Annotated in this window: 117 protein-coding genes, 2 tRNA genes, 1 other RNA gene and 1 other annotated feature (1 of these 121 cut by a window edge); of the genes, 66 read left to right on the forward strand and 54 right to left on the reverse strand. The window is 57.9% G+C overall.

Annotation, left to right across the window (positions count from 1 at the left end; translation table 11 throughout):
• The 5 genes from lon to J2Y91_RS13605 form a co-directional block, all read left to right on the forward strand.
• Positions 1-2,226, forward strand: partial view of an endopeptidase La gene (gene lon, locus J2Y91_RS13585; protein ID WP_048916931.1) — the 3' portion only. Its footprint begins 129 nt before the window's first position; only the last 2,226 of its 2,355 coding nucleotides appear in the window; its start codon lies beyond the left edge, outside the window; it ends in the stop codon at positions 2,224-2,226.
• Positions 2,227-2,447: 221 nt separating this feature from the next.
• The gene (gene hupB, locus J2Y91_RS13590) at positions 2,448-2,720 is read left to right on the forward strand and encodes a nucleoid-associated protein HU-beta (RefSeq protein WP_062744954.1); all 273 of its coding nucleotides are present in this window, start codon (positions 2,448-2,450) and stop codon (positions 2,718-2,720) included.
• Between the two features lie 257 nt (positions 2,721-2,977).
• A complete protein-coding gene (gene ppiD / locus J2Y91_RS13595; RefSeq protein WP_253538593.1) occupies positions 2,978-4,849 on the forward strand; it encodes a peptidylprolyl isomerase in 1,872 nt (623 codons plus the stop codon).
• 140 nt (positions 4,850-4,989) lie between these two features.
• The gene (locus J2Y91_RS13600; protein WP_253538596.1) at positions 4,990-5,328 is read left to right on the forward strand and encodes a ComEA family DNA-binding protein; all 339 of its coding nucleotides are present in this window, start codon (positions 4,990-4,992) and stop codon (positions 5,326-5,328) included.
• A gap of 102 nt (positions 5,329-5,430) precedes the next feature.
• Positions 5,431-5,832 (forward strand): acyl-CoA thioesterase, encoded by a 402-nt coding sequence (locus J2Y91_RS13605; protein WP_048916927.1) that lies wholly within the window; start codon positions 5,431-5,433, stop codon positions 5,830-5,832.
• 92 nt (positions 5,833-5,924) lie between these two features.
• Here J2Y91_RS13605 and queC read toward each other — a convergent pair whose 3' ends face one another.
• A complete protein-coding gene (gene queC / locus J2Y91_RS13610) occupies positions 5,925-6,620 on the reverse strand; it encodes a 7-cyano-7-deazaguanine synthase QueC (protein WP_253538598.1) in 696 nt (231 codons plus the stop codon).
• Positions 6,621-6,685: 65 nt separating this feature from the next.
• On the reverse strand, positions 6,686-8,386 hold the full coding sequence (locus J2Y91_RS13615) for an SgrR family transcriptional regulator (protein ID WP_133624271.1): 1,701 nt from the start codon (positions 8,384-8,386) through the stop codon (positions 6,686-6,688).
• A 103-nt stretch (positions 8,387-8,489) separates the two neighbouring features.
• Here J2Y91_RS13615 and cof point away from each other — a divergent pair, with 103 nt between their 5' ends.
• Positions 8,490-9,308 (forward strand): HMP-PP phosphatase, encoded by an 819-nt coding sequence (cof, locus tag J2Y91_RS13620; protein WP_253539514.1) that lies wholly within the window; start codon positions 8,490-8,492, stop codon positions 9,306-9,308.
• A gap of 48 nt (positions 9,309-9,356) precedes the next feature.
• Here the strand turns inward: cof and J2Y91_RS13625 are convergent, their stop codons facing one another.
• On the reverse strand, positions 9,357-10,286 hold the full coding sequence (locus tag J2Y91_RS13625; RefSeq protein ID WP_472776627.1) for a DMT family transporter: 930 nt from the start codon (positions 10,284-10,286) through the stop codon (positions 9,357-9,359).
• 105 nt (positions 10,287-10,391) lie between these two features.
• Here J2Y91_RS13625 and J2Y91_RS13630 point away from each other — a divergent pair, with 105 nt between their 5' ends.
• The 5 genes from J2Y91_RS13630 to amtB all read left to right on the forward strand — a co-directional run bounded on the left by J2Y91_RS13630 (position 10,392) and on the right by amtB (position 16,366).
• Complete coding sequence (locus tag J2Y91_RS13630) at positions 10,392-10,865, forward strand: Lrp/AsnC family transcriptional regulator (RefSeq protein ID WP_099754779.1); 474 nt, start codon at positions 10,392-10,394, stop codon at positions 10,863-10,865.
• 46 nt (positions 10,866-10,911) lie between these two features.
• Positions 10,912-12,681 (forward strand): SmdA family multidrug ABC transporter permease/ATP-binding protein, encoded by a 1,770-nt coding sequence (locus J2Y91_RS13635; RefSeq protein ID WP_048916921.1) that lies wholly within the window; start codon positions 10,912-10,914, stop codon positions 12,679-12,681.
• On the forward strand, positions 12,674-14,437 hold the full coding sequence (locus J2Y91_RS13640) for a SmdB family multidrug efflux ABC transporter permease/ATP-binding protein (RefSeq protein WP_133624268.1): 1,764 nt from the start codon (positions 12,674-12,676) through the stop codon (positions 14,435-14,437). The genes J2Y91_RS13635 and J2Y91_RS13640 overlap by 8 nt, the downstream gene beginning before the upstream one ends.
• 269 nt (positions 14,438-14,706) lie before the next feature.
• A complete protein-coding gene (gene glnK / locus J2Y91_RS13645; RefSeq protein ID WP_007886947.1) occupies positions 14,707-15,045 on the forward strand; it encodes a P-II family nitrogen regulator in 339 nt (112 codons plus the stop codon).
• Between the two features lie 19 nt (positions 15,046-15,064).
• Positions 15,065-16,366, forward strand: coding sequence for an ammonium transporter AmtB (gene amtB, locus J2Y91_RS13650; RefSeq protein ID WP_099754781.1), 1,302 nt, complete (start codon positions 15,065-15,067; stop codon positions 16,364-16,366).
• A gap of 87 nt (positions 16,367-16,453) precedes the next feature.
• Here the strand turns inward: amtB and tesB are convergent, their stop codons facing one another.
• A complete protein-coding gene (gene tesB, locus J2Y91_RS13655) occupies positions 16,454-17,314 on the reverse strand; it encodes an acyl-CoA thioesterase II (RefSeq protein WP_133624267.1) in 861 nt (286 codons plus the stop codon).
• Positions 17,315-17,541: 227 nt separating this feature from the next.
• Here tesB and J2Y91_RS13660 point away from each other — a divergent pair, with 227 nt between their 5' ends.
• Entirely contained in the window at positions 17,542-18,099 is a 558-nt protein-coding gene (locus tag J2Y91_RS13660) for a YbaY family lipoprotein (RefSeq protein ID WP_048916917.1), read from the forward strand.
• A 37-nt stretch (positions 18,100-18,136) separates the two neighbouring features.
• On the opposite strand, the gene J2Y91_RS13665 is transcribed toward J2Y91_RS13660, so the two are convergent.
• Complete coding sequence (locus tag J2Y91_RS13665) at positions 18,137-18,451, reverse strand: MGMT family protein (RefSeq protein ID WP_048916916.1); 315 nt, start codon at positions 18,449-18,451, stop codon at positions 18,137-18,139.
• Positions 18,452-18,582: 131 nt separating this feature from the next.
• On the opposite strand from J2Y91_RS13665, the gene ffs reads away from it, so the two are divergent.
• An RNA gene (gene ffs / locus J2Y91_RS13670) (signal recognition particle sRNA small type) lies at positions 18,583-18,679 on the forward strand.
• A gap of 64 nt (positions 18,680-18,743) precedes the next feature.
• Here the strand turns inward: ffs and hha are convergent.
• From hha to J2Y91_RS13685, 3 genes are all read right to left on the reverse strand, one after another.
• A complete protein-coding gene (gene hha, locus J2Y91_RS13675; protein ID WP_004156337.1) occupies positions 18,744-18,962 on the reverse strand; it encodes a hemolysin expression-modulating protein Hha in 219 nt (72 codons plus the stop codon).
• A gap of 28 nt (positions 18,963-18,990) precedes the next feature.
• Positions 18,991-19,371, reverse strand: coding sequence for an Hha toxicity modulator TomB (gene tomB / locus J2Y91_RS13680; protein ID WP_048916915.1), 381 nt, complete (start codon positions 19,369-19,371; stop codon positions 18,991-18,993).
• Between the two features lie 143 nt (positions 19,372-19,514).
• On the reverse strand, positions 19,515-19,868 hold the full coding sequence (locus J2Y91_RS13685; RefSeq protein ID WP_133624266.1) for a hypothetical protein: 354 nt from the start codon (positions 19,866-19,868) through the stop codon (positions 19,515-19,517).
• Between the two features lie 287 nt (positions 19,869-20,155).
• On the opposite strand from J2Y91_RS13685, the gene J2Y91_RS22990 reads away from it, so the two are divergent.
• From J2Y91_RS22990 to J2Y91_RS13700, 4 genes are read left to right on the forward strand one after another with little or no spacing between them, the layout of a single operon-like run.
• The gene (locus J2Y91_RS22990) at positions 20,156-20,281 is read left to right on the forward strand and encodes a hypothetical protein (RefSeq protein WP_263575963.1); all 126 of its coding nucleotides are present in this window, start codon (positions 20,156-20,158) and stop codon (positions 20,279-20,281) included.
• Positions 20,281-20,970 (forward strand): metal ABC transporter ATP-binding protein, encoded by a 690-nt coding sequence (locus J2Y91_RS13690; protein ID WP_133624265.1) that lies wholly within the window; start codon positions 20,281-20,283, stop codon positions 20,968-20,970. The genes J2Y91_RS22990 and J2Y91_RS13690 overlap by 1 nt, the downstream gene beginning before the upstream one ends.
• Positions 20,967-21,824, forward strand: coding sequence for a metal ABC transporter permease (locus J2Y91_RS13695; RefSeq protein WP_099755081.1), 858 nt, complete (start codon positions 20,967-20,969; stop codon positions 21,822-21,824). Before J2Y91_RS13690 ends, J2Y91_RS13695 begins: the two co-directional genes overlap by 4 nt.
• Before the next feature lie 9 nt (positions 21,825-21,833).
• A complete protein-coding gene (locus J2Y91_RS13700) occupies positions 21,834-22,712 on the forward strand; it encodes a metal ABC transporter solute-binding protein, Zn/Mn family (protein WP_133624264.1) in 879 nt (292 codons plus the stop codon).
• Positions 22,713-22,793: 81 nt separating this feature from the next.
• On the opposite strand, the gene ykgO is transcribed toward J2Y91_RS13700, so the two are convergent.
• The 4 genes from ykgO to J2Y91_RS13720 form a co-directional block, all read right to left on the reverse strand.
• Positions 22,794-22,937 (reverse strand): type B 50S ribosomal protein L36, encoded by a 144-nt coding sequence (ykgO, locus tag J2Y91_RS13705; protein ID WP_099755082.1) that lies wholly within the window; start codon positions 22,935-22,937, stop codon positions 22,794-22,796.
• A 9-nt stretch (positions 22,938-22,946) separates the two neighbouring features.
• Positions 22,947-23,207 carry a type B 50S ribosomal protein L31 gene (locus J2Y91_RS13710; protein WP_048916910.1) on the reverse strand — a complete coding sequence of 87 codons (261 nt, stop codon included), beginning with the start codon at positions 23,205-23,207 and terminating at the stop codon, positions 22,947-22,949.
• A gap of 141 nt (positions 23,208-23,348) precedes the next feature.
• A complete protein-coding gene (gene acrB / locus J2Y91_RS13715; RefSeq protein WP_133624263.1) occupies positions 23,349-26,498 on the reverse strand; it encodes a multidrug efflux RND transporter permease subunit AcrB in 3,150 nt (1,049 codons plus the stop codon).
• Between the two features lie 16 nt (positions 26,499-26,514).
• Complete coding sequence (locus J2Y91_RS13720) at positions 26,515-27,714, reverse strand: efflux RND transporter periplasmic adaptor subunit (protein WP_133624262.1); 1,200 nt, start codon at positions 27,712-27,714, stop codon at positions 26,515-26,517.
• 141 nt (positions 27,715-27,855) lie between these two features.
• Between J2Y91_RS13720 and acrR the strand changes: the two genes are divergently transcribed.
• Positions 27,856-28,494 (forward strand): multidrug efflux transporter transcriptional repressor AcrR, encoded by a 639-nt coding sequence (gene acrR, locus J2Y91_RS13725; protein WP_062818364.1) that lies wholly within the window; start codon positions 27,856-27,858, stop codon positions 28,492-28,494.
• Positions 28,495-28,501: 7 nt separating this feature from the next.
• On the opposite strand, the gene rsmS is transcribed toward acrR, so the two are convergent.
• From rsmS to priC, 3 genes are read right to left on the reverse strand one after another with little or no spacing between them, the layout of a single operon-like run.
• Positions 28,502-28,651, reverse strand: a complete 150-nt coding sequence (gene rsmS / locus J2Y91_RS13730) for a pleiotropic regulatory protein RsmS (RefSeq protein WP_099755085.1) — start codon at positions 28,649-28,651, stop codon at positions 28,502-28,504.
• A 26-nt stretch (positions 28,652-28,677) separates the two neighbouring features.
• Positions 28,678-28,923: a GlsB/YeaQ/YmgE family stress response membrane protein gene (locus J2Y91_RS13735; RefSeq protein WP_048916905.1), complete on the reverse strand. Its 246-nt coding sequence runs from the start codon at positions 28,921-28,923 to the stop codon at positions 28,678-28,680.
• Between the two features lie 32 nt (positions 28,924-28,955).
• Positions 28,956-29,492 (reverse strand): primosomal replication protein PriC, encoded by a 537-nt coding sequence (priC, locus tag J2Y91_RS13740; protein WP_048916904.1) that lies wholly within the window; start codon positions 29,490-29,492, stop codon positions 28,956-28,958.
• Positions 29,493-29,557: 65 nt separating this feature from the next.
• Between priC and J2Y91_RS13745 the strand changes: the two genes are divergently transcribed.
• The 7 genes from J2Y91_RS13745 (at position 29,558) to htpG (ending at position 36,490) form a co-directional block, all read left to right on the forward strand.
• The gene (locus J2Y91_RS13745) at positions 29,558-29,935 is read left to right on the forward strand and encodes a DUF454 family protein (protein ID WP_133624261.1); all 378 of its coding nucleotides are present in this window, start codon (positions 29,558-29,560) and stop codon (positions 29,933-29,935) included.
• 154 nt (positions 29,936-30,089) lie between these two features.
• Entirely contained in the window at positions 30,090-30,641 is a 552-nt protein-coding gene (gene apt, locus J2Y91_RS13750; RefSeq protein WP_048916902.1) for an adenine phosphoribosyltransferase, read from the forward strand.
• Between the two features lie 167 nt (positions 30,642-30,808).
• Positions 30,809-31,411 (forward strand): Ail/Lom family outer membrane beta-barrel protein, encoded by a 603-nt coding sequence (locus J2Y91_RS13755; protein ID WP_133624260.1) that lies wholly within the window; start codon positions 30,809-30,811, stop codon positions 31,409-31,411.
• Between the two features lie 180 nt (positions 31,412-31,591).
• A complete protein-coding gene (gene dnaX, locus J2Y91_RS13760) occupies positions 31,592-33,529 on the forward strand; it encodes a DNA polymerase III subunit gamma/tau (protein ID WP_048916897.1) in 1,938 nt (645 codons plus the stop codon).
• Positions 32,865-32,926 (forward strand) — a sequence feature (DnaX frameshifting element). Its footprint overlaps the gene before it by 62 nt.
• Before the next feature lie 51 nt (positions 33,530-33,580).
• Positions 33,581-33,910: a YbaB/EbfC family nucleoid-associated protein gene (locus J2Y91_RS13765; RefSeq protein ID WP_048916896.1), complete on the forward strand. Its 330-nt coding sequence runs from the start codon at positions 33,581-33,583 to the stop codon at positions 33,908-33,910.
• Positions 33,910-34,515, forward strand: coding sequence for a recombination mediator RecR (gene recR, locus J2Y91_RS13770; RefSeq protein WP_048916895.1), 606 nt, complete (start codon positions 33,910-33,912; stop codon positions 34,513-34,515). The genes J2Y91_RS13765 and recR overlap by 1 nt, the downstream gene beginning before the upstream one ends.
• 106 nt (positions 34,516-34,621) lie before the next feature.
• Positions 34,622-36,490 (forward strand): molecular chaperone HtpG, encoded by a 1,869-nt coding sequence (gene htpG / locus J2Y91_RS13775; protein WP_208864892.1) that lies wholly within the window; start codon positions 34,622-34,624, stop codon positions 36,488-36,490.
• Between the two features lie 90 nt (positions 36,491-36,580).
• On the opposite strand, the gene J2Y91_RS13780 is transcribed toward htpG, so the two are convergent.
• The 4 genes from J2Y91_RS13780 to J2Y91_RS13795 all read right to left on the reverse strand — a co-directional run bounded on the left by J2Y91_RS13780 (position 36,581) and on the right by J2Y91_RS13795 (position 39,403).
• Positions 36,581-37,027 carry a transposase gene (locus J2Y91_RS13780; protein WP_166643191.1) on the reverse strand — a complete coding sequence of 149 codons (447 nt, stop codon included), beginning with the start codon at positions 37,025-37,027 and terminating at the stop codon, positions 36,581-36,583.
• Between the two features lie 227 nt (positions 37,028-37,254).
• Entirely contained in the window at positions 37,255-38,109 is an 855-nt protein-coding gene (locus J2Y91_RS13785; RefSeq protein ID WP_253538605.1) for an integrase core domain-containing protein, read from the reverse strand.
• Positions 38,039-38,275: a helix-turn-helix domain-containing protein gene (locus J2Y91_RS13790; protein WP_253538608.1), complete on the reverse strand. Its 237-nt coding sequence runs from the start codon at positions 38,273-38,275 to the stop codon at positions 38,039-38,041. The genes J2Y91_RS13785 and J2Y91_RS13790 overlap by 71 nt, the downstream gene beginning before the upstream one ends.
• A 252-nt stretch (positions 38,276-38,527) precedes the next feature.
• The gene (locus J2Y91_RS13795; protein WP_133624257.1) at positions 38,528-39,403 is read right to left on the reverse strand and encodes a LysR substrate-binding domain-containing protein; all 876 of its coding nucleotides are present in this window, start codon (positions 39,401-39,403) and stop codon (positions 38,528-38,530) included.
• Between the two features lie 208 nt (positions 39,404-39,611).
• Between J2Y91_RS13795 and J2Y91_RS13800 the strand changes: the two genes are divergently transcribed.
• The 7 genes from J2Y91_RS13800 (at position 39,612) to J2Y91_RS13830 (ending at position 45,762) form a co-directional block, all read left to right on the forward strand.
• Positions 39,612-40,316 (forward strand): hypothetical protein, encoded by a 705-nt coding sequence (locus J2Y91_RS13800; protein ID WP_048916892.1) that lies wholly within the window; start codon positions 39,612-39,614, stop codon positions 40,314-40,316.
• 58 nt (positions 40,317-40,374) lie between these two features.
• On the forward strand, positions 40,375-40,773 hold the full coding sequence (locus J2Y91_RS13805) for an NUDIX hydrolase (protein ID WP_048916891.1): 399 nt from the start codon (positions 40,375-40,377) through the stop codon (positions 40,771-40,773).
• Entirely contained in the window at positions 40,773-41,642 is an 870-nt protein-coding gene (locus J2Y91_RS13810; protein WP_133624256.1) for a DUF6024 family protein, read from the forward strand. The genes J2Y91_RS13805 and J2Y91_RS13810 overlap by 1 nt, the downstream gene beginning before the upstream one ends.
• Complete coding sequence (locus J2Y91_RS13815; RefSeq protein ID WP_133624255.1) at positions 41,639-42,541, forward strand: DMT family transporter; 903 nt, start codon at positions 41,639-41,641, stop codon at positions 42,539-42,541. The genes J2Y91_RS13810 and J2Y91_RS13815 overlap by 4 nt, the downstream gene beginning before the upstream one ends.
• A gap of 93 nt (positions 42,542-42,634) precedes the next feature.
• A complete protein-coding gene (adk, locus tag J2Y91_RS13820; protein ID WP_048916888.1) occupies positions 42,635-43,279 on the forward strand; it encodes an adenylate kinase in 645 nt (214 codons plus the stop codon).
• A 128-nt stretch (positions 43,280-43,407) separates the two neighbouring features.
• Positions 43,408-44,367 (forward strand): ferrochelatase, encoded by a 960-nt coding sequence (gene hemH, locus J2Y91_RS13825; protein ID WP_048916887.1) that lies wholly within the window; start codon positions 43,408-43,410, stop codon positions 44,365-44,367.
• Between the two features lie 90 nt (positions 44,368-44,457).
• A complete protein-coding gene (locus J2Y91_RS13830) occupies positions 44,458-45,762 on the forward strand; it encodes an inosine/guanosine kinase (protein ID WP_048916886.1) in 1,305 nt (434 codons plus the stop codon).
• Between the two features lie 109 nt (positions 45,763-45,871).
• On the opposite strand, the gene ybaL is transcribed toward J2Y91_RS13830, so the two are convergent.
• Together ybaL and J2Y91_RS13840 are read right to left on the reverse strand one after the other, a co-directional pair.
• Entirely contained in the window at positions 45,872-47,554 is a 1,683-nt protein-coding gene (ybaL, locus tag J2Y91_RS13835; RefSeq protein ID WP_048916874.1) for a YbaL family putative K(+) efflux transporter, read from the reverse strand.
• Positions 47,555-47,770: 216 nt separating this feature from the next.
• Positions 47,771-48,970 (reverse strand): MFS transporter, encoded by a 1,200-nt coding sequence (locus tag J2Y91_RS13840; RefSeq protein WP_048916873.1) that lies wholly within the window; start codon positions 48,968-48,970, stop codon positions 47,771-47,773.
• Positions 48,971-49,155: 185 nt separating this feature from the next.
• On the opposite strand from J2Y91_RS13840, the gene ushA reads away from it, so the two are divergent.
• Entirely contained in the window at positions 49,156-50,901 is a 1,746-nt protein-coding gene (ushA, locus tag J2Y91_RS13845) for a bifunctional UDP-sugar hydrolase/5'-nucleotidase UshA (protein ID WP_133624254.1), read from the forward strand.
• Here ushA and J2Y91_RS13850 read toward each other — a convergent pair.
• On the reverse strand, positions 50,898-51,398 hold the full coding sequence (locus tag J2Y91_RS13850; RefSeq protein WP_133624253.1) for a multidrug/biocide efflux PACE transporter: 501 nt from the start codon (positions 51,396-51,398) through the stop codon (positions 50,898-50,900). The two genes, ushA and J2Y91_RS13850, sit on opposite strands and share 4 nt — an antisense overlap.
• A gap of 141 nt (positions 51,399-51,539) precedes the next feature.
• Here J2Y91_RS13850 and J2Y91_RS13855 point away from each other — a divergent pair, with 141 nt between their 5' ends.
• The gene (locus tag J2Y91_RS13855; RefSeq protein WP_048916871.1) at positions 51,540-52,406 is read left to right on the forward strand and encodes a LysR family transcriptional regulator; all 867 of its coding nucleotides are present in this window, start codon (positions 51,540-51,542) and stop codon (positions 52,404-52,406) included.
• Here the strand turns inward: J2Y91_RS13855 and ybaK are convergent.
• From ybaK to copA, 3 genes are all read right to left on the reverse strand, one after another.
• Complete coding sequence (gene ybaK, locus J2Y91_RS13860) at positions 52,403-52,882, reverse strand: Cys-tRNA(Pro)/Cys-tRNA(Cys) deacylase YbaK (RefSeq protein WP_133624252.1); 480 nt, start codon at positions 52,880-52,882, stop codon at positions 52,403-52,405. The genes J2Y91_RS13855 and ybaK overlap by 4 nt on opposite strands.
• 177 nt (positions 52,883-53,059) lie before the next feature.
• A complete protein-coding gene (locus tag J2Y91_RS13865; RefSeq protein WP_048916869.1) occupies positions 53,060-53,863 on the reverse strand; it encodes a TraB/GumN family protein in 804 nt (267 codons plus the stop codon).
• Positions 53,864-53,950: 87 nt separating this feature from the next.
• On the reverse strand, positions 53,951-56,452 hold the full coding sequence (copA, locus tag J2Y91_RS13870) for a copper-exporting P-type ATPase CopA (RefSeq protein ID WP_133624251.1): 2,502 nt from the start codon (positions 56,450-56,452) through the stop codon (positions 53,951-53,953).
• A 96-nt stretch (positions 56,453-56,548) separates the two neighbouring features.
• Between copA and cueR the strand changes: the two genes are divergently transcribed.
• Complete coding sequence (gene cueR / locus J2Y91_RS13875; protein ID WP_133624250.1) at positions 56,549-56,959, forward strand: Cu(I)-responsive transcriptional regulator; 411 nt, start codon at positions 56,549-56,551, stop codon at positions 56,957-56,959.
• On the opposite strand, the gene J2Y91_RS13880 is transcribed toward cueR, so the two are convergent.
• From J2Y91_RS13880 to tesA, 5 genes are all read right to left on the reverse strand, one after another.
• Entirely contained in the window at positions 56,956-57,408 is a 453-nt protein-coding gene (locus tag J2Y91_RS13880) for an NfeD family protein (RefSeq protein WP_133625108.1), read from the reverse strand. The two genes, cueR and J2Y91_RS13880, sit on opposite strands and share 4 nt — an antisense overlap.
• Before the next feature lie 2 nt (positions 57,409-57,410).
• Positions 57,411-58,325: an SPFH domain-containing protein gene (locus J2Y91_RS13885; protein WP_048916866.1), complete on the reverse strand. Its 915-nt coding sequence runs from the start codon at positions 58,323-58,325 to the stop codon at positions 57,411-57,413.
• Positions 58,326-58,586: 261 nt separating this feature from the next.
• Positions 58,587-59,444, reverse strand: coding sequence for a co-chaperone YbbN (locus J2Y91_RS13890; protein ID WP_048916865.1), 858 nt, complete (start codon positions 59,442-59,444; stop codon positions 58,587-58,589).
• Positions 59,445-59,516: 72 nt separating this feature from the next.
• A complete protein-coding gene (locus tag J2Y91_RS13895) occupies positions 59,517-60,290 on the reverse strand; it encodes an SDR family oxidoreductase (protein ID WP_133624249.1) in 774 nt (257 codons plus the stop codon).
• Between the two features lie 31 nt (positions 60,291-60,321).
• On the reverse strand, positions 60,322-60,945 hold the full coding sequence (gene tesA / locus J2Y91_RS13900; RefSeq protein WP_048916881.1) for a multifunctional acyl-CoA thioesterase I/protease I/lysophospholipase L1: 624 nt from the start codon (positions 60,943-60,945) through the stop codon (positions 60,322-60,324).
• Between tesA and ybbA the strand changes: the two genes are divergently transcribed.
• Positions 60,916-61,602, forward strand: coding sequence for a putative ABC transporter ATP-binding protein YbbA (gene ybbA / locus J2Y91_RS13905; RefSeq protein WP_133624248.1), 687 nt, complete (start codon positions 60,916-60,918; stop codon positions 61,600-61,602). The genes tesA and ybbA overlap by 30 nt on opposite strands.
• A complete protein-coding gene (gene ybbP, locus J2Y91_RS13910; RefSeq protein ID WP_133624247.1) occupies positions 61,599-64,016 on the forward strand; it encodes a putative ABC transporter permease subunit YbbP in 2,418 nt (805 codons plus the stop codon). Before ybbA ends, ybbP begins: the two co-directional genes overlap by 4 nt.
• 46 nt (positions 64,017-64,062) lie before the next feature.
• On the opposite strand, the gene purK is transcribed toward ybbP, so the two are convergent.
• The 4 genes from purK to ppiB all read right to left on the reverse strand — a co-directional run bounded on the left by purK (position 64,063) and on the right by ppiB (position 66,997).
• Positions 64,063-65,130, reverse strand: coding sequence for a 5-(carboxyamino)imidazole ribonucleotide synthase (gene purK, locus J2Y91_RS13915; RefSeq protein WP_133624246.1), 1,068 nt, complete (start codon positions 65,128-65,130; stop codon positions 64,063-64,065).
• A complete protein-coding gene (purE, locus tag J2Y91_RS13920; RefSeq protein WP_048916860.1) occupies positions 65,127-65,636 on the reverse strand; it encodes a 5-(carboxyamino)imidazole ribonucleotide mutase in 510 nt (169 codons plus the stop codon). Before purE ends, purK begins: the two co-directional genes overlap by 4 nt.
• Positions 65,637-65,786: 150 nt before the next feature.
• Positions 65,787-66,503, reverse strand: a complete 717-nt coding sequence (lpxH, locus tag J2Y91_RS13925; RefSeq protein ID WP_133624245.1) for a UDP-2,3-diacylglucosamine diphosphatase — start codon at positions 66,501-66,503, stop codon at positions 65,787-65,789.
• A complete protein-coding gene (ppiB, locus tag J2Y91_RS13930; protein ID WP_048916858.1) occupies positions 66,503-66,997 on the reverse strand; it encodes a peptidylprolyl isomerase B in 495 nt (164 codons plus the stop codon). The genes lpxH and ppiB overlap by 1 nt, the downstream gene beginning before the upstream one ends.
• Before the next feature lie 233 nt (positions 66,998-67,230).
• Here ppiB and cysS point away from each other — a divergent pair, with 233 nt between their 5' ends.
• A complete protein-coding gene (gene cysS, locus J2Y91_RS13935; protein WP_133624244.1) occupies positions 67,231-68,619 on the forward strand; it encodes a cysteine--tRNA ligase in 1,389 nt (462 codons plus the stop codon).
• Between the two features lie 49 nt (positions 68,620-68,668).
• Positions 68,669-69,760 (forward strand): AAA family ATPase, encoded by a 1,092-nt coding sequence (locus tag J2Y91_RS13940; protein ID WP_133624243.1) that lies wholly within the window; start codon positions 68,669-68,671, stop codon positions 69,758-69,760.
• A 132-nt stretch (positions 69,761-69,892) separates the two neighbouring features.
• On the opposite strand, the gene ybcJ is transcribed toward J2Y91_RS13940, so the two are convergent.
• Both ybcJ and folD read right to left on the reverse strand, forming a co-directional pair.
• Positions 69,893-70,105: a ribosome-associated protein YbcJ gene (ybcJ, locus tag J2Y91_RS13945; protein ID WP_048916855.1), complete on the reverse strand. Its 213-nt coding sequence runs from the start codon at positions 70,103-70,105 to the stop codon at positions 69,893-69,895.
• Positions 70,105-70,971 carry a bifunctional methylenetetrahydrofolate dehydrogenase/methenyltetrahydrofolate cyclohydrolase FolD gene (folD, locus tag J2Y91_RS13950; RefSeq protein ID WP_133624242.1) on the reverse strand — a complete coding sequence of 289 codons (867 nt, stop codon included), beginning with the start codon at positions 70,969-70,971 and terminating at the stop codon, positions 70,105-70,107. Before folD ends, ybcJ begins: the two co-directional genes overlap by 1 nt.
• Before the next feature lie 223 nt (positions 70,972-71,194).
• Here folD and J2Y91_RS13955 point away from each other — a divergent pair, with 223 nt between their 5' ends.
• The 4 genes from J2Y91_RS13955 (at position 71,195) to J2Y91_RS13970 (ending at position 72,829) form a co-directional block, all read left to right on the forward strand.
• Positions 71,195-71,512 (forward strand): KPN_00521 family repetitive protein, encoded by a 318-nt coding sequence (locus J2Y91_RS13955; RefSeq protein WP_048916880.1) that lies wholly within the window; start codon positions 71,195-71,197, stop codon positions 71,510-71,512.
• Between the two features lie 172 nt (positions 71,513-71,684).
• Positions 71,685-71,761: transfer RNA gene (locus J2Y91_RS13960), tRNA-Arg, on the forward strand.
• A gap of 251 nt (positions 71,762-72,012) precedes the next feature.
• Entirely contained in the window at positions 72,013-72,138 is a 126-nt protein-coding gene (locus J2Y91_RS13965) for a DUF2256 domain-containing protein (RefSeq protein ID WP_099754181.1), read from the forward strand.
• A gap of 478 nt (positions 72,139-72,616) precedes the next feature.
• Positions 72,617-72,829: a hypothetical protein gene (locus J2Y91_RS13970; RefSeq protein ID WP_133624240.1), complete on the forward strand. Its 213-nt coding sequence runs from the start codon at positions 72,617-72,619 to the stop codon at positions 72,827-72,829.
• A gap of 344 nt (positions 72,830-73,173) precedes the next feature.
• Here the strand turns inward: J2Y91_RS13970 and J2Y91_RS13975 are convergent, their stop codons facing one another.
• Entirely contained in the window at positions 73,174-73,554 is a 381-nt protein-coding gene (locus J2Y91_RS13975; RefSeq protein WP_133624239.1) for a type II toxin-antitoxin system death-on-curing family toxin, read from the reverse strand.
• Positions 73,551-73,772: a type II toxin-antitoxin system Phd/YefM family antitoxin gene (locus J2Y91_RS13980; RefSeq protein ID WP_133624238.1), complete on the reverse strand. Its 222-nt coding sequence runs from the start codon at positions 73,770-73,772 to the stop codon at positions 73,551-73,553. The genes J2Y91_RS13975 and J2Y91_RS13980 overlap by 4 nt, the downstream gene beginning before the upstream one ends.
• 149 nt (positions 73,773-73,921) lie before the next feature.
• Here J2Y91_RS13980 and J2Y91_RS13985 point away from each other — a divergent pair, with 149 nt between their 5' ends.
• On the forward strand, positions 73,922-74,761 hold the full coding sequence (locus J2Y91_RS13985) for a Cof-type HAD-IIB family hydrolase (protein ID WP_048916852.1): 840 nt from the start codon (positions 73,922-73,924) through the stop codon (positions 74,759-74,761).
• 130 nt (positions 74,762-74,891) lie between these two features.
• Here the strand turns inward: J2Y91_RS13985 and J2Y91_RS13990 are convergent, their stop codons facing one another.
• A complete protein-coding gene (locus tag J2Y91_RS13990; protein ID WP_166643190.1) occupies positions 74,892-75,050 on the reverse strand; it encodes a hypothetical protein in 159 nt (52 codons plus the stop codon).
• Between the two features lie 181 nt (positions 75,051-75,231).
• On the opposite strand from J2Y91_RS13990, the gene J2Y91_RS13995 reads away from it, so the two are divergent.
• Complete coding sequence (locus tag J2Y91_RS13995; protein WP_133624237.1) at positions 75,232-76,629, forward strand: hypothetical protein; 1,398 nt, start codon at positions 75,232-75,234, stop codon at positions 76,627-76,629.
• A gap of 129 nt (positions 76,630-76,758) precedes the next feature.
• Positions 76,759-77,232: a hypothetical protein gene (locus J2Y91_RS14000; protein ID WP_053110442.1), complete on the forward strand. Its 474-nt coding sequence runs from the start codon at positions 76,759-76,761 to the stop codon at positions 77,230-77,232.
• 154 nt (positions 77,233-77,386) lie between these two features.
• Here J2Y91_RS14000 and J2Y91_RS14005 read toward each other — a convergent pair whose 3' ends face one another.
• Positions 77,387-77,593, reverse strand: coding sequence for a hypothetical protein (locus tag J2Y91_RS14005; RefSeq protein ID WP_048918075.1), 207 nt, complete (start codon positions 77,591-77,593; stop codon positions 77,387-77,389).
• Positions 77,594-77,789: 196 nt separating this feature from the next.
• Between J2Y91_RS14005 and J2Y91_RS14010 the strand changes: the two genes are divergently transcribed.
• Positions 77,790-78,011 (forward strand): DUF2767 family protein, encoded by a 222-nt coding sequence (locus J2Y91_RS14010; protein ID WP_133624236.1) that lies wholly within the window; start codon positions 77,790-77,792, stop codon positions 78,009-78,011.
• A 20-nt stretch (positions 78,012-78,031) separates the two neighbouring features.
• Here the strand turns inward: J2Y91_RS14010 and J2Y91_RS14015 are convergent.
• A tRNA-Gly gene (locus tag J2Y91_RS14015) sits at positions 78,032-78,105 on the reverse strand.
• Between the two features lie 171 nt (positions 78,106-78,276).
• Between J2Y91_RS14015 and J2Y91_RS14020 the strand changes: the two genes are divergently transcribed.
• Complete coding sequence (locus tag J2Y91_RS14020; RefSeq protein ID WP_133624235.1) at positions 78,277-78,564, forward strand: hypothetical protein; 288 nt, start codon at positions 78,277-78,279, stop codon at positions 78,562-78,564.
• Between the two features lie 3 nt (positions 78,565-78,567).
• Positions 78,568-78,990 carry a DUF4186 domain-containing protein gene (locus J2Y91_RS14025; protein WP_133624234.1) on the forward strand — a complete coding sequence of 141 codons (423 nt, stop codon included), beginning with the start codon at positions 78,568-78,570 and terminating at the stop codon, positions 78,988-78,990.
• Positions 78,991-79,220: 230 nt separating this feature from the next.
• On the opposite strand, the gene J2Y91_RS14030 is transcribed toward J2Y91_RS14025, so the two are convergent.
• The 8 genes from J2Y91_RS14030 to J2Y91_RS14065 form a co-directional block, all read right to left on the reverse strand.
• Positions 79,221-80,261, reverse strand: a complete 1,041-nt coding sequence (locus tag J2Y91_RS14030) for a sensor domain-containing diguanylate cyclase (protein WP_133624233.1) — start codon at positions 80,259-80,261, stop codon at positions 79,221-79,223.
• Positions 80,262-80,609: 348 nt separating this feature from the next.
• On the reverse strand, positions 80,610-81,278 hold the full coding sequence (locus J2Y91_RS14035) for an SDR family oxidoreductase (protein WP_133624232.1): 669 nt from the start codon (positions 81,276-81,278) through the stop codon (positions 80,610-80,612).
• Between the two features lie 53 nt (positions 81,279-81,331).
• Positions 81,332-81,835 carry a protein disulfide oxidoreductase gene (locus J2Y91_RS14040; protein WP_048918068.1) on the reverse strand — a complete coding sequence of 168 codons (504 nt, stop codon included), beginning with the start codon at positions 81,833-81,835 and terminating at the stop codon, positions 81,332-81,334.
• Entirely contained in the window at positions 81,832-82,551 is a 720-nt protein-coding gene (locus J2Y91_RS14045) for a DsbA family protein (protein ID WP_133624231.1), read from the reverse strand. The genes J2Y91_RS14040 and J2Y91_RS14045 overlap by 4 nt, the downstream gene beginning before the upstream one ends.
• On the reverse strand, positions 82,548-84,431 hold the full coding sequence (locus J2Y91_RS14050) for a protein-disulfide reductase DsbD family protein (RefSeq protein WP_133624230.1): 1,884 nt from the start codon (positions 84,429-84,431) through the stop codon (positions 82,548-82,550). The genes J2Y91_RS14045 and J2Y91_RS14050 overlap by 4 nt, the downstream gene beginning before the upstream one ends.
• Before the next feature lie 46 nt (positions 84,432-84,477).
• Entirely contained in the window at positions 84,478-84,837 is a 360-nt protein-coding gene (locus J2Y91_RS14055) for a hypothetical protein (protein ID WP_048918065.1), read from the reverse strand.
• An 87-nt stretch (positions 84,838-84,924) separates the two neighbouring features.
• Positions 84,925-86,316 carry an amidohydrolase family protein gene (locus J2Y91_RS14060; RefSeq protein WP_133624229.1) on the reverse strand — a complete coding sequence of 464 codons (1,392 nt, stop codon included), beginning with the start codon at positions 86,314-86,316 and terminating at the stop codon, positions 84,925-84,927.
• Positions 86,309-86,926, reverse strand: coding sequence for an ankyrin repeat domain-containing protein (locus J2Y91_RS14065; protein ID WP_133624228.1), 618 nt, complete (start codon positions 86,924-86,926; stop codon positions 86,309-86,311). The genes J2Y91_RS14060 and J2Y91_RS14065 overlap by 8 nt, the downstream gene beginning before the upstream one ends.
• Positions 86,927-87,071: 145 nt before the next feature.
• Between J2Y91_RS14065 and J2Y91_RS14070 the strand changes: the two genes are divergently transcribed.
• The 3 genes from J2Y91_RS14070 to J2Y91_RS14075 all read left to right on the forward strand — a co-directional run bounded on the left by J2Y91_RS14070 (position 87,072) and on the right by J2Y91_RS14075 (position 89,010).
• Complete coding sequence (locus J2Y91_RS14070) at positions 87,072-88,013, forward strand: LysR substrate-binding domain-containing protein (protein ID WP_133624227.1); 942 nt, start codon at positions 87,072-87,074, stop codon at positions 88,011-88,013.
• Between the two features lie 13 nt (positions 88,014-88,026).
• Entirely contained in the window at positions 88,027-88,224 is a 198-nt protein-coding gene (gene ymcF, locus J2Y91_RS23110) for a cold shock small protein YmcF (RefSeq protein ID WP_432759787.1), read from the forward strand.
• Positions 88,225-88,365: 141 nt separating this feature from the next.
• Entirely contained in the window at positions 88,366-89,010 is a 645-nt protein-coding gene (locus tag J2Y91_RS14075; RefSeq protein WP_133624226.1) for an SMI1/KNR4 family protein, read from the forward strand.
• On the opposite strand, the gene J2Y91_RS14080 is transcribed toward J2Y91_RS14075, so the two are convergent.
• Positions 89,011-89,109, reverse strand: coding sequence for a YoaK family small membrane protein (locus J2Y91_RS14080; RefSeq protein WP_137268681.1), 99 nt, complete (start codon positions 89,107-89,109; stop codon positions 89,011-89,013).
• A 161-nt stretch (positions 89,110-89,270) separates the two neighbouring features.
• On the opposite strand from J2Y91_RS14080, the gene J2Y91_RS14085 reads away from it, so the two are divergent.
• The 13 genes from J2Y91_RS14085 (at position 89,271) to J2Y91_RS14145 (ending at position 104,327) form a co-directional block, all read left to right on the forward strand.
• A complete protein-coding gene (locus J2Y91_RS14085; RefSeq protein WP_133624225.1) occupies positions 89,271-90,296 on the forward strand; it encodes a LacI family DNA-binding transcriptional regulator in 1,026 nt (341 codons plus the stop codon).
• A gap of 448 nt (positions 90,297-90,744) precedes the next feature.
• Complete coding sequence (locus J2Y91_RS14090; RefSeq protein WP_048916831.1) at positions 90,745-91,470, forward strand: gluconate 2-dehydrogenase subunit 3 family protein; 726 nt, start codon at positions 90,745-90,747, stop codon at positions 91,468-91,470.
• A gap of 170 nt (positions 91,471-91,640) precedes the next feature.
• Positions 91,641-93,410 (forward strand): GMC family oxidoreductase, encoded by a 1,770-nt coding sequence (locus J2Y91_RS14095; RefSeq protein ID WP_048916830.1) that lies wholly within the window; start codon positions 91,641-91,643, stop codon positions 93,408-93,410.
• A gap of 4 nt (positions 93,411-93,414) precedes the next feature.
• Positions 93,415-94,674, forward strand: a complete 1,260-nt coding sequence (locus J2Y91_RS14100) for a c-type cytochrome (protein ID WP_413449731.1) — start codon at positions 93,415-93,417, stop codon at positions 94,672-94,674.
• A 113-nt stretch (positions 94,675-94,787) separates the two neighbouring features.
• Positions 94,788-95,216 (forward strand): OsmC family protein, encoded by a 429-nt coding sequence (locus J2Y91_RS14105; protein ID WP_048916826.1) that lies wholly within the window; start codon positions 94,788-94,790, stop codon positions 95,214-95,216.
• A 161-nt stretch (positions 95,217-95,377) separates the two neighbouring features.
• Complete coding sequence (locus J2Y91_RS14110) at positions 95,378-95,827, forward strand: RcnB family protein (protein ID WP_133624224.1); 450 nt, start codon at positions 95,378-95,380, stop codon at positions 95,825-95,827.
• 252 nt (positions 95,828-96,079) lie between these two features.
• Positions 96,080-96,436, forward strand: a complete 357-nt coding sequence (locus tag J2Y91_RS14115; protein WP_133624223.1) for a hypothetical protein — start codon at positions 96,080-96,082, stop codon at positions 96,434-96,436.
• A gap of 137 nt (positions 96,437-96,573) precedes the next feature.
• Positions 96,574-97,476 carry a homocysteine S-methyltransferase family protein gene (locus tag J2Y91_RS14120; protein WP_133624222.1) on the forward strand — a complete coding sequence of 301 codons (903 nt, stop codon included), beginning with the start codon at positions 96,574-96,576 and terminating at the stop codon, positions 97,474-97,476.
• 62 nt (positions 97,477-97,538) lie between these two features.
• Positions 97,539-99,083: an ABC transporter substrate-binding protein gene (locus J2Y91_RS14125; protein WP_133625105.1), complete on the forward strand. Its 1,545-nt coding sequence runs from the start codon at positions 97,539-97,541 to the stop codon at positions 99,081-99,083.
• A 6-nt stretch (positions 99,084-99,089) separates the two neighbouring features.
• Positions 99,090-100,082: an ABC transporter permease gene (locus tag J2Y91_RS14130; RefSeq protein WP_133624221.1), complete on the forward strand. Its 993-nt coding sequence runs from the start codon at positions 99,090-99,092 to the stop codon at positions 100,080-100,082.
• Between the two features lie 4 nt (positions 100,083-100,086).
• Positions 100,087-100,896, forward strand: a complete 810-nt coding sequence (locus tag J2Y91_RS14135; RefSeq protein ID WP_133624220.1) for an ABC transporter permease — start codon at positions 100,087-100,089, stop codon at positions 100,894-100,896.
• Positions 100,897-100,899: 3 nt separating this feature from the next.
• A complete protein-coding gene (gene nikE, locus J2Y91_RS14140) occupies positions 100,900-102,483 on the forward strand; it encodes a nickel ABC transporter ATP-binding protein NikE (RefSeq protein WP_133624219.1) in 1,584 nt (527 codons plus the stop codon).
• A gap of 188 nt (positions 102,484-102,671) precedes the next feature.
• Entirely contained in the window at positions 102,672-104,327 is a 1,656-nt protein-coding gene (locus J2Y91_RS14145; RefSeq protein WP_133624218.1) for a methyl-accepting chemotaxis protein, read from the forward strand.
• A gap of 118 nt (positions 104,328-104,445) precedes the next feature.
• Here J2Y91_RS14145 and J2Y91_RS14150 read toward each other — a convergent pair whose 3' ends face one another.
• The 4 genes from J2Y91_RS14150 to J2Y91_RS14165 form a co-directional block, all read right to left on the reverse strand.
• On the reverse strand, positions 104,446-104,844 hold the full coding sequence (locus tag J2Y91_RS14150) for an RcnB family protein (RefSeq protein ID WP_133624217.1): 399 nt from the start codon (positions 104,842-104,844) through the stop codon (positions 104,446-104,448).
• Positions 104,845-105,001: 157 nt separating this feature from the next.
• Positions 105,002-105,778 (reverse strand): SDR family NAD(P)-dependent oxidoreductase, encoded by a 777-nt coding sequence (locus tag J2Y91_RS14155; protein ID WP_133624216.1) that lies wholly within the window; start codon positions 105,776-105,778, stop codon positions 105,002-105,004.
• Between the two features lie 70 nt (positions 105,779-105,848).
• Entirely contained in the window at positions 105,849-106,994 is a 1,146-nt protein-coding gene (locus J2Y91_RS14160) for an iron-containing alcohol dehydrogenase (RefSeq protein ID WP_133624215.1), read from the reverse strand.
• A gap of 23 nt (positions 106,995-107,017) precedes the next feature.
• On the reverse strand, positions 107,018-107,380 hold the full coding sequence (locus tag J2Y91_RS14165) for a hypothetical protein (RefSeq protein WP_133624214.1): 363 nt from the start codon (positions 107,378-107,380) through the stop codon (positions 107,018-107,020).
• A 518-nt stretch (positions 107,381-107,898) separates the two neighbouring features.
• Between J2Y91_RS14165 and pqqU the strand changes: the two genes are divergently transcribed.
• Positions 107,899-109,998, forward strand: a complete 2,100-nt coding sequence (gene pqqU, locus J2Y91_RS14170; RefSeq protein WP_366521328.1) for a TonB-dependent receptor PqqU — start codon at positions 107,899-107,901, stop codon at positions 109,996-109,998.
• Positions 109,999-110,089 lie beyond the last annotated feature (91 nt).

A 110,089-nucleotide genomic window follows, 5' to 3' on the forward strand; every position in this document is an offset into this window, starting at 1 on the left:
ATGGATCATGACAAAAAGATCATGCTGGTCGCTCAGAAAGAAGCTTCAACGGATGAACCTGGCATTAACGATCTCTTCTCAGTCGGGACCGTTGCCTCAATTTTACAGATGCTGAAACTCCCTGATGGCACGGTGAAAGTGCTGGTGGAAGGGTTGCAGCGCGCACATATCACTACGTTATCTGATAACGGCGACCATTTTACCGCCCAGGCAGAGTACCTGGCGTCGCCGGAAATCGAAGAGCGCGAGCAGGAAGTGCTGGTGCGTACGGCGATCAATCAGTTTGAAGGCTACATCAAGCTGAACAAGAAGATCCCGCCGGAAGTGCTGACTTCCCTGAACAGCATTGATGACGCTGCACGCCTGGCAGATACCGTTGCGGCGCATATGCCGCTTAAGCTGGCTGATAAGCAGTCCGTTCTGGAAATGTCCGACGTTAACGAGCGTCTGGAATATCTGATGGCGATGATGGAATCGGAAATCGACCTGTTGCAGGTTGAGAAACGTATCCGTAACCGCGTCAAAAAACAGATGGAAAAGAGCCAGCGTGAGTACTATCTGAATGAGCAGATGAAGGCGATTCAGAAAGAACTCGGCGAGATGGACGATGCCCCGGACGAAAACGAAGCGCTGAAGCGCAAAATCGACGCGGCCAAAATGCCGAAAGAAGCGCGCGACAAAACGGAAGCTGAGCTGCAGAAGCTGAAGATGATGTCGCCGATGTCGGCAGAAGCGACCGTCGTGCGCGGCTATATCGACTGGATGGTGCAGGTGCCGTGGAATGCGCGCAGCAAGGTGAAGAAAGACCTGCTGAAAGCACAGGAAACGCTGGATACCGACCACTTCGGCCTTGAGCGTGTGAAAGACCGTATCCTGGAATATTTGGCCGTCCAGAGCCGCGTCAGCAAAATCAAAGGCCCAATCCTCTGTCTGGTTGGACCGCCGGGCGTGGGTAAAACCTCGCTGGGGCAGTCGATTGCCAAAGCCACCGGACGTAAATACGTGCGTATGGCGCTGGGTGGGGTGCGTGATGAAGCAGAGATTCGCGGCCACCGCCGTACTTACATCGGCTCTATGCCGGGTAAGCTGATCCAGAAAATGGCAAAAGTGGGCGTTAAAAACCCGCTGTTCCTGCTGGATGAGATCGACAAAATGTCCTCCGACATGCGCGGTGACCCGGCCTCGGCGCTGCTGGAAGTTCTTGATCCTGAGCAGAACATCGCCTTTAACGATCACTATCTGGAAGTGGATTACGATCTCTCCGATGTGATGTTTGTCGCGACCTCAAACTCGATGAACATTCCGGCACCGCTGCTGGATCGTATGGAAGTGATTCGCCTGTCCGGCTACACCGAAGACGAAAAACTCAATATTGCTAAGCAGCACCTGCTGTCCAAGCAGATTGAGCGCAATGCGCTGAAGAAAAATGAGCTGACCGTGGACGACAGCGCCATCGTTGGCATCATTCGTTACTATACCCGTGAAGCGGGCGTGCGTAGCCTTGAGCGTGAACTGTCCAAGCTGTGCCGTAAGGCGGTGAAAACCCTGCTGATGGATAAGTCGATCAAACATATCGAAATCAACGCCGACAATCTGAAAGATTTCCTCGGCGTGCAGCGTTTCGACTACGGTCGTGCCGACAGCGAAAACCGCGTCGGTCAGGTGACCGGTCTGGCATGGACGGAAGTGGGCGGCGATCTGCTGACCATTGAAACCGCCTGTGTTCCGGGCAAGGGCAAACTGACCTACACCGGGTCGCTCGGTGAAGTGATGCAGGAATCTATCCAGGCGGCACTGACCGTGGTGCGCGCTCGCGCGGAGAAGCTGGGCATCAACGCAGATTTCTACGAGAAGCGCGATATCCACGTCCACGTTCCGGAAGGGGCAACGCCGAAGGATGGTCCGAGTGCCGGTATCGCCATGTGTACTGCGCTGGTTTCCTGCCTGACCGGTAACCCGGTACGTGCCGATGTGGCAATGACCGGTGAAATCACGCTGCGTGGCCAAGTGCTGCCGATCGGTGGCCTGAAAGAGAAACTGCTGGCGGCTCACCGTGGCGGCATCAAAACCGTGCTGATCCCGGATGAGAACAAGCGCGATCTGGAAGAGATCCCGGACAATGTGATTGCCGATCTGGATATTCACCCGGTGAAGCGCATCGAGGAAGTTCTGGCTCTGGCCCTGCAAAATGCCCCTTACGGCATGCAGGTTGTCACCGCGAAATAGTGATTTAAGGCAAATTCACTGTAAAACTAAGGCTGGCGAGTGAAATGGTGCTTGCCAGCTTTTTTATGTGCCGCTACTTTAAGTGCTGTTAAGCCAGTGACGGCAAGGTTGCGAGTCTCTGAGGCTCAACAAACTCAGGCTAAACGGCCATAACAAATGATTGCACCCAGTTGAGCGGAAGAGTCTGACTCACGGTGTATAAAATAATAGGGGATGAGTGAGTGAATAAGTCACAGTTGATCGACAAAATTGCTGCAAACGCCGATATTTCTAAAGCGGCAGCCGGACGTGTATTAGATGCATTTATCGGTTCAGTCACCGAATCTCTGCAGGCTGGCGACGAAGTAGCGCTGGTTGGTTTTGGCACCTTCTCAGTGCGTGAGCGCGCTGAGCGTACCGGTCGTAACCCACAAACCGGTAAAGAGATCACTATTGCTGCGGGCAAAGTCCCTGGCTTCCGTGCCGGTAAAGCACTGAAAGATTCAGTAAACTAAGTTAATTAAGCTGCCGTTGAAGCAGATTTCTTCGGCGGAGTGAGGATCGCCCGCGCGTTCTCATGTAACATACCGGGCACATCAGCATAATGATGTGCCTTTTTTTATGTTTCAATGACAAACGCGCACTGCGGTTGTCGACAAAGTGCAACTCCACGTTGTTTTTGAGTTGCCGCAGCGCATCGGCGTAGTCCGTCCCTGGAGGGATGATAAGCGCAGGGTTTTACATTCATACTACAGCGGAGTGTTGTCACACCATGATGGACAATTTACGCGCGGCGTCGAACAATGTCGTGCTCAAAATTTTACTGGGTCTGATCATCCTTTCCTTCGTCCTCACCGGCGTAGGCGGTTATCTGACGGGCGGTAACGGTGATTACGCCGCGAAAGTGAACGGTCAGGAAATCAGCCGTGCTCAGCTTGAGCGCGCTTTTAGCAGCGAACGTTCTCGTCAGCAGCAGATGCTGGGCGAGCAGTTCTCTCAGCTGGCAGGCAATGAAGGCTACATGCAGCAGATCCGCCAGCAGGCACTGTCGCAGCTGATTGATGAGCAGCTGCTTGACCAGTACGCGAAAGATATTGGCCTGGCGATTAGCGATGACCAGATCAAACAGGCAATCTTCACTCAGCCCGCTTTCCAGACCAACGGTAAGTTTGATAATGCGAAATACCTTGGCATGATCGGCAACCTGGGCTTCTCCGCCGATCAGTATGCGGAAGCGCTGCGTAAGCAGCTAACCACCCAGCAGCTGATCCAGTCCGTTACCGGTACAGATTTTGTGCTGGGGAACGAAGCAGACTCGCTGGCAGCGCTGGTCGCTCAGCAGCGTCTGGTGCGGGAAGTGACGATTAACGTCAATGCACTGGCGGCGAAGCAGAACGTGACCGCGGATGAGATTAACAGCTACTACCAGCAGCATAAAAATGAGTTTATGTCGCCGGAGCAGTTCCGCGTCAGCTATATCAAGCTGGATGCAGCCAGCATGCAGCAGCCGGTCAGCGAAGCGGATATCCAGAGCTGGTACGATCAACATCAGCAGGACTACACGCAGCCACAGCGCGAGCGCTACAGCATCATTCAGACCAAAACCGAAGCTGAAGCACAGTCGGTACTGGATGCGCTGAAAAAAGGCGCTGACTTCGCCGCACTGGCGAAAGAGAAATCCGCTGACCCAATCTCTGCCCGTAACGGCGGTGATATGGGCTGGCTTGAGCCGGATACCACGCCGGACGAGCTGAAAGGCGCAGGTCTGAAAGAGAAAGGCCAGCTGTCTGAGGTGATCAAATCTTCCGTTGGCTTCATTATTGCCCGTCTGGATGATATTCAGCCGCAAAAAATCAAAGCGCTGTCTGAAGTTCACGACGACATCGCGGCGAAAGTGAAGCAGGAAAAAGCCATCGATGCCTATTACAAACTGCAGACCAAAGTCAGCGATGCTGCCAGCAATGACAATGAGTCACTGGCCAGCGCAGAGCAGGTTGCGGGCGTGAAAGCGGTTGAAACCAGCTGGTTTGGTCACGACAACGTGCCTGCCGAGCTGAATTTTAAAGCGGTGCAGGATGCTATCTTCAACGGCGGTCTGGTTGGTCAGGGCGGTGCTCTGGGCAGTAACTCTGACATTATTACCGTCGATGGTGACCGTGCCTTCGTACTGCGCATCAGCGAGCACAAACCGGAAGCGGAAAAACCACTGGCTGAGGTCAGCGCGCAGATCACCGCTGCGCTGAAGCAGCAGAAAGCTCAGCAGCAGGCGAAAGCTCAGGCAGAGAAACTGCTGGCCGAGCTGAAAGCAGGTAAGGGCGATGAAGCGCTGAAAGCGGCCGGTCTGACCTTCGGTGCTCAGCAGACGCTGGCACGTACCGGTCAGGATGCACTGTCACAGGCGGCATTCACGCTGCCACTGCCAGCCGCAGACAAGCCGTCGTACGGCATCAGTGAAGATGCTCAGGGCAACGTCGTACTGCTGGCGCTGGACAAAGTGCAGAGCGGCAACATGCCGGAGGCGCAGAAGCAGGCCATGGTTCAGGGTATCACCCAGAACAATGCCCAGCTGGCCTTCGCTGCATTGCTGAGCAACCTGCGCAAAGAAGCCAAGATCAAGTACGGTGCAGCAGCGCAGGCGCAATAAGCCTCGCAAATTCACTGCAACTTACTGCAACACCCAAAGGCCGCTTATGCGGCCTTTTCCATTTCTGGGATCGGCTGTTTGTCGGGGTGACGGCGCGGGAGTAGGGTGGCGGTGCTGTCAAACACATGGAGGAAAACAGCATGTTTAATCGTACTTTACAGGTACTCTCGCTGGCCCTGGCTATCGGCACCACGCTACCTGTCGCGGTCAGCGCTGCGGCACCGAAAGAGGCGGTCGCCGAGGTCAAAACGGCGCCGCGTGATAAAGGCAGCGCGGAAAGCGCCGGGCAGGTAAGCATTAACAGCGCCAGCGCGCAGGAGCTGGCGGCAGCGCTGAACGGCGTCGGCTTGAAAAAGGCGGAGTCGATTGTTAGCTACCGCGAGAAGTACGGTCCCTTTACTCAGTTGGATCAGCTGAAAGAGGTGCCGGGGATGGGCAACACGCTGGTGGAAAGGAATCTGTCACATATTAAATTGTGATCCGCATCCAGAGTCTTTAATTCGACCTGCTACAAATGCAGCCTGGCTGCTAATCTCAGAGGTCATACCAGTTGGTATGGCCTTTTTTATCGGGAGATTATCGTGACAACCACCACCATTAAAGTACGCGGCTACCATCTGGATATCTATCAACATGTGAACAATGCCCGCTACCTGGAATTCCTCGAAGAAGCGCGCTGGGCGTGGTTTGAACAGCTAAGCGCCTTTCAGTGGATGACGCAGAGAAATCTGGCGTTTGTGGTGGTAAATATTAACATTAACTATCGCCGCCCGGCGGTGATGGGCGATGTGCTGAATATCGACAGTCAGCTGCTGAAGCTGGGAGGCAAAAGCGGAGTGATTGCTCAGCGCATTACGCTGGATGGCGATGGCACTGAGGTGGCTGATGCCCAGCTGACCTTTGTCTGTATCGATCTGCACAGCCAGAAAGCGCTGCCGCTGGAAGGGGAACTGAAAGCCCACCTCGAAAGTATGCTAGCTTGACTGAATATCACTAACCTACCCGTAGGGGCGAGGCATGCCTCGCCCTGGGCGAGCCTCGCCGTGATTTTAAGCATGCCTCGCCCTGGTTTTAGTCACTGAAGTCCGGTTTTTGTCTTCATCGCCTGCATCACCGCTGATGGATTTTGCTGGTACTCCTGCAGCCCGTTGGCGCGCAGGTGGCAGGCGGCACAGTCACCGCAGCCGCTGCCCTTAATGCCGTTATAGCAGGTCAGCGTATGGTCACGCACCAGCGCCAGCTGCTGCCAGTAGTCGGCCAGTGCCCAGGTCTCGGCTTTATTCAGCCACATCAGCGGGGTTTCGAATCTGACATCCCGCGCCATTCCCAGCGCCACGGCATGATTCAACGCTTTAACAAACTCATCGCGGCAGTCCGGATAGCCCGAGAAATCGGTTTCGCATACGCCGGCGATCACCGCTTCCGCTTCGATCTGGTAAGCGTAAATTGAGGCGAGCGTCAGGAACAGAATATTACGGCCCGGAACAAAGGTACTTGGCAAGCCGCTGGCTTCAGGGTCGTAAGTCGGTACCGGAATGTTGTCGCGCGTCAGGCTGCTGACTGCCAGCTCGTTGAGCATGGTGACATCCAGCACTTTGTGCGCCCTTGCGCCCAGCGCTTGCGACAGTTCGCCGGCAATGTCGATTTCCGCACGGTGGCGCTGGCCATAATCAAAGGTAATGCAGTGCACTTCATCATACTGCTGCAAAGCCTGAATCAGGCAGGTCGTTGAGTCCTGCCCACCGCTGAATACCACCACTGCACGTTTCATTATCTTTTCCTCATAATTTGCTGCCGGCTATGGTACTGCCTGATGCGCAATAAAAACAGCACTGCTCAGGAGATAGCAACCGGAGGCGGGATCCACGCACGGGAGAAATCGAACCAGCCCCAGGCATTCAGGTGAATACCCTCCACGTCCGGCGGGGCACTGACCTGATAGCGGTAGTTAAACAGGGGGGTGATGATGGCATCGCTCATCAGCTGCTGGAACAGCGCCTGCAGCCCGGCGTGTCGCTGAGTCAGTTCAGTATGCTGCTGTAAATGGTCAAGCTGGCGCAGCAGGCGTTGCCAGCGCTGCTGGCCAAGCATCTCCGGCCAGAGCGGATCGAGCCGCAGCCAGCTTTCCAGGGTAAACACCGGCGCTTCGCCAATCAGACGGTCGCCCATCACCAGGTCGGCCTGGCCCAGCGACGGATAATCCTGCCAGTTCTTTGCCGCATGGAAACAGAGCGTCAGCTCACAGCCATGCAGCGCCAGCAGCTGACGTAATTTTTCCGCCATCGCATGCAGTTCAACCGGCAGATGGTAGTGCAGGCTAAGGTGCGCAGGCAGAGAGAGCTGCGCCTGCGGCTGCCAGTCGGGGATCTGCCAGCCCGGCAGCATTTCCCGGCTCGGCGTAATTAATCCCTCTTCCAGCGGCAGCTGTTCAATCACTTCAGGCTGATGTACCAGCGCCATAATTTGCTGCGCCTGCGCGGCCGACAGCGGGCTGTGCTGGCCTCTCGCCAGATAGCAAAAGCCAAGGCTGATACGCTGGCTGACCGGCTGAAGCTGCGCCAGCTCGTGCTGAGTGCCAATGGCAATCTGCACCGGATGACGGCAGCTGGTGCCGAGCTCACGGTCAAAGAGCTGCGGCGCTATCCAGTACTCTATGGCCTGCATCAGCGGGTGCGCGGCGTGATACCAGCCGTGGCTTTCCAGGCGCAGCAGTGCGGGTGTGTTGATCATCACGCGCCAGGGGCCGCAGCCGATATCCGGATTGTCCGGATGGGGCAGCAGGCAGTGAACGCTGGCGAGGCGATGTGCCAGCCAGCAGTCTGGCCGCAGTAAATCAATCCGCAGGCAGAGCCGGTGCGCGGCGCAGACGGTTTTTACCGCCGGGAGTAGCTGCTGGCCGACCTGACTGGCGACGATAGCCTGCAGGCGCTGCTGTAGCTGTCCGGCGCTGACGGCTTCACCGTGATGCCAGCGTAGCTGCGGGCGTAAAAAGAAATACCAGCTTAGCCCATCATCGCTCACCTGCCAGTGATGGGCGAGGTCGGGAATGGCCTCATCACCCGCCAGGCGGCTCAGCCCGGCAAACACCTGCTGGGCCAGATGCTGCTCTGCGCGCCCGGCCTGCTGCATGGGGCGCAGCGAATCGAGCGGACGATAGTAGGGAATACGCAGCGTTGGCTGGTTATTTTGCCACTGGCCGCCCATAAAGGGCTGCAGTAATTGGCTAAGCTGTTCCGGCGCCAGCGCCACCATTTGCAGCGCATGCTGCGGCTGGCCGTTATCCAGCTGTTGCAGCATCAGATCGCTGCGTAACGCGGCGGGGGACTGCAGAAAAATCAGCGTGCCGCGCTTGCCGCGCCCTGAACTGGCCTGCCAGTCCAGCCAGCCACTCTGCTGCCACTGGCGTAACAGGGTTCGGGCATGGCGCTCGCTGCAAAAACAGCGGCTGCCAATTTCGCTTACGCTGGTGGACTGCGGCTGCCCGGCGCTGTGCTGCCAGAGCCTTTGGTACTGGTTCAATCGATTGAGCTGTCGCATCTGGCCCCAAACCCGGAACAATTTTTAAAAAGTATTCACTATTAGTTCCGCAAATACCAGGGGATACTCCTGGTAGATGAAAAATCGACCACTTGGAGAGAAAATGGTGCGCCTTGCTGCTTTTGATATGGACGGTACGCTGCTGCTGCCAGACCACAAACTGGGTGAGCAGACCCTGCAAAGCCTGCGGGCGCTGCGCTCGCATCCGGTTGAGCTCACGTTTGCCACAGGACGCCATTTTCTTGAGATGCAGCCGCTGATGCAGCAGTACGATCTGCCGGCGTATCTGATCAGCGGCAACGGCACCCGCATTCACGACCCGCGGGGTAACCCTTTGTACGCCTGCGATCTTCCGCCCGATGCTGCCTGGCAGGTGCTTCACAGCCACTGGGAGACGCGCGCCAGCCTGCACGTATTTAACGATAATGGCTGGTTCACGCAGTACGACGTGCCGGAGATCCTGCGGGCGCATCAGCTGAGTGGTTTTGGTTATCAGCTCACCGATCTGCGCCGGATCCCCGCGCATCAGGTGACGAAAGTCTGCTTTATCGCTGATTATCAGGCGCTATGCCAGCTGCAGATTCAGCTGCGCGAAGCGCTTGGCGACCGCGTCCATCTCTGTTTTTCGGCGCGCGACTGTCTGGAAGTGCTGCCGCTCAGCTGCAACAAAGGCGCCGCACTGGCTCGCCTGTCCGCACAGCTGGGGGTGGAGATGACGGAGTGTATGGCGTTTGGCGATGCGATGAATGACCTGGAGATGCTGGGCAGCGTGGGTCACGGCTTTATTATGCGTAATGCGATGGAGCAGCTGAAAGCGTTGCTGCCCCAGCTGCCGATCATTGGAGACTGTGCGACACAGGGCGTGTCTCATTACCTGAATCACTGGCTGAACACACCACACCTCGGCTATTCCCCCGAATAATGAGGCCCGTTATCCAGTGTGCCGGACAGGATGTCCGGCTTTTTTTATTTAGTGGCGTGCAGCACGCTCTGCCACCACAATGGCCTGGCGAGCACGCGCGCCACGGTACAGCGTCAGCAAAATCCCCAGCAGGAAGGGCAGCAGCAGCCACAGCGATTCGCGGCTGATGCTGTTTCCGCTTAGCGCACTCTCCAGCGCCACGGCAATCAGCGGGAACACGAGGAACACCAGCGAGGCCTGAAACGGCTTTGCCGCCTGCTGCAACGCGAAGTACGCCAGAATACCGCCCACCCCCGCCACCACGCCGAGATAAGCAATAGACAGCAGCGCCTGCGGGGCAAAGCTGTGATAATCCGGCGCTTCCAGCAGGCCAGCCAGCGTCAGAAGCACGCCCGCACCCAGGCAGGGCAGCGCGTTATAGCTCAGTACCGAGATGCCCGAGCAGCGTTTTTTGCACTGCACGTACATCAGCGCATGGATCACCACGGCGGCCACCAGCGCGGCCACGCCCTGCCACTGGCTGTCGCCGCTGGCGCGAGTTTCATGCCATAAAATAGTGCTCAGTGCGCCGATACTGATAGCCAACCCCAGCAGCTGCTGCAGCGTGGTCTTTTCACGTAAAAACAGGATTGAAGCGGCCAGCACGGCAGCAGGCATGGTGGCAAAGATAATGGCTGCGAGGCTCGACGAGGTGTAGCGCTCACCGTAAATCATCAGCGTAAAAGGGATGGCAAAATAGAACAGCATCACGCAGAGCTGGAAGCCACGCTGACCGCGGGGAAACAGCAGTGGCACCTTTTTATAACGCGCCAGCAGCAGCAGTAGCGGTGCAGCGCAGAGAAAGCGCAGCCCGGTAGCGAAAATCGGCGGCACGGTCGCCACGGTAATTTTCATCGCCATCCACGTTGTGCCCCAGGTCAGAGCAACAGCCGTAAACAGGCCGATAATCAGTAGATTATGGTAACGATTAGCGTTCATTTTAGTCATCCCTGAAGATTGTAATAGTAGGGGACCAGATTAACTAAACGCCTGGGGAAAAGGTTGCTATAATTATACTCCCTTTCTTATCTCTGAGAGAAAATTTTGCTCCCAAATCCGCTGGATAAAAAAGACAGAATGCTGCTAGATCTGCTGCAGCGAGATTGCACACTCTCTTTGCAGGCGCTGGCCGATGCCGTCAGCCTGACCACCACCCCCTGCTGGAAGCGCTTGAAAAGGCTGGAGGATGAAGGCTATATTCGCGGCCGGGTCGCGCTGCTGGATGGTGAGAAACTCGGCCTTGGTCTCACCGCCTTCGTATTAATCAAAACTCAGCAGCACAGCAGCAGCTGGTTTCAGCAGTTTGTCGAGCTGGTGCAGGCGATGCCGGAAGTGATGGGCTTTTACCGTATGGCCGGGGAGTATGACTATCTGCTGCGCGTTCAGGTCGCAGATATGAAAAGCTACGACGGCTTTTATAAGCGCCTGGTGAACGGCGTCCCGGGGCTGATCGATGTCACTTCGAGTTTTGCCATGGAAGAGATAAAATACACTACCGCATTGCCGGTTGCCCCATAGTGAGGCTGACCGCTCTCTCTCTTCGATCGATGATCAGGATGTTTTTGTGCGACTTTTTAGCCAATTAAGCTGGTATTTTCTGCGCGAATGGCGCCGCTATCTCGGCGCGGTTCTGCTGCTGATCGTGATTGCCTTACTGCAACTGCTGCCGCCGCACGTGGTGGGAAAAATCGTTGATGGCGTCAGCCGTGACGGTATGAGCAGCGCTCAGCTCCTGCTGTGGGTGGGGGCGATGCTGCTCACCGCCGTGGTGGTCTATTTACTGCGCTATGTCTGGCGCGTGCTGCTGTTTGGCGCCTCTTACCAGCTGGCCGTGGAGCTGCGCGAAGATTTCTACCGCCAGCTCAGCCGCCAGCATCCCGGCTTTTACCTGCGCCACCGCACCGGTGACCTGATTGCCCGCGCCACCAACGATGTGGACCGCGTGGTATTTGCGGCGGGTGAAGGCGTGCTGACGCTGGTCGATTCGCTGGTGATGGGGCTGGCGGTGCTGATCGTCATGAGTACTCAGATCAGCTGGCAGCTGACGCTGCTGGCACTGCTGCCGATGCCGGTGATGGCGTTGGTGATCAAGCGCTATGGCGACCAACTCCATCAGCGCTTCAAACTGGCGCAGGCGGCGTTCTCCTCGCTCAACGATCAGACGCAGGAGAGCCTGACCAGCATTCGCATGATCAAAGCTTTTGGTCTGGAAGATCACCAGTCCGGGCAGTTTGCTGCTATCGCCAAAGACACCGGCGAAAAAAACCTGCGCGTGGCGCGCGTTGATGCGCGTTTTGACCCAACCATCTATATCGCCATCGGGCTCTCTAACCTGCTGGCGATCGGCGGGGGTAGCTGGATGGTGTGGCACGGCACGCTGACCCTCGGCCAGCTGACCAGTTTTGTTATGTACCTTGGGCTGATGATCTGGCCCATGCTGGCACTGGCGTGGATGTTTAATATCGTCGAGCGCGGTAGCGCGGCCTGGAGCCGCATTCAGTCGCTGCTGGCGGAAGCGCCCGCGGTCACCGACGGCAGCAAGCAGGTGCCGGAAGGGCGGGGCCTGCTGCAAATCGCGGTGCGCGAGTTTTGCTATCCGGGGGCGCAGCAGCCCTCGCTTCGCAACCTCAACGTCAATATCAAACCGGGGCAGATGCTCGGATTATGTGGCCCGACCGGCTCGGGAAAAAGCACGTTGCTGAGTCTGGTACAGCGCCACTTTGATATCGATCAGGGGGATATTCGCTACCACGCTATCCCGCTGCCGCAGCTGCGGCTGGACAGCTGGCGCAGCCGTCTGGCGGTAGTCAGCCAAACGCCTTTCCTGTTTTCTGACAGCGTCGCCAACAATATTGCCCTTGGCCGCCCGGGTGCGACGCAGAGCGAGATTGAACAGGCTGCACAGCTGGCGTTTGTCCATGACGATATTCTGCGCCTTCCGGAAGGTTATGAAACCGAAGTCGGTGAGCGTGGCGTGATGCTCTCCGGCGGGCAAAAACAGCGTATCTCCATCGCCCGGGCGCTGCTGATGAATGCTGAGATCCTGATTCTGGATGATGCCCTGTCAGCGGTCGATGGCCGTACTGAACATCAAATTCTGCATAATTTGCGGCGCTGGGGAGAAGGGCGCACGGTGATCATTAGTGCTCATCGTCTGTCTGCGCTGACTGAGGCCAGTGAAATCCTGGTGCTGCAGCACGGCGTAGTGGCTCAGCGCGGCAATCATGAACAGCTCGCCAGCAGCCCGGGCTGGTATCGCGATATGTACCGCTATCAGCAGCTGGAAGCGGCGCTGGATGACGACGAGATCGAACAGGGAGTGCCGCATGGCTAGAGTAACCCATCAGTGGCCGACAATTAAACGGCTGCTCTCCTACGGCAGCCCGTGGCGCAAATCCCTCGGCATGGCCGTAGTGATGCTGTGGATTGCGGCGGCGGCAGAAGTGCTCGGACCGGTGCTGGTCAGCTATTTCATCGACAATATGGTGGCAAAACATCATATGCCGGTCGGGATCGCTGTCGGGCTGGTGGTCAGTTTTCTGCTGCTGCAACTGCTGGCCGCCGGACTGCACTATTGGCAGGCGCTGCTGTTCAACCAGGCCGCCGTTGGCGTTGTCCAGCGCCTGCGCACCGACGTGATGGATGCGGCGCTGCGTCAGCCGCTGAGCGCCTTCGATACCCAGCCGGTAGGCCAGATTATTTCACGCGTCACCAATGACACCGAAGTGGTGCGTGACCTCTACGTCACCGTGGTGGCGACCGTGCTGCGCAGTGCGGCGCTGGTGGGTGCCATGCTGGTGGCGATGTTTAGCCTCGACTGGCGCATGGCGCTGATTGCGATTGCCATCTTCCCGGCGGTGATTGTTGTCATGCTGATCTACCAGCGTTACAGCACGCCGATTGTACGCCGGGTGCGCAGTTATCTGGCGGAGATTAATAACGGCTTCAACGAAGTGATCAACGGCATGAGCGTGATCCAGCAGTTCCGTCAGCAGGCACGCTTTGGCGAACGCATGCGGGATTCCAGCCATTCGCACTATCTGGCGCGCATGCAGACCCTGCGGCTCGACGGCTTCCTGCTGCGGCCGCTGCTCAGCCTGTTTTCCGCGCTGATCCTCTGTGGGCTGATGCTGCTGTTTGGCTTTTCCTCGGTCGGTTCTATCGAGGTCGGCGTGCTCTACGCCTTTATCAACTACCTCGGGCGCTTAAATGAACCGCTGATCGAACTCACCACTCAGCAGTCGATGCTGCAGCAGGCGGTGGTGGCCGGCGAGCGGATTTTCGAACTGATGGATGCACCGCGCCAGCCCTATGGTGAGGATGTTCAGCCGCTGCAAAGCGGCAGTATTGAGATCCGTGACCTGACCTTTGCCTATCGTGAAGGGCGCCCGGTGCTGAGCGATATCAATCTCTCGGTGCCATCGCGTAATTTTGTTGCCCTGGTCGGGCACACCGGCAGCGGCAAAAGCACGCTGGCGAACCTGCTGATGGGCTACTACCCGCTGAGCAAGGGGGAGATCCTGCTGGACGGACGCTCGCTACCGACGCTCAGCCATGCCGCCCTGCGCGACAGCGTGGCGATGGTACAGCAGGATCCGGTGGTGCTGGCCGATACCTTCTTTGCCAACGTCACCTTAGGAAGGGATGTCAGTGAGGATGCGGTATGGCAGGCGCTGGAAACGGTGCAGCTGGCCGGGCTGGCGCGTGAAATGAGCGATGGCATTTATACCCGGCTGGGGGAGCAGGGTAATAACCTCTCCGTCGGTCAGAAGCAGCTGCTGGCGATGGCGCGCGTGCTGGTTGCCACGCCGCAGATCCTGATTCTGGATGAGGCCACTGCGAACATCGACTCCGGTACCGAGCAGGCGATTCAGAAGGCGCTGCGCGCCGTGCGCGAACGTACCACGCTGGTGGTGATTGCGCACCGCCTCTCAACCATCACCGAAGCCGATACCATTATGGTGTTGCACCGTGGGCAGGCAGTCGAGCGCGGCAGCCATCAGCAACTGCTGGCCGCACGCGGGCGCTACTGGCAAATGTACCAGCTACAGCTGGCAGGTGAAGAGCTGGCTGCGGCGGAAAATCAGTAATCTGCGCCGCTGCGCTGCACCAAATGCAGGCGAATAACGGCCTGCATCCCCTCCAATGCACTGCACTAACGCACAACGCACCGTAATGGTGCGTTTTTTTTGTGCTCAATCCCGTACCGTGATTTTCCCGGCGATCTTCCTCCCAGTCGCGACTCAGACCAGCACTGACTAATCGTCTGAAAAATTCAGATTTTTGAACTATGGCACAGCGTTTGCTTAATAGATTTCGTGTCGGCAAAACAACCGTTTTTATACCTGGAGGGGATCGTATGAAGCTGGTTACCGTGGTAATCAAACCGTTCAAACTGGAAGACGTGCGTGAAGCGCTGTCGTCTATCGGCATTCAGGGCCTGACTGTGACTGAAGTCAAAGGCTTTGGCCGCCAGAAAGGGCATGCAGAATTGTATCGCGGTGCTGAATACAGCGTGAACTTCCTGCCAAAAGTAAAAATCGATATTGCGATTGCAGATGACCAGCTGGATGAAGTGGTTGATGTGATTAGCAAAGCCGCTTATACCGGCAAAATTGGTGACGGGAAGATCTTCGTTGCAGAATTGCAGCGTGTCATCCGTATTCGCACCGGTGAAACTGACGAAGCAGCACTGTAATTCGGGGCTAAGAATTGTGATGGGATGGGATAAAATGAAAAAACTCGCTAAGTTTGGCCTCGCCGGCGTGACTCTTTTACCGTCGCTGGCCATGGCAGCCGCGCCTGCGGTAGCTGATAAAGCCGATAACGCTTTTATGATGATCTGCACCGCGCTGGTGCTGTTTATGACGATCCCGGGTATTGCGCTGTTCTACGGCGGCCTGATCCGCGCCAAGAACGTGCTGTCGATGCTGACCCAGGTCGCGATGACCTTCGCGATGGTATGCGTACTGTGGATGGTTTACGGTTACTCGCTGGCCTTCAGCGAAGGTAACGCCTTCTTTGGTAGCTTTAACTGGGCGATGCTGAAAAATATCGCACCGACCGCGCTGATGGGCTCTTTCTATCAGTATATCCACGTCGCGTTCCAGGCCTCCTTCGCCTGTATCACCGTGGGTCTGATCGTCGGCGCTATTGCTGAACGTATCCGCTTCTCTGCGGTGCTGATCTTCGTGGTTATCTGGCTGACCTTTGCCTACCTGCCTATCGCACATATGGTATGGGCGGGCGGTTTCCTGGCTCAGGATGGCGCGCTGGACTTCGCGGGCGGTACCGTTGTCCACATCAACGCCGCCGTTGCTGGCCTGGTGGGGGCTTACCTGGTGGGTAAACGTGCCGGTTTCGGTAAAGAATCGTTCAAACCGCACAACCTGCCGATGGTGTTTACCGGTACTGCGATTCTGTACTTCGGCTGGTTCGGCTTCAACGCCGGCTCTGCCAGTGCGGCTAACGAAATCGCCGGTCTGGCCTTCCTCAACACCGTGATCGCCACGGCGGGGGCAATGCTGACCTGGACCTTCGGTGAGTGGGCGCTGCGCGGCAAACCTTCTCTGCTGGGCGTGAGCTCAGGTGTGATTGCCGGTCTGGTCGCTATTACCCCAGCCTGCGGTTACGTGGGGGTGGGTGGTGCGCTGATCATCGGCCTTGTCGGTGGGCTTGCAGGCCTGTGGGGCGTGACGTCACTGAAAAAATGGCTGCGCGTTGATGACCCTTGTGACGTATTCGGCGTGCACGGCGTGTGCGGCATCGTTGGCTGCATTATGACCGGCATCTTTGCCTCCTCTTCACTGGGTGGCGTGGGTTATGCAGAGGGCGTAACCATGGGCCATCAGGTCTGGGTACAGCTGTTCAGCGTCGGCCTGACCATTGTCTGGACTGCTGTTGTTGCCTTCATCGGATTTAAAGTGGCGGATATGATTGTTGGCCTGCGTGTACCGGAAGATCAGGAGCGTGAAGGTCTGGACGTCAACAGCCACGGCGAGAATGCTTACAACAACTAAGCTGAAGCTGACACTGATAAGAAAAGTAGTGCGCTAAAAACAATGACAAAGCGGGCCATTTCAGGCCCGCTTTTTTATGGCTGATGATTAAGAACGCTGACGGATCACCCCTTCCTGCACCGTTGAGGCAACCAGGACGCCCTGCTGGTTCCAGAATTCACCGCGCACAAATCCACGCGCGCTGGAGGCTGAGGTACTCTCCACGCTGTAAAGTAACCAGTCATTGAGATCGAAAGGGCGGTGGAACCACATGGAGTGGTCAATCGTCGCCACCTGCATGCCCGGCTCCAGGAAGCCTTTACCGTGCGGCTGTAGCGAAACCGGCAGGAAGTTGAAATCGGAAGCATAGCCGAGCAGATACTGATGAATACGCTTGTCAGCCGGCATGATGCCGTTCGCGCGCAGCCAGGTATAGCGCACCGGGTTGCTGGTATGGCCCTTTAACGGGTTATGAAACTCCACCGGACGGATTTCAAAAGGCTTCTCCGCGAGGAACTTATCGCGCGCCTTTTCTGGAATATACTGCGCCAGCTGCTGGGCAATCTGCCGCTCGGACGGCAGAGAATCCGGGCCGACAACCTGCGGCATGGTTTTCTGATGCTCGAAACCGGTTTCCGGGCCCTGGAAAGAGGCGGTCATGTAAAAGATCGGTTTACCGTTCTGTACGGCTTTTACCCGGCGGGCGCTAAAGCTCTGGCCGTCGCGCAGGTTCTCCACGTCGTAGATAATCGCTTTCTGGCTGTCGCCCGGGCGCAGAAAGTAGCTGTGAAACGAATGGATAATGCGTTCCTGTGGCACCGTCTGTTTTGCGGCATACAGCGCCTGGCCCACCACCTGGCCACCAAATACCTGGCGTAGCCCCAGATCTTCACTCTGCCCGCGAAACAGCCCCTCTTCCAGGGTTTCCAGATCCAGCAGATTCAGTAAATTTTGCAGCGCCTGGCTCATAAAACGCATCCTCAGTAATATTTCAGCCCTCAGTTTGCGAAATCCGACCAGTTACCGTCAATGACTGTTTTTGCAATCTGTGGCGCCAGGGGGAAATGCGCAAAAATCGGCGCTTCCAGGAAAAAATCAGTAAGTTGTGCCAGAATTAAGCTTACGCAGGCAGGAAAGCTCTGCCTCTTCGCGGTAATTTGGCTGTCGTAATCATTCATTGGAAGGAGAAGTTATCAATGAAAATCTGGCATGTATTAAGTGGCGCGGCTCTGGCTGTGGTAATTACAGGGTGTGCTGACAAAAGCAAAGATGTGCCGACCCCAACGCTGGGATCGCAGGTAGAAGGTCAGCAGGGGGTGATTAGGCAACCGAACGTGAGCGGGACCGTGTGGATCCGTCAGAAAGTGGCGCTGCCACCGGATGCGGTGCTGACCGTGACGCTGTCCGATGCTTCGCTGGCTGATGCACCGTCTAAAGTGCTGGCGCAGCGCGTGGTGCGCACGGAAGGTAAGCAGGCGCCGTTCCAGTTTACCCTGCCGTTTAACCCGGCGGATATCCAGCCAAAAGCACGCATTCTGCTGAGTGCGGCGGTCAGCGTGGATGGCAAACTGATGTTTATCACCGATACGGTGAAACAGGTGGTCACCACGGGCGGAACGCGTCAGGACCTGACGCTGGTGCCTGTCCCTGAAATGGCGATGCCAACCACCAGTGGGGCACCAGCAACCGTGCCTTCCACTTCGCCTACCCTGGTTACGCCATCAGGCGCCGTTCCTGCGCCAACGTCGATGTAACGTTTGTCGGGCGCGGCATCCGCGCCCGACAATTGCATTACCAGTGCCAGCGATACTTCACCAGGTCGATTTTCCCCTCGCGCGATACCTCAATCCCTTCCGCCTGCAGTGCTTTACGCTGTCTGCTGAGATCGTCACCCGTCAGCGAAATTTCACCTTTACGATTAATCACCCGGTGCCACGGCAGTTTGCTGCCTTCAGGCAGGCGCTTCAGTACGCCGCCAACCTGACGCGCCGCGCGCGATGAACCGGCCAGCCGGGCCACTTCGCCATAGGTGGTGACGCTGCCATAAGGGATCGCGGCAACGATTTGATAAATACGCTGTTGAAAACTGTCCTGTTCGATGGTCATAAGCCTATAGCGAGGAAATAATCTGCAGATCGTGCAAGAAACCAACGGTCACCAGGGGGCGGCTTGCAATTGCCGGGGGCATCATTGATAATGCCTGCGCTCTGGTTACCCAGGGCACTCAATGGGGGCCCGGTTGGTTCTCCCGCAATGCTAATTTGTGAACTCGGTCAGGTCCGGAAGGAAGCAGCCGTAACAGATGACGCGTGTGCCGGGATGTAGCTGGCAGGGCCCCCACCCAATTCTGCCTCACCAGCCCTCACGACTTCATTCATTGCAAATCACACATCATTAGTTAGCGAACAAACTTCCATACTGCAACGGGCACTTTGTCATAAAGCTTATTCATTGTCAGTTCGGCCAGACGATGATCGGCAGCGGAATAGAATACAGCCAGTTCATCATCAGATAATTCGTACTTGTTCTTTTCGATGACGCGCTCAAGCGTGTCGATGGAACGACAGCGTCTGAGGCGCATCAGATAATCAGTTTTTGTTAAAAGTTTGTCTGTCATTATTAAACCGTAAATGAGTAATGGGTTGCTAAAACGAATGGCTGGCCTGTGTCAGGCTTGTTGCACATTCCTCTGCAAAAATGTTGAACAGTCGTTTGGCGGATTTCTGCCAGCGTTGTAAGTCCTGAACATTAATGCCGTAATTGCTGAACAGCATAAAGGTGTCATCCAGGTATTCATCAATCTGACTTATCAGATCGCTGTCCTCGATGTGCTTAATTTTGTAATTCATGGTGAATGCTGCAATATGCTCGATCAGGTCGTTAAGCTGCAGATTGGCAGCAGAGGTAGGATCGTTAACCCAGCCGTGGTGGCTGTCGCCTAACGTAGCCAGGCTTTCATCGTACAGGTTTTCACACAAAAATTTCAGCTGGGCAATATCATGCCTTCTCGGTGAGTATTCGTCCATCTTTTTCCCCTCCTAAGCTTGCGAAACAGGCCATTAAACCGCACTTTAAACATGGGTGCCAGGAAGTGATAATTACTATGCTATGTAACATCTAAACAAAATATAACTTATTTAAAATAACCTGCCGCTCGACTGACCAAATATTACAATTCATCGGACATGTTGTGGCGATCGTTATCAATGAAATCAAACACCAGCGCATCAGGAGTAAGGGTAAAATTGACCGACTGATGGGTTGTTTCACTCGCATCAATATCCAGACAGGCATTGAATACGTTCCAGCGGAAGCTGTAGTTCATTTTATAACGTGATTGTTGCAAATATTCCAGGGAAATAATTTTCAGACTTTCGGGAACATATCGCGCATTTTGTGAATACCATTCCAATGAACCAATCAGGTCATCTTCTATTTTGGGAATTATCTGTTGGATCTCATGCATTAATTCTAGTGGTTCAATGTTAGTTTGACGATATTTTAATGGTAAAGTTTTGCGCATTTTTCCCTCTCAGAGTTAAATTTTGCTTATCAGCTTAATTGCTGTAGCCGAGTGGATAAGCCAGGTTATAAATTTAGTGTAGCCTATATTGATGATTTAACAGTTAATTATTTTACTCGCACCGGCATGCTTCCGCATAAAACCATCACCATGTTGAGTTTTTTTTATATAAAAAACGCTTCAGCCATCCGGCTCCAACGTAATAATTAGATACATTTTAATGATATCCGTCCTGCCTCCATCCACGCTACCTTATTGTTATGTTATAACATTTAAGTGGCTTTTTAATGAACACCTCTCCGGCTTTTATTCGCATCGGCACCTTGCTCAGCTGCCCGGCATGGCTGCGTATGGTGCTGACCTTACACCTGGTCGGCGCGCTGGCGGCGCTCACCTGGTGGGCGGCACTCTGATGATCGTACTTAATCAGCTGGTGGTTGGCTATCAGCATCGTGCGGTGACGCCGCAGTTAAACGGTGAGTTTGCACGCGGCAGCATGACGGCCCTCGTGGGGGCAAATGGCTGCGGAAAATCAACGCTGCTGAAGACGCTGTGCGGGATGTTGCCCCCGGTCAGTGGTTCGGTCAGCCTCTCTGCGCCACGTCCGACCGTTGCCTGGCTGCCCCAGCACGCTGAGCTGGAGAAAACATTCCCTTTGACCGTTTTCGATCTGGTGGCAATGGGCTTCTGGCGTCAGAGTGGCTGGTTTAAAGGCTTAAACCGCCAGCAGCGTGAGCAGGTCATGTCGGCACTGCAGCGCGTCAATATGCTGCCGTTCGCTGCCGCCGCGCCGGGAACCTTATCCGGCGGGCAGCTGCAGCGCGTGCTGTTTGCCCGGCTGCTGATACAGGACGCAGAACTGCTGCTGCTGGATGAGCCTTTTACCGGCGTCGACAGCGATACCACCGAACTGCTGCTGGCGCTGCTGGCGGAGCGGCATCAGGCCGGGGCGACACTGATTGTTGTCCTGCACGACATGGCTACGGTGGCGCAGCATTTCCCGCAGGTGTTACGCCTGAAAGAGCAGCACAGCGAATGGACCTGCCGCGGCTGCGGCGTGACCGGGCTGAGCTTTAGTCGCCGTGGGGGGACCAGCGCATGATGCTGATCCAGCCATTTATCGAATTTGGATTTATGCGCCGGGCGCTGGTGGCCTGCGTCGCGCTGTCGCTGAGCGCGACGCCGCTGGGCGTCTTCCTGCTACTGCGCCGCATGAGCCTGGTGGGCGATGCGCTGTCGCACGCGGTGCTTCCCGGTGCCGCAATCGGCTATTTACTCTCCGGACTTTCGCTGGTCGCGATGGGCATTGGCGGAGCGATTGCCGGTCTGACGGTGGCGCTGTTGTCAGGCGCGGTCAGTCGCTATACGCCGCTGCGTGAGGATGCCAGCTTTGCCGGTTTCTATCTTGGCTCACTGGCGCTGGGCGTCACGCTGGTGTCGCTGCGCGGTTCCAGCGTCGATCTTCTGCATGTCCTGTTCGGCTCGCTGCTGGCGGTCGATACGCCCTCCATCGTGCTGGTCAGCAGCATCAGTGCGGTCACCCTGCTGATCTTCGCGCTGATCTACCGCCCGCTGACCATTGATGCCTTTGACCCGAGCTTTCTGCGCGCCCAGAACCGCTGGACTTCACCGCTGGTGCACGCCATTTTTCTGGTGCTGGTTGTCATCAACCTGGTGGCGGGCTTTCAGGTGCTTGGCACCCTGATGAGCGTCGGGCTGATGATGCTGCCTGCGGCCAGCGCCCGATTCTGGAGCCGTCATCTCGCCGGGACGCTGGCGGCGGCAATGATCATCGCCACGCTGGCCAGTTTCAGCGGGCTTTACGCCTCGTTTTACCTCTCGTTACCTGCCGGGCCCGCCGTGGTGCTGAGTGCGGCACTGTTGTTCTTTCTTTCCATTTTAATCGGTCCCTGCGGCGGCATTTTTGCCGGGCGTAAACCATTGGCAATCAGATAGGGAGTAAGTATGAAGAAGTTACCTGTGGCGCTGGCGCTGTCCGTATTGCTGGCCGCACCTGCTGCAATGGCGAAAACCGTTGAAGCGGTTGCCAGTTTTACCGTGCTGGCGGATATCGTAAAAAACGTTGGCGGCGAACACGTCGTGGTGAAAAGCCTGGTGGGGCCAAATGGTGACCCGCACAGCTTTGAACCGACGCCAAAAGATAGCCAGGCGCTGGCGCATGCCGATGTGGTGTTTGTTAGCGGACTGGGAATGGAAGGGTGGATGGATCGCCTGATCGCCGCATCGGGCTATAAGGGAGAGACGGTGGTGGCTTCAGCCGGGATCAACACGCGAAAAATGGAAGAGGACGGAGAAACGGTTACCGACCCGCACGCGTGGAACAGCATGCTGAACGGTGTTATCTATGCCACTAACGTGATGAATGCGCTGATCGCCGCCGATCCGCAGGATGCAGATTATTTCCGTCAGCACGGCAGCGCCTACATCGCACAGCTTAAGCAGCTGGATAGCTGGGCGCAGCAAGAGTTCAGCGCTATTGCGCAGAGCAAACGTAAGGTGCTGACCAGCCATGATGCCTTCGGCTACTTCGGCCAGCGCTACGGGGTAACGTTCCTCTCCCCGGTCGGTTTCTCCACCGAATCTGAGGCCAGCGCTTCCGACGTCGCCGCGCTGATCGCTCAGCTCAAGCAGGAGAAGATCCATGCCTACTTTATCGAGAATCAGACCGATCCGCGCCTGGTTAAACAGATTGCCGCTGCCGGCGGCGCGCAGCCGGGCGGCGAGCTGTATCCGGAAGCTTTGACCGGGCAGGGCGGTGAAGCAGACAGCTACATTAATGCTTTCAAACATAACGTCAATGCGATGGTCAGCAGCATGAAATAAGCGCCCAGCCCGTGATTAAGCCGCATAAAAAAGGGGATAGCCGCGGCTATCCCCTTGTGTTGCATGCTTGAGAGTCATCAATTAATGCTTCTTGCCACCCCGGCCCTGTACGGCCTTAAAGCGTGGGTTACTTTTGCAGATGACGAATACGCGGCCGTGACGGCGTACGATTTTACAATCTTTGTGGCGTTTTTTGGCCGAGGCCAGAGAGCTTAAGACCTGCATGATGGCTCCTTACTTTTTCATCGCGCCGAGGAAGCTGCCGAAGCGCTGGTTGAAGCGTGCGGCGCTGCCCTCTTTGGCAAAATCTTTCTGCTTGCCGGTGTAATAGACGTGTGAGGCCGAAGAGACATCCAGCGTCACGTAAGGCATCTGTTTGCCTTCATGCTCAATCGTGCGATCGGTTTTGATGGTCGACCCCACGACAAACCAGGCGTCTGCCGTGGTGTCATGGAACACCACCTGGCGATAGGTTGGATGAATACTCTGTTTCATCTGTCACTCCATTTGTTATGTTATACTATAACAATAGTATGCGCCGCAGGTGAGCAAAATGCAACTGCGCGCACGCTGGAAAAAAGACAAAAAAAAAGAGGCCGCATTAAGCGGCCTCTGGTTCACATTAACTTGCGTGAATTAGTGATGATGATCGACTGGGTGGCTATGTTCCAGCTCTTCTTTGTTCTTACTGAAGCGGCGGCGAACCACCACGAAGAACACTGGAACGAAGAAGATCGCCAGGATAGTCGCGGTGACCATCCCGCCCATCACGCCAGTACCTACGGCGTTCTGAGCACCGGAACCCGCACCGGTACTGATAGCCAGCGGCAGAACCCCGAGGATAAACGCCAGAGAAGTCATCAGGATTGGACGTAAACGCATACGTACCGCTTCCAGAGTCGCTTCCACCAGGCCTTTGCCTTCCTTCTCCATCAGGTCCTTAGCGAACTCGACGATCAGGATGGCGTTCTTCGCCGATAGCCCTATGGTGGTTAGCAGCCCCACCACAAAGTACACGTCGTTGCTCAGCCCGCGCAGGGTGGTAAAGATCAGCGCCCCGACCACACCCAACGGTACGACCAGCATTACCGCGAACGGTATTGACCAGCTCTCGTACAGTGCGGCCAGACAGAGGAAGACCACAATCAGCGAGATGGCATACAGTGCCGGAGCCTGGTTACCGGACAGACGTTCCTGATAGGACATCCCCGTCCAGTCGTAACCAATACCGGTAGGCAGTTTCGACGCCAGGTCCTGCATCAGATTCATCGCTTCACCCGAACTCTTACCCGGTGCTGGCTGTCCTAACAGCTCCATCGACGGCAGGCCGTTATAACGCTCCAGTCGTGGTGAACCGTAAACCCACTGCGCAGAGGCAAAGGCGCTGAACGGCACCATTTCACCGCTGCTGGCACGCACATACCAGTTGCCAATATCACTTGGCAACATACGGTAAGGCGCATCGCCCATCACGTACACTTTCTTCACGCGGCCGCGGTCAATGAAGTCATTAACGTAGGATCCGCCCCAGGCTGCCGCCAGCGTGGTGTTGATATCGGAGAGCGATACCCCCAGCGCCGACGCTTTTTCCTGGTCGATAGTCAGTTTGTACTGTGGCGTATCTTCCAGACCGTTAGGACGCACGCCTACCAGGGTATCTGAATGCTGAGCAATCATGCCAAGCAGCTGGTTACGTGCTGCGGTCAGTTTCTCATGGCCAAGGCCACCCTGATCGATCAGCTGGAAGTCAAAACCGGTCGCCGTACCCAGCTCAACAATCGCCGGGAGGTTGAACGGAATCACCATCGCATCTTTGATCGCTGACAGCGCGCCCATGGCACGCCCGGCAATCGCCGGCACCTTGTTATCTGCACCCGAACGTTCATCCCACGGTTTCAGGCTGACGAAGGCGATACCGGTGTTCTGACCACGACCTGCAAAGCCAAAGCCGTTAACGGTGAACACCGAGTTAACGTTCGCTTTCTCTTTATTCAGGTAGTAATCCGTCACCTGGTCCAGCACTTTCTGTGTACGTTCCTGCGTGGCACCTGCTGGCAGCTGGGCCATGGTCAGGAATACCCCTTGGTCTTCTTCCGGCAGGAAGGAGGTTGGCAGGCGCATAAACAGATAGGCCATGCCCACCACGATCAGCAGATAAATCACCAGGTAACGACCGGTGCTGCGCACGATGTGGCCCACGCTGTCGGTGTAGTGATTGGTGCTTTTGTCGAACAGGCGGTTAAACCAGCCGAAGAAACCGGTGGTTTTGCCATGGTCGCCTTTCGCAATCGGCTTCAGCATGGTGGCACACAGTGCCGGAGTCAGGATCAGCGCGACGATAACCGACAGCACCATCGCGGAAACGATAGTAATCGAGAACTGACGATAGATAACCCCGGTAGACCCGCCGAAGAAGGCCATTGGAATAAATACCGCTGACAGCACCAGCGCAATACCGACCAGCGCGCCCTGGATCTGCTCCATCGATTTACGCGTGGCTTCCTTGGGCGGTAGGCCCTCTTCGGCCATGACGCGCTCGACGTTCTCGACCACCACGATGGCGTCATCCACCAACAGGCCGATGGCGAGCACCATCCCGAACATCGTCAGGGTGTTTATCGAGTAGCCAAACGCGCTGATAATCGCAAAGGTGCCGAGCAAGACAACCGGCACCGCAATCGTTGGGATCAGCGTGGCGCGGAAGTTTTGCAGGAACAGGTACATCACCAGGAACACCAGCACGATAGCTTCGACCAGTGTTTTCACAACTTCGTTAATCGAGATCTTAACGAATGGCGTGGTGTCATACGGATAGACGATTTTCATGCCGGCCGGGAAGAACGGCTCCAGTTTAGCAAGCTCAGCTTTTACCGCCGCAGCGGTATCCAGGGCGTTAGCACCGGTTGCCAGCTTGATCCCCAGACCCGAGGCCGGTTGACCGTTGTAGCGTGCAATAATCTCGTAGTTCTCACCACCCAGCTCGATATGCGCCACGTCGCTCAGACGGACACGTGAACCGTCGCTGTTCACTTTCAGCAGGATCTTACCGAACTCTTCAGCCGAGGTCAGACGCGTCTGCGCGATGATCGAGGCATTCAGCTGCTGGCCTTTCACCGGTGGTGAACCACCGAGCTGACCGGCCGCCACCTGGGCGTTCTGGGTGTTGATGGCGCTGATCACATCGACCGGCGTCAGTGAGTAGTTGTTGAGTTTATGCGGGTCCATCCAGATACGCATCGCATACTGCGCCCCGAACAGCTGGGTATCACCCACGCCGGAGACACGACTAATGGGATCTTTAATATTAGAACCCACGTAGTCGGAGATGTCGTTCTGCGTCATGGTGCCGTTATCGTTGATGAAACCGGCAACCATCAGGAAGCTACTGGAGGATTTCTGAACTTTAATCCCCTGCTGCTGTACTTCCTGCGGGAGCAACGGCATCGCCAGCTGCAGTTTGTTCTGAACCTGCACCTGCGCGATATCAGCATCGGTACCGGACTGGAATGTCAGAGTCAGCTGCAGCGTACCCGAAGAGTCGCTGCTTGAACCCATGTACATCAGGCCGTCGATGCCGTTCATGTTTTGTTCGATAACCTGCGTGACGGAGTCCTGCAAAGTTTTCGCATCGGCACCCGGGTAGGTGGCGGTGATCTCGATTGCCGGTGGAGCAACGTTAGGATATTGCTCAATCGGCAGTTTCAGGATCGACAGCGCACCCGCCAGCATAATAATGATGGCGATAACCCAGGCAAAGATGGGGCGATCGATAAAGAACTTAGCCATGTATCAGCGGCTCCTGTTAAGACTTCGGTTGTTCAGACTGTGCCTGAGGCTGAGGGGCTTCTTTGGCACTGTCGTCGCTAACTTCCTGTGGGGTCACCGCCGCACCGGGTTTCACACGCTGCAGACCGGTGGTGATCACACGATCGCCATCTTTCAGACCTGACGTGACCAGCCATTTGTCGCCGAAAGCTTGATCGGCTGTCACATTACGCACTTCAACCTTGTTATCCGCACCGACAACCATGGCAGTCGCCTGGCCAGTTGGCGTGCGGGTGATGCCCTGCTGAGGAACCAGCAATGCATTTGGGTTGGTGCCTTCATCCAGGCGAGCTCGTACGAACATGCCTGGCAGCAGGTTGTGGTCCGGGTTAGGGAACACTGCACGCAGTGTGATGGAGCCGGTGGTCTCGTCAACGGTGACATCAGAGAATTCTAATGTTCCGCTCTGCGAGTATTCTTTACCATCCTGCGTTAACAGTTTGACTTCAGCTTTGCCGTTGGTCTGCTGCAGCTGGCCGGATTTCAGCTCGTCGCGCAGACGAATAAAGTCTTCGCTCGACTGGGTTACGTCAACGTAGATCGGGTCCAGCTGCTGCACAGTTGCCAGAGCGGTCGTCTGAGCACTCTGCACCAGCGCACCTTCGGTGACTGAGGATTTACCAATGCGTCCGCTGATAGGCGAGGTCACTTTGGTATAGGCAAGGTTAATACGGGCAGATTCAACGGCTGCCTGTGCTGCCTGAACGGCGGCAGCGGTCTGGCTCTGGGTGGCTGCCGCGGTATCGTAATCCTGCTGACTGATGTACTTAGTACCCAGCAGAGGCTTGTAGCGTTTTACGGTTAAAGCGGCGATCTGCGCGTTGGCCTGAGCCTGTGCGAGGTCACCTTTGGCGCTGTCGTAAGCGGCCTGATAAGTGGCCGGATCAATTTGATACAAGGATTCGCCAGCCTTGATATCACTACCCTCAACGAAGTTGCGTTTCAGAATAATGCCGGAAACCTGTGGGCGAACTTCTGCAATACGGAACGATGAGGTGCGACCCGGCAGGTCGGTGGTAATTTTAAGCGGTGCGCTTTTTAGCGTCGTGATACCCACTTCAGGGGCCTGTTGCTGACCGGCCTGCTGAGAATCTTTGTTATCACATCCTGTTAGCACTAAGCTGCCTGAAAGCATCAGAACGGCCGCCAGAGGCGTTAACCCTCTGTTTTTGTTCATAAATAAACCTCGAGTGTCCGATATCGATTGTTCAATGGATCACAAACCCATAAACCCATTGCTGCGTTTAAATTATGGTCGTGCTATGGTACATACATTCGGAAATGTATGTAAGTCTAACGCTTTGTAAAAAACACCCTCATGGCACGAAATACCAAACAACAAGCTCAGGAAACGCGAAATCACATCATAGATGCGGCTATCGAGCGCTTTTCTGAACATGGCGTTTCTAAAACGTCACTGGCTGATATTGCCGCAAGTGCTGGCGTGACGCGGGGTGCAATCTACTGGCATTTCAAAAATAAAACGGATTTGCTCAATGAGATTTGGGCACAGTCCGAATCCGGAATGGCAGACCTGGAGCTTGAGTATCAATCAAAATACCCGGCGGATCCACTCTCTGTTATGCGAGCTATGTTGCTGTATGTCCTTGACGCGGCAGCCACTGATCCGAGAAGACGTGCACTTATGGAAATTATTTACCATAAATGTGAGTTCGTCGGTGAAATGACTACCCTCCAGCTAATGCAGCAAAATCTCTATCTTGAATGTTATGAGAAGATAGAAGAGGTTTTACAACAGTGTATTGATGCAAAGCAACTTCCGGAAAATCTTAACACGCGTCGCGTCGCTGTAGTGATGCGTGGCTACATCAGCGGCATCATGGAAAACTGGCTGTTTATGCCGGAGAGCTTTGACCTCGCCGCCGACGCGCCGCAGCTGGTGGACACGCTGATCGAGATGCTGATCGGGTGCCCAACCTTACGCAAGCCAGCATAGCGCGAAATTATGAACGTGCGGCGACTTTCTGCTCGAAATCTCGCTGCACAATCGCCAGCGCTGCCAGCACGGTTTCTGGCGCTATCTGATTCTCTTCCAACAGCATAATCAAATCCACGGCCAGTTTGACCTCTTCCGGTGCAGTATCCAGCGACATACGTTTTCCTTATAATGATAAAAATTTCAGATGCGCAGCATTCTGACCACGCCAACCATGACCAGCGCGCCGGCAAACGCGGCCAGCAGCGCCCGCGGGTGGAAGATTGCCAGCGTCCCGTAGTCAAAATAACTGCTGACGTAGCCGCCAATCAAGGCACCCACTGCAGTCAATAACAACGTTGGCATCAGGCCGCCGGGGCGGCCGGGGAAAAAACGGCGTGCAATAACGCCCACCAGCAAACCGGTTACCATCCAGCTAATCAGCCCCATAGCGGCCTCTCTTTCAGCGAGTTATCATCCGATTATAGCCCGCGCTCGCGATTTTCGATGCCGCGCTCAATTCGCTTCAACGCCTGCAGGCAGCGCTGCAAACGCCCTTCGAGTGCAGCCACCTCACGCTGAAGTTGCTGCTGCTGTGCCAGCGTTTCCTGCACGGCCAGCAGACTTTCCCGGTCCTGAATCATCGCCCGCAGGCGGCGCTCAAAATCCTGATGTTCGGCCAGCTTTTCATACAGGTTCTCGCGCACAGGCGCCGCGCGGGTCTCACTGCTGCGCATCTTGAGCGTTGCCAGTTCGCGCTGCATGGCGCTCATCTGCAGCACCACGCGTTCGGCCATCCATGCCACGCTTTCCGGGCGATTATCCCTCACGCTCTGTTTTAACAGCGCCATGGTCTGTCTGACTTCCTGCAGATAATCGCCCAGGCGGGTAGAGTGGCTGTGAAATAACTGATGGTCAAAGCGCGCCTGCGCATTACGTTTATTAGCATGCGGCTCGACAGCCTGCGCCAGCTGTTCCAGCTGCGTTTCCAGTTGTTGCAGTAAAGCTGCGCTTTTCATCGTGTTCTCCAGGGCAGTATTGCGGCTATGATACCCTGTTTAGAGCCAATTTTTTCGGGTACGCCATGCAACGTTATCTTCTTATTACTCTTGGCTGGTTGGCGGTGGTACTGGCCACGCTCGGCGTGGTACTGCCGCTGCTGCCAACCACGCCATTTTTACTGCTGGCGGCCTGGTGCTTTGCCCGGTCTTCTCCGCGCTTCCATCACTGGCTACTGCACCGCTCGGTATTCGGGCGCTACCTGCGTCACTGGCAGCAGCATCGGGCAATGCCACCGGGCGCCAAGGGCAGGGCGATCCTGTTTATTCTGCTGACCTTTGCCTTTTCCTTGTGGATGGTCAAAATTCTCTGGGTACGCCTGCTGCTGCTGGCGATACTCTGCTGCCTGCTGATCTTTATGATCCGCCTGCCAGTGGTTGACGAAGAGCAGGAAAAGCGCTGATTTCGCTAAACACGGTTGCAATTGTCCGGCGTTTTGCCTAGATTTGGTCGTTTTCGTGCGCGGCTTTCCCCCAGTGTTTGAATTTCACCCGGCTTTATCGTCGTGCGTGAAGCAAGCCGCGTGAGTCAGATTTGTATTTACCAGGCACAACACTATGACCGCGACTGCGCAGCAGCTTGAATTCCTTAAAAACAGTATCAAAAGCATCCCGGACTACCCAAAACCGGGCATTCTCTTTCGTGACGTCACCAGCCTGCTGGAAGATCCGAAAGCGTATGCGTTGAGCATTGAGCTGTTAGTTGAACGCTATCGTCACGCTGGCATCACCAAGGTGGTGGGCACTGAGGCGCGCGGTTTCCTGTTCGGCGCACCGGTTGCGCTTGGGCTGGGCGTGGGCTTCGTACCGGTGCGTAAACCCGGCAAGCTGCCGCGTAAAACTTTTGCCGAAAGCTACGAGCTGGAGTACGGCACCGACCAGTTAGAGCTGCATTGTGATGCTATCCAGCCGGGTGACGTGGTGCTGGTGGTTGACGATCTGCTGGCGACCGGCGGCACGATTGAGGCCACCGTGAAGCTGATCCGCCGCGCGGGCGGCACCGTGAAAGATGCCGCTTTCATCATTAATCTGTTTGACCTCACCGGCGAATCACGCCTGAAGGCGCAGGGCATTGAAAGCTACAGTCTGGTGAACTTCCCCGGTCACTAAGATTTTGCGGGGCGGCGGGTCCGCCCCGATCTCTCCTCATCTGCTTCTCTCCCTGTACACCAAATGCCTTCAACCGCTGTTCGGCACAAAAAGCAGCGATTCATCCCCCCTGATGCTTACACTTGTGCGGCAAAATGCAGCCGTCACCGTGATAAAGGAAGTTCGGGATGAACAAAATCGCTACCGTTACTACTCTCCTCGCCGCACTGGCGGGTGCCACAGCCGCAAACGCCGCTCAGACTAAGGCCCCTGTTGATTATCAGTACCAGACAAAAGATATCAGCGGGCTGCACACCTTCACGCTGGGATACGCCCAGAGCCACAATCAGCATTTCAACAATATCAAAGGTCTTAACCTTAAATATCGCTACGAAATCCCTCAGCTGCCGCTCAGCGCGATGGTGTCACTTACCTGGATGAACGGGCGCGGTAGCCAGTTTGCACAGTTTGATGGCGCCTCAGAGAATAAATACCATCGCGTGCGCTACTATTCGCTGATGGTGGGGCCGGCTTATCGCATCAGCCATTGGGCCAGTCTCTACGCGCTGGCTGGCCCGGGCTGGGAAAGCAGCACCAATATCACCCACTATCGAGATGCTGATGGTGAACATTCCGGGCGCAAAAAAAGGGCCAGTTCGCGTTTTGCCTGGGGGGCGGGAATGCAGTTCAATCTGATTGATAACCTGGCGCTGGACGTCGGTTATCAGGGCGGTCACCTGCAGAAAACGTCCAGTCACGGCTTCAACGTTGGCGTGGGGTATCGTTTCTAACTACCTCCACAACCTTCATCTTTTACAGCCACAGGATCGTGGCTGTTTGTCTGATATCTGCGCCCTTAGCCGCGATAAAGTGATTGAATAAGACGAGCAAGCCGGGAACTGTTATAGTTGCTCACTCTGGTTTATCACGACCTTGTACACCCATTCATTCCAATCGATGATGAAGTCTTAATGAGCTATCAGGTACTGGCCCGCAAGTGGCGTCCGCAAGCGTTTACTGATGTTGTCGGTCAGCAACATGTTCTGACCGCGCTGGCTAACGGTTTGTCCCTTGGCCGCATCCATCACGCCTATCTTTTCTCCGGCACCCGTGGCGTTGGTAAGACCACCATTGCCCGCCTGCTGGCAAAGGGGCTGAACTGTGAAACCGGCATAACCGCTACCCCGTGCGGGCAGTGTGACAACTGCCGTGAAATCGAACAGGGGCGCTTTGTCGATCTGATTGAAATCGATGCCGCTTCCCGTACTAAAGTGGAAGACACGCGCGATCTGCTGGATAACGTCCAGTACGCTCCGGCGCGTGGTCGTTTTAAAGTCTATCTGATCGATGAAGTTCACATGCTCTCGCGCCACAGCTTTAACGCGCTGTTGAAAACGCTGGAAGAGCCGCCGGAGCACGTCAAATTTCTGCTAGCCACCACCGACCCGCAAAAGCTGCCGGTGACCATTCTGTCGCGCTGCCTGCAGTTCCACCTCAAGGCGCTCGATCAGGAACAGATCCGCGGCCAGCTTGAGCACGTGCTGAAGGCCGAACAGATTGCTGCGGAAACGCGTGCACTGCAGCTGCTGGCGCGTGCTGCAGACGGCAGTATGCGCGACGCGCTGAGCCTGACCGATCAAGCCATCGCCATGGGGCAGGGGCAGGTGACCACCGCCACGGTGAATGACATGCTCGGCACCCTTGACGACGAACAGCCGCTGGCGCTGATTGAAGCGCTGGTTAATGCCGACGGTGAACAGGTGATGGCGCTGCTGACTCAGGCCGCATCGCGCGGCGTGGAGTGGGAAGCGCTGCTGGTGGAGATGCTTACCTTGCTGCACCGCGTGGCGATGATCCAACTGCTGCCTTCAGCGCTCGGTGATGACATGGCCGCGATTGAACAGCGGCTGCGTGAACTGGCGCGGGTGCTGCCACCGGCAGATGTGCAGCTCTATTATCAAACGCTGCTGATGGGGCGTAAAGAGCTGCCGCTGGCGCCGGATCGCCGCATGGGCGTCGAGATGACGCTGCTGCGTGCGCTGGCTTTTCATCCGAAAGCGGTGATTGCTGAACCGGTTGCACGCCCGACCATGACGCCACAGGCGACTGCTGCGGTGATGCCTGCACCGGATGCCGCGCCGCCGTCCAGCCCGCCTGCAGCGCATACCGTGGAGTCCCCGCCACCGCAGGGATTACCGGATACCACCAGCCAGCTCCTACAGGCGCGCACGCAGCTGCTGCGCCATCAGGGGGCGAGTAAGCCAAAAAAGAGTGAGCCGGCGGCGCAGGGTGCGCGGCCGGCAAGCTCGGCACTGGAGCGCCTGGCCGCCGTTACCGAACGCGGGCAGCAGCGCCTGCAGCAGGCCGCAGCGCAACCCGCCGCGCCGGTAAAGGAAGAGGCCTACCGCTGGAAAGCGCTCAATCCGACAGAAGTAAAAACGGAAAAGGTCGCCACGCCAAAAGCGCTGCGCACCGCACTTGAGCTGGAAAAACATCCGGAACTGGTGGCGAAGCTGGTTGCTGAGTCATTACAGCGTGATGCCTGGGCTGCCGAGATCGCTGCGCTTACGATGCCAAAACTGGTGCAGCAGCTGGCGCTCAACGCCTGGAAAGAGCCGACCGAAAACGGCATCTGCCTGCATCTGCGCTCCAGCCAGCGCCATCTGAATTCGCCCTCGGCGCAGAAAGCGCTGAGTGATGCCTTGAATGCTGCTTCCGCACACCCCATTGAATTAACCGTGGTGGAAGATGATAATCCGGCGGTGCTGACCCCGCTGGAGTGGCGGCAAAAAATTTACGAAGAGAAACTGGCGCAGGCGCGTCAGTCGATTATCACGGATACTCATATCCAGACGCTGCAGCGATTTTTCGACGCTGACGTAGACGAAGAGAGTATCCGACCTGTTTAACCCGCCGCATTATCACGTGATGATGTGGCCTGAGCTGAAGAGAGAGAACTTATGTTTGGTAAAGCCGGATTGGGCAACCTGATGAAGCAGGCCCAGCAAATGCAGGACAAAATGGCGCAGGTGCAGGAAGAGATCGCTGCGATGGAAGTGACCGGTGAATCTGGCGCTGGCATGGTCAAGGTCACCATCAACGGTGCGCACAACTGCCGCCGCGTGGAAGTGGATCCAAGCCTGCTGGAAGATGACAAAGACATGCTGGAAGACCTGATTGCTGCGGCATTCAATGATGCCGCACGTCGCGTTGCTGAAACCCAGAAAGAGAAAATGGCGGCCGTTTCCAGCGGAATGTCTCTGCCACCTGGCTTCAAGATGCCATTCTGATGCAAACCAGCCCGCTCCTTGAAGCACTGATGGAGTCGCTGCGTTGCCTGCCGGGCGTCGGGCCGAAGTCGGCACAGCGCATGGCTTTCCAGCTGTTACAGCGCGACCGCAGTGGCGGTATGCGACTGGCGCAGGCCCTGACGCGGGCGATGTCGGAGATTGGTCACTGTGCCGACTGCCGGACATTCACCGAGCAGGAAACCTGCACCATCTGCGCCAATCCCCGGCGTCAGCAGAACGGCCTGATCTGCGTGGTGGAGAGCCCGGCAGATATTCACGCCATTGAGCAGACCGGGCAGTTTGCCGGGCGCTACTTTGTGCTGATGGGCCATCTGTCGCCGCTGGATGGCATCGGACCGAATGATATCGGCCTCGATCGCCTTGAGCAGCGGCTGGAAAAAGAGTCAATTCAGGAAGTGATCCTCGCCACCAACCCGACGGTTGAAGGCGAAGCTACCGCCAACTACATTGCCAGCCTGTGTGAACAGTATGGTGTGGACGCCAGCCGCATCGCGCACGGCGTGCCGGTGGGCGGCGAGCTGGAAATGGTCGACGGCACCACGCTGTCGCACTCTCTGGCCGGGCGCCTCAAGATTAAATTCTGAACAATCAACGGCACGAGTTGATCGTGCCGTCTTGAAATCCCCAAATATCCCCCCACTTATATCCTCAACGTTCATCAACCTGTTCTTAGTTGAGGTAGCAATGACCATGAAAGGACAAGAGACCCGTGGCTTCCAGTCAGAGGTAAAACAACTTCTGCACCTGATGATCCACTCCCTCTATTCAAATAAAGAAATCTTCCTGCGTGAGCTGATCTCAAACGCCTCTGACGCCGCCGACAAGCTGCGCTTCCGTGCGTTATCCACCCCGGACCTTTACCAGGGTGACGGCGAGCTGCGCGTACGGGTTTCGGTCGACAAGGAAAAACGCACCCTGACGTTGAGCGACAACGGTATCGGGATGCGTCGTGACGAAGTGATTGAAAACCTCGGTACCATTGCCAAGTCAGGCACCAAATCCTTCCTCGAATCACTGGGTTCAGACCAGGCGAAAGACAGCCAGCTGATCGGCCAGTTTGGTGTTGGTTTCTACTCGGCGTTTATCGTGGCCGATAAAGTGTCAGTCCGCACCCGCGCAGCCGGCGCTGCCGCCGATGAAGGCGTGTTCTGGGAATCTGCCGGTGAGGGCGAATACACGATCGCCGACATCACTAAAGAAGATCGCGGCACGGAAATCACGCTGCATCTGCGCGAAGGCGAAGATGAGTTCCTTGATGCATGGCGCGTGCGCAGCATTATCAGCAAGTATTCCGACCATATTGCCCTGCCGGTAGAGATTGAAAGCCATAACGAAGAAGACAACACCACCAGCTGGGAAAAGATCAACAAAGCGCAGGCGCTGTGGACGCGTAATAAGTCTGATATCAGCGAAGACGAATACAAAGAGTTCTACAAACACGTCGCGCATGACTATACCGACCCGCTGACGTGGAGCCACAACCGCGTTGAGGGCAAGCAGGAGTACACCAGCCTGCTCTACATCCCGGCGCAGGCGCCGTGGGATATGTGGAACCGCGATCACAAGCACGGCCTGAAACTGTACGTGCAGCGCGTGTTCATCATGGACGACGCCGAGCAGTTTATGCCGAACTATCTGCGCTTCGTCAAAGGGCTGATCGACTCTAACGACCTGCCGCTGAACGTCTCGCGTGAAATCCTGCAGGACAGCCGCATCACGCAGACCCTGCGCGGCGCGTTGACCAAGCGCTCCCTGCAGATGCTGGAGAAAGTGGCGAAGGATGATGAAGAGAAATATCAGAAATTCTGGCAGCAGTTTGGTCTGGTGCTGAAAGAAGGCCCGGCAGAGGACAGCGGCAACGTGGCGACCATCGCCAAACTGCTGCGTTTTGCCAGCACCAGCAGCGAAGGTCCGGCGCAGACCGTGTCGCTGGAAGATTACGTCAGCCGCATGGTGGAAGGGCAGGAGAAGATTTACTACATCACTGCCGACAGCTACGCCGCGGCGAAAAGCAGCCCGCATCTGGAGCTGTTCCGTAAGAAAGGCATCGAAGTGCTGCTGCTCTCCGACCGCATCGACGAATGGATGATGAGCTATCTGACCGAATTCGACGGTAAGTCTTTCCAGTCGGTGAGCAAAGCGGATGACGCGCTGAGCAAACTGGCCGATGAAGAGACCGAAGAGCAGAAAGAAGCGGAGAAAGCGCTGGAGCCGTTCGTGGAGCGCGTGAAAACGCTGCTGGGTGAGCGCGTGAAAGAGGTGCGTCTGACGCATCGTCTGACCGACACCCCGGCGATTGTCACCACCGAAGCGGACGAAATGAGCACCCAGATGGCGAAGCTGTTTGCTGCTGCTGGCCAGGACGTGCCGGAAGTGAAGTATCTGTTTGAGCTGAACCCGGATCACGCTCTGGTGAAACGCGCCGCCGATACGCAGGATGAAGCCCGCTTTGCCGAGTGGGTTGAGCTGCTGCTGGACCAGGCGCTATTCGCCGAGAAAGGCACGCTGGACGATCCTAACCAGTTTATCCGCCGCATGAACCAGCTGCTGCTGGGTTAATCGCCTCTGTCCAACGGGCGAGGTATGCCTCACAGCTGGGCAGATCGCAGTAAGGGTCGGGCAAGTGCCTGACCCTTTTTTTATCCTGCTTTATTCCCCCAAACACCAGCGCGCCGGGTTGTTCAACATATACTCGCGCACATGATTTAATTCCCTCTCATCACGTATTACTCGCTCCCAATATCCGCGCTGCCACAGCTTAGCTCCCGCAAACATTTTGCCGATCTCTCTGCTCACTGCCGCTTTATAACTCCCAATGATGGTGCTGAGCGGGTGCTGGTTGCCATCCGATATGATCAGAATGCAGTGCAGGTGATTGGGCATAATGATAAAGCTGTCGGGCAGGCATTTGGGAAAATGTGCTGTCAGGCTTTGGCGTAATTCCCGTGCGATTATCCCCCTCTGATTCAGCCAGCTTTGATTGCGCGTACAGCGTCCGAAATAGTGTTTTTTGTTCAGGCAGCACAGGGTCAGATAATAATATCCCGGCTGACGGTAGTCGTAGTGTTTAAGGCGCAGAGACTTCCTTTGGTGCATGAGATCCTCCTTTTTGAGGAGCATATCAGCGCCTGGCATTACGCGGGGTTTTGGCGTGAAGATAGTCGGCACGGCTCGCAAAATGGCGGGCGAGGCATGCCTCACCCCTACGATAATCGCCGTGGGGGCGGGCATGCCTCGCCCCTACGATAATCGCCGTGGGGGGCGGGCATGTGTAGCGCCGGGCTGATGGGTTACAGATCGAACCGGGCTGATAGGTAACACTTTCAGCCCTCATATCGCCTGATACTGTGGCTGACTGCCTCATAGTAGCCCAGTATCTTTCTCCCAAACAGGATTGACGTACCCCCTTCATCTTCTTCCCTTATCTCTATCCGTTCTCCCCGCAGCGACTCACTGACGAACAACCGCCTTCCCTTCAGCCTTATGTCCCCTTTTTGCTGCACCCGGTACAGCTTCGCTCCCTCGTCATACGCCACCTCCGGCACCTCTCCCGTGTATTCACGCTCGGATTTCCTCCACAGGCTTGACGGCACCGCTCCGCCCACCGCCGAGTGCGGTCGCACCGTGTTGTACTCCTCCCTGAACGCGTTGAACCAGGCCTGCTGCTCCTCCAGCGTGCCGTAACGGTGGCCGTACGACATCGCCTCCTTCAGCGTCCGGTGCATCCGCTCGTGGCGCCCGTTCTCCGTCGGTTTTCCCGGCCTGATGCGCTCGGGCAGGATGCCCAGCTTTATCAGCCATACGCTCAGCGGCGTCAGTCCGCCCAGCCCCGTACCGGCGAACGGGTTGCCGTTGTCCGTGCGGATAACCTCCGGCAGCCCGTTTTCCCTGAACGCCTGCTCCAGGCATGCCCTGACGAAGGCGCCCGTCTCGGCTGCGCCCGCCTCGCAGCACAGCAGCTGGCGGCTGTGCAGGTCGGTCAGCGTAAAGGCGTGGCACCAGCGGTCGCCCCCGCCGGACAGCAGGAACTTCCCTTTAAAATCTGCGCCCCAGGTCTGGTTAACGTCGCTGACGTCACGAAGAGGGACCTGCCGGACGGGCGATTTTCTACGCGTGGCGGCGGGCCTGACCAGGCCATGTTGGCGGAGGATGTTCCCGATAGTGCTGGCAGCGGGCACCGTCCAGGCAGCTGAGCGCCCGGGGATCGAAGCGCTGCAGCCACTTGTAGGCGGTTTTACGGCTGATGCCGAACTCACGGCAAAGGTGAGAAATAGAGTACTCGCCTGACTGGCAGGCGAGTATGAAACGGTGACGCTGCATGGTGTGGGTCTCAGTCCAGGGCATAGTGAGTCTCCTCTGCTATGCCGTTTATAACTGTTACCCATCAGCCCGGTCTAAAGTGTTACCTATCAGCCCGGTTCGTACACATGCCTCGCCCCTACGTTAATCGCCGTGGGGGGCGGGCAAGCCTCACCCCTACGTTAATCGCCGTGGGGGGCGGGCAAGCCTCACCCCTACGTTAATCGCCGTAGGGGTCGGGCATGCCCGACCCGCAGCATCGCAAACTCGCCGACCCGCAGCACGCCCGGCCCCTCATTAACCCGCGATCGATGCTTCCTCTAACAGCCAGCGGCGGAACAGGTCGATCTCGGTTTCCTCTTTACGCGACGCTTTCACCATCATCCAGGTGGCGCGGTCCACTTCGGCAAAGCCCAGCGGTGCAATCAGCGATCCGTCCCGGATCTCTTTTTTCACCAGGATCTGCGGCGTCATAATAATCCCCAGTCCATTACGCGCCGCCTGAATCGCCAGCGTCAGATTATCAAAATGCCTGCCTGCCCAGAAATCGCCGCGCGCGCCGGTTTTCTTCGCCCATTCGGCCCAGGCGTGCAGTTTAGTATCGGCATGCAGCAGCGGCAGAGTAGAGAAATCGGTCTCGTAGTTGAAGCGGTTAGCGAACAGCGGCGAACAGACCGGGCCAATATAGTCGACGGTAATCAGCGTAGCGGCAATGTCCTCCTGCAGCGACTCCTCGTGGCTGACGATCAAAATATCCGTGTACTCACTACGCACCCGTTCAATATCCACGTGGGTTTGAAAGGTGAGGGCAATTTCGGCGTGGCGTTCGGTGAAGCGGCTGATACGTGGAATCAACCATTGCGCCAGGAAGCTCGGCGCGCAGGAGATCGTCAGGCTGTGCAAATTTCTGGCCCTGATTTTCTCACAGGTTACTTCAATTTCACGAAAGGTTTGCATGCAGCAAACCTTAAGGCGCTCGCCGTCGGATGTTAGCTGAACCCGACCATTTGCCCGCAGAAACAGCGGCTTGCCCAACCACTCCTCAAGCTGCTTGATTTGATGGCTGACTGCGCTATGCGTCACGTTCAGTGATTGTGCAGCCAGGCTAAAGCTTTGGTGCAGGGCTGCCTGATGAAAATAGCGTAAAGCGCGCAGAGAAGGGAGGCCGGACATAAAAATACCCTGTGAGAAAATCTAACAGCAAGTGTCTGTTTATATCATTTTAAAGTCCAGCACGATTTCCCTACTCTGGCTGCGGAGTCGGGAGCGTTGTCCTGCCAGCGACCAGCGGACACCCCAGGATTGAGGCTCCAGCGACACAGCCGTATTTTCCTCTTGTCAGCCCACAATAACGAACAACTGCTATGTGAAGGAAAGGAAAATGACAAACCAGCACTCCATCAAACCACAGCTCGTCATGTTTACCGGCGGTCGAGATAGCACCCTGGCGGCTTGTTATCTGATGTTACAGGGTATCCCTGTACACCTCTGGTCAGGAAACAGTGGATGCTCACTGCATCGCGGCATCCTGTCGCACCGCGTTGAAGAACTGAAAAACCGGTTTGGGGATCTCGTTGTCGGTCACACCATTGCCGACATCAGCGGGGCGTTCCGCTCTATTGCTATCGAACATCTGGAAACCGACATCCTGAAATACCGCAAAAACCTGGTGCTGCTGGGGGAGAAACTGGCTATCCACGCGCATCTGGTGGATTTTTGCCACCGCAACGACATCAACACCATCAACGATGGCATTACCCATTATCAGATGGAGTTCCCGGAGCAGCGCCAGGTGGCAAAAACCTTCCTGATGGAAATGATGGCGCAGTACGACATCAACTATCAGTCACCAATCTATGAATTTGCCCAGTCGGCGGACGATGTGAAATATCGCCTGTTACAGCTGGGGATCTCCACCAAATCACTCGAGGGGATCAGCATCTTTGCCGACAGCTTCTCCACGCCGAATGATGAGGTGATCCTCGCTTATCTGCGCGATAAGGCGCCGCTGGCACAGAATATCGTGCGCTTCCTGTCTGGTGAAACCCTGATGACGCCAGTGCTGAAAACCAGCGCCGCCGCCTGAAACTGAATAAGCAACGGTGACGCGCCCTGCGGGCTGCGTCGCCCGTTCGGAGCCTGAGATGAAAATAATCGTTAAGTGTGCGGCCATTATCATTAATCAGCGTTCGCTATTACTGACCCGCAAAAGCGGTACAGAGATTTTTATCTCCCCCGGGGGCAAGCCGTTGCCCGGTGAAGATCACCTCAGCTGCCTGAAGCGCGAACTTCAGGAAGAGCTGGGCGTACAGATTAAAAGCTTCCGGCCGTTTGGCCTGTTTCACGGGCGCGCCGAGTTTGAAGCCATGGCCATTGAGAACCACGTTTATCACGTGGAGATCGCCGGGCAGCCGCGTGCCGGAAGCGAAATTGAGGAGATTGCGTGGGTGAATTACCGCAAGCCTCCCTGTGAAATCCCGGTTGGCTCCATCTTCCGCGATAACGTAATGCCACTGCTTTTCCAGCAAGAGTTGATTAACTAATGGACGCATCCTCACTTTCCCCCCAGCTACAGCAGATCCACGGCGATCGATTCTACAAGCGAGTGCATATGCTGAGAGACGAACTGCGCGATGAACTGACCGAGGTGTACCAACTGCAGAACTACGATCTGTTCTTTGTGCAGTCGGTGCGCGTCGGGCTGGTGATCCTGTCGCACCTGTTCCATAAACAGGAAACCACGCTGTGCCTGGCGAAACACGCTCACTATCAGCCCATCAGTGAACTGTTCAGCATGGCGACCCAAACCGGGCCGGGGAGCGTGCCGATTATCACCCACGTCAACCCCTACACTGGCGAAGTGAACAGTCTGAAAGACTGCAAAGGAAAAGGGGTGGTCGATGCTTCCCACAGTTTTGCCACCACCCGTCACGCGGAACTGACGCAGGACAGCTCGATCTTTGTCGCCCCGCTGCATAAACATGCCTCTCTGACCATCGGGCTGGCGATTATTGCGCTGCGCCCGGAGCATTTCAGCACGCTGATGCGCAGCGAACTGCGGCTGTTTGAGGACTCGACCTCTTCGGCTAAGCCGCTGGAAGAGGCGCTGGAAAACGTGCGCAGCAAAAGCTGGCAGCCGTACAACGTGGCGCAGGTCAGCAGGGTAGCGCTGAAAGATGTGGCGGGCATGGACTTCACCTCCATCAGCGAACCGGGCCTGCCGTTCAGCTGTTTTCCGGTGCCTGCGCTCAGCGAAAACCTGCAGCAACAGGTCAAAGATGCCGGTGCCAGCTATTTCCCGCAGACCAAAACGCTGCGTGTGTCGTGCTGGGCGCGCGGTGACGGGCAGCAATCGGTGGACATGACCGAACAGGTCGAACGTCATCTCCACACCCTGTGGGAGGCAAAATGAAAAACGGCTTCGCTATAAACGGCAACATGATTGGCCTGCTCGGTGGGCTGATCCTCAGCACCGATTCGGTGTTTATCCGCATGATGGGCATCGAGAACTCCTGGCTGATCGTTGCGCTGCGCGGCATCTGCATGTGGGGGATCTGCCTGCTAATCTGGACCTTCTGGCGTCAGAGCCGGTCAACCATTGGTACGCCCTGGCTGACCAAGGATAATATCCTGTCGACGCTGTTTTTCTGCATCGCTTCCGCCTGCTTCGTTAACGCGCTGAACCGCGGCAATGTCGCTACGGTGCTGGTGATTATCTCCTCCACGCCGTTTATCTCCGCGCTGATCTCGCGCCTGCTGTTCAAAGTCGCTATCGATCGCAGCGTGATGCTGGCGTCGCTGGCGGGGATTGCCGGCGTCGCGATTGTGATGTCAGGACGCGGGCTAAGCGGCGATGGCGTAGCCAATCTTTATGCGCTGGCCACCGCCGTATCGATGGCGCTGGCGTTTATCTTCACCTCACGCGTTAGCGGCGGTAGTGCTGGCCTGCCTTCGCTCGGCGCGATGCTGGCTTCGCTCATCATCATGCTGTGGCCTGACGCTAACATGGTCGATAGTCTGAAAGTGTTATCGCTGGCGCAATATGGCTGGGTGATTGCCGAAGGGGCGCTGATCATGCCGCTGGCTATGGGTTTAATCACCTTATCGACCCGTTTTGTCTCCCCGGCGAATGCGGGCCTGTTTTTACTGCTGGAAACCGCACTTGCGCCGCTATGGATGTATCTGTTCCTTGGGGAAGTGCCAACAATTCATGCAGTTATTGGTGGGGCCATCATTATCATCGCGGTGATTTCGCAGTCGCTGTATGCGCGGCGCCAGGTGGCGTTACAGGACTACGCGGGTGCGGGTTAACCGCTCCCTTCCTTGTGGATACCGGGCCATAATGGTATGTTCTTGCCCTTGGATAACGTGATCATTTAAGCAATTCGCAAGGGGATTTACGCAATGCGTATTATTCTGCTCGGAGCTCCGGGTGCAGGTAAGGGGACTCAGGCTCAGTTCATTATGGAGAAATACGGTATTCCGCAAATCTCCACGGGTGACATGCTGCGCGCCGCGGTGAAAGCCGGTTCGGAGTTGGGTCAGAAAGCCAAAGAGATTATGGACGCCGGTAAACTGGTTACCGACGAACTGGTTATCGCACTGGTTAAAGAGCGTATCGCCCAGGAAGATTGCCGCAACGGCTTCCTGCTGGACGGTTTCCCGCGCACCATTCCTCAGGCTGATGCCATGAAGGAAGCGGGCATCAAAGTCGACAACGTGCTGGAGTTCGCGGTACCTGATGAACTGATCGTTGAGCGTATCGTTGGTCGCCGCGTACACGCGCCGTCTGGCCGCGTTTACCATGTGACGTTCAATCCACCAAAAGTGGAAGGGAAAGACGACGCGACCGGCGAAGAGCTGACCACGCGTAAAGATGACCAGGAAGAGACCGTGCGTAAGCGTCTGGTGGAATATCATCAGATGACCGCTCCGCTGATTGCTTACTACAGCAAAGAAGCCGCAGCAGGTAACACCGCTTACCACAAGATCGACGGCACCCGTAAAGTGTCTGAAGTCAGCGCTGAACTGGCTAAAATCCTCGGTTAATCCCTGGTTAGTGCTCATTGAGCCAGGAAAACCTGGCTCAATTGCAGCAATTGGTTTCTCCCCCGTCTTTTTCCGCTAAAATAAGTCTCGTTTGCATTTCGCACCATGCCTGAAATCAAGGAATAACAATGAGGCAAGATAAGCCCGGCGTACTGTTGGTTAACTTAGGCACACCCGATGCCCCGACCACACCAGCCGTAAAACGTTACCTTAAGCAATTCCTCAGCGACAAGCGCGTGGTCGATACTCCGCGCTGGCTATGGTGGCCGATTCTCAATCTCGCTATTTTGCCGCTTCGTTCACCGCGCGTATCAAAGCTGTATGCTTCAGTATGGATGGACGAAGGTTCACCGCTGATGGTGTATAGCCAGCGCCAGCGTGCGGCACTGGCGGCACGGCTGGATATGCCGGTGGCACTGGGAATGAGCTACGGAAATCCGAGCCTGAAAAGCGCCATCGATAGCCTGATGGAGCAGGGCGTTAACCGCCTGATCGTACTGCCGCTGTATCCGCAGTTCTCCTGCTCTACCGTTGCCGCGGTGTGGGACGGGATTACCAGCGTGTTTGCCGGTTACCGCAGTCTGCCGTCGGTAAACTTTATCCGCGATTATGCTGAGCACCCGGCCTATATCGCCGCCCTGAAAGCCTCGGTTGAGCGTTCATTTGCTAAGCACGGCAAGCCGGATCTGCTGGTGGGCTCGTTCCACGGCATCCCACAGCGCTTTGCTAATGAGGGTGACGACTATCCGCAGCGCTGCCATGACACCTTTGAGGCACTGAAAAGCTCGCTCGGTCTCAGCAGCAGTGAGGCGATGCTCACCTTCCAGTCACGCTTTGGCCGCGAGCCGTGGTTGATGCCCTACACCGATGAGACGATGAAGTCCCTGCCGGCAAAAGGCGTGAAGCATGTGCAGATCATGAGCCCGGGCTTCTCGTCTGACTGCCTGGAGACGCTGGAGGAGATCAACGGCGAGAACCGCGAAATCTTCCTGCACGCGGGCGGCACGCGCTTTGAGTACATCCCGGCACTGAATGATGATGAAGCCCACATCACCATGATGATGGAACTGGTGAATCAGTATCGCTAATACCACGGGGCGGTAACGCCCCACAGCGATCGTCTCGGAGCGCATTTATGTTATCATTGCGCTCTGATCCCCTGCCCGTAGCCCGCAAATATGAAATTCCCCGGTAAGCGTAAATCCAAACACTATTTCCCCGTCAGCGCGCGCGATCCGCTGCTGCAGCCGGTTCAGCCGGTCAATGATGCCGCCAACAGCTGGATCGTCGGTATCGATCAGATCCTGGTGGATATTGAAGCCAAAGTGGACGACGAGTTTGTGGCCCGTTACGGCCTGAGCCTCGGGCACTCGCTGGTCATTGAAGATGACGTGGCGGAAGCGCTGTACGCCGAGCTGCACCGCGAAAACCTGATCACCCATCAGTTTGCCGGCGGCACGATTGGCAACACCCTGCATAACTACTCGGTGCTGGCGGATGACCGCTCGGTCCTGCTCGGCGTGATGTGTGAAAACGTGCAGATCGGTGGCTATGCCTACCGTTACCTGTGCAACACTTCCAGCCGCACCGACCTGAACTATCTGCAGGGCGTGGAGGGGGCGATTGGCCGCTGCTTTACGCTGATTGGTGATAACGGTGAACGCACCTTCGCCATCAGCCCGGGCATGATGAACCAGCTGCGCCCGGAGAGCATCCCGGAAGAGGTGATCGCCGGAGCATCTGCGCTGGTGCTGACCTCCTATCTGGTGCGCTGCAAGCCGGGCGAGCCGATGCCCGCCGCCACCATGCAGGCGATTAGCTATGCCAAAAAGCATGATGTCCCGGTGGTACTGACGCTCGGCACCAAATACGTGATCGCCGATAACCCACAGTTCTGGCGCGATTTCCTGCGCGAGCACGTTTCGGTAGTGGCGATGAATGAGGATGAGGCGTTTGAGCTGACCGGAGAGAGCGACCCGTTACAGGCGGCGAATATCGCCCTCGACTGGGTGGATCTGGTGCTGTGCACCGCCGGGCCAAACGGACTGTATATGGCGGCGTTTACCGAAGAGTCCGGCAAGCGCGTGACCCAGCATCCGCTGCTGCCGGGGGCCATTCCGGAGTTTAACCAGTATGAGTTCAGCCGCGCCATGCGCCATCAGGACTGCACCCAGCCGCTGCGTATTTTCTCGCATATCGCGCCGTACATGGGCGGGCCGGAGAAGATTATGAACACCAACGGGGCAGGGGATGGCGCACTGGCCGCGCTGCTGCACGACATCACCGCCAACAACTTCCACCGGGTGAACGTGCCGAACTCCAGCAAGCATGCGCGCAGTTATCTGACTTACTCTTCGCTGGCGCAGGTGTGTAAATACGCCAACCGCGTCAGCTATCAGGTGCTGAATCAGCATTCACCGCGCCTGACGCGCGGCCTGCCGGAGCGGGAAGATAGCCTGGAAGAGTCATACTGGGAGCGGTAAATTCATCACGGGTTACAACCGCTCCCGGCCTGGTAGGGGCTGACCCTCTTTTTCGGTCAGCCCGCAATGGTGAAATGGGTAAACGGTCGTTCCATAAGATCCCGGCGGGTTAAATCGGGCACTCCTGGGGGGCTTCTTCCGTGTTTAGCAGCAGTAAATTCAACATACTATTGGCGATCTCACGTTCGCCCATCACCACGCGATCCGCACCGCGCTCCATAATGTAATCCACCTCATCGTCATAGTGCGCACGGGCGATAATCTCAATGTTCGGGCGCTTCTCACGCGCTGCCGTCACAATCTCCCCCGCTTCATAGCCATTCGGAATAGTCAGCAGCAGCCAGCGTGCGCAGTCGAGACGCGCCAGCTCCATGGTATCGATGCGCGCCGCGTTACCCAGCACCGCTTTGATGCCCTGCTCGCGTAAGGCTTCCACGCGCGGCCGGCTGTTCTCCACCACCACAATCGGCACGCCGGCTGCCATCAGGCGGCTACCCAGCAGGCTGCCAACGCGGCCAAAGCCGACAATCACCGCGTGGTTGCACAAATCCACCGGGATCTGCTTCTCTTCCTCTACGGCCTCTTCCATCGTCAGCTGTTCGATGCTTTCGGTTTTTTGCAGATACTTCTCCAGCAGAGCAAACAGAATCGGATTGAGCATAATCGACAGGATAGCCCCCGCCAGCACCAGGTTGCGCCCGCTGTCCGGCAGCAGATTCAGGGAGATCCCCAGCCCGGCGAGAATAAAGGCGAACTCACCAATCTGTGCGAGGCTGACGGAGATGGTCAGCGCGGTTCGCTTTGAGTGACCAAACATGCTGACCAGCAGCAGCGCCACCAGCGATTTGCCCAGCACGATAATCGCCAGTGCGCCGAGCACCGCAAGCGGCTGCTGGATCAGGATCATCGGGTCGAACAGCATCCCGACCGAGACAAAGAACAGCACCGCAAACGCATCGCGCAGCGGCAGCGTATCGTGCGCCGCCCGGTGGCTCAGCTCCGATTCATTCAGCACCATTCCAGCGAAGAAGGCACCGAGCGCGAAGGAGACATCAAAGAATTCTACCGCGCCAAAGGCGATGCCCAGCGCCAGCGCCAGCACCGCCAGGGTAAACAGCTCGCGCGAGCCGGTGGCGGCACTGCGGGCGAGGATCCACGGCACCACGCGCCGGCCCACCACCATCATCAGCACCATAAACGCCACCACCTTACCAATAGTGATCAGCAGGTCGAACAGCACCATGCCGACGCTGGCTTTGCCCTCTTCAAACAGCCCGGCCACCGCAGGCAGCAGCACCAGCGCCAGCACCATCACCAGGTCTTCCACAATCAGCCAGCCAATCGCAATCTGTCCGCGCTGGCTGTCAATCAGCTGTCGTTCTTCCAGCGCGCGCAGCAACACCACGGTGCTGGCGGTGGAAAGGCAGAGTCCAAACACCAGCCCGGTCATCATTGGCCATCCCAGCGCCCACGACAGCCCCATTCCGAGCAGCGTGGCGGCGGCGATCTGCGCAATCGCCCCCGGGATGGCTATCGACTTTACCGCCATCAAATCTTTCATCGAGAAGTGCAGACCAACGCCAAACATCAGCAGGATCACGCCAAGCTCGGCCAGCTCTGGCGCCAGGTTGGTATCGGCGACAAAACCCGGGGTAAATGGCCCGGCCAGCACGCCAGCCAGCAGATAACCGACCAGAGGAGAGATGCGCAGGCGGTTCGCCAGCATACCGAAGAGGAACGCGAGGACTAAGCCTCCGACAATCGTGGTGATAAGCGGTGTGGTGTGGTGCATATCCTCTCCTTTGAATGGAAATGTGTCCGATTGTAAGTTTTTAGTGTATGGCAAATTCTGACGGGGCGCTTGTCATAATTGGTAATAACGGCAAAAAATCTGAATCATTGAGATGAAGTTGCCAGAAAGTGCGATTTATCCCACTTATCAGTGTGCGGAGCAGGCTTTGCAGGAGGGTAACCCGGCGCGAAATACAGTTATCGCACCGGGCTGGGACTATTTACGGCGGTTATCAGGCAGGAAAGCAGTCAGGATGCCAAGAAGCGGCAGATAAGCACAGATTTGATAGACCACATCAATGCTGCTGTGGTCAGCCACCAGGCCCAGTACCGCCGCGCCCAGCCCGCCCATGCCGAAGGCAAAACCGAAAAACAGACCGGAAACCATGCCGATACGCCCTGGCATCAGCTCCTGGGCATACACCAGAATGGCGGAAAAGGCTGAGGCGAGAATAAAGCCAATCACTACCGACAGCGCGCCGGTCCACCACAGGTTGGCGTGCGGCAGCAGCAGCGTAAACGGCGCCACGCCGAGAATGGACACCCAGATCACGCGCTTGCGGCCAATACGGTCGCCGATCGGCCCGCCAATCACCGTCCCGGCCGCCACGGCGAACAGAAACGCGAACAGGTGCAGCTGCGCGCTCTGCACCGTCAGGCCAAACTTGTGCATCAGATAGAAGGTGTAATAGCTGCTCAGGCTGGTGAGATAGAAGTATTTGGAGAAAATCAGCACCAGCAGAATCGAAATGGCCAACGCCACCTGACGGCGGGGCAGCGGGCTAACGGCACTCTGCGCATGGCTTTTACTGGCGCGATGCTGAGTCTGATACCAGCGGCCGATCTGCAACAGCACCACAATCGCCAGCAGCGCGGCCAGCGAGAACCATGCGACGTTGCCGCGCCCGTAAGGGGCAATGATCAGCGCGGCCAGCAGCGGGCCGAGTGAGCTACCCAGATTGCCGCCCACCTGGAACAGCGACTGCGCCAGGCCGTGACGGCCGCCGGATGCCATGCGCGCCACGCGTGACGACTCGGGATGAAACACCGACGAGCCAGTACCCACCAGCGCCGCCGCGACCAGTACCATGGGGAAGTTATTCGCCATCGCCAGTAGCACCAGCCCGGACAAGGTAAAGCCCATGCCAATCGGTAGCGACCACGGCTGCGGGTGTTTATCGGTATAATAGCCAATCAGCGGCTGCAGCAGCGAGGCGGTCACCTGATAGGTCAGGGTGATCATGCCGATTTGCACAAAGCTCAGCGAGAAGTCACTCTGCAGCAGCGGGTAAATCGCCAGGATCAGCGACTGGATCATATCGTTTAGCAGATGGGCAACGCTGATCGCGCCGAGAATGCCAAAAGCGGTACGCTTCACCGGCAGATTCGCTGAAGCGAGGGTGTCATTACTTGCCATAAATTAACCTGTCATCGAAATTTGTTTTTATTAGAGAAGTTCAAGGGTGTGCCCCTGCCTGCAATATAAGACGGAGAGATTACCCTTCAGACCTCATCCTGCTGCATAATCAGCCGGAAGTCACAAAAAATTAAAACTTTGTTACCTAATGCAGTTGTTCAACAAGGAGAGGCAGAGTGCCAGTAATGAAAAAAAGTGTAATCAGCGTGCTGACGGTAGCGCTGTTATCCACCCCGCTGATGGCGCAGGCGTGGGTGAAAGATCGCACCTATAAATTTACCGTCCTGCACACCAACGATCACCATGGGCGCTTCTGGCCTAACGAGCATGATGAGTATGGTCTGGCGGCGCAAAAAACCATGATGGACCAGATCCGCTATGAAGTGCAGGCGCACGGCGGCGCGACGCTGATCCTCTCCGGCGGCGATATCAATACCGGCGTACCGGAATCGGACCTGCAGGATGCCGAACCGGATTTTCGCGGCATGAACCTGATTGGCTACGACGCCATGGCGATTGGCAATCACGAGTTTGATAACCCGCTTTCCGTCCTGCGCCAGCAGCAAAAATGGGCTAAGTTCCCGCTGCTTTCCGCCAATATTTATCAGAAAAGCACCGGCAAGCGCCTGTTCCAGCCCTATGCACTGTTCAACCGCATGGGCCTGAAGATTGCGGTGATCGGCCTGACCACCGATGACACGGCGAAGATCGGCAACCCGGAGAACTTTACCGACATTCTGTTCCATAAACCGGCCACCGAAGCGAAAGCGGTGGTGGAAGAGCTGCGTGCAACAGAGAAGCCTGACGTGATTATTGCTGCCACCCATATGGGGCACTATGACAACGGCCAGCACGGTTCCAACGCCCCGGGCGATGTGGAGATGGCGCGCGAGCTGCCTGCCGGTTATCTCGATATGATCGTCGGCGGCCACTCGCAGGACCCGGTGTGTATGGCGAAAGAGAATGTGAAGCAGGCCGACTATGTACCGGGCACCCCCTGTACGCCGGACCGCCAGAACGGCACCTGGATTGTGCAGGCGCACGAGTGGGGCAAATATATTGGCCGCGCCGACTTTACCTTCCTGAACGGCAAGCTGACGCTGGAGCACTACGAACTGGTGCCGATCAACCTGAAACATAAGATTACCAACGCTGACGGCAGCAGCAGCTGGGTGAACTACACGCCTGAAATTGTCAAAAACAGCGCCATGCAGAAACTGCTGACGCCGTTCCAGAAAAAAGGCGAAGCGCAGCTCGGCGTAAAAATCGGCAGCGTCAATGGCCATCTGGAGGGGGATCGCAGCAAGGTGCGCTTTGTACAGACCAACATGGCACGCCTGATCCTTGAAGGGCAGATCGACCGCACCAAAGCCGATTTCGCGGTGATGAGCGGTGGCGGCGTGCGTGATTCGATTGAAGAGGGCGCAATAACCTATAAAGACGTGCTCAAGGTGCAGCCGTTTGGCAACACGCTGGTGTATGTCGATATGAAAGGCAGCGAGGTGGAAAAATATCTGGCGGTGGTGGCCAATAAGCAGGTGGATTCCGGGGCTTACGCTCAGTTTGCCCGCGTCAGCCTGGTGGCCGACGGTACGGGCGTCAGCGCGGTGAAGATCAATGGTCAGCCGCTGGATGCGGAGAAAACCTACCGCATGGCGACGCTAAGCTTTAACGCCACCGGCGGTGACGGTTACCCGGTGATTGATAAGCTGCCGGGCTACGTGAATACCGGCTTTGTCGATGCGGAAGTGCTGAAACAGTACATTGAGAGCCACTCACCGCTCGACGTGGCGAAATACCAGCCTGCCGGAGAAATTGTCTATCAAAAGGGCGGAGAACAACCGGCCGAGAGTGCAAAGCCGGTAGAGGATGAGAAGCCGCTGGCGCCGAAGAAATGGCGCCAGGCGAAAATCGATACTGCCATGCGTTAACGGATTTTTTTCTCCAGGGGTCGGCCGCTTTTTGGGTCGACCCAAACGTCAGCCTGCGGGCGGACCGAAACAGCGGGGCCGCCCCGACAAATCCGTTCCCGCACTTTATCGTACAGCCAGTTATACAACATGGTGTAAGGCAGGAAGAACAGGAAAAACGCCACTTCAATCAGGAATGCCTGCCACAGCGAAATGCCCAGCATCCAGGCTGCAATCGGCAGGCCGATAAGAATAAATCCACCCTCGAAGCCCAGCGCGTGCAGCACGCGTAATCCCACTCCTCGCTTAACCTTATTACGCGGCCACAAGCGGTCAAAACCGGCGTTATAAATCATGTTCCAGACCATTGCTACCGTTGACAACATAATTGCCAGCGCGCCCATCTGGAATAACGGTTTATCCATCACCCACGCGGCCAGCGGCGAAACAATCGCAATCGCCAGAACCTCAAAACCTGCGGCGTGAAAGAACCGTTCTTTCAGGGAACGACCAGACATAGTGAACTCCATTATTTTCAGTAAAACAGGGCTAGTAAATTGCCTTTGGGGCCTGGCATGCCTGGCCCGAATATGTTGGTCATTATCCGCCGTTTTTTTGCTAAGATAAAATGACTATCCATCGATAAAAGCGATATATCTATGCGCTACTCCCCGGAATCTCTTGAAGCCTTCGTTCAGACTGTAGAAAGCGGTTCGTTCTCGGCGGCGGCGCGTGCGCTGCGCAAAAGCCAGTCCACCGTCAGCACGGCGGTGGCCAATCTGGAAAGCGATCTTGGCTTCACGCTGTTTAACCGCGAGGCGCGCACCCCGGTGCTGACCGAAAACGGCCAACGGGCGCTGGCGCAGGTGAAAGAGATCCTCGCGGCGTCATCACAGCTGGATGAGCTGGCAATGCGCCTGGCGGGGGAGGTGGAACCCTGTCTGCGGCTGGCGATCTCCGATTTCTGGCAGGCGGATTATCATGAATCGCTGCTGCAGCGCCTCTCTGCGCGTTACCCGGACATTGAGTTTGAGTGCATGATTGCCGAGGATGCCGACGTTATCGATCTGCTGCAAAATGGCCGTGCGCACATTGGCGTGGTGCGGGTGCAGCAGCACTACCCGGTGGATATCTGCGTGCAGCGCTTGCAGGTTGAAGCGCAGATGGCGATCTATCTGCATCAGGATCATCCGCTGGCGCAGCAGGCGCAGGTCAGTGAAGCGGAGTTAAAACAGCTGCGCCAGCTGCGGCTCAATACCTGGGTGGAGCAGCAGCCCGCACCGGCCGGAAAAGTGTGGCTGGCACCGTCGTATCTGCTGCTGCTGGAGATGGCTGAGCAGGGTTTTGGCTGGAGTATTTTGCCGCGCTGGCTCACCGAACAGTTTGGTCATCAGCTGCTGCGCGAGCTGCCGGTGGCGGGCTGGCCGCAGAATATTCAGGTGGATGCCGTCTGGTCACGCCGGGCGCCGCCGGGGCCGGCAGGGCGCTGGATGATCGATCAGCTGATTGCCCAGCGATCGGACTAATCGCGTTTGGCGATATCGGCGAAGCGGGCGTCGAGCAGCTGCGCCAGATCCTGCGGGGCCAGCTCGATATCCAGCCCGCGGCGACCGCCGGAGACATAAATGGTGGCAAACTGCTGCGCCAGCTGGTCGATAACCGTCGGCAGGCGTTTTTTCTGCCCCAGCGGGCTGATGCCGCCCAGCAGATAACCGCTGCTGCGCTGCGCAAACTGCGGATCGGCCATTTCGACCTTTTTCGCCCCCAGCGCTTTCGCCACCTTTTTCAGATCCAGCTGTCCGGCAACCGGGGTGACCGCCACGGCCAGCGTCTTATTGTCACCATTTAGTGCGATCAGCAGCGTTTTATACACCCGATCCGCATTGAGATTGAGCTTGCGCACCGCCTCATCGCCAAAATGCGTTTCGCTGCTGTCGTGCTCGTAAGGGTGCAGCGTAAATGTGACCTTTTGTTTTTCAAGCAGTTTTACTGCGGGTGTCATAATCACTCACCTTCTTTGCGCGACATGATAAAAGAGTGAACCTCTGATGAATAAAAAACTGGCGAAATTTTGCGCTTTGAGCGACAATCTGGCCCGCGTCAGCCCGAGGGCTGAGACGATAACAAAAATCATAAAAATGTTGTTATTGACGGGCCGATTTCAACATCGGCCTTTTTTTTATGCTTTTTTCAGCAGGCCGGGCAGGTTGCCTTCGCCGTAAAGGTGCAGCGCGCCGACCGCCACCACGTAACGTCCCGGCGGGAGCTGGCGCAGCAGCTGGCTCCACTGCTGATTGCGCTGATGCATCAGCAGGTCGTTGAGACTGCTGCTGAAGGTGTTCGGCAGCTCCAGCTTGCCGAGGCTGCCCGGCGGCGCTTCCAGCCACCAGCTGACCATAGTTTGCAGCAGGCGGGCGTTGGTGTGCCAGTGCTCCAGCGTGTCCTCCAGCAGCGGCAGTCCGTTGTCCGGCAGGGAGTTCAGCAGCGCCAGCTGGGTTTCCGGCCCCTCCAGCTCAATCACCTTTTTTTCCAGCCCGCGCGCGGCCTGCAGCAGCTGATAGTCGATGCCGCAGTCGGCGTGCAGCCCAAGGCGCTGAGCCTGCTGCGCCTGCAGCATCAGCGCCACCTGCCAGGCGGGCAGCGTGTCGATGCGCTCCGGGGAGATCCCCAGCTCTGCCGCCCGCTGTTGCAGGGTGCTGAGCTGCTCAGCGCTGAGGCGCTCTGCCAGCGGTGGGCAGACTGCGCTGTCGCTGAACGGCGAGCCACCGGCGGTAATATCGGCCTCCACTATCAATGCGTCGGCCTGGCGTAAACGCGCCATCAGCACGGCAGGCAGCGGCAGCATATTGCGCGTGCCCATATGAATACTGCCGACCAGATGCAGCCGGCAGTCGCCCAGCATGACGTCCAGCGCCGGATAGCTGTAGTTCACCGGCCAGAACCTGTCGCGTAGCGCCCGCAGTACCTGCACAAGATTCCTCATCATTTCCCGCCTCATCCGTTTAGTGCCACCATGCTAACGCGATAACTCGCTGACGGACAGGGCAAAACGAAGCGCAGCCGCGAGGATTCAGTGCTGCGGCGGACGATAGCGGATCAGGCGGTTGGCGTTGCTGACCACGGTAATCGAAGAGAGCGCCATTGCTGCGCCAGCCACCACCGGGCTGAGCAGCGTGCCGGTCAGCGGGTAGAGCACCCCGGCCGCGATCGGGATCCCCGCCGCGTTATAGATAAACGCCCCAAGGAGATTCTGTTTCATATTACGCAGGGTCGCTTTGGCGATGGATAACGCATCGACCACCGCATTCAGATCCTGGCGCATCAGGGTAATCGCCGCCGTTTCAATCGCCACATCACTGCCGCCGCCCATGGCAATGCCGACATCGGCCTGTGCCAGCGCCGGGGCATCATTGATGCCGTCGCCAATCATCGCCACCTGCTGGCCCTGCTGCTGCAGGTGGGCGATCGCTGCGGCTTTACCCGCCGGTAATACGCCCGCAATCACCCTGTCGATCCCGGCTTCGCGCGCAATGGCAGAGGCGGTGATTGGGTTATCCCCGGTCAGCATCACCAGCTGATAACCGCGCTGGTGCAGGCGCTGCAGCGCGCCGACGCTCTCCTGGCGCAGCGGATCGCGGATGGCAAACAGGGCGACAAGGTGGCCGTCGGCGGCCAGCAGCACCGGAGTAGCCCCCGTCTCTGCCAGCTTATCCATCTGCTGCTGCACGCTATCGGTGGCAATCTGCTGCTGCGCCATCAGCGCGGGGTTACCCAACAGCAGCGGAATGCCGTCGAGTATGCCGCTGACGCCCTGGCCCGGTATGGTACGAAATTGCGCAATGTCCGGCAGGGAGCTAAGGCCCGCACGCGCGACGATTGCCTGCGCCAGCGGATGGCCGGAACCCTGCTCCAGCGCGGCAGCCTGGCGTAATACCGACGCCTCATCGGCCCCGTTAAACAACTGAATCGCGACCACGCGCGGCTTGCCCTCGGTCAGGGTGCCGGTTTTATCGAACACCAGCGTGCTGAGGGTGCTGGCCCGTTGCAGTGCATCGGCATCGCGCACCAGCACGCCAAACTCGGCGGCGCGCCCGACGCCGGCAATAATCGACATTGGGGTGGCCAGACCGAGCGCACAGGGGCAGGCGATGATCAGTACGTTGGTGGCGATCACCAGCGTGTAAACGATTTGCGGGGCGGGGCCGAACAGATACCAGACGGCGGCGCTCAGCAGCGCAATCACCACCACGGTGGGAACAAAGATCGCCGAGATCTTATCCGCCAGCTGGCCGATCGCCGGCTTGCTGCTCTGCGCCTGGCGCACCAGCTGGATAATGCGCGACAGGGTGGTATTTTTGCCAATCGCATCGGCCCGCAGCAGCACGCTGCCATCCTGCATCACCGTTCCGGCATGCAGCGTATCGCCTGCAGATTTCTGCTGCGGAACCGCTTCCCCGGTCAGCATGGCCTCGTCCAGCCAGGCTTCGCCCTGGATAATCGTGCCGTCAACCGGCACGCGATCGCCGGTGTTGACCCGAAGCGTCATCCCCAGCGTTACAGCGCTGAGCGCCAGGGTCTGCTCGCCCCGGTCAGTGACCACGCGCGCCGTCGGTGGCGTCAGGTCCAGCAGCTTTTCCAGCGCCTGCGACGAGCGCTGGCGCGCGCGCTGCTCCAGCATATGCCCAAGGTTAATCAGGCCGATGATCATCGCGCTGGCTTCATAGTAGAGGTGGCGGGCGGCCATGGGGAACAGGTCGGGCCACAGGTTGACCGCCATGGAGTAAAGCCAGGCCGCCGCGGTGCCGAGCGCCACCAGGGTATCCATCGTTGCCGTACGGTTGCGCAGGCTTTTCCACGCGCTGCGGTAGAAGTGCCCACCGGCAATCGCCATCACCAGCAACGTCACTACGCCAACCATCAGCCAGCCGCTGCGGTTGGTGGCGCTCAACATCATATTGTCGCCGACCATGCCCCACAGCATCAGCGGAATACCGAGCGCCAGCGCCAGCGCCGCCTGCCAGCGAAAACGCTGCACTGCGGCCTGCGCGCTCTGCTGCTGCTTTTCCCGCCGCTTAACGTCATCTTCGATGATTTCTGCGCCATAGCCGGCACGCGTCACCGCGTCAATCAGGGACTGCGGCTGCGCCGAACCCAGCACCAGCGCGCTGCGCTCGGCCAGGTTCACCCGCGCCTGGCTAACGCCGTCCACCTCCTGCAGCGCATGCTGCACGCGGCTGACGCAGCTGGCGCAGCTCATGCCGTCAATCAGCAGGTGAAAACTCTCTGCCGGAAGCGTGGCATCATCCGCTGTCAGCGCTTCCGGCTGAGTTTCTGAGTCTGTCAGCGGATCAGCCTTTGGGTGTGAACCGTCCTGCGCGATGCGGGCATGGTAGCCCGCCTGCTCAATCGTGGCGATCAGCTGTTCGGCACTGGCGTCGCCGGAAATGCGTGCAGCATCAATGCTGACTTCCGCCAGTTCAACATCCGGGCGTTTTTCCAGCGTCTCTTTCACCCGCTTCACGCAGTGGCCGCAGGTCAGACCGTCGAGAGCCAGTAAGGTTATTTGCGACATATCATCACTCCTGTTAATCCGGTTTGACCCGGAACTGTTTTTGCATTAGTTATGGAGGTTAAACCTTCCATCAAGGGGAAGGTCAAGGGGGCGATAATGAACATCAGCGACGTGGCAAAAAAAACCGGCTTAACCAGTAAAGCGATTCGTTTCTACGAGGAGAAAGGGCTGGTGACGCCGCCGCTGCGGACGGAAAACGGCTATCGCAGCTACAGTGCCAAACAGCTGGAGGAGCTGACCCTGCTGCGTCAGGCCCGCCAGGTGGGGTTTACTCTGGATGAGTGCCGTGAAATGGTCAGCCTGTTCAACAACCCGCAGCGCCATAGCGCCGATGTCAAAGCGCGCACGCTGAGCAAAGTGGCGGAGATTGAAGCGCATATCACCGAGCTGCAGCTGATGCGCCAGAAGCTGTTAGACCTGGCAGCCAGCTGCCCCGGTGATGACGGGGCCGACTGCCCAATTATCGATCGTCTGGCGGGCTGCTGCCACAGCGCGCAACGCAGTTAGCCGGTGCGGCGCACCACGCGCAGCGTGATCCCCTCCACTGCCACCACCACGATATTTGTTCCCGCAGGCAAATCTTCCTCCGCCTGCACGCGCCAGTTACCGTCCCCGATGCGTACATGGCCGAAGCCGTTGACCAGCGGCGCATCCAGCGTCAGTTGGCGACCCACCATCTGCTGACCGCGCTGGTTCAGGGTGGAAGGGGGCTGCTGGCGATCGCGGCCTTTCAGCCAGCTGTACCACCACAGCGCGGCGAGAATGGTCAGCACGGCGAAGCTCAGCCCCTGCCATGCCCACGGCATCGGCACCAGCCACACCAGCAGGCTGACCAGCACCGCCGCCACGCCGCTCCACAGCAGATAGCCGCTGGCCCCGAGCATCTCGGCGGCCAGCAGCAGGCCGCCCAGCGTCAGCCACAGCCACCATGGATTAGCTAACAGCTCATCCAGCAGCATCAACGTTTACGCTCCGCTTTGCTTTCGCCCAGCAGTTCACCGATCCCGGCGATGGAGCCCATCAGGCTGCTGGCATCCAGCGGCATCATCACCACTTTGCTATTGCTGGAGGAGCCGATATTTTGCAGCGCGTCGGTATATTTCTGCGCCACGAAGTAGTTAATCGCCTGAATATCCCCGGCGGCAATCGCCTCGGACACCATTTTGGTGGCCTGCGCTTCCGCTTCGGCCCCGCGTTCACGCGCTTCGGCCGCGAGGAATGCCGACTGACGCTCGCCTTCCGCTTTCAGGATCTGCGACTGCTTCTCGCCTTCGGCGCGCAGGATTGCCGCCTGACGTACCCCTTCCGCTTCGAGGATATCGGCGCGCTTGGTACGCTCGGCCTTCATCTGCGCGTTCATCGACGCAATCAGTTCGGCAGGCGGGCGCACGTCGCGGATCTCAATACGGGTAATTTTGATGCCCCACGGGTTGGTGGCTTCATCGACAATATGCAGCAGGCGGGTATTGATGTTATCGCGCTGCGACAGCATCTCGTCCAGCTCCATCGAACCAAGCACGGTACGCATGTTGGTCATGGTGAGGTTGATGATCGCCAGCTCAAGGTTGCTGACCTCATAGGCGGCGCGCGCCGGGTCGACCACCTGGATAAAGCACACGGCATCGATGGTGACGCTGGCGTTATCTTTGGAGATGATCTCCTGTGAGGGGATATCCAGCACCTGTTCCATCATATTGATTTTACGACCTACGCGATCCATAAACGGGACCACCAGGTTCAGGCCAGGCTGCAGCGTATTGGTGTAGCGACCGAAACGTTCCACGGTCCACTGGTAGCCCTGCGGAACAATTTTAATCCCGGACCAGACAAGGATCAGTGCCAGAACGATAATGACGGGAATCACAGTAAACATAAAATAACCTCCGGATTGTTATTATTGTAGGGGCTGATGGCGTTACCTGCCGCCCCTGTCTGGCACCTGTGCCAACCGTGGAGGGTTGACCGGAAAAGAGGGTCAACCCCTACAGGGTCATACTTTGCGCAACGGTAGGGGACGACCCTGTTTTTCGGTCGTCCGGTGTGTGAATCATTTGTAGGGGACGACCCTCTTTTTCGGTCGTCCGGTGTGTGAATCATTTGTAGGGGACGACCCTCTTTTTCGGTCGTCCCGCTCTTAGTACAGCAGAGAATAGAGCTGACGGCGGTATTTCGCGGCCAGCGCATCGCCGGTCCCCAGCGCGGCGAGGATCTCCTGCAGCATCTTACGCGCCTGACCATCGGCCGCGCCGAGATCTTTCTTCAGATGGCTGAACAGCAGCTCCAGCGCCTCTTCATTGCGCCCGACCTGGTGGAACTGCAGCGCCAGCTGGGTGGCCAGCTCGACGTTATCCGGCTCGGCTTCAATCTGCTGCTGCAGCTGCTGAATTTCCGGCGTATCCGCCGCCTGCTTCAGCAGGTCAATCTGCGCCACCAGCCCCTGATAGCGGGTATCCTGGTCCTGCAGCGGCACCACTTTCAGCACCGCTTCGGCTTCTTCACTGCGGTTGAGGCCAATCAGCACTTCCGCCAGCAGGAAGCCGATCTCGCTGTTCTGATTGCTCAGCGCCCATGCATCCTTCAGCAGCGGCAGCGCATCAATCAGCTTGCCTTCGTCCATCAGCTGCATCGCCTGCTGCGCTAACAGCTGCTCTTTTTTCGGCAGCACTTTTTCCAGCAGGGCGCGCACCGCTTCTTCCGGCTGCGGGCCCTGGAAGCCGTCAACCGGCTGGCCGTTCTGGAACAGGTACACGGTCGGAATCGAGCGCAGGCCAAACTGCTGCGCTACGGCCGGCTCGGCGTCACAATCCAGGCGCGCCAGAATGAACTGTCCGGCGTACTCCTGGGCCAGGCGGTCAAGCAGCGGCGTCAGCTGCTCACAGTGCTGGCTGCGGCCGGACCAGAAGTAGAACAGAACGGGGATCTGCATCGACTGTTCCAGCGTCTGGTGCAGGTTGGTTTCGTTAATCTCGACGATCGCGGCTTGTGGTGACATGAATTTCATCTCTTTAATGACTGATGTTGCTAACTGTATGGGGGCAGAGGCCGCAGCTTCAAGGGCCGCAGGCTAATTCTGGCGTAATAACCGATCCATCATCCAGCCCGGCAGTAAACGGCGTAACGCGCTGAGCGCGTGTGCGACCAGCGTCACAGGATAGCGCAGGCGCGGGTGGCGGCTCTCCAGCGCGTGCCGCAGCTTGGGCAGAATCGCCTCCGGCGGCAGCGTGAACCGCGCGGCAATGCCGGGGTTCTTCACCGGCTGGTCCTGCTGCGACTGATGGACATTATCGGTGAAGCGGGTGTGGATCGGGCCAGGTTCGATCAGGCTGACGCGCACGCCGCTGCCGTGCAGCTCCATGCGTAACGCATCGGACCAGGCTTCCAGCGCATACTTACTGGCGGCGTAAGCCCCGCGCTTCGGCGTAGAGATCAATCCCATCACCGAGCTGGTATTAATAATGCGCCCGCTGCCGCCGTTGATCAAAGCCGGCAGCAGCAGGGTGGTGAGCTGGTGGGTGCCAAACAGATTGGTGGCGAACTGCTGCTCCAACTGCTGGCGGGAGATCGACTGCAGCGGGCCATACAGCCCGAAGCCGCCGTTGTTAAACAGCCCATAGAGATCGCCGCCGCACAGCGTGTGGATCTGCGCGGCGGCCCGCTCAACGCTGGCAGCATCGTCGAGGTCGAGCAGCACGCCGCTGAAACCCAGCTGGTTCATGCGCTCTACATCCTGCGGTTTACGGCAGGCGGCAATCACATGGTAGCCGCGCCGCAGCAGATCGTTGGCGGATACCAGACCGATACCGCTGGAACTCCCGGTAATCACTATCGATTTTTGCATTTCTTTACCTGCTATGGCGCCCAACGCCGGGTTACTCATGCTTAACTAGGGGGGCCAGTTCTTTTGCCATCAGTTCGGCAATAAAAGGCTGCGCCGCCGGATTCGGGTGGATCCCGTCATCCTGCATCCACTCCGGCTTCAGGTAGACCTGCTCCATAAAAAACGGCACCAGCGGGATTGAATACTGCTTTGCCACTTTGGGATAGATGGCGGCGAAGGATTGCGTATAGCGTTTGCCGTAGTTGGCGGGCAGCATCACCTGCATCAGCAGCGGCTGCGCGTTTGCCGCCTTTACCTGGCTAATGATCTGGTTCAGATCCTGCTCTACCTGCTGCGGCGGGAAACCACGTAAACCGTCGTTGCCCCCCAGCTCAATCAGTACCCAGCGCGGCTGATGCTGTTTCAGCAGCGCCGGCAGACGTGCCAGTCCCTGCGTCGCGGTATCGCCACTTATGCTACCGTTAACAATCAACGGCGACTTTTGCCACTTATCATTGAGTAACGCAGGCCATGCGGCCGTGGCGGACATGCGGTAACCGGCACTCAGACTGTCGCCCAGCACCAGCAGCGTATCTGCCGCCGTCGCACGCAGCGTCATCAAGGCTAATAATAACAGGACAGGGTAATGCCAGCGGAAAACATTCTTGAAGTTCATCGTCTTAGTAAGTCCGTCGGTCAGGGTGATCATCATCTTTCCATCCTTACCGGAGTTGAGCTGGTTGTCAAACCGGCTGAAACCCTCGCGCTGATCGGCGAGTCGGGATCGGGCAAGTCGACGCTGCTCGGAATTCTGGCCGGGCTGGACGACGGCAGCGAAGGCGAAGTGCTGATGCTCGGCCAGCCACTGCACAAGATGAACGAAGAGCAGCGCGCGGCGCTGCGGGCGAAAAACGTCGGCTTCGTGTTCCAGTCGTTTATGCTGGTGCCGACCCTTAACGCGCAGGAAAACGTCCAGCTACCCGCCCTGCTGCGCGGCGACAGCGACCGCCAGAGCCGCGAACAGGCCGCCGCGCTGCTGGCCCAGCTGGGGTTAGGCGAGCGCCTGACGCACCTGCCCGCGCAGCTTTCCGGCGGGGAACAGCAGCGCGTGGCGCTGGCGCGCGCGTTTAACGGCCGCCCGGCGCTGCTGTTTGCCGATGAGCCGACTGGCAACCTCGACCGCAAAACCGGCGACCGTATTGCCGACCTGCTGTTTTCCATGAACCGCGACTTCGCCACCACCCTGATCCTCGTCACCCACGATGAACAGCTGGCCGCCCGCTGCGACCGCCGCTTGCGCCTGCGCGACGGCAAGCTGTGGGAGGAAGCATGATCTGGCGCTGGTTCTGGCGCGAGTGGAAGTCGCCCTCGCTGCTGATTGTCTGGCTGGCACTGACGCTGGCGGTGGCCTGCGTGCTGGCGCTCGGCTCGCTTAGCGACCGCATGGAGAAAGGGCTGAGCCAGCAGAGCCGCGACTTTATGGCCGGCGACCGCACGCTGCGCAGCGGCAAAGAAGTGCCGGAGGCGTGGCTGGCGCAGGCGCGTGCCGACGGCTTACAGGTCGGGCGCCAGCTGACGTTTATGACCATGACGTTCGCGGGCGATACGCCCCAGCTGGCCTCGGTGAAGGCGGTTGACGATCTCTACCCGATGTTTGGTGAGCTGAGCACTGCGCCAGCCGGGTTAAAACCGGCGGCGGGCACGGTGCTGGCCGCACCGCGACTGCTGGCGCTGCTCGAGCGTAAAGCCGGGGATAACCTCGACGTTGGCGATACCACGCTGCGCATTGCCGGCGAGGTGATTCAGGAGCCGGACGCCGGCTTTAACCCGTTCCAGACCGCGCCGCGCCTGCTGATGAACCTGGCCGACGTCGCGAAGACCGGTGCTATCCAGCCCGGCAGCCGCGTCACCTGGCGCTATAAGTTCTCCGGTACTCCGCAGCAGCTGGCGCGCTACGACAGCTATATCGCGTCGCGGATTACCCCGGAACAGCGCTGGATAAGCGTGGAGAACTCGGAGGATGCGCTGGGTAAATCGATGCAGCGCGCCCAGCAGTTCCTGCTGCTGTCGGCGCTGCTGACGCTGATGCTGGCCATTGCCGCCGTGGCGGTCGCCATGAGCCACTACTGCCGCAGCCGCTACGATCTGGTGGCGGTGCTGAAAACCCTGGGCGCCAATCGAGGGGCGCTGCGGCGGCTGATTGTCGGCCAGTGGCTGGCGGTGCTGCTGCTGGCGGCGATCGTCGGCAGCGCCATTGGCCTCGGCTTTGAAGCGTTGCTGCTACAAATGCTGCGCCCGGTGCTGCCCGGCGGACTGCCTGCCGCCAGCGCCTGGCCGTGGCTGTGGGCGGTGGGATCGCTGTTTGTGATTTCGCTGCTGGTCGGCCTGCGCCCGTATCGCCTGCTGCTGGCAACCCAGCCGCTGCGCGTGCTGCGGCGCGATGCGGTCGCCGATATCTGGCCGCTGAAGATCTACCTGCCGCTGATGGCGCTGGTGGTGATTGGCCTGCTGGCGCTGCTGGTCGGCGGCAGTAAGCTGCTGTGGGCGCTGGTGGCGGGCATTGTGCTGCTCTCGCTGCTGCTGGGTGCCATCGGCTGGGGGGGCCTGCTGCTGCTGCGCCGCCTGACGCTGCGCAATCTGGCCTTCCGCCTGGCGGTTAACCGCCTGCTGCGCCAGCCGTGGACGACCCTCAGCCAGCTGGCGGCGTTCTCGCTGTCGTTTATGCTGCTGGCCCTGCTGCTGGTGATGCGCGGCGATCTGCTGGACCGTTGGCAGCAGCAGATGCCGCCGGGCAGCCCGAACTACTTCCTGCTGAACATCACCGGGCAGCAGGTGCCGCAGGTGCAGGCCTTCCTTGAACAGCATCAGGTGAAGCCGGAAACCTTCTACCCGATTGCCCGCGTGCGCCTGACCGGGATTAACCACCAGCCCGCCGATCCTGAAATGGATAATTCGCTGAATCGCGAGCTGAATCTCACCTGGCTAAAAGATTTGCCGGACCATAATCCGCTGACCTCCGGCAGCTGGCCGCCGCAGCGCGGTGACGTGTCGATTGAGCAGGAGCTGGCCGGGCGGCTGGGGGTGAAGCTTGGGGATACGCTGACTTTTACCGGCGATACGCAAGAGTTCAGCGCCCGGATCACCAGCATGCGTAAAGTCGACTGGGAGAGCCTGAAGCCAAACTTCTTCTTTATCTTCCCGCCGGGCGCGCTCGACGGCCAGCCGCAGACCTGGCTGACCAGCTTCCGCCTTGACAATAACAGCGCGCTGCTGGCCCAGCTCAACCGCCAGTTCCCGACGCTCAGCCTGCTGGATATCGGCAGCATTATGCGTCAGATAGGGCAGGTGCTGGCGCAGGTTAGCCAGGCGCTGGAGATTATGGTGGTGCTGGTGACGGCCTGTGGCGTGCTGCTGCTGCTGGCGCAGATCCAGGTCGGGATGCGTCAGCGCCGTCAGGAGCTGGTGGTGTACCGCACGCTCGGCGCCAGCAAGAGGCTGCTGCACGGCACGCTGTGGTGCGAGTTTGCGCTACTCGGTCTGGTTTCCGGCGTGGCGGCCGCCATCGGTGCGGAAGCGGCGCTGTGGGGGCTGCAGCGCAAGGTGTTCGACTTCCCGTGGCAGCCGGATTACGTGCTGTGGGGGGCGCTGCCGTTAACCGGCGCGCTGCTGCTGTCGATCTGCGGCGGCTGGCTGGGTATTCGTCTGCTGAAGGGCAAGGCCTTGTTCAGAGGGTATTACGCGGAATAAAGCACGGAAGGGAGAGGCATGCCTCTCCCCTACTTAAGACGGATGATTACCCGAGTTTTTCCACCGCCCACGCAATGCCGCTGGCGTACTCCGGCGGCAGCATCGGTACCAGCGCATTCAGCGCTGCGCTTAACGCCGCCGGACTGACGTCCGCCAGATTAAGGTGGCCAATCTTGCGCCCGGCGCGCACCTCTTTCTCATACCAGTGCAGATGCACCAGCGGCTGGTTCAGCCAGTCGAGGTTCAGGTCAGTGCCGATCAGGTTCACCATAACCGCCGGGGTGCTGACCACTGGCGTGGGCAGCGGCAGGCCAAGAATCGCCCGCAGGTGTAGCTCAAACTGGCTGATAGACGCGCCGTTCTGCGTCCAGTGGCCGCTGTTGTGCACGCGCGGGGCCAGCTCGTTGATCAGCAGACCTTCCGGCACCACAAAGCACTCCATCGCCATCACGCCAACGTAGTTCAGCTCATTCATGATTGCCGACAGCATGCGCTCCGCCTGCTGCTGATGCTCTGCATTCACGTCCGGCAGCACCACGCTGGTGCGCAGAATGCCGTCCTGATGCAGGTTGTGCGTCAGCGGGTAGAATACGGTGTGACCGTCGTGCCCGCGCGCACCGACCAGCGACATCTCGCCGGAGAAGTTAATCCCCTGCTCAACAATGCACTCACCGTAGCAGTCAGCGGGCAGCGTCCCGGTTTCATCCGCACGCAGGCGCCACTGGCCGCGGCCGTCATACCCCCCGGTGCGGCGCTTAACGATGGCCAACTCGCCGAGGGTGGTGAACACCTGCGCCCACTCGTCGGCAGCGGACAGCAGTTGCCAGGGGGCCGTCGCCAGACCGAGGCGGTCCAGCAGCTGCTTCTGGGTTAAGCGGTCCGCCAGCAGCGGGAAAATGTCACGGTTAACGAAGGCGTTGTGGCTTGCCAGCTCGCGCGTCAGGGCGGTTTCCGGCCAGCGTTCAATCTCGGCGGTGATCACGCTCTGCGCAATCGGCAGCGCTTGCGGCTCGGCATCCAGCCCGACCGGATAAACCGCAATACCCAGCGGCTCTCCGGCCTGGCGCAGCATGCGGCCCAGCTGGCCGTTACCTAATACGCAAACCGGCTTCATGCTTCCACCTGCGGGTCCGGGTTGTTCAGCACGTCATCGGTCTGCGTCTGGCGCCAGTTTGCCAGGCGGCCCGCCAGCGCAGCATCGTGCAGTGCAAGGATCTGCGCAGCCAGCAGGGCGGCGTTCGCCGCACCGGCTTTGCCAATCGCCAGCGTACCGACCGGGATGCCGCGCGGCATCTGCACGATAGAGTACAGGCTGTCGACCCCGCTCAGCGCCGCGCTCTGCACCGGCACGCCCAGCACCGGCACCAGGGTTTTCGCAGCCAGCATGCCCGGCAGATGCGCCGCGCCGCCTGCACCCGCAATAATCACCTGGAAGCCGTTATCGGCGGCCTGTTCGGCAAAGCTGAACAGTTTGTCCGGGGTTCGGTGCGCAGACACCACTTCACAGTGGAACGGAACGTCGAGGCTGGTGAGGATTTCCGCTGCAAACTGCATGGTTGCCCAGTCACTTTTGGAACCCATAACAATAGCAATGCGGGCCGGGGCGGCGTTGGATGACATGCGGGTCTGACTCCTGTGATTGTAAAACGTCACCGCAGCAGCACGGATACGGGCTGCGGGGTGGGAAGGGCAGAGAGAATATCACGACTGCGCGGCGAGGAAAACGGTTGCGTGGCGTCAACTGGCGCAGGATGGCGCCAAAATTTTGATTCAGAACGGGAAGGAAATCAGCGCAATCTCATCAGGGCCGACTTTGATCATCGAACCCTCTTCGTGCCAGGCGCCGAGCACCAGGCGTTCGGCGGGCTGACCGTTAATGTTCAGTGCATGCACGGCCGGGCGATGAGTATGCCCGTGGATCAGACAGGGCACCTGATGGCGGCTCATGGCGTCGACCACCGCCTGCGGATTGACATCCATAATCGCGAGATCTTTATTGCGGTTGGCCTGCTTGCTGCCGTTGCGCATCTTGCGCGCGATGCGCTGGCGCACGAACAGCGGCAGGGCAAGGAAAACGCGTTGCAGCCAGCGCTGTTGCACCTTCTGGCGATAGCGCTGATAGCCCTCGTCGTCGGTACACAGCGTGTCGCCGTGCATAATCAGCACGCGCCTGCCGTACAGCTTCAGCACCTGCTCTTGCGGCAGCAGCGTCATCCCCGCCGCGCGCGCGAAGCGTTTCCCGACCAGGAAATCGCGGTTGCCGTGGATAAAATAGCAGGGGATGTTGAGCTGGTGCAGCGCGGTCGCCACTTCGGCGTGCAGCGGGTTCGGGTCGTCGTCACCGATCCAGGCTTCAAACAGATCGCCGAGAATATACAGCGCATCGGCGTGCTGCGCTTCACGGCGTAAAAAATGCAGAAAACCGGCAGTGATTGCCGGTTCTTCAGTACACAGATGCAGATCTGCGATAAACAGCGTGTGCGACATTATTCGCTGACGGTGACTTTCTGGATAATCACATCGTCTTTTGGCACATCCTGGTGCATGCCGCTGCGGCCGGTAGACACGGCTTTGATTTTCTCAACCACGTCCATACCTTCAACCACTTCAGCAAACACGCAGTAACCCCAGCCCTGCAGGCTTTCGTCACGGAAGTTCAGGAAGTCGTTGTCTGCCACGTTAATAAAGAACTGCGCGGTAGCCGAGTGAGGAGCCTGAGTACGCGCCATTGCCAGCGTGCCTTTGGTGTTTTTCAGACCGTTGCTGGCTTCGTTCTGGATCTCAGCTTTGGTCTCTTTCTGCTTCATGCCCGGCTCAAAGCCGCCGCCCTGGATCATAAAGCCGTTGATCACGCGGTGGAAGATGGTGTTGTCGTAGAAACCTTCGCGGCAGTATTCCAGGAAGTTCGCAACGGTAGCCGGTGCTTTATCGTCGAAAGTTTTGATGACGATATCGCCATGATTAGTCTGGAAAGTAACCATTTTCTCATCCTGTCAGGGTTGGAGTATTTAACATTGAGCGCCGGGGGCGGAGACGTAAGTCTTCCCCGTGCGACAGACGGCTCTTATATCACAAAAAGTGATGGCTCGTCAGCCCCGCTGCATAAAGGAAGCGGCAATACCCTTGCTTTACATAGCGCTGGGGGTAAAAATACGTCAGAATGTTCGATTCACTTTTTATCGTAATCCCGCACACGCTTAAACGGAATGTCTCAATGCTAAAGATCTTCAACACCCTGAGTCGTCAAAAAGAGGAATTCAAACCTATTCATGCCGGAAAGATTGGCATGTACGTGTGCGGCATTACCGTTTACGACCTCTGCCACATCGGCCACGGCAGGACTTTCGCCGCGTTCGACGTGGTGGCCCGCTACCTGCGCTACAGCGGTTATCAGCTGAACTATGTGCGTAATATCACCGATATCGATGACAAGATCATCAAACGCGCTAACGAAAACGGTGAGACCATCGAACAGCTGACCAACCGTATGATCGCCGAGATGCACAAGGACTTCGCCGCGCTGAACATTCTGCCGCCGGACCTGGAGCCACGCGCCACGCGCCATATCGGCGAGATTATCGAGCTGGTAGAAAAGCTGATCGCCCGCGAACACGCCTACGTTGCCAGCAACGGCGACGTGATGTTCTCCGTCGACAGCGACCCGAACTACGGCTCCCTGTCGCGCCAGGATCTGGAGCAGCTGCAGGCCGGCGCTCGCGTTGAAGTGGCCGAGAACGTTAAGCGTAACCCGATGGACTTCGTACTGTGGAAGATGTCGAAAGCTGATGAGCCAGGCTGGGGATCTCCATGGGGCATGGGCCGCCCTGGCTGGCACATTGAGTGCTCGGCGATGAACTGCAAGCAGCTGGGTGAGCACTTTGATATCCACGGCGGCGGCTCTGACCTGATGTTCCCGCACCATGAAAACGAGATTGCCCAGTCCACCTGCGCCCACGACGGCCCGTATGTGAACTACTGGATGCACTCCGGCATGGTGATGGTGGACCGCGAAAAGATGTCGAAATCGCTGAACAACTTCTTTACCGTGCGCGACGTGCTGGAGCACTACGACGCCGAGACCGTGCGCTACTTCCTGATGTCCGGCCACTATCGCAGCCAGCTGAACTACGGCGAAGATAATCTCAATCAGGCACGATCCGCGCTGGAGCGCCTGTATATCGCTATCCGTAACACCGACGCCCATGCTGAAGTGGCCGGTGGCGAAGAGTTTGAAACCCGCTTCCGCGAAGCGATGGACGACGACTTCAACACCCCTGAAGCCTACTCGGCGCTGTTCGACCTGGCGCGTGAAGTCAACCGCCTGAAGGATACCGACAAAGCGGCCGCGAACGGGCTGGCGGCGCGCCTGCGCGTCCTGGCGGGCGTGCTCGGCCTGCTGGAGCAGGACCCGGAACAGTTCCTGCAAAATGGCGCCAATATCAATGACGAAGAGGTGGCGCAGATTGAAGCGCTGATCCAGATGCGTATTGATGCGCGTAAAGCGAAAGACTGGGCGCAGGCCGACGTGGCGCGCGACAAACTCAACGAGATGGGCATCGTGCTGGAAGACGGCGCGGGCGGCACTAGCTGGCGCCGTAAGTAACCCCGGGGGGCGCGTGATAACGCGCCCCTGTTTTTTGGACCCTGCCAACATGATCAAACAACTCTCCCTCACCAACTACCGCTCCATCCGTTTCCTCGAAATGGAACTCGGGCAGCTGAACGTGATCACCGGCCCCAACGGCTGCGGCAAATCCAACCTGTATAAAGCGGTGCGCCTGCTGCATGAAGCGGCCAGCGGGCAGCTCTCACCCGCGCTGGCGCAGGATGGGGGTATTCAGAAGGCGATGTGGGCAGGTGGCCCGCGGCGTGGCGAGCGGCGCGGTGACGGCAAACGGATGATTCTGTCGGCGGAGATGGATACCTTCGACTATCAGCTGGAGATTGGCTTCCCCGAACCCTTGCTCAGCCTGTTTAACCTTGACCCTGTGGTAAAAAAAGAGCAGCTGTGGCTAAGCGGCCATCAGCGGCGGCGGGCGGCACAGCTGCTGGAGCGGGTGAATCAGACGGCATTTCTGCAAAATTTTGATGGCGAGCGGGTGACCTACCCGGTTTCGCTGCAGGAGGAGGAGTCGGTGTTTGGTCAGCTCTCCGAGCCGCATCTCTATCCGGAGGTTTCTCAGGTACGGGAGAACCTGCGCGGCTGGCGCTTTTACCATGAGTTCGCGGTGTGGCCCGGCAGCGCCCTGCGTGCCCCGCAGGTCGGCATCCGTTCGCCGATCCTGGCGCATGACGGCAGCAACCTCGCCGCCGCGTTTGAGACGATTCGTGAGCGCGGCCACAGCGAGCTGCTGTTCTCGACGCTGGAACGCGCCTTTCCCGGCAGCCATTTTTCAGTGGAGTCACAAAGCGGACGGTTTCAGATGCTGATGCATCGCGAGGGGATCCTGCGCCCGCTGGATGCTGCCGAACTCTCTGACGGTACGCTGCGCTTCCTCTGTCTGGTGGTGGCGCTGCTCAGCCTGCGCCCACCCGCGTTTATGGCGCTCAACGAGCCGGAAAACAGCCTGCACCCGGACCTGCTCCCGGCGCTGGCCCAGCTGATTGCCGAAGCCAGCCGGTACAGCCAGATCTGGGTCACCAGCCACTCCCCGCTGCTGGCGCAGCTGATCGCCGAACACAGCGAAATCCGCCACTACCAGCTGCACCAGGTCGACGGCGCCACGCAGGTCGTCACCTCGTAGGGGACGGGCATGCCCGTCCCGCTGTGACGTAGCTACCGACCCTCTTTTTCGGTCGGCCCGTATTTTGGTTTCGCGCAGGGACCGCGATCAAAAAAGGCCGCCCGCAGGCAGCCTTTCTGGTTGAGCGTTGACTCAGTCGGTGACCGTAACGCTTTCGCCGTCAAACTCAACCGTCTGACCCGCCACAATTTTGCAGCGCTTGCGGGTCTCTTTCACGCCATTCACCGTGACGTGACCGCCAGAGATCATGATTTTTGCCATCGCGCCGCTCTCGACCCAGCCTTCCAGCTTCAGCAGGTCACAGAGATCGACATGGGGATGATCGCCCAGAGAGAAAGTTGCCATTATGCTGATGCTCCATCGTCGTTATTTTCACAGGCCTGCAGGGTATTCTGGATCAGGGTTGCCACTGTCATGGGACCGACGCCGCCCGGCACCGGAGTGATATAAGCCGCGCGCTCGCAGGCCGCATCAAACTCCACATCGCCGACCACTTTGCCGCTCTCCAGACGGTTAATCCCGACATCGATCACGATCGCGCCGGGCTTAATCCACTCGCCGGGAATAAAGCCCGGCTTGCCCACCGCGACCACCAGCAGATCGGCGTGCTCAACGTGATGACGCAGATCTTTGGTAAAGCGGTGAGTGACGGTGGTGGTGCAGCCGGCCAGCAGCAGCTCCATGCTCATCGGGCGGCCGACGATATTGGAGGCGCCCACGACCACGGCGTTCAGGCCGTAAGTATCAATATTGTAGCGCTCTAACAGCGTCACGATGCCGCGCGGCGTACACGGGCGCAGCTTTGGCGCACGCTGGCACAGGCGACCGACGTTGTAAGGGTGGAAGCCGTCCACGTCTTTATGCGGGGCGATATGCTCCAGCACCTTAACGTTGTCGATGCCCGCAGGCAGCGGCAGCTGCACCAGGATACCGTCGATTTCCGGATCGTTGTTTAACGCGGTGATCAGGTCAAGCAGCTCTGCTTCGCTGGTGGTGGCGGGCATATCGTAAGAGCGCGAGAGGAAACCGACCTCTTCGCAGGCACGACGCTTGCTGCCGACATAAATCTGCGAGGCCGGGTTCTCACCGACCAGCACAACCGCCAGGCCAGGGGCACGTTTACCGCCCGCCAGACGCTGCTGTACCAGCTCTGCAACCTCTTGTCGCACCTGCTGCGCAATCGTTTTACCGTCAATAATTTTTGCTACCATCAGAGAGGGGATCCATCTGTGTTGAGTTAAATCGGGGATTGCGCCTATTTTGTCAGAAGCGGACGCTGCTGTCAGGCACAGATTCGCCAGTTAGCGTGCAATCGTGCAGCATCGGATTAATCCGTGCTTACAATTCCCGGTTAATTCCTAATTCATTTCCTCTCAGGCTGTGCCAGGATTGATTCGTAACACGGCAAATCATCGAAAAGATAAAGAGGGAATAATGAAAAATACTATTATTGCACTGTCTGCTTTACTGCTGGCTTCCCCGGTTTTCGCGGCAACCGTGACTGATAACACCGTTGCGGAAGCGCACAAAGGCGCCGATACCGCCAAAGAGAAGCTGCACAAAACCCAGCACGAGGGTTCTGAGATGAAGCTGAAGGCGAAGCACGCCGCGGAAGGTGAGAGCAACTCTACCAGCAGCAAAATCTCCGAAGGCACCCAAAAGGGCTGGGACAAAACCAAAGAAGGCACCGAGAAAGGCTGGGATAAAACCAAGCAGGGCGCCGAAGAGCTGAAAAACAAAGTGACCAACTAAGGCATTCTGTTCACCGCGCCAAAGATCAACCCACCGCACCCGGTGGGTTTTTTTATGGCTGACGGCCAGCGGGTCGCCTCACGACTGTTCATTAGTTCAGCATTAGATGCCCGGCGGCAGTAAAATCGTTGACTCAGCGGGATCGCACCGTATAATCCGACCCAATCACCATGCGCCCTTAGCTCAGTTGGATAGAGCACCGGCCTTCTAAGCCGTAGGTCACAGGTTCGAATCCTGTAGGGCGTACCAATAATTTTCAATCAGTTACGCAATTCTTAATCCCGCCTGAATGTCTCCCTGCATGTAGAGTAGCTTGCCTGGCTGCTACGGAATATCACACCACGATTGCACCACGCCATTTCCAGCATTTGGCTGTTCAGTTTGCTTTCCGGAGAGAACGGCATGGCGTTTGTTTGCCAATCCACGCTCCCTTATCCACTGACAGGCTGTTCTGAATCAGTCTAATATAATGTGATAACACCTACCGGAGGCTGCTGTTGATGAAGAAGTCAGAACTCCCTACGAAAATCTGCAGCGTGTGCGGGCGCCCTTTTACATGGCGCAAAAAGTGGGAAAAGTGCTGGGATGAAGTGCGCAAATGCTCAGAGCGCTGCCGTCGAAAGTAAGGGTTTAGTCCTCATAAAAGGCCGCCAGAGGAGCAAGTGACCCCATTCTATCTTCCACAGTGAGCATTACTGCGTCCCGCCCATTTCAGCAATCTTGTTCCACCCAAGGATGGAGAGCGGCTTGCAGTGTATTTCTTTCTGTCAGAGTTCCCACCCAACCAAAAATGCTAAAGCTCAAAATTCAGCCAAATAAATCCTTGTCGCGGGTCAGCATCTGACACTATGATCCCTGCGCTGCCCCACAATGGGCAGCCGGGTTTGACAGCCTGTTTCAAAGTGCGGAAATAAACCGCTATAATTCAGCGGTTTTTTATTTCCGTCAGGACGCGTTACGCTAAAATAATGGTGAGGCGTAGCGGGGGAGTGCTTGCGCTCGCCGGGTTCCACTTTGACCGGTCTGTCAACCCTGTTACGTCTTGCCACCCCGATTGACAGCGGTGTGGTGAGGTAAAAAACACTCCAAAGTGAGATAATCCACATGACCACTGAAAACACCTCCTACGCCGTGCTTTCTGCCCCCGAAATGGACGGTATGTTTACCGCCACCGCCGTGACTGAACCGGAATTGCTCGACCAGTGTCGTGCGCTGGTTTACGCCATCACCGAGCTGACCAACTCCACCGCCCGCGACTGTCTCACCTGGCTGTTAATGGAACGGCTGGAGATTATGCGGGAGGTTGCGGATGCGTAACCAGGGGCTGGCGGCAAAGGCGGTGGGGGAATAACGCTCGGGGTACGGTCGATCAGGCTGAACTGCCTGCGGCTTTACTCAGCACGCGATTCCCCGCTGAAAGGCAATAGTGAATCTACTGTATAGGGTTGAGGGGGATGCTGTGTGTCCCCATTGCCCTAACTTGTTCATTGAACTGACCGAGAGCCGCTTGCCTTATCTCTCCGGCCACGGTACTCCAGCAGGAATGACATTGATCCTTCGGGAATGATTAAGTTGGACGAATATAAGCAGGCATTATTGAGAAAAGGCTTTGAAACTGACGTGGAAAGCGTGGCGATTTAATAAAATTAAACCAGGGGACGTTAAGTTAAATAAAGAGATTTAAAAAAATTTACGATGCTTTCAACGCTGACGTTCCCTTTAGCCACCTCCACAGTCAAATCCACCATAGCCTCATTCCCTGGAATCTCAATACCATTACGTCGCAAAAAAAGCAGTGTGGTAAAAAGGGCTGTGCGCTTGTTGCCATCATTGAATATATGCCCGCGTGAGATTGCTAATAAATGTATTGCCGCCAACTTAAAAACAGCGTCTACATCTTCGTAGATATGTTGATTAAGGACTCGATGAATCAATGCCTGGGCACGCCCCGGGTCGGGCATGCCTTTTACGCCGGGAGTAACATTCATTATCCGATCATGAAAAGCGATGACCTCTTCCGCTGAAATGAAACGTATCGTCATTTATCTGCCAGCGCTCTAATCTGGTCGCCGTGAACGTTCATGATGGCCGAAAATTCTTCGTCCATTTTGGCCGTCTGCCAGGCCTGAAACTCGCTGGCGCTGATGATTACCGCAGAAGGATGGCCCCGACGGGTGATAGTTACTGGTTCGCCATCAGTTGCTTGTTGCAGCACAGCTGCAAGATTCTGGCGAGCATCACTGAAATTAATCTCTTTCATATGCACCTCTTTTGTACCTGTTTCTTGTACATGATACATGTACGTATTGTGCAAATAAATAGCAGTCCTCAATTATCTGACTGCGTTCTCCACCCACCAGGTTATCCTCTCTGTAACCCTTTTCCCCTGCAAAACGTTAAGGAGTCATGATGACCGTGGTAAAAATGGTGGCGGTAGATAAAGACGGCACCTTCCTCGACGACAATAAACAGTACAACCGGGCGCGTTTCCAGGCCTGCTATCAGCAAATGAAGCAGCGCGACATCAAGTTCGTCGTCGCCAGCGGCAACCAGTATTACCAGCTGAAATCCTTCTTCCCCGACATCGCCAGCGAGATCGCCTTTGTGGCAGAGAACGGCGCGTGGATCATCGACCGTGACGAAGAGCTGTTCTGCGGCTCGTTCTCGCGTGCCGATATTGATGCGGTGCTCGACACCCTGCACAACGGCAACTATCCCGACCTGCGCTACATCCTGTGCGGGCGTGAAAGTGCCTACTATTTTGAGGGCATCCCCGAGAGCTGGCTGGTGAAAATGCGCCACTACTGCCACCGCCTGAAGGCGATCCGCAGCCTCGACGACGTGGGTGACGATAAGCTGTTCAAGTTCGCGCTCAACCTGTCGGATGATTACGTCGAGCCGCTAATGGCGGATATCGCCCGCCTGCACAAGGATGCCGCTGCCGCCACCTCCAGCGGCCACGGCTCGGTGGATTTAATCGTGCCCGGCAACCATAAAGGCCACGGGCTGGATCTGCTCGGCAAGCGCTGGGGCATCGATCGCAGCGAGATCCTGGTGTTTGGCGATGGCGGTAACGATATTGAGATGCTGCAACAGTCGGGCTTCAGCTTCGCGATGGCCAATGCGCCGCAAAAGGTCAAGGATGTCGCGCGCTATCAGGCGCCAAATAATAACGAAGAGGGCGTGCTACAGGTGATTGAGCAGATGCTGGCAGGTAAACCGCCGTTTGATAAAGCAGGCGGGCAATAACAGAGCCGTCAGGCCCATCGCACCCATAACTGGCAGAGAGCAAAAGCTCTCTGTTTACTGACCCCGCGTTATTATTCCGCTACGATTGACTTCGTGGCGCAATTATTTCGCCCGCAGCCGGATAAGCGTTTCAGCCCAGGCTGATGCCGATTACCGCATTGACAAAACCTGCGATAAGCAGAACAAAGCCGGGAATGAGGTAATTCTTCTCTTTCTTTTTATAGAACAGCGCTATCAGCGCCAGGCCTGTCGCTATAAAGGGAAATGCGATGAGGGTGAATGTTGACATACGGCATCCTTATCTGAAATTTATTCCGTTAAGTGTCTGGTCAATGATAAACCAGAAACTCAATTCAGGCTCTGAATGAATAGCGCACGGGGATAATTGAGATCCCGAGCAGGAAAAACCGCGTGCTATTATGCAATATTCTGTCGCCTAAAGGCCATATCGTTTAATTAAAGGACTATTCATGAAAGGGTTATCGCTGCTTGCACTGAGCTGCATTTTTACTTTTCCTGCTTTTGCCCAGCCTGCTGCCGGGATTGAAAAAATGGAGTGGCAGCCAGCCAGCGCTTTGCGCGTCGGCAACAGCATTAATTCCCTGTACCGCATCTGGACCACCACCGGGCAAACCACCGATCTGTGGCTGAAGGTTGATTGTCAGAGCGGCGTCAAAACGCAGCTGTTTGCCGAAGTCAGCTCTCCGGCGGGCAAAGCGGTGCGCGTTTACGGCAGCGATGCGATTTCCCGCTACGCTCCGGGCGTGGTGATCGAGCCGGATGCCGACAGTCTGTTAGCGACCCAGCCAGACCTGAATGTCTGCCGGCAGCAGGTCGCCGTGCCGCAGTGGCGTGCGCTGGCGCCTGCTGATGAGCAGGGCAATCAGATGTATCTCGACGTCAGCCGCAGCGAGCGCAGCGCGGACGTTCTGCACCTGCGGCTGGCGAAAGATTTTGCCCTCGAGTATCGCGACAGTACCTATGCCGCCCCTTACGCGGTGAAAGTCACGGACTGGACGCTGCACTGCGATACACAGCAGGCCACTGCCCGCGCGGAATACTCCCTCGACAGTGCGGGTAACCTGACCGATTACCGCCTTGCCGCGAACAGCAGCACAGAGCTCGCCGCGCCGCTGAAGCAGCAGCTCTGCGCGATAAAAACATTGCGTGACTATCAAGGCAGCGGCCAGACTCTGCTCTGGCAGCAGAAGGCCCCGGCAGACCATCAGTTAACCCTGCCGGATTTTTCCCGCAACGATGCGGCGATACTGCAGCCCTATCCGTTACCTGACGAGGTTAAGGAGCATATGGCTATCGCGCTTAATTCTCCGCAGCAGCAGCCGGGCTTTCGTCACCTGAGCTTCAGCCAGCAGCAGGATAAAGAGATCGGCGGGGCGTACAGCGTCACTATCGACAAAATGCCGGATGGCACCACCTTAACGCTGGAGAAGCTGACGCTGGGGCAGGTGACGTTTAATACCCAGTCGGTGCGCCTGTTTAATCTGGTGAGTCTGAAAAAATGGGACTCTCTCACGAAACAACCGTCTACCGCCCGCACGCTGGAGAATGAGTTCCGCCTGCCGCCGAGAGCGGGGATGAAATATGCCTGGAGTAGCCAGCAAAGCGACGGAAAATCGCTCGGCCAGCAGTGCCGCACCGCCGCCGACTGGAAGCAGGCCAGCACCATTAATCCGGCCTTCCCCGGCCGTTATCTGGAGTTTAACTGCATTGACGATCGCGGTGACGGTAAGAGCGCGAGCAGTGATTATGCCTACCTGGAGCGGCTGCGCATCTTTATCCGCATCGGCTATCAGGAGCAGAGGCAGAAGAGACGCTTTACGTTTGAGGATGTGGTGGTGAAGTATTGAGCAGGAGAACCCCAGGCTGGAAGGGTAAAGTTTGTTGCGAGTAAGCCGATAAGTATTGATATCGGCAAGCCGCTATAACCTTATTGTAAGCTTGCACCCGGCAAACGTTATGTCATTACAGGAGTATACATGTCGCCACTGCTAACCGGGCGCCTTGCGCGTCTGAAAGAAAAATTGCCTCTTAGCGGTCATCAGACACAGGAAGACAAGTTAATTCCAGCCGATGCTGAATTTTCCAGTGAGTTGCAGGAGGCTGAGCAGCTCACTGTCGCTAAAAAAAATTTAGTACCGGAAAAGTACCGTGCGATTGTAGAAAACGTCGTGTTCAATGGGCTGCTTGGGATTGCAGAAGATAAACTTAATGACGATGAGTTTATTAATAACCTGTTCAATAAAGTTTATGAAATATTACCAACACCAGTGAGACTTATTCTCAGTCGCGAGCGCTGCTTACAATATCTGATGAGTAATAAAGGCCCCTTGCTCACAAAACTTCAGGATTATCGTAAAACCCAGCAACCTGAAAATACTGCCATTGAGCCGATAACATTAGCCGGGCAGGAACATATTCCTCTATCATTAACACCGCCTGAAGCGCGATAGTTAAGGCCAAAACGCTGGGTGTATAAAAGGCCAGGATCTTCATACTTCTATGAAGTAAAATGAAAGATAAAACGTTTCAGGTCATAAAATCAGGGCCGCTGCCGGATACCGTGCAGGGCCCTTTTCGTTTCGGATTATCGCGTCGCGAAGATCCTCACTCAATGCGTTGTTTCATCTCGCGCTTGTGCTTGGAGTAATCCTCACCACAGTCGGCGGAGCAGAACGCAGAGTTGGCGACAATTGGCTCATCGCGGCACCACAGGCACAGGCCATCCGGGCTTTTCAGCGACGTTTCACGGGCTGACAGCGCCGCCGTGATAATAGCCTGTTCGCGTTCCTGAGCTAAATCTGCATCATCCATAATTATTCCTTTTCGGTCTCAAAGTAGCCCATCTTTATAGCATATATCTCGCCAAAGCTTAATTGCGGGCACAAATCTTGACATTTTTGTGCATTGTTCAGCCGATCAAGAGAGCTTTCAGCAACAAACTGGAAACTGCTGGTCAGCATTCTACGCTTACAGGTGATGGTCAGTAGAATAGAGGAGAAATAAGCAGATGAAGCGCGATGTACTGAGTGAAGAGTATTACGACGAAGTGTGCCGGGTGATAGGGGATGCGGCGATCGTCCTGGTGGAGGCTGGCAGGGATACGCGGCGCGAAACGTTAGCGGAGCTGCTGAAAAGGACCCGCCATGACCGTATGGATGCGGATCGGGAAGAGCAGAAAGTGCTGGAGCACGCAATCCGGCTGGTGAAGCCCGAGGAGAAAAAGGGATAAGTCCGTGATGCGAGAAACAGTGGAGCGGCCAACGGGAATCGAACCCGTGTCATCAGCTTGGGAAGCTGAGGTAATACCATTATACGATGGCCGCCTGATGCAGGATGTTAACACAGAGGCCGCTGATAAAGTTGATATATTTCATAAATCTTGCCCTGAGTGCCGACCTCTGCTGAATGACCGGGGCGCGGAGATCCTGGGCATTTTTATGCGCCCGCCATGAACTGTGCCAGAATAGCCAAAAATTCTGACGGTACGCTTAAACATGCTTAAAACAATTCTGCTGTGTCTGATGCTGGTGGGCTGTACCGCTTCGGTGGGGAACAACTTTGACGACGGCAAGCTGGCGCAGATCAAAACTGACCAAACCACCCGGCAGCAGCTGATCGCACTGTTTGGTCAGCCCTCGACGGAAACACCTTTCCCGGAGGGGCAAAGCATTCTGATGTGGACCTGGAGCCAGGCGAAAGCGATGAGCACCACCGAAGGCAGAACCCTGACTGTCCGGCTGATGAACGGCAAAGTGAAAAGCTATACGGTGAGTAAAACCTGACAGATGTTTTCTCTCGACGATCTGTTTCAGCGACTCTCACAATCTCCGTTCCGCCAGCGTTTTCATCTGGGCAGCGCGGAATATCGCTATTTCCTCGAGAAGGGTGAAGAGACCCTCGGTCAGCATGCGCTGGAGTTTATCCGCGCCCGCCTGGCTCCGGCAGAACCGGTGAATGACGGTAAACAGACCCCAATGCGCGGCCATCCGGTGTTTATTGCTCAGCATGCCACCGCCACCTGCTGTCGCGGATGTCTCAGCAAATGGCACAATATTGCGGCGCATCAGCCCATGAGCGTGCAGCAGCAGGAGTGGGTCAAGGCGGTAATCATAAGATGGCTGAAAAGCGAAATGCTGCGCCCGCAACCGCCGCAAAAGCGCGTCAAAAAGCCCGGTGCCGATAATAGCGGTCAGCTGGAACTGTTATAAAAAGCCGACGAGTTTGTCGGCGACTTTGGCTGATGCACTCTAACCTGAGTCAATCAGCGTGTTCACGCCTCATCCCCTGAGGACTAGAACCACAAATAGGTTGCCAGGCAGTAAGCAATGGTCACTGATAGCAGAATCAGCTCTGCAGGCTTAATCAGGTACATGATATTTCCGGTCTGTTCAGGATGAGTGCTACTACCATCGGTCACTTTTGCGGAAACTTTAGTTTTTTACCTGACCCGCGCCAGGGGGCTGGCGGCCTCAGCCGACGCCTGCTTACGGCGCTTTTTCTCTTCATACATGGCGCTATCCGCATCGCGCACGGCGCTTTCCGGGGTGCTGAGCAGCGGATTCACCGCGATCACCCCCACGCTGGCGCCGGGATAATCCAGCGCGCAGGCAGGCATCGCGTAGTGCCCGGCCAGCAGCTGGCTCAGGCGCTGCCTGAAAGTGGCCGCCGCGTTCGGCGCAGCCGCGTCGGGCAGCAGGGCTGCCACCATAAATTCGTCCCCGCCCAGGCGGCCGATCACCTCGCCCTGACGGGTGCCGCCCAGCAGGCGCTGGCCGACCAGCTTCAGAAACTCATCTCCGGTTTCATGGCCGTACTGGTCATTAATCTGCTTGAAGCCGTCGAGATCAATAAAGGCCATCAGCAGCTGCTGTGCATCGCTGCGCGCGCGGCTGAACAGCGCGGGCAGGCGGTCAAAAACGGCGCGACGGTTGGGCAGGCGGGTCAGTTCGTCGGTGTAGCTCACCGCCGTCAGCGCCGCATTGGCCTGCTGCAACTCTTGCAGCAGCTGCTCTTTGCGGATGTACTGGGCAATCAGCTCGGCAAACAGCGAGAGGATCTGCGTGGCGTGCTCGCTCATCTCACGGCTCTGGGCGCTGGTGGCACACAGCGTGCCGTACAGCTCGCCGCTGCCGGTCATCACCGGGGTGCTGACGTAGGTCATAATGCCCAGCTCTTTGGCCGCCGCCGAGTCACCCCAGACCTGCGGGACATTGCAGGTGTAGGGGCGGCCCTCGTCCAGAGCACGCTTGCACAGCGTGTCCTGCCACGGCACCGACAGCCCTTCCGGGATCTGCATCTGCTGGCTGTTGCGCGCATAGAGAATATGCTGGCGGATGCCCTCCGGGTCGAGATGCGTCAGATAGGTGGACTCCATCCCGGTCACCAGCTCCAGCATCTCCAGCAGCTGGCGCACAAAGCCCTCAAGCGTTTTTTCTGAAGCCAGCGCCGTTGAGATGCGCTCAATTACGTTGTCCTGCATAGGTCTGATTTCCTGGTGGTGGTGTACAGCGAATGCGGGCCATCGCAGCGCCCGATTTAAATAACTGCTAAAAATATTGGAGTTTTTGTTTTAAGTATCACCCGGTGATAACGACACTCTAGTCGCGGGTGTCTCAGTTTATCATCGGACAAGGACGAAAAAAATTGAGGAAACAGGGCAAATTGGCGAGGGATGATGAGGGCTGACAGTGAATCGTTGTGACAGGTTTCGCCTGCTCAGTTCAGTATGGCTGGCGCGGGTACTCCTTCAGCAACCGGGGGGGGAGCGGGCTTCACAGGCCAGACCGCGACAGAGACTGAGCCGCGGCCAGGTTTGCTGTCAATCCTGCTACCACGTCAGCTCTTTACCCGCGTAGTCAATATAGTGATGGCCGCCTTTGCCGCGCCAGGCGATCAGGCGATCGGCAATGCCCCCGGCGCTTTGTGCCACCGTCAGTGGCGCGCTGGCTCCGCCCATATCGGTCTGCACCCAGCCGGGATGCACGCACAGCAGGGTCTGCTGCGCTTTATCAGCCTGCGGCAGCAGCCCGCGCACCAGCATATTCAACGCACCTTTACTGGCGGAGTAGAGCGGGTAAGTGGCGTCCGGGTTTTCGTTCAGGCTGGCGAGCTGTGAGGTCATCAGCGCCATAATTCCGCCGGGCTTCACCCGCGGCAGCAGCAGCTCGGCGCAGCGCACCGGGGAGAAGGTATTGGTCATAAACAGCGCCATCAGCTGGTCGTCGCTGGTGCGCGCCAGCTGCTGGTGATCCGGCCCGTAAATGCCGGCATTGATGAAGACGACGTCAAACTGGCTGTCGGCCAGCTGGGTGGCCAGCGCCTCACGCTGCGGCGCCAGATTGATATCCAGCGTCAGCCAGCGGATAGAGGCTGGTGCCTGCGGCGCGTCGCCGCGCGCGGTGGCGGTGACCTGCCAGCCACGCCCGGCCAGCGTGTTCGCCAGCCCAAGGCCAATACCGCGTGAAGCACCAATAATCAGAGCCTGAGGGGTTGTCATTGCCTTACCTGCCTTGTTGTGAATGATCAGGGGCGGTGTCCCGCCCCCTGTCGTTAACGGCGCCCGGCCCACCACAGTCGTAACTTGATGCCCCAACTGCTGGTCCAGCCGGTAGTGGTACTGACGATAGCGCCTTTGTCGATCACCACCAGCGTTGGCGTCACGCCAATCTGCCAGCTGCCCGACAGGCTACCCTGCGGGTCATTGATGGTGGCCAGCGGATAGCGCTTTGCCTGCAAATAGCGCTGCACTTTTTCATCTTCGCCGGAACGCAGCGCCACCGAGATCACATTCTGGCCGCTGCTGGCTAATTCCGCCACCTGCGGGGTGACGAAACGGCATACGCCGCACCAGCTGGCCCAGAAATAGACCAGCAGCGGCCGCTCTGCGCTCAGCGCGGCCAGCGTGACGTCGCGGCCATCAAGGGTCTGCAACGGCTGGTCGGCGAAGGCGAGGGGAGCGTGGGGCGCACGCCACAGGTCCATCGCCCACAGCACACCTGCCAGCAGGACGACAAACAGCAGTAGCTCGCGCCCCCAGCGTTTCAGCCGCGTCATTTAACTGCGGCCAGCTGCTGCTTGACCATCGCTTCCAGCTGCTCATAGCTCACCGCGCCCGGCAGCAGCGTGGTGCCAATCAGCGTCGCAGGGGTGCCTTCAATACCGAGATGCTGCGCCAGCTTCAGATTGTTGTTGATGGTATCGAGGCTCTGCTTGTTCGGCTCTTTCAGCGTAACGCCGCTCTTCTGCTCGGCGCTGAGAATGCTGGCGTCATCGTGGTAGCCCTTCTTCGCCATCATACGCTGGTGCAGCGCCAGCCACTGCTCCGGGTGCTGCTGCCAGGTGGTCAGCACGGCGCGCGCCGAGGTCAGCGAGCTTTCCGAGCGGTAAGGCAGCGGCTTAATCACCACCGCCACGTCCGGGTACTGCTTAACGAGTTTCTCCAGCAGCGGATCGAACTGCTTACAGTACGGGCAGTTGTAGTCGGTGAATGACACCAGGGTCAACTTCGCCGTTTTCGCCCCGATGCGCGGTGAACCGGCATCGTTGAACAGCGCATCTTTGTTCTGCTCAATCACCTGGCCTACCACGTCAGCCTGCTGTTTTTGCGCCTGCTTGTCATATGCATCCGCCGCTTCCGCGAGGATCTGCGGGTTCTGCACCAGCGTCTCTTTGATCAGTTCTTTAATGCGCACTTCCTGCTCCGGGGTAAACGGGGCCGCGGCCCAGAGTGGCGTGGCGACAAACAGCAGTGCGAGAGTCAGTTTTTTCATTGTTCAGTTCCTTTGGCTTCGGCCAGGGTTTTTAACAGGGTGGCACGGTCAAGCAGGGGGGAGAGGACTTCACCCTGCGGCAGGCCTGGCCCGTAGATTTGATTGAAGGGGATAGCCACGCTGCCGCGCTGCTTTAAGAAGTCGGTGATGGTGGCAGAAGGCTGGCTCCAGTCGCCGCGCAGGGCAACAACATCATCAGCCTGTAACGCTTGCTGCACGTCGTCGCGCAGCATCACGTTGATTTTGTTTGCTTTGCAGGTCACGCACCAGTCGGCGGTCACGTCGATGAATACGCGTTTTTTATCGTGCAGCGCCTGCTGAACAGCCTGCTCGCTCAGCGGCTGCCAGTGGATCTCATCCGGCAATTTCAGGCTGTTGTTGACCAGCCCGACGCGGCTGGCCAGCAGGCTGAGCAGCCACAGGCAGGAAGCCAGCATAAGCAGGCCCAGCGCGATGCGTACGGCGTTCATCCAGCGGCCGGGTCGCGGTAGCTTCAACGCCAGCGCGGGCCAGGCAGCGATCAGCAGCCACGGCAGGCTCATGCCAATGCCGAGTGCAATAAACATTACCCACAGCAGCGGCAGGGAGGCCGCCAGCGCAAAGGCCACGGCGGTGCCGAGGAAGGGCGCGGAGCACGGCGTGGCCAGCAGGGTGGCAAAGGCCCCCTGACAGAAGTGGCCGCCCAGCCCGTGTCCGCCGCTGGTTGCCAGCCGCGTGTTCAGCGCGGAAGGCAGCCGCAGGTGGAACAGGCCAAACAGGTTGGCGCTGAACAGCAGCGTCACCAGCGCCATCACGCCAATAAACCACGGGTTCTGGAACTGAATGCCCCAGCCCAGCGCATGATTACCAAGGCGCAGCACCGTCATCAGCAGCGCCAGCGCCATAAACGAGGTGATAATCCCGGCGCTGGAGGCGATAAACTGCAGGCGCACGCTGCGGCGATTGCGCTGCTCCACGCTGATAATGCTGCCGAGCTTCATGCCCAGCACTGGCAGTACGCACGGCATCAGATTAAGGATAAAACCGCCCGCCAGCGCCATCAGCAGCATCTGCCACAGCGGCAGCGATGAGTCGCTGCTGAGCGGCTGTGCGCTGCCGAGGGTGACGCTGCTCTGCTGTACCAGACCGCTATCGGCAATCACCAGCGAGAGGATTTTTCCGCGCAGATCGGGCGCGCTGTCGCCCCATTCATCGCTGACCGGCACGCGCGCCTCCAGGCGCGAGCCGTCAATTTTCACCACCGGCTTGCCGATGCTGGCGCCGCTTAGGGTATCGAAGAACAGCTCAGGCTGCTGCCAGCCGGCGGCGCGTTCGGCAATAATCTGCAGTTCCCCCGGCTGATAGCCGGCGCTTAGCGTATCGCTCAGGCCGCTGGCAATCGGCACTTTTCCCATCGCGTTGGCGAAATCGAAGTTAAAGCTCTGTGCGTTGGGCTCGCTCAGGTCGAGGCTGAACGGGTAATCGGTCAGAATGCAGACGTTGCTACAGGTTGACAGCGTCAGCGTACCGGCCAGCGTGCGTGGGGCCTTGCCGTCAATGACGATCGGCAGGCTGACGTGTTGGTGATAGCCCTGAGTGCTGATACCGGCTACCTCAAAGCGCTGCGGCGTTGGCCAGAACCAGCGGGCTTTTAGCGCCGGATCCTGCCAGCGGATCTGCGGCGCAATGCCACCTTCACCCGGCGAGCGCCAGTAGGTTTTCCAGCCGTTTTGCAGCTGCACATCCAGCAGCAGGCGCGTGCCTTCTTTGCCGCTGGAGTCAGCGCGCAGGCGCACTTCAGCATGGGTGTTTTGCGGGTTTTGCAGGGTGATATCGGCCGCCTGAACGACAGGCAGCCAGCACAGCAGCAGGAGCACAGCGCTCCTGAATAGGGTAAACATAGTTTTTCTCCGTGAATGATGTTTCAGAACCGGGGTGAGCGGTCGATCATTCGCGGAAGTTGCAGTGTAGGAGGTGTATTCGCAGCAGCGGGGCACGGAACTCATGTGCCGGAGGGTAAAACAGGGGGCGCGGGCGCAGCAGGGCCAGCACTATCAGCAGCAGGCCGAGCAGCGGTAAGGCACTGTCGAACAGGAGTGGGGTGGCGCACAGCGCTTTCGCACTCAGTTCACACGGGGTTACCGGGCTCTCTTTTGCGCTGCGGGAGCTGTCGGCACCCTGGGCGCTGACCGTCTGCGGCAAAATTTGCAGGGCGTGCAGGTTCGCCACGCGCTGAGCCATACAAACCAGTATGACCAGGCATGTCAGGAAGAGAAATCCTGTCGCGATGCGCTGACGTTTTTGCATAATCTGCCCAGGTAGAAAGAGCGACTATCTTAGCGGCAGTACACCGTTTGGCAATAGTCACTCTTGTAAACTTTTGTCACCCGTCGGTTATGCGGCGCTGACCGCGCCCCACACCATGCGCCCCTGATGGAAGGTGGCGGTGCGAGGAGAGATGCGCGCCACCGCTTCCGCGGAGCAGGAGGCGTCAACCAGCACGAAGCTGGCTTCATCCTGCACCTGCGGCCAGGCGCGCTGGCCTTTGTCATCCAGCGGCAGGCGGTTTCCGGTAGCAATCGCCAGCGAGCGCGACAGCGCAAACTCGCCGGGGCGAGTGTACAGCTGGGCATACAGATTGGCTTTTTCCAGCATGTCGCCAAGGCCAAACGGGGACCAGTGATCAATCACGCTGTCGGTCCCGGTCATGACAAATACGCCGCTCTCCTGCAGCTGCTTCAGCGGCATATGCAGTGTACCAATCGGCACGGTGGAGGCGATGGTGACCTGCTGCGCGGCCATGCGCGCTGCGGTTTCCGCTATCTGCTGCGGGGTCAGCGTGGCGAGGGCGAACGCGTGGCTGATGGTCAGTTTCCCCTTCAGCTGCGGGGTTTTCTCGACGGTGGTCAGCATGTAGTCGATAGCGGCCACGCCCGCCGGGCTGGTTTCGTGCAGGTGGATATCCACACCTTTGTCGTAGTCGAGCGCGATCTGGAACATCGTATCCAGCGAGCGCTGCATATCGCCGTCGACGTTGGTCGGGTCCAGCCCGCCGACGTAGTGCGCCCCGGCCTGCATCGCTTCGCGCATCAGAGGTTCACTTTTTGACAGCAGCAGGCCGTGCTGCGGAAACGCGACGATCTCGCAGCTAAAGCCCAACTTGCGGCGTTCCAGCACCGCCTGCAGATTCTCCAGATTCTTCAGCCCGGAGACCGGCTCGATGTTGCAGTGGCTGCGTGCCACGGTAGAGCCTTTCGACTGCAGCAGGTCAATCAGCTTGCCCGCGCGCTCCTGAGTATAGGGTTGCAGCTCCGGCAGCAGGCGATGCTCAAGGGCGATCATATCTTTAATGGTGGTGCCTTCCGGGCGCGACTGAACGCGCCACGGGCCGCCGTAAAAGGTCTTATCGAGGTGAATGTGCATGTCGCGCATGGCGGGCAGCAGCAGTTTCCCCCCGGCGTTAAAGCGCGGCAGGCTGGCATCGGCAAACGAGTGATTAGCCGCGATGGCAACGATCTTGCCGTTATTGATCTCAAAGCTATGCAGCGCCGTTTCGGTGGCAACCACCACCTCATCCTGATAGCGGAAGCCGGTCTCCAGCAGCACGTTATCCAGATAATAGTGGTTGCTGTTAATGGTGGTCATCCTGCTCTCCGGTTGGGCGCAGCGGGCGGAATTGCCCGTCGCAAAGGCGGGGGCGCTGCCCGCGCCGATCATCGCGCAGGCGGCAAGCATTTTTCCGCCGTGGCTGAGAAATTCGCGGCGGTTAGGGTCGGTATTATTCATCGTCTGCTCCTGCATCCATTAACAGAGTCGCAATCGCCGTGAAGCCGAGCGAGCGCGCCAGCTGCAGCGGCGTTTTACCGTATTTATCGGTCATATGCGGGCTGGCACCGTGCGCCAGCAGCAGCCGCACGATCTCCTGCTGGCGCGCGCCGCCGTCGTTAAGCACGATGGCTTCCAGCAGCGGTGTCCAGCCTAAAAAGTTGGTGTGGTTGACGTTGATCGCGGTTGAGGTCAGCAGCTCACGCACGATCTCCACATGGCCTTTTTCACAGGCGGGCGTCAGGCCGACCCCGCCAAAGCGCGTCAGGCGCGTCAGGTCAGGCGTGGCGGGTAACAGCAGGCGCAGCAGAGTCAGATCGCCGCCGAGGCAGCTAAGCAGAAACGGATTCAGGCAGGTATTGTCCTGCTGATTGATGTCGGCGCCGGCCTCGATCAGCCACTCAACGCAGGCATAGTGCTGATGTTGTGCTGCGAGGGTGATGGCGCTGGTGCCCTGACGATTAACGCTGTTCAGGTCAACGCCCGCCGCCAGGCACTGTTGTAACGTTGCCAGCTCTCCCGCCTGCGCGGCGCTGAGGAAGCGGGTAGTCCGATCGCTAACTGATGACATAAGATTCCCTTTAAACCGAAGGTGAGCAATTCATCGACAATAACAGCGACTGATAATCAGGAGAATACGCTTGAAATTAATTCACCGTTTACGCTGAGATTGTTGAATACTGTTCAATATTATTGGCTGGCGGGCGCGGGCGACAATGAACTCGATCTTTAATGAAGAAAATCTCCAGGTACTGATCAGCGTGGTGCGCTGCGGCAGCTTCAGCAGAGCCGCGCAGGAGCTTGGCATCACCACTTCGGCCGTCAGCTATGCGATAAAACGCATCGAAACCGGGCTGGGCGTGGCGCTATTTACCCGCAGCGCCCGCAGCGTGGAGCTGACCGAGGCCGGGCACTATTTCTGGCGCAAGTGTGGCGAATTGCTCAACGACATCCAGCGCATTAAACGTGGGGTGGACACCATTGCTCAGGGTATTGAGCCGCGCGTGCGCATCTGCATCAACCAGCTGCTGTACACGCCGCATCACACCGCGCGCTTACTCCAGCTGTTGGATAACCAGTTTCCAGGCTGCCAGGTGGTGATCACCACGGCGGTTTATAACGGCGTGTGGGATGCGTTGGTCAATCAGCAGGTTAACGTGGCGATAGGTGCCCCGGATACGCTGCCGGATGGCGGCGGCATTGATTATCTGGCGATTGGCAGCGTGCGCTGGCAGTTCGCTATCGCTCCCGATCATCCGCTGGCTCGCCTGGCGCAGCCGCTGGGCGAAAGTCAGCTGCGCCAGTGGACCACCATCATGGTGGAGGACACCGCTGAAACGCTGAATAAAAAAGTGGGCTGGTTACTGCACGGTCAGCAATCGCTGGTTGTACCGGACTTTGCCACCAAGTACCACTGCCAGATGCTGGGGCAGGGGATTGGTTTTCTGCCGGATTATCTGGTGCGCGAGGCGGGTCAGCGGCTGGTGACGCTGGCAGTACAGAACCCGCGCCAGGACTCTCCGATGCTGCTGGCGACGCAGCATGCGGCCAGCGGGCAGGTGACACAGTGGATCAGAGAGCAGTTTGCCGCAGGCGGCGTGCTAAGTGAACTGTACCAGGATTTACTACACCTGGATAAAAATACAGACATTATGTAACGAACGTGTTAAGGTGGCGTTTCTTACAATAAGAATCGTAAATCAAAAAAGGCAGTTACCTATTCAAAATATCAAATATCAGTGCCCGTCATGTCACGGTTGTCAGTATCGTTTTTCCCCGTTCAGTATCAGCGCCAAAAATCCGCACGGTGCAAACTGCATTTTCTGCAAAGCGCAGATGCAGGTGAGCTACAAAATCTACGCTAGCTAATCGTTCCCGCTGACCGTTAACGCCCTCGCTTTCCCGTCCTGTTCTGCGATGTCCTGAGATAACCCCAAGGCTGTTTTCACTGACCCAATCAGTGTTACCCTTAACGGCTATTTATCGAATTCCACGTTTCAGGACCCGAACATGACCACCTCAATGGCAAAACTCCTCTCACTCTGCAGCGACAGTCTGGCGCCCGCGCCGGAAGAAATGCAGTTCGACACTTCCGCTCATCCCGCGCTGGTGGATGAGTTGCGCCAGCTGCTGAGCAGCAAAAACGGCTGCTATGGGTTTGTCTCTGCGCTGCATATCTTTCCGTGGCAGAGCAGTGGTGAAGAGATGGGCATCCAGCAGTGGAACCAGCCGGAGCTGTGGATTGATGCCTATGAAGATATGGCGCGTGATGCGCTGTTCTTTGCGGAAGACATTTTCGGCGTACAGTTCTGCCTGCGCGGGGATGCGGTGTGCAGCTTTGAGCCGGAAACCGGTGAATTCAGCTGGCTGGCCGCCAGTCTTGAGCACTGGTGCGCGCTGATCCTTGAAGAGTATTCGGTGCTGACCGGCTACCCGCTGGCGCAGGACTGGCAGGAACAGCATGGCGCATTACCCTCAGGCTGCCGCCTGATGCCAAAGCTGCCTTTTGTTGCCGGGGGCGAATTTGTCCCTGAGAATCTTCAGGCGGTACGCAGTATCCAGGCGATGCGCCACCGTGCGCAGTTTGCGCTGCAAATTCGCCATATGCCCGACGGCCAGCAGGTAGATATCGGCGCGGACCAGCCCGCCGGATAGTCAGCTGCCCGGCATTGCGGCGCCGGAAGCAATAAACCACACCAGAAATGCCATCGCGGCAATAAAGATCAGGGTGGGGGCAATCGCTCTTTTATTCACGGCTTTACACCTTTCGGTTGTTTAACGGTTGGGGAGCGCCCGCTCCCCGGCGGCGGCGAGTGTAGCATAATCCCCCTTGTCCCGACATGCCGTTAAACCCTGTTACACCTGGACAATTTATGAAAAAATGATTGCGCAATCATTTAGCCGACAGGAAGCCGATGAAAAACCGTAACGATGCGTTCGCACCCGCCGTCAGTAAAACCCCCACGCTGGAAGATGTCGCGCGCGTGGCGGGGCTGTCACCGATGACCGTCAGCCGGGCAATTAATAAGCCGCAGGTGGTGCGCCCGGCGACGGTGGCAAGGGTGATGGAGGCGATCCAGGCGACCGGCTATATTCCCAATATGCTGGCGGGTGGGCTGGCTTCAAAGCGCAGCCGTCTGATCGCCGTGGTGGTGCCGCAGATCAACAACAGCATGTTTGTTGATACCGTTCAGGCCATCAGCGATCGGCTGGCGCAGCGCGGCTACCATATGCTGCTGTGCGTAACGGGCTATTCGTATGACCGGGAAGCGGAGATCGTCGCGACCATCCTCTCACGCCGTCCTGATGGCATGGTGCTGACCGGCATTCATCACAGCCCTGAGCTGCGCAAGACCATCCTCAACGCCGGGCTACCGGTGGTGGAAATCTGGGATATGACGCCGACGCCGCTCGATATGCTGGTCGGTTTTTCGCACGAAAAAATCGGCACCTGCATTGGTCAATACTGCCTGCAGCGCGGCTACCTGAATCTCGGGCTGGTGTGGGCAGGCGACCGCCGCGCTCAGCAGCGGCGCAAAGGGCTGGTTGATGCAATGCAGGGCCAGGCTGGCAGCCGAATTCGCGGCGTTAATGCCCCGGTACCGACCTCGCTCGCGGCCGGGCGGCAGGGGCTGAAACAGCTGCTGGCGCAGGGAGAGCGCTTCGACGCGATTATCTGCAGCTCGGATACCCTGGCGCAGGGTGTCATTATGGAGGCCTGCGCACGCGGGCTGCCCGTGCCGCAGCAGCTGGCGGTGATCGGCTTTGGCGACCTCAGCTTTGCTGCCTCTAACCAGCCCGCCATTACCACGGTGGCGATCGACCGGGTGAAAATGGGTGAGGATGCGGCAACGCGGCTGGCCGATAAAATTGAAGGCCGCAGCCCGCAGGATGCGGTGGTTGACCTTGGATTTCAGCTGGTTGAGCGCGACTCCGGCTGAGGGGATGCAGCCTTAGCAACTTCTCCGCAGCCACAATGTTTTCCCTGTTGTTGTGCTTATCGCCTGGAAAAATCTCTGGCATGCCATGGCGCAGGCTAATGGCATAGTGACATCAGGGGGAATGAAGAATTCTTTGACTTTATTACTGTGAGTTATTATCTCGGTAGTTAATCAAATGCGCGCATTTCTTGCCCGTTTTTACGGCAGGCGTGCATAAATTTCCGCTAAGTCCCACGCTTTAATCCCCGTAATTAATGGTGACATTGTTATGAAATGTTAGAGCCATTATTAATGTTAACTTTAAAATAAAATGTCTTTTATTTTTACATTTAGAAATATCTGTATGGTTAACATTGCCCCAATGTAAACAGATAAAAACAGTTATTTAACCTTAATTACACCTGCTTTACGGGGGTGTACTTTTCATGCAAGTGAGAGTCGTAACGCTATGCTTCTTCAAAAAGAAACCACCCGCCGTAAGTTTTTAATCGGGTCGCTGTTGGCATTACCGTTAGGGGAGATGGTGTTTAAAGGGCTGACCGCAGCCCAGGCGGCAGAAATGGCCGCGCCAGAACTGACGGAGTACCAGCCGATCTTCTTCAGCAGCGACGAGTGGCAGTTTATTCTCGCCGCCTGCGACAGCCTGATCCCCGCCGGCGGCAAGGGCAAAGCACCCGGCGCGCTGGAAACCAACGTCCCGATCTTTATCGATCAGCAGATCCACGGCGATTCTGGCGATGAAATCTATATGAAAGGGCCGTTTGATGCGCACGCCCCGGCCACCATGGGGTATCAGATCCCGTTTCGTCCTCAGCAGATCTACAAAACCGGCATCAAACTGGCCAATCAGTGGTGCCAGCAGAACCACCAGAAACCCTTCCATCAGCTGTCTGCGCAGGATAAAGACAGCGTCCTGACCCAACTGCAAAAAAACGATATTAAGTTTGCCGACCTTGGTGAGCCGGACCTGAAGGCGTCGCAGTTCTTCAGCGGGCTGCTGGCCGATACCAAGCACGGTTATCTCTCCGACCCGATGTACGGGGGTAATAAAGGGATGAAGGCGTGGATCGCCATCGGCTTCCCCGGCGCGCGCGCCAGCTACCTAGAATGGGTGAAGCAGCACAACGTCCCGTATCCACTCGGCCCGATCAGCATCAAGGGCGAGCGCGCCTGAGTCCGCTGTTACTTTTTTCGTTTTTTATCAATGACAGCCAAAAGATTTCGCGTTGCGGCAAGGCGGCAACTTAACGAACCCCCTGAAGCTTACAGAAGTCAGTGAACAGGGTGAATAAAGGCAGCCCACACGGCTGCAACGCGATAGATGAAGGGTTGATAGGGTTAATTATGTCTCAAATCAATAAAGAAGAAGTCGACGTCGTTGTCGTCGGCCTGGGATGGGCTGGCTCGCTGATGAGCATTGAGCTGGCGATGGCTGGCCTGAAGGTGCGGGCGCTGGAGCGCGGTGCCGATCGCGGCTATGAAGAGTTCGCTTACCCGAAACCGGCGGATGAGTACGCCTACGCGGTGCGTAACAAAGTGATGGCGACCACCGCCGAAGCGGCCGTCACCGTACGTTACAACATGAGCCAGACCGCGCTGCCGACGCGCAAATGGGGCGCATTCTGTCCGGGTAACGGCGTCGGGGGTTCTGGCCTGCACTGGACGGCGGTGCTGATCCGCCCAACGCCAACCGACCTGAAGCTGAAAACCTATGCTGACCAGGCTTACGGCCCGGGCGTGCTGCAGGACGATATGCGTATTATGGACTTCCCGTTCAGTTGGGAAGAGATCGAACCCTATTACGAAAAATTTGAGATGATCTGCGGCCAGTCCGGCACTACCGGCAACCTGCGCGGCCAGATACTGGAAGGCGGCGACCCGTTTGAAGGCCCGCGTGCTAACCCCATGCCGCTACCGGCGCTGGAAGACACGCTGAACAACACCCTGTTTGTGAAAGCGGCAAAGAAGCTCGGCTACCATCCGTTCCCGAACCCGTCGGCCTGCGTATCTCGCGCCTGGACCAACCCGTACGGTAACCAGATCGCCCCCTGTAACTACTGTGGCTACTGCAGTAAGTATCCGTGCCTTAACTATTCAAAAGCCTCACCGCAGACCGCCGTGATGGACGCGCTGAAGCGCATGGATAACTTCTCCTATGAAGTGCATGCCAACGTGATGAAAGTGGTGCTGCACGACGATAAGAAGACCGCCAAAGGCGTGATCTATATTGATAAAGACGGCAACGAATGCTTCCAGCCGGCGAAAATCGTGGTGCTGAGCAGCTTCCAGTTCTGCAACGTGCGCCTGATGCTGCTGTCCGGCATCGGCAAGCCGTATAACCCGATCACTGAAGACGGTGTGGTCGGGCGCAACTACGCTTTCCTCAGTAACGGCGGCGCGACGCTGTTCTTTAAAGATCAGAACTTCAACCCGTTTGCCACCGCCGGTGCGACCGGGCAGATGTTTAACGATATCTCTCCGGGTAACTTCGACGGTCCTGGCCTCGGTTTTATCGGCGGCGCAAAGATCCACAGCTCGCAGGCTACCGGTACGCCCATCAGCACCGCACTGCCGAAAGGCACTCCGAGCTGGGGCGCCGGCTGGAAAGAGGGGATGGAAGAGTGGTACGGCCATTCGATGAAGATCAGCATCACCACCACCTGCATGTCGTATCGCGATATCTATCTCGATCTCGATCCGAACTACACCGATGATTACGGCTACCCGCTGCTGCGCATGACCTTCGACTGGAAGCAGAACGAACTGAAACTGCAGCAGCACCTGAAGGGTATCGTCAGCAACATCACTAAAGAGCTGAACCCGGACAGCTTCAGCGAAAGCTTCCTGCCAATGGACGCACACTTCGACCTGACCAAATACGTCTCGACGCACAACGTCGGCGGCGCGGTGATGGGCGACAACCCGCAGACCTCCGCGCTGAACAAGTATCTGCAGAGCTGGGATGTGCATAACGTCTTTGTGCCGGGCGGTAACGCCTTCCCGCAGAACTTCCAGGCGAACCCGACTGACACCATCGGTGCTATCACCCTGATGGCGGCCCAGGCGATTAAAGATATTTACCTGAAAAACCCCGGCCCGATGGTTCAGGCATAAGGAGATGACGATGATGAACTTCAAACGTTTACTGCTTGCCAATGCCGTGCTGCTGGCGGCGACTTTTGCGGCTTCGGCTCAGGCCGATGACAGCCTGGTAAAGCAGGGGGAGTACATTTCCCGCCTTGGCGACTGCGGCGCGTGCCACACTCTTCCGGGCAAACCGGCATTCTCCGGCGGGCTGGCGATCGAGTCTAATCTTGGCACCATTTACTCGACCAATATCACGCCGGATAAACAGCACGGCATTGGCAATTACAGCGAGCAGCAGTTCTCGGACGCGGTGCGCAAAGGCGTGCTGCCTGACGGCACGCGCCTCTACCCGGCGATGCCGTATCCGGATTACGCCAAAATCAGCGATGCCGATATGCACGCGCTCTACGCTTACTTTATGCAGGACGTGAAGCCGAGCGCCGAGCAGCCGCCGGAAACCGATCTCAGCTTCCCGTTCAGCCAGCGCTGGGGCATGCGTTTTTGGAACTGGGCCTTTACCAGCGATAAACCGTTCCAGCCCATTGGCGGGGCAACGGCGGAAGTCAATCGCGGGGCCTACCTGGTGGAGAGCCTCGGCCACTGCGGCAGCTGCCATACGCCACGCGGCATAGGTATGAACGAGAAAGCCCTCGACAGCAGCGACAGCAAGTTCCTCTCCGGCGGGTCACTGAACGGCTGGGAAGTCCCCTCGCTGCGCGGCCTGCCGAACTGGACCGGGCAGGAAACCGTGGATTACCTGGCGACCGGGCGTAACGATAAAGCGGCGGTGGGGGGGGAAATGACCTCGGTTATCGAGCACAGTACCTCGTGGATGACGGAAGCGGACCTCAAGGCAATCACTGCCTACCTGAAGTTTATCGGCGGCAACCCGCCTGCTCCGGCGGCAGCAACCCACAGCGTGAGCCCGACCGAAGCTAAACTGACGGCGGCGAAAAACCTGACCACCGGCGAGCGCCTGTACCTCGATAACTGTGGTGCCTGCCACTTCGTTACCGGTAAGGGCGCGCCGCGCATCTTCCCGCAGCTGGACCAGGCGACGATTGTTAATGCCGGCGATCCGACCGGGCTTATCCATACCATTCTGGCCGGTGCGCAGCAGCCCTCCACCGCTAAAGCACCGTCGACGCTGGCGATGCCGGGCTTTGCCAACCGCCTGAGCGACGATGAGGTGGCGCAGCTGGCGACCTTTATCCGCCAGGGCTGGAGTAATAAAGCCGCTGCGGTGAGCGCCGACCAGGTGCAAGAGGTCAGGGCAAACCTGAAAAAATAGTCCCCTGTCAAACCCGCCGCCCGGCGGGTTTTTTTTCGTCTGCTCAGTAAACAACCTGCGCTGTCACCGACAGTGTCTATACTGGTAGCTGACTAAACAACCGGAGGATAACAATGACCATTCATAAGAAAGGACAGGCACACTGGGAAGGCGACATCAAAAAAGGTAAAGGCACCATCACTACCGAAAGTGGTGCGCTAAGCCAGCAGCCCTACGGTTTCAATACCCGCTTTGAAGGCAAACCAGGCACCAATCCGGAAGAGCTGATTGGCGCGGCACACTCCGCCTGCTTCTCCATGGCGCTGTCGCTGATGCTGGGCAACGAAGGCTACACCCCTGAAAGCATCGATACCGTTGCCGATGTGTCACTGGATAAAAAAGGGGATGGGTTCGCCATCACGAAAATTGAGCTGCAGAGCAAGGTAGTACTGCCGGGCATTGATAAAGATAAGTTCGACAGCATCATCCAGAAGGCCAAAGCGGGCTGCCCGGTCTCGCAGGTGCTTAACGCTGAGATCACCCTTGACTACCAGCTGAACTAACGGCGGCTTGTCATACGGTTAAGTAAGGATTGCGTTAAGAAGGTGAAAATAAGACGCTAATCATTCGGTTTTAGGAGTTCGTGAGATAGGGAAGTGTTGCGTTATCCCCGATATTTGAGCCACGGCAGTCAGCAGGCCGTGAGCAAATCGAGGATACACCCATGAAAAAAACAACACTGGCACTGATTATTAGCGTTTTCACAGCAAGCAGCCTTTTCACCACCCTCTCTTACGCAGACGGTCCGGGTAATGGCCCGGACCGCGAGTGGCATCAGCAGGGCGGTCACGATAATCACGGTGGCGATGAGCGTCACGACGATCGCCATGACGATCGTGGGCACAATGAGCGCGGCGACGACCATCGCGGTCGCGGTGGTCCAGGCGAGCGTGACCATTTTGCGTGGCAGGGCCATGACTTCCGTCGCGGCCACCCGGCACCGGACCGCTTCCGTGGCGACGATTATCGCGTTGACGACTGGCGCGATCGCGGCCTTGATGAGCCACCGCGCGGTGAGCACTGGGCCTATGTTGACGGCAATTATGTGCTGATTGCTGCGGCCACCGGGATAATCACTTCGATCATTCTCGGCAATATTGCCGGCAACCATTAACCGCTTCTCTGCCGGTGGCACTCGCCACCGGCATCTTCGTCTCCGCGCAGAAAATCCTCTTACCTGAACACCTAACTCATTAACTTATCAGTACTTTATTTTCCTTTGTTACACTCCATTACAGGGTGATTTTTCGGCCTGTGCCGCAAAAAACCGTGCCCTCAGCACTTGCTGCAGGCTAAGAAACGGTTATAAGATCGTCTCCGGTTTGAGCAAGGTTTAATCAGACGCGCACATACAAAGGACGAGAAAATGGACAATCGCATGGACAGGCTGGAAGGGCACGTGGGTATTTTGCAGGGTGACGTCAGTATCTTAAAAAAAGATGTGGGCGTTCTGCAAAAGGATGTTGGCATCTTGAAAGTCGATGTCGACAGGTTGAAAGATGACGTCGGCGTGCTTAAGAGTGATGTTAAGGAATTAAAGGAGGACGTCAGCACCCTGAAAATTGATGTCGGGATTATCAAATCGAATTATGCCACCCAAAGCGATGTGAACGGTTTACGTGTCGAACTGCATCAGTGCCTGGCTGCGCAAACCCGCTGGATCGTCACTTCACAGTTCGCGGTCTTAGGCTTTGGTCTTGCCATTGCCAAACTGATCTTCTAGCGCCTGCGGGCGCTTTACCCTCTTTATACCCTGCGTGAGTAAACTATCCCGAACTTTCCCATATAGACGTCTGGACATGTAGCCATCAATTTCGGTAGCATGGCCACCATTAGAAATTTCTCAATGGGAACAGGCCAATGACGCAGCATATCGAGATTCTGGACGGTGGGATGGGGCGTGAGCTGGCGAGGGTGGGGGCGCCCTTCCGCCAGCCGGAGTGGTCGGCACTGGCGCTGTATGAGGCACCTGAACAGGTGCGTGCGGTCCACGACAGCTTTGTCGAGGCTGGCGCAGGTACCCTGACCACCAACAGCTATGCCGTGGTTCCCTTCCATATCGGCGCAGCGCGTTTTGCCGCAGACGGTGAGCGCCTTGCTGCGCTGGCCGGTCAGCTGGCGCGCCAGGCAGCCGATGCTGCCGCACATCCGGTAAGAGTCGCGGGCAGCTTGCCGCCCGCCGCCGGTTCCTATCGCCCCGATCTGTTTGTCGCTGAGCAGGCTATCGCAATCCACCGGGTGCTGGTGGCTGCTCAGGCACCTTACGTTGACGTCTGGCTGGGTGAAACCATCAGCTCCATTGCTGAAGCCGTGGCGATCCATCAGGCGGTTGCCAATCAGCCGCAGCCGCTGTGGCTGTCGTTCAGCCTGCACGATGACCCGGACCAGCCGAAAGCTGCCAGCACGCTGCGCTCGGGCGAGAGCGTGACGGCCGCCGTGGAGAAAGCGCTTGAGCTGGGGGCAGAAAATATTCTGTTCAACTGTAGCCATCCTGAAGTGATGCTCTCTGCGGTTCAGCAGGCGCAGGCCACGCTGCAGCGTCTCGGGTCGGCTGCCGGGATTGGCGTTTATGCCAACGCATTCGAGCACGGCAGCAACGGCGGCGGGGCCAACGAAGGGCTGAGCGGCCTGCGTAAAGACACGCATCCGGAAGGGTATCTGCACTGGGCGCAGGAGTGGGTTGCTGCCGGGGCCACGCTGGTCGGCGGCTGCTGCGGTATTGGGCCGCAGCATATTGCGCGGCTGGCCGCCGCGCTGAAGTAAACGCCTTATTTTCACCGCGCCATGCGCCATAACAACGATAAAAAAACAGGGAATACACCATGATGAATCGTCGCGATTTTATCAAAACTACCGGCGCGCTCTCCGTGGCGGCAGCCTGTTCCGGCCTGCCATTCCAGTCGGTGTGGGCAGCGGATACCGCTGCGGCCACGCCGAAAAAGGGCGGCCATCTGAAGGTCGGCATGGACAATGCCTCAAGCACTGACCGCCTTGATCCGGCGTTCTGGTTTGAATCCTATATGTACTTCGTCGGCTCGCAGCTGTTTAACTGCCTGGCGGAAGTGGATGAGCACGGTAAGATCACACCGTCGCTGGCGGAGAGCTGGGAAACCCGCGATGGTAGCAAAACCTGGGTGCTGAACATCCGCAAAGGGGTGCAGTTCCACGACGGCCGCACCCTGACGGCAAAAGACGTGGTTTACTCGCTGAACCATCACCGCGCTGAGAAATCCAGTTCGTCGGTGAAAGGCTACCTCGATCCGGTGGTGTCGCTGGAGGCGACGGCACCCAATCAGGTGACCATCAAGCTGAAGGAGCCGAACGTCGAATTTATCGCGCTGCTGAGCGATGTTCACTTTGCCATCACTGCCGAAAATGAAAACTTCGACAAAGGTATTGGCACCGGGGCGTTCATTCTTGAAAGCTTCAAGCCGGGCGTGCGCACGCTGGTGAAGCGTAATCCGAACCACTGGAACCCGGCGCGCGGCCACGTCGACTCGGTGGAAACGCTGGCGATGAATGACTCTACTGCCCGCGTCGCGGCGCTGGCCAGCGGCTCAGCACATTTGATCAACCGCGTTAATCCGCGCATTGTTGAGCGCCTTAAGCACATGCCGAATATCCAGCTGCTGCGTTCGCGCGACAGCCAGATCTTCACGTTCCCCGGCCTGGCGACGGCCGCGCCGTTTAATACCCTGGACGGTCGCCTGGCGCTGAAATACGCCATCGATCGCGAGCAGATTATCAAAACCGTGCTCGGCGGCTTCGGCACCGTGGCGAATGACAACCCGATCTTCCCGTCCAGCCCCTGGTTCGCCAAAGATATCCCGCAGCGCCCGTATGACCCGGAAAAAGCCAAATATCACTGGCAGAAAAGCGGCTTCAGCGGCCCGCTGGTGCTGTCGGTGGCAGAGGCCGGATTCCCTGGCGCGGTTGATGCCGGGCAGCTGTATCAGAACTCGGCAGAAAAGGCCGGTATCCCGCTGAAGGTAGAGCGCGTACCGGATGATGCCTTCTGGGACAACGTCTGGATGAAAAAGCCGTTTGTCTCTTCTAACTGGTCGCTGCGCCCGACGGCGGATGCGCTGCTGTCGCTGGTGTTCACCAGCAGTGCGCCGTGGAATGAGTCGCAGTGGAAAGAGCCGGCGTTTGACCAACTGGTGACCGCCGCGCGCGGGGAGCAGGACGAGCAGAAACGCCGCCAGATTTACCACGATATCCAGCTGATGCTGGTGGAAAAAGGCAGCGAAATTATTCCGCTGTATGCCGATGCGCTCGACGCCGCCAGCAGCAAAATTAACGGCTTCGTGGCGATCCCGGGCTTCACCATGAGCGGTAACCGTGCAGCGGAAAAAGTGTGGTTTGCATAACAGCTAATGAGTCATTTATCTGAACGCCGGGGGAAGGGCCACCGTCCTCTGTTAAAACTGATTGGCCAGCGCCTGCTGGCGGGTGTAGCGATGCTGCTGGTGGTCTCTGTGCTGATTTTCGTCGGTATCCAGCTGCTGCCGGGCAATGCTGCGACGGCTATCCTCGGCCAGACCGCCACGCCGCAGGCGGTGGCGGTGCTGAATCAACAGCTGGGGCTGGATCAGCCCGCTGCCGGGCGCTATCTCGCCTGGCTGGGCGGCGTGCTGCAGGGTGATTTTGGCCACAGCTTTACCAGCCGCGAAGCTATCGGCCCGGTGCTGCTCGACCGGCTGGCAAACACGCTGTCGCTGGCGTTTTTCACCGCCATCGTTGCCGTGCCGCTGGCGCTGGTGATTGGCTTTGTCTCGGCGCGCTTTCAGGGGAGCTGGATCGATCGCCTGCTCAACTTCTTCACCCGCGCCGCCGTCTCGCTGCCGGAGTTCTTCTCCGGCTATCTGCTGATCCTGATCTTCTCGATCACCCTGTTCTGGCTGCCGAGCAATAGCAGCATCTCCGACGGCATGCCGCTGGGGGATCGCCTGCTGGCCGTCGCGCTGCCGTGCATGACGCTGATCTTCGCTATCCTCGGCCATATGAGCAATATGACCCGGGCAGCGTTAGTCAGCGCGCAAAACGCGGCGTATGTTGATACTGCGCTAATGAAGGGGCTGTCACCCTCGTCTATCCTGTTTCGTCACGTGCTGCCCAACGCCTGGGGGCCGATCGTTAACGTGATCGTGATTAACCTGGCGTGGCTGATGGTCGGCGTGGTGATCGTCGAGAACGTGTTTGTCTATCCGGGCCTCGGACAATATATGGTCGACAGCATCAGCAAGCGCGATATCCCGGTGATCCAGGACTGCGCGCTGCTGCTGGCGGGGATCTACATTCTGCTTAATCTGCTGGCGGATATCATCACGCTGCTGGCTAACCCGCGTCTGCGTTTTACAAGGAATTGATCTGATGTTCAGGCTGAAACTTTCCGTACTGCCCGGCGTTATCGGGCTGAGCCTGTTTGTGCTGGTGGCGCTGCTGGCGCCGTGGCTGGCGCCGTTTGCGCCGGACCAGGTGGTCGGCAGCGCCTGGGCGGGCGTGTCGCCGGACAGCTGGCTGGGCACTGATAACCTCGGGCGCGACCTGCTGTCCCGCCTGATCTGGGGCACGCGCACCTCGCTCAGCGTCAGCGCGGTGGCCACGCTGCTGGCTTTTGCCATTGGCACCTTCCTCGGCTTTCTGGCCGGTTACTTCGGCGGTTGGGTGGACCCGCTGATCTCGCGCCTCAACGATATTCTGATGGCCATCCCGACGCTGATTCTGGCACTGGTGGTGTTAGCCATGCTGCCGAAGACCATCCCGGTGATCGTGCTGGTGCTCGGCATTCTGGAGTCGACCCGCGTGCTGCGCGTGGCGCGTGCGCTGGCGCTGGAGATTGCCGCGCAGGAGTTTATTGAGGTAGCGCGGCTGCGCGGTGAGCGCCTTGGCTGGGTGCTGTGGCGCGAAATTCTGCCGAATGCCTTTACCACGCTGGTGGCCGAATTTGCCCTGCGCTTTATCTTTATCCTGCTATTTCTTTCAGCGCTGTCGTTCTTAGGGCTGGGCATTCAGCCGCCGACCGCCGACTGGGGCGGACTGGCGCGCGATAATAAAGATGGCATTCTGTTTGGCGTCTGGGCGGCGCTGATCCCCGGCGCGGCGATTGCGCTACTGGCACTGGCATTAAACAGCGTGGCCGACTGGCTGTTAAGCCAGCACACCCGCAGCTGGCAGGAGTAGAGCATGAGCGAACAGGCGTTATTACAGGTTAAACAGCTGCGGGTGACCGCAGGCGCGGCTACCCTGGTGGAAGAGATCTCCTTTACCCTGCGCAAGGGGGAAGTGCTGGGGCTGATCGGTGAGTCCGGCGCGGGCAAGTCGACCATCGGCCAGGCTATCCTCGGCCACTTCCGTCACGGCATGCGGCTTAGCGGCGGGCAGATCCTCTTCGACGGTAGCGATCTGACTGCGCTATCGGAACGCCAGTGGCGCAAGGTGCGCGGCGCGAAAATCGCCTACGTTGCCCAGTCGGCCAGCGCGGCGTTTAACCCGGCGCAGAAGATCGGCGAGCAGGTAATTGAAAGCGCGATTCGCCACCGCGTACTGGATCGCCAGGCGGCGATCCGTCGTGCGCTTGAGATCTTCAGTCAGCTACAGCTGCCGCAGCCGGAACAGTTCTTCCATCGCTATCCGCATCAGGTTTCTGGCGGTCAGCTGCAGCGTGCGATGATTGCCATGGCGATCTGTGCCGGACCGCAGCTGATTGTCTTTGATGAGCCGACTACCGCGCTGGACGTGACCACCCAGCTGGAAGTGCTGAAATCGATCCAGCAAATTATCCGACTGACCGGCGTGGCAGCGCTCTATATCAGCCACGACCTGGCGGTGGTGGCGCAGCTCAGCCAGCGCATTATGGTGCTGCGTCACGGTCGCGAAGTGGAAAGTGGCGAGACGGCGGCGCTGCTGAGCCATCCGCAGCAGGCCTATACTCGCCAGCTGCTGCACAGCCACGGCGAGCCGAACCCGCCGCGCAGCAGCACGCTGCCGCTGCTGACCGCGACGGAAGTCAGCGTGGATTACCACGGGGATGCGGTGCTGCATGCGGTGTCGCTGGCAATCGGCCGCGGCCGCACGCTGGCGCTGATCGGTGAATCCGGCGCGGGTAAATCGACGCTGGGCCGCGCAGTGTGTGGTCTGGTCGCGCCGTCCCGCGGCGATATTCGTTTCAACGGTCAGCTGCTGCCTGCCACGCTGCGCCAGCGCACCCGGCAGCAGCTGCAGCGCGTGCAGCTTATTCACCAGCACCCTGACACCGCCCTGAATCCACGGCTGACGATTGGCCTGCAGATTGAGCGGGCGATGGTCTGCCTGAGCGAGCTGACGGCGCTGCAGCGTAAGGCACGGGTGCAGGAACTGCTGGAGAAAGTTGGTCTGTCGCCGCAGCTGGCAGAGCGTTATCCCCATGCGCTGTCCGGAGGCCAGAAGCAGCGCGTCTGCATCGCCCGGGCGCTGGCGGTAGAGCCGGAGCTGATCGTCTGCGATGAGCCCACCTCAGCGCTCGATCCGCTGGTCGGGCGTGAGGTGCTGGCGCTGCTGAAAAGGCTGCAGCAGGAAACCGGCGTCTCGCTGCTGTTTATCACACATGACCTGCACGTGGTGCGCGCGGTGGCGGATGAGGTGATGGTACTGCGCGACGGAAAAGTGGTACGCCAGGGGGCGCTCGGCCAGGTATTCAGCGCCCCGCTGGATGACTACACTGCCGAACTGCTGCGTGCGGTGCCGGAAATGCGCCCCGGCTGGCTGGCAGAGGTCACGGCAGCAGGTTAATGCTGTGGTAACGCAAATTGATAAGATATTTTCTCCTGTCGTCGCCCGCCAGTAAAGTTCCCCGACTCAAGTTCCGATAACCCCTTGTTGAAGCCCCCCGGAGATTAACCGGGGGGATAACAACGGCTGACCAATAACAGCCAGCTTAATTGCCCGATTACTGGCACACCACACGCAGGGGATTTAGTATGACCATCACCAAAAGGCTGTTTTTAATCTTTTCCCTCCTGGCGCTTTCTCTGATCGCGCTTTCCGCTTACTCCCTGTACGCCATCAGCGGCTTCCAGTCGCGCTTTGAATATGTGCAGGTGAATGCCATCCCCAGTATTAAGGATCTGAATAAGGCTATTAGCACCACCAGCGATCTGCGGGTGGCGCTTTATATTCACCAAAGTGAAAACGACTCCAGCAAACAGCCGCCGCTGGAAACGCGCGTCGAGCAGCTGATTAGCGATCTGAAAACCCAAACCGATTACTACATGGCGAACGATATCTCCAATGAACGTGACCGGGAGATGACTCAGGATGCGCTTAACAACATCTCCGCCGTGCAGAGCGCACTGCCGGCGTTTTTCACCGCCTCCCGCGCACATGATGATGCGCAGTCACTGCCGTTGCTGAAGGGTGAGGTCGGGGTAGGTGCCGCAGTTCGCAAGCTGGTTGACGGCCTGAATAATCAGATTCAGCTAAACATTGATATCGGTAATGAGCTGCGCGTGGAGAATGCGCATAGCTACAGCACCACCTTCTGGGGCATGCTGATTTTCGCCAGCGTCATCATTATTGTGATGGGGCTGCTGGCGGTGAAAACTATTCTTAGCGTGCGCAACAGCCTGAACGGCATGCAGAGCGTGATGGAATCGGTCAGTGAATCCCTTGACCTGACCCAGCAGGTTGATGCGTCGCGCAACGATGAGATCGGTAAAACCGCTCTGGCGTTTAACAGCCTGATGGCGCGCGTTTCAGCGGTGCTGACCTCCGTGACCTCGTCGGCGCAGTCGGTCAGCTCGGCGTCCACCCAGATCGCCGCCGGTAACGAAGATCTCTCGGCGCGCACCGAAGAGCAGGCGGCTTCGCTGGAGCAGACTTCGGCCAGCATCAGCACCCTGAACGACACGGTGAAACAGAACGCCGAAAACGCCCGCCAGGCCAGCACGCTGGCCAGCACCGCCAACGATCTGTCGGTCCATAGCGGCAACGCCGTGGCGGCGATGGTCGGCACCATGGAAAAAATCAAAACCAGCTCCAGCAAGATCTCCGATATTACCGGGCTGATTGAGGGCATCGCCTTCCAGACCAATATTCTGGCGCTGAACGCGGCGGTGGAAGCGGCGCGTGCCGGTGAGCAGGGGCGCGGATTTGCGGTAGTGGCAAGCGAAGTGCGCAGCCTGGCGCAGCGCTCCTCCACTGCAGCAAAAGAGATCAAAGATCTGATTGTGACTTCAGCACAGCTGGTCGAAAGCGGTTCTGTTCAGGCCGCTGACGTCGGTGACAATATGGCGAAGGTGCAGGGATCGATTCGTCAGGTGGCTGATATCGTGGGCGAAATGGCGGCAGCAACCTCAGAGCAGAGCCAGGGAATTGAGCAGGTGCACCTGGCGATTGGACAGATGGATACCGTGACCCAGCAGAACGCCGCGCTGGTGGAGGAGGCTTCCGCAGCTTCGCAGTCGCTGCAGGAGCAGGCGGTGAATATGAACCAGCTGGTGGCGGCCTTCCGCCTGCAGTCTGGCCGCCCGGTGGTGGCTGCGGCCAGCGCGGGCAAGGTTCCGGCGATCGCCCCGGCACCGCGCCTGGCGAAACCCGCGCTGGCATCGGTGGACGATAACTGGAGTTCATTCTGATTTAACATTTCGGGTCGGGCATGCCCGACCCCTACAGATTCTTTGCTGATTTAACATTTCGGGTCGGGCGTGCCCGACCCCTACAGTAGCCGGTATTTTGCGACGGCAAAGGGCGAATTTAATGATGCGCAATCACCGAGGCAATCACCCCGGTCGCGACGGCAATTAACACGTAATTACCCTTCACATTCACCCAGCGGTGGCCGGACGGCGGTGCTTTCAGGCCGCGTTTGTGCCAGTCGTTAACCTGATATCCCTCACCACGATACTGCTGCGGCAGCGGGCGACCGCGACGAAAATCGGGCTGGCGCTGCTGTGGGTGGTTGTTGGCCTGGTGCTCAGCGCCGCGCTGCGGCATTCCACCCTGATTCTGCTGATGAGGCTGATGGGGCTGATTTTGCTGCGGGTGCTTAAGCGGCTGCTGGCCCGGTCCCTCGTCAGGACCCTGAGCAAACGCGCTCAGGCTCAGGCTGCTGAAGATCATCGCTGACAGGGCAATAGTGCGGCTTTTTTTCATCTTGTTATTCCTTGCGGTTGAATCAATGTTCAGACAGAAGGAATGTGGCGTCTGGCGGCGGGGCGAACAAGGGTAAAAGTCTGAAGCGGCAGGGTTTAACGAAATCTTTAATCTTCACTAACGAAAAACAGGCACCGCACGGCGCGGTGCCTGCTGTTCAGAACGGGGTTTCGACCACGCCCCCATCGACGCGCAGCGCCGCGCCGGATGTTGCGGACGACAGCGGGGAGCAGACGTACACCACCATATTGCTGACCTCTTCAACGCTGGCGGCGCGCTGGATCACCGAGGTCGGACGATTGGCCTTGACGAATTTCACGCCCAGCTCTTCCAGATCGGCACCGTCAGCCAGCTCCTGTTTAAAGAAGTCGGCAAAGCCGTCGGACAGCGTAGGCCCGGGCAGTACGGCGTTGACCGTCACGCCGGTCCCGGCTGCGGCTTTTGCCAGCCCGCGTGACAGCGCCAGCAGCGCGGTTTTACTCACGCCGTAGTGGATCATATCAGCAGGAATATTGATGGCGGACTCGGACGAGAGGAACACCACACGCCCCCAGCCGGAGTCGATCATCTGCGGCATATAGGCGCGGCTGAGGCGCACGGCCGACATGACATTAATGTCCCAGATGCTCTGCCACAGTTCGTCGTCGGTTTCAAAGAAGTCACCGCCGGGGAAGATGCCGACATTATTTACCAGCACATCGCAGCGCGGTTCGGCTTTCAGCAGGGCTTTGCAGCCTTCCGGCGTACCGAGGTCAACCGCATGTCCGCGTGCGCCGTGGCCCAGCGTTTTGACCAGCGCATCAACCTGCGGCTGGGTGCGCCCGGTGACGACCACCGTGGCACCTGCTGCAGCCAGACCCTGAGCGATACCTTTACCAATACCTTTAGTGGACCCGGTGACAATGGCGGTTTTGCCGCTTAAATCAATCTTCATCACGTTCTCCCGTTTATAGAGCCAGGGAGTAAGTGTAGACACGATTAAGCCGCTTTTGCCGCCCGCGGCATTAATCGCTAATCGAATACGCCTCGCTCAGCAGGCGGTTCTGCTGCTCGCGACTGTAGCTGACCAGCGAATTTTTGCTGTTGGAACGCGCCAGGATCCAGTCCACTTCGGCGGCGCTCAGCGCGGGCGGGGAGTGCCAGAACGGGGTAATGGCGTTAGTGCGTAACCACTCACTCAGCTGACGGGCCGGGGCATCGGGTGAGGCCAGCGGGAAAAGCAGCGCGGCCAGCTGCTGCATCAGTTTGACCTGCTGCGCATTTTCGCTCTGCTCCAGCAGGCTGAGGAACGGCAGCAGCAGGCGGCCACACACTTCGCCGTGATGATAATCTTTGATGGCGCCAAGCTCCCCGGCAATGCCGTGGATCACCCCCAGCCCGGCCATGCTCAGGCTCTGTCCGCCCAGCCAGGAGGCCAGCATCATCTGTTCGCGGGCTTCATCCCCGCTGGCATCGTCACGATTAAGCGCCGACCAGCCGCGAATAAACGCCTGCATCCCGGCGATGGCCGTCTGGCGGCTAAAGGCGTTGCCTTTTGCAGAGAGATACGCCTCGAACAGGTGGGTAAAGGCATCAATACCGCAGCACGCCAGCACGTGGTCGGCCGCGCCGCGCAGCAGGTGCGGGTCGAGGATCGCTATCTGCGGCACAAAGTTAGCGTGGCGCAGCGAGGCTTTGACTTTGATCGCCGCTTTATCGGTGATCACCGCATTCTGCGTCACTTCGCTGCCGGTTCCGGCGGTGGTCGGAATGGCGATCAGCGGCAGGGTCGCGCCGCTGACCGGCGTATCGCCAACCTTTTCCAGGTAGCGCAGGGTGTTGAGCGGGTGCTGGCTGAGGGCGGCGACCGCTTTCGCGGCGTCTATCACGCTGCCGCCACCAATGGCGATCACGCGCTGGGCCTTGCCGCGCCAGCGTGCTACCCAGCCGTCTATTTCCGCGGGCGAGGCCTCGTGGCTGACCACTTCGATGCCGCACAGCAGCGGTTTCACCCCGGCCTGTAGCCGTTGCCAGGCGGGGCCATTGAGAAACGAGCGGCCGCAGAACAGCACGGTCGCCAGCGGCTCGGCGTTGAGCAGCGGCAGCAGCTGTTGCAGGCTGCCAGCGCCAAAAAAGGTCTGTCGATTGCTAATCAGTAGGCTGGTGTTCATCGGCAGGGCATCTCTTCGCAAAGTTAAGGGCAGGTAAAAGTGATGTTCCGATCTTTTGGCGCGTTGATAATACTGAACCGGTGCTCAGAAATACGCTGGGCCAGCCAGCCGTCCGGCGTGGTGGCCGAAGGGATGTAGAGCTGGCGATCGGAAGAGAGCAGTGCGCCGCTCTCCACCTGTAAATCCGGCAGAGTGACTGAGAACGAACTAAAGCGGTCAATAACTTTGCCCTGAGTCGTACCCAGCGACTGGCCGCTGAGCGTCGAGACTGTCGCAGCGCACGTTTCCCCCTGATAGTCGGAGGAGCAGGCGCTAAGCAGCAGAGCCAGCGCCACAGGCAGTGGAAAGAGTAATGAGGATATTTGCCGGGTTCCTGAAGACTGCATAGCACATCCTGTTGGTTGAAGGGCCACTCAGTTTATGAGAATCGGCTTAGTATAGCCCGGCGAAGCGGCGCAGTCATTGCGGCAGAATGCTCTGAGAAATAGTTAGCATTCACTTTCATTGTGCTGGGCCTGCGGCAATAACCCTGCGTTTTGTAACATTAAACTGAATCAATTCAGCTAAATCGTTAACAATAGTTCGCAAGCAAATTAATGAGTGCTACAATCGCCTCCGTTTTGAGACTTGGATCACATTAGTGCGGCGAAGCAACCCGATTGCGGCGGGCACAACAGGCGATACATTCTATCGCAGGAATCACCGACTTGTGTAATTTCCAGGCAAACTGGTCAAGGGGTTATATACTTTTGGCAGGTTGCCTGGCTGAAACTTAACAGTTGGACGTCAGGGAGTGACGGGCGCCTGTCCGGCGGAGCCGGGCAGGCCTTTTGGTAATTTTACTTATCGAATAATTCCAGTGAATAAAAAAACCTCTGCTCTCTTTTTGACGCCGCTATTCCTGATGACGCCGGTCGCCATCAGCTATGCGCAATCCTCTGCCGCCGCCACTCAGGAGCAGGAACCCTCCCTGATGGTGATCAAACAGCGTACCGGCCTTTCCGAGCTGGATACGCCTGCCGCCGTCAGCGTGATCGACGGCGATGATATGCGCCACGCCAGCGCTCAGATCAATCTTTCCGAAAGCCTTGGCAGCGTGCCGGGGTTACAGATCCAGAACCGTCAGAACTACGCCCAGGATTTACAGCTGTCGGTGCGCGGTTTCGGCAGCCGTTCGATGTACGGCGTGCGCGGCGTGCGCATGTACGTTGACGGTATTCCGGCCACCATGCCGGACGGTCAGGGCCAGACCTCAAACATCGATATTAATTCGATTGGCAAAGTTGAAGTGCTGCGCGGCCCTTACTCTGCGCTGTACGGTAATGCCTCCGGCGGCGTGGTGAATATCGATACCACCACCGGCACTCAGCCCACCACGCTCGAAGCGGGTACTTACTTCGGCAGTTTTGGCAGCTGGCGTAACAGCGTCAAGGCCAGCGGCGCCACCGGTGACGGCACCCACGCCGGGGATGTGAATTACACTGTTTCCGGCTCGCGCTTCACCACCCACGGCTTTCGTGACCATAGCGGCACGCAGAAGAGCCTCGGCAACGGCAAGTTTGGCGTGCGCCTCGATGACGTCAGTACTCTGACGCTGATGTTCAACAGCGTATCGGTGGATGCCAACGATCCTGGTGGCCTGACCGAAGACGAATACAAAGCCAACCCGCGCCAGTCGCCGCGCGGCGACAACTTTAACACCCGTAAGAGCCTTGACCAGACCCAGCTAGGCCTGCGCTATCAGCGTGAGATGAGCGACAACGACCTGCTGACGCTCACCACCTGGCACGGCGAGCGCCATACCACCCAGTACCAGTCGATCCCCCAGGGGCCGCAGAACAATCCGGCCTATCCGGGTGGCGTAATCGTGCTGGAGCGTAAATATCAGGGCGTCGATACCCGCTGGAAGCACGATGGCCTGCTCGGTGCGATGCCGGTGACGCTGACCGGCGGCATCGACTATGAAACCATGACCGAGCGCCGCCAGGGCTTCCAGAACTTTAATCTGGTGGGGGGCGTGCCGGAGTTTGGCGAGAAAGGGGCGCAGCGTCGCAACGAGAAGAACACCATGTGGAACCTCGACCCTTATCTGCAAACCAGCTGGCAGCTGACGCCGAAGTGGACGCTGGATGCCGGCCTGCGCTACAGCACCGTCAGCTTTGACTCCACCGACTACTACATTACCACCGGCAACGGTGACGACAGCGGCAGCGCGCGCTACCACAAGCTGCTGCCGATGGGGTCGATCAACTATGCCGTCAGCGACGCGTGGAATGTCTACTTCTCCGCCGGGCGCGGTTTTGAAACCCCGACCATCAATGAGCTTTCATATCGCTCCACTTCCGGCACGCAGACCGGGCTGAACCTCGGGCTGAAGCCGGCCACCAGCGATACTTTTGAGCTGGGCAGCAAAACCCGTATCGGCTATGGCCTGCTGACTGCCGCCGTGTTCCAGACCAACACCGATAACGAGCTGGTGGTCGACAGCAGTTCCGGCGGACGTGCGGTATATAAAAACGCCGGGGAGACCCGCCGTCGCGGCGTCGAGCTGGGCTTTGACCAGCAGTTTGCGATGGACTGGCGCCTGAAAATGGCGTGGACGCTGCTGGATGCCACCTACCGTAACGAAACCTGCTCCGCCAGCGGCAGCTGTACTCCTGCGGGCAATCGCCTGCCGGGCATCGCGCGCAATATGGGCTACGCTTCGCTGGAGTATGCGCCGGAAAGCGGCTGGCATGCCGGGGCCGATATTCGCTATATGAGCAGCATTCAGGCCAATGACGCCAACGACGCGCAGGCCGCGACCTATACCGTCGCCAGCCTCAACAGCGGCTATCGCTTCAACTGGAGCCAGTGGTCCCTGGATCTGTTTGGCCGCGTCGACAACCTGTTCGACCGCCAGTACGTTGGCTCAGTGATTGTTAATGAAGGCAACGGGCGCTACTTCGAACCGGCGCCGGGGCGCAACTGGGGCGGCGGCGCGACGCTCGCTTACCAGTTCTGATAGCAAAGAATCCAGCAACAGCCTGCGAACGTTCGCGGGTAAAAAACACCCGATGGATAGGGCAGTACTTACCTTAAATAGTTCGAGTTGC

Source organism: Erwinia aphidicola (genome assembly GCF_024169515.1).
GTDB lineage: Bacteria > Pseudomonadota > Gammaproteobacteria > Enterobacterales > Enterobacteriaceae > Erwinia > Erwinia aphidicola.

What these genes read in the sequence shown, in the direction of transcription:
- J2Y91_RS13885 (WP_048916866.1), bottom strand. Translation starts at nt 58,325, where the DNA reads ATGTTTACTGTGATTCCCGTCATTATCGTTCTGGCACTGATCCTTGTC.
- acrR (WP_062818364.1), top strand. Translation starts at nt 27,856, where the DNA reads ATGGCACGAAATACCAAACAACAAGCTCAGGAAACGCGAAATCACATC.
- ppiB (WP_048916858.1), bottom strand. Translation starts at nt 66,997, where the DNA reads ATGGTTACTTTCCAGACTAATCATGGCGATATCGTCATCAAAACTTTC.
- tesA (WP_048916881.1), bottom strand. Translation starts at nt 60,945, where the DNA reads ATGAACTTCAAGAATGTTTTCCGCTGGCATTACCCTGTCCTGTTATTA.
- lpxH (WP_133624245.1), bottom strand. Translation starts at nt 66,503, where the DNA reads ATGTCGCACACGCTGTTTATCGCAGATCTGCATCTGTGTACTGAAGAA.
- J2Y91_RS14075 (WP_133624226.1), top strand. Translation starts at nt 88,366, where the DNA reads ATGACCACCTCAATGGCAAAACTCCTCTCACTCTGCAGCGACAGTCTG.
- J2Y91_RS13865 (WP_048916869.1), bottom strand. Translation starts at nt 53,863, where the DNA reads ATGAGGAATCTTGTGCAGGTACTGCGGGCGCTACGCGACAGGTTCTGG.
- J2Y91_RS14095 (WP_048916830.1), top strand. Translation starts at nt 91,641, where the DNA reads ATGTCTCAAATCAATAAAGAAGAAGTCGACGTCGTTGTCGTCGGCCTG.
- J2Y91_RS13710 (WP_048916910.1), bottom strand. Translation starts at nt 23,207, where the DNA reads ATGAAACAGAGTATTCATCCAACCTATCGCCAGGTGGTGTTCCATGAC.
- J2Y91_RS14065 (WP_133624228.1), bottom strand. Translation starts at nt 86,926, where the DNA reads ATGTCATCAGTTAGCGATCGGACTACCCGCTTCCTCAGCGCCGCGCAG.
- J2Y91_RS13810 (WP_133624256.1), top strand. Translation starts at nt 40,773, where the DNA reads ATGGACGCATCCTCACTTTCCCCCCAGCTACAGCAGATCCACGGCGAT.
- J2Y91_RS22990 (WP_263575963.1), top strand. Translation starts at nt 20,156, where the DNA reads ATGAACACCTCTCCGGCTTTTATTCGCATCGGCACCTTGCTCAGCTGC.
- amtB (WP_099754781.1), top strand. Translation starts at nt 15,065, where the DNA reads ATGGGATGGGATAAAATGAAAAAACTCGCTAAGTTTGGCCTCGCCGGC.
- ybbA (WP_133624248.1), top strand. Translation starts at nt 60,916, where the DNA reads ATGCCAGCGGAAAACATTCTTGAAGTTCATCGTCTTAGTAAGTCCGTC.
- J2Y91_RS14160 (WP_133624215.1), bottom strand. Translation starts at nt 106,994, where the DNA reads ATGAACACCAGCCTACTGATTAGCAATCGACAGACCTTTTTTGGCGCT.
- J2Y91_RS13685 (WP_133624266.1), bottom strand. Translation starts at nt 19,868, where the DNA reads ATGCGCAAAACTTTACCATTAAAATATCGTCAAACTAACATTGAACCA.
- copA (WP_133624251.1), bottom strand. Translation starts at nt 56,452, where the DNA reads ATGTCGCAAATAACCTTACTGGCTCTCGACGGTCTGACCTGCGGCCAC.
- J2Y91_RS13980 (WP_133624238.1), bottom strand. Translation starts at nt 73,772, where the DNA reads ATGAAAGAGATTAATTTCAGTGATGCTCGCCAGAATCTTGCAGCTGTG.
- J2Y91_RS14085 (WP_133624225.1), top strand. Translation starts at nt 89,271, where the DNA reads ATGAAAAACCGTAACGATGCGTTCGCACCCGCCGTCAGTAAAACCCCC.
- J2Y91_RS13755 (WP_133624260.1), top strand. Translation starts at nt 30,809, where the DNA reads ATGAACAAAATCGCTACCGTTACTACTCTCCTCGCCGCACTGGCGGGT.
- hha (WP_004156337.1), bottom strand. Translation starts at nt 18,962, where the DNA reads ATGACAGACAAACTTTTAACAAAAACTGATTATCTGATGCGCCTCAGA.
- ushA (WP_133624254.1), top strand. Translation starts at nt 49,156, where the DNA reads ATGAAAAAAAGTGTAATCAGCGTGCTGACGGTAGCGCTGTTATCCACC.
- pqqU (WP_366521328.1), top strand. Translation starts at nt 107,899, where the DNA reads ATGACGCCGGTCGCCATCAGCTATGCGCAATCCTCTGCCGCCGCCACT.
- ppiD (WP_253538593.1), top strand. Translation starts at nt 2,978, where the DNA reads ATGATGGACAATTTACGCGCGGCGTCGAACAATGTCGTGCTCAAAATT.
- adk (WP_048916888.1), top strand. Translation starts at nt 42,635, where the DNA reads ATGCGTATTATTCTGCTCGGAGCTCCGGGTGCAGGTAAGGGGACTCAG.
- J2Y91_RS14035 (WP_133624232.1), bottom strand. Translation starts at nt 81,278, where the DNA reads ATGACAACCCCTCAGGCTCTGATTATTGGTGCTTCACGCGGTATTGGC.
- rsmS (WP_099755085.1), bottom strand. Translation starts at nt 28,651, where the DNA reads ATGTCGCTGGATACTGCACCGGAAGAGGTCAAACTGGCCGTGGATTTG.
- J2Y91_RS14010 (WP_133624236.1), top strand. Translation starts at nt 77,790, where the DNA reads ATGAAGCGCGATGTACTGAGTGAAGAGTATTACGACGAAGTGTGCCGG.
- ybcJ (WP_048916855.1), bottom strand. Translation starts at nt 70,105, where the DNA reads ATGGCAACTTTCTCTCTGGGCGATCATCCCCATGTCGATCTCTGTGAC.
- acrB (WP_133624263.1), bottom strand. Translation starts at nt 26,498, where the DNA reads ATGGCTAAGTTCTTTATCGATCGCCCCATCTTTGCCTGGGTTATCGCC.
- J2Y91_RS13955 (WP_048916880.1), top strand. Translation starts at nt 71,195, where the DNA reads ATGAAAAATACTATTATTGCACTGTCTGCTTTACTGCTGGCTTCCCCG.
- J2Y91_RS13965 (WP_099754181.1), top strand. Translation starts at nt 72,013, where the DNA reads ATGAAGAAGTCAGAACTCCCTACGAAAATCTGCAGCGTGTGCGGGCGC.
- J2Y91_RS14005 (WP_048918075.1), bottom strand. Translation starts at nt 77,593, where the DNA reads ATGGATGATGCAGATTTAGCTCAGGAACGCGAACAGGCTATTATCACG.
- J2Y91_RS14040 (WP_048918068.1), bottom strand. Translation starts at nt 81,835, where the DNA reads ATGACGCGGCTGAAACGCTGGGGGCGCGAGCTACTGCTGTTTGTCGTC.
- J2Y91_RS13720 (WP_133624262.1), bottom strand. Translation starts at nt 27,714, where the DNA reads ATGAACAAAAACAGAGGGTTAACGCCTCTGGCGGCCGTTCTGATGCTT.
- ybaL (WP_048916874.1), bottom strand. Translation starts at nt 47,554, where the DNA reads ATGCACCACACCACACCGCTTATCACCACGATTGTCGGAGGCTTAGTC.
- J2Y91_RS13745 (WP_133624261.1), top strand. Translation starts at nt 29,558, where the DNA reads ATGCAACGTTATCTTCTTATTACTCTTGGCTGGTTGGCGGTGGTACTG.
- J2Y91_RS13665 (WP_048916916.1), bottom strand. Translation starts at nt 18,451, where the DNA reads ATGACCATCGAACAGGACAGTTTTCAACAGCGTATTTATCAAATCGTT.
- J2Y91_RS13600 (WP_253538596.1), top strand. Translation starts at nt 4,990, where the DNA reads ATGTTTAATCGTACTTTACAGGTACTCTCGCTGGCCCTGGCTATCGGC.
- J2Y91_RS14110 (WP_133624224.1), top strand. Translation starts at nt 95,378, where the DNA reads ATGAAAAAAACAACACTGGCACTGATTATTAGCGTTTTCACAGCAAGC.
- priC (WP_048916904.1), bottom strand. Translation starts at nt 29,492, where the DNA reads ATGAAAAGCGCAGCTTTACTGCAACAACTGGAAACGCAGCTGGAACAG.
- J2Y91_RS13830 (WP_048916886.1), top strand. Translation starts at nt 44,458, where the DNA reads ATGAAATTCCCCGGTAAGCGTAAATCCAAACACTATTTCCCCGTCAGC.
- J2Y91_RS14120 (WP_133624222.1), top strand. Translation starts at nt 96,574, where the DNA reads ATGACGCAGCATATCGAGATTCTGGACGGTGGGATGGGGCGTGAGCTG.
- ybaK (WP_133624252.1), bottom strand. Translation starts at nt 52,882, where the DNA reads ATGACACCCGCAGTAAAACTGCTTGAAAAACAAAAGGTCACATTTACG.
- J2Y91_RS13975 (WP_133624239.1), bottom strand. Translation starts at nt 73,554, where the DNA reads ATGACGATACGTTTCATTTCAGCGGAAGAGGTCATCGCTTTTCATGAT.
- J2Y91_RS13780 (WP_166643191.1), bottom strand. Translation starts at nt 37,027, where the DNA reads ATGCACCAAAGGAAGTCTCTGCGCCTTAAACACTACGACTACCGTCAG.
- J2Y91_RS13805 (WP_048916891.1), top strand. Translation starts at nt 40,375, where the DNA reads ATGAAAATAATCGTTAAGTGTGCGGCCATTATCATTAATCAGCGTTCG.
- J2Y91_RS14125 (WP_133625105.1), top strand. Translation starts at nt 97,539, where the DNA reads ATGAATCGTCGCGATTTTATCAAAACTACCGGCGCGCTCTCCGTGGCG.
- J2Y91_RS13695 (WP_099755081.1), top strand. Translation starts at nt 20,967, where the DNA reads ATGATGCTGATCCAGCCATTTATCGAATTTGGATTTATGCGCCGGGCG.
- J2Y91_RS13855 (WP_048916871.1), top strand. Translation starts at nt 51,540, where the DNA reads ATGCGCTACTCCCCGGAATCTCTTGAAGCCTTCGTTCAGACTGTAGAA.
- folD (WP_133624242.1), bottom strand. Translation starts at nt 70,971, where the DNA reads ATGGTAGCAAAAATTATTGACGGTAAAACGATTGCGCAGCAGGTGCGA.
- J2Y91_RS13615 (WP_133624271.1), bottom strand. Translation starts at nt 8,386, where the DNA reads ATGCGACAGCTCAATCGATTGAACCAGTACCAAAGGCTCTGGCAGCAC.
- recR (WP_048916895.1), top strand. Translation starts at nt 33,910, where the DNA reads ATGCAAACCAGCCCGCTCCTTGAAGCACTGATGGAGTCGCTGCGTTGC.
- J2Y91_RS13840 (WP_048916873.1), bottom strand. Translation starts at nt 48,970, where the DNA reads ATGGCAAGTAATGACACCCTCGCTTCAGCGAATCTGCCGGTGAAGCGT.
- J2Y91_RS14050 (WP_133624230.1), bottom strand. Translation starts at nt 84,431, where the DNA reads ATGTTTACCCTATTCAGGAGCGCTGTGCTCCTGCTGCTGTGCTGGCTG.
- J2Y91_RS13690 (WP_133624265.1), top strand. Translation starts at nt 20,281, where the DNA reads ATGATCGTACTTAATCAGCTGGTGGTTGGCTATCAGCATCGTGCGGTG.
- J2Y91_RS13660 (WP_048916917.1), top strand. Translation starts at nt 17,542, where the DNA reads ATGAAAATCTGGCATGTATTAAGTGGCGCGGCTCTGGCTGTGGTAATT.
- apt (WP_048916902.1), top strand. Translation starts at nt 30,090, where the DNA reads ATGACCGCGACTGCGCAGCAGCTTGAATTCCTTAAAAACAGTATCAAA.
- J2Y91_RS13815 (WP_133624255.1), top strand. Translation starts at nt 41,639, where the DNA reads ATGAAAAACGGCTTCGCTATAAACGGCAACATGATTGGCCTGCTCGGT.
- J2Y91_RS13985 (WP_048916852.1), top strand. Translation starts at nt 73,922, where the DNA reads ATGACCGTGGTAAAAATGGTGGCGGTAGATAAAGACGGCACCTTCCTC.
- J2Y91_RS14115 (WP_133624223.1), top strand. Translation starts at nt 96,080, where the DNA reads ATGGACAATCGCATGGACAGGCTGGAAGGGCACGTGGGTATTTTGCAG.
- cysS (WP_133624244.1), top strand. Translation starts at nt 67,231, where the DNA reads ATGCTAAAGATCTTCAACACCCTGAGTCGTCAAAAAGAGGAATTCAAA.
- J2Y91_RS14030 (WP_133624233.1), bottom strand. Translation starts at nt 80,261, where the DNA reads ATGCAGGACAACGTAATTGAGCGCATCTCAACGGCGCTGGCTTCAGAA.
- J2Y91_RS13795 (WP_133624257.1), bottom strand. Translation starts at nt 39,403, where the DNA reads ATGTCCGGCCTCCCTTCTCTGCGCGCTTTACGCTATTTTCATCAGGCA.
- J2Y91_RS13990 (WP_166643190.1), bottom strand. Translation starts at nt 75,050, where the DNA reads ATGTCAACATTCACCCTCATCGCATTTCCCTTTATAGCGACAGGCCTG.
- J2Y91_RS14165 (WP_133624214.1), bottom strand. Translation starts at nt 107,380, where the DNA reads ATGCAGTCTTCAGGAACCCGGCAAATATCCTCATTACTCTTTCCACTG.
- J2Y91_RS14000 (WP_053110442.1), top strand. Translation starts at nt 76,759, where the DNA reads ATGTCGCCACTGCTAACCGGGCGCCTTGCGCGTCTGAAAGAAAAATTG.
- J2Y91_RS13940 (WP_133624243.1), top strand. Translation starts at nt 68,669, where the DNA reads ATGATCAAACAACTCTCCCTCACCAACTACCGCTCCATCCGTTTCCTC.
- J2Y91_RS13765 (WP_048916896.1), top strand. Translation starts at nt 33,581, where the DNA reads ATGTTTGGTAAAGCCGGATTGGGCAACCTGATGAAGCAGGCCCAGCAA.
- J2Y91_RS13800 (WP_048916892.1), top strand. Translation starts at nt 39,612, where the DNA reads ATGACAAACCAGCACTCCATCAAACCACAGCTCGTCATGTTTACCGGC.
- J2Y91_RS14025 (WP_133624234.1), top strand. Translation starts at nt 78,568, where the DNA reads ATGTTTTCTCTCGACGATCTGTTTCAGCGACTCTCACAATCTCCGTTC.
- tomB (WP_048916915.1), bottom strand. Translation starts at nt 19,371, where the DNA reads ATGGACGAATACTCACCGAGAAGGCATGATATTGCCCAGCTGAAATTT.
- J2Y91_RS14070 (WP_133624227.1), top strand. Translation starts at nt 87,072, where the DNA reads ATGAACTCGATCTTTAATGAAGAAAATCTCCAGGTACTGATCAGCGTG.
- cof (WP_253539514.1), top strand. Translation starts at nt 8,490, where the DNA reads ATGGTGCGCCTTGCTGCTTTTGATATGGACGGTACGCTGCTGCTGCCA.
- purK (WP_133624246.1), bottom strand. Translation starts at nt 65,130, where the DNA reads ATGAAGCCGGTTTGCGTATTAGGTAACGGCCAGCTGGGCCGCATGCTG.
- J2Y91_RS14020 (WP_133624235.1), top strand. Translation starts at nt 78,277, where the DNA reads ATGCTTAAAACAATTCTGCTGTGTCTGATGCTGGTGGGCTGTACCGCT.
- dnaX (WP_048916897.1), top strand. Translation starts at nt 31,592, where the DNA reads ATGAGCTATCAGGTACTGGCCCGCAAGTGGCGTCCGCAAGCGTTTACT.
- queC (WP_253538598.1), bottom strand. Translation starts at nt 6,620, where the DNA reads ATGAAACGTGCAGTGGTGGTATTCAGCGGTGGGCAGGACTCAACGACC.
- J2Y91_RS13970 (WP_133624240.1), top strand. Translation starts at nt 72,617, where the DNA reads ATGACCACTGAAAACACCTCCTACGCCGTGCTTTCTGCCCCCGAAATG.
- tesB (WP_133624267.1), bottom strand. Translation starts at nt 17,314, where the DNA reads ATGAGCCAGGCGCTGCAAAATTTACTGAATCTGCTGGATCTGGAAACC.
- J2Y91_RS14145 (WP_133624218.1), top strand. Translation starts at nt 102,672, where the DNA reads ATGACCATCACCAAAAGGCTGTTTTTAATCTTTTCCCTCCTGGCGCTT.
- J2Y91_RS14130 (WP_133624221.1), top strand. Translation starts at nt 99,090, where the DNA reads ATGAGTCATTTATCTGAACGCCGGGGGAAGGGCCACCGTCCTCTGTTA.
- htpG (WP_208864892.1), top strand. Translation starts at nt 34,622, where the DNA reads ATGAAAGGACAAGAGACCCGTGGCTTCCAGTCAGAGGTAAAACAACTT.
- J2Y91_RS13735 (WP_048916905.1), bottom strand. Translation starts at nt 28,923, where the DNA reads ATGGGGCTGATTAGCTGGATGGTAACCGGTTTGCTGGTGGGCGTTATT.
- hemH (WP_048916887.1), top strand. Translation starts at nt 43,408, where the DNA reads ATGAGGCAAGATAAGCCCGGCGTACTGTTGGTTAACTTAGGCACACCC.
- J2Y91_RS14045 (WP_133624231.1), bottom strand. Translation starts at nt 82,551, where the DNA reads ATGAAAAAACTGACTCTCGCACTGCTGTTTGTCGCCACGCCACTCTGG.
- purE (WP_048916860.1), bottom strand. Translation starts at nt 65,636, where the DNA reads ATGTCATCCAACGCCGCCCCGGCCCGCATTGCTATTGTTATGGGTTCC.
- J2Y91_RS14060 (WP_133624229.1), bottom strand. Translation starts at nt 86,316, where the DNA reads ATGAATAATACCGACCCTAACCGCCGCGAATTTCTCAGCCACGGCGGA.
- J2Y91_RS14090 (WP_048916831.1), top strand. Translation starts at nt 90,745, where the DNA reads ATGCTTCTTCAAAAAGAAACCACCCGCCGTAAGTTTTTAATCGGGTCG.
- J2Y91_RS13790 (WP_253538608.1), bottom strand. Translation starts at nt 38,275, where the DNA reads ATGCCCTGGACTGAGACCCACACCATGCAGCGTCACCGTTTCATACTC.
- J2Y91_RS13850 (WP_133624253.1), bottom strand. Translation starts at nt 51,398, where the DNA reads ATGTCTGGTCGTTCCCTGAAAGAACGGTTCTTTCACGCCGCAGGTTTT.
- J2Y91_RS14105 (WP_048916826.1), top strand. Translation starts at nt 94,788, where the DNA reads ATGACCATTCATAAGAAAGGACAGGCACACTGGGAAGGCGACATCAAA.
- J2Y91_RS13895 (WP_133624249.1), bottom strand. Translation starts at nt 60,290, where the DNA reads ATGCAAAAATCGATAGTGATTACCGGGAGTTCCAGCGGTATCGGTCTG.
- J2Y91_RS14055 (WP_048918065.1), bottom strand. Translation starts at nt 84,837, where the DNA reads ATGCAAAAACGTCAGCGCATCGCGACAGGATTTCTCTTCCTGACATGC.
- J2Y91_RS13625 (WP_472776627.1), bottom strand. Translation starts at nt 10,286, where the DNA reads ATGAACGCTAATCGTTACCATAATCTACTGATTATCGGCCTGTTTACG.
- ykgO (WP_099755082.1), bottom strand. Translation starts at nt 22,937, where the DNA reads ATGCAGGTCTTAAGCTCTCTGGCCTCGGCCAAAAAACGCCACAAAGAT.
- J2Y91_RS14135 (WP_133624220.1), top strand. Translation starts at nt 100,087, where the DNA reads ATGTTCAGGCTGAAACTTTCCGTACTGCCCGGCGTTATCGGGCTGAGC.
- ybbP (WP_133624247.1), top strand. Translation starts at nt 61,599, where the DNA reads ATGATCTGGCGCTGGTTCTGGCGCGAGTGGAAGTCGCCCTCGCTGCTG.
- J2Y91_RS13700 (WP_133624264.1), top strand. Translation starts at nt 21,834, where the DNA reads ATGAAGAAGTTACCTGTGGCGCTGGCGCTGTCCGTATTGCTGGCCGCA.
- nikE (WP_133624219.1), top strand. Translation starts at nt 100,900, where the DNA reads ATGAGCGAACAGGCGTTATTACAGGTTAAACAGCTGCGGGTGACCGCA.
- J2Y91_RS14150 (WP_133624217.1), bottom strand. Translation starts at nt 104,844, where the DNA reads ATGAAAAAAAGCCGCACTATTGCCCTGTCAGCGATGATCTTCAGCAGC.
- J2Y91_RS13995 (WP_133624237.1), top strand. Translation starts at nt 75,232, where the DNA reads ATGAAAGGGTTATCGCTGCTTGCACTGAGCTGCATTTTTACTTTTCCT.
- glnK (WP_007886947.1), top strand. Translation starts at nt 14,707, where the DNA reads ATGAAGCTGGTTACCGTGGTAATCAAACCGTTCAAACTGGAAGACGTG.
- cueR (WP_133624250.1), top strand. Translation starts at nt 56,549, where the DNA reads ATGAACATCAGCGACGTGGCAAAAAAAACCGGCTTAACCAGTAAAGCG.
- J2Y91_RS14100 (WP_413449731.1), top strand. Translation starts at nt 93,415, where the DNA reads ATGACGATGATGAACTTCAAACGTTTACTGCTTGCCAATGCCGTGCTG.
- J2Y91_RS13890 (WP_048916865.1), bottom strand. Translation starts at nt 59,444, where the DNA reads ATGTCACCACAAGCCGCGATCGTCGAGATTAACGAAACCAACCTGCAC.
- J2Y91_RS14155 (WP_133624216.1), bottom strand. Translation starts at nt 105,778, where the DNA reads ATGAAGATTGATTTAAGCGGCAAAACCGCCATTGTCACCGGGTCCACT.
- J2Y91_RS13640 (WP_133624268.1), top strand. Translation starts at nt 12,674, where the DNA reads ATGGCTAGAGTAACCCATCAGTGGCCGACAATTAAACGGCTGCTCTCC.